Genomic DNA, 114922 nt, shown 5'->3' on the forward strand with positions numbered 1-114922 from the left:
ACCCACCTGCGGCTCGCCCTGCCCATGGCGGCCATCGGACTGGGCGCTGGTGCCGCGATCCTGAGCGGTGGCCTCAGTCCGTTCGTGCTTGCCCTCTGCCTGGCATGGCCCCAGGTCGGCCTCGCCTGGCCCAGCTTTCACGCGGTGGCCAAGGCGCGCCGCGGCATGGAGGCCTGGGGAACCCGCGCCTACCTCTGGGCCGGTCTCGCCCAACCCGCGCCCGGTGTCACCCCCCGCCCCGCTCCACCGAAGGCGACCGCTCCCAGCCCCACTCCGCGGCCCGAGCCCATCGAGACCCCGGCTCCCGACGAGGAGACCCCCACCAAGGTGTCGCTCTCGTCCGAACACACCAACAAGCGGCCCATCGCCCGCCAAGCCGTCCGCCGTGCCCGCCGGGCCCGCACCAGCCGCGTGTCCGTCAGACCCTGAGACCCCGGCGCCCTGTCGAGCCCTCCGCCAAAGGCGGGGGGCTCTCTTCGTGTTCGACGGCGAGTCTCCCGGGTGGGGATCTAGGGTTGTGCGCCACGTGGGAGGAACCGGTGCGCCAGAGGTTCCTCCCACGTGAGGTGATCCCGCACTAGGGATGCGCGGGACCACGTGGTGCGGGAGGCCCACAACGGGGCACAGGCGGTGTGGGCCTCCCTCCCCGGCACGCCTTCCGGCCCGCGGGGTGTGTGGTGAGGAGGCCCGACGCCAGCGATGCGGCGAGCCTCCTCCGCCGCTGCGGGTGGATGCGAGCAGGACCGCAGCGGCCATGGGAGGCTCCGTCCCCCTCGACTGGGAGCCTCCCGGTGCTGCCGCGCATGGCGGCAGCGGTTACGGGTCGGCCGGGAGGGGGTGCCGGGCGAACGGGAAGCATTACACACGTGACTGCTTGATCACAAGTCGTGATGATTGACGGGTGACGGTGGGCCGGGATGTGGCGACGCGCGACCCACTGCCACTGGAGCATCGGCCGAACGAGGACACCAACCGGCCGCCCCATCGTGGTCGGGTGAAGCGACCACACGGCCATAACATAACCCCAGGTCACCGAACCCGAGGGAGACACGCCGTACGCCACTGGCAGGAGGTCGGAGCCACGACGTGACCCGGTGATCCACGGTGCTTCGGGGGTCAACCGACCCGACACCGGGGTGCCATCGCCGGCGTGGTCGTGACGGCCTCGGCCCATCGACCGCGACGCGTAGGCCGCGTTCGCACATCCGCTCCCTGGGGCGGTGGCGGCCACGGCGACCGCCCCGGCGGGCGGCTCGCCGGTCCCATGGTGGTGTCGATGCGTCCGGTCCCCGCCGACCAGGTGGCCGACGCGGTGCGGGTCACCGCCCGCTACCCCGCCGTGCACGGAGCGCCGGTCCACGTGGGCGACCCCGAGGCCCTGGGGATCGCCGACCTGTCCCGCCCCGATTTCGGTGATTCCCCGGACCTGCGACCGGGCGAGGTTCCGGTCTTCTGGGCCTGCGGTGTGACGCCACAAGCCGCCGTGATGGCCTCCGCCCCGGCGTTCGCCATCGGACACGCCCCCGGGCACATGGCCGTCACCGACGCGAGGGACCACGCGTTCCAGGTGCCCTGACGCCGCCACACCGTCACTCCGCACCTACGAGGGCCACGACACCCATCCGGTTGATGTGCCGGATCGGGGGCGGAGTTGGGGGTGCCTTTCCGCGCCACGGGTCGGGCGTCCCGCCGTGCACGGGGCGGGCTGGCACTTCCTCGGTCCGCGACGCGCGACGACGTGTTCGGTTCGAGGCTCCGGCCCACGCCGCCGCCGCTGCGGACGGGATCAGAAATGGACCGAGTCCCGCCACCACTCCATGACGGAGAGATCGCCGGACACCATGAGCTCCGGGGAGTCCGACCGGTTCCACAGTGCGAGGTAGACCGTCTCCGCGTCGCCCGTCACGCCGCACTGTGCGTTCCCGTCCTCCGCGTCCGTACCGGCGGAGACGGTGAACGCCGTGGGGCTCGCGTGGAGGAACCACCGGCCGTTGGTGTCGTGCGTGTGCACGGCGAGTGACCTCTCCCGAGCGCTGAGCGCGGATGGATCACCCCCGCGGCGTGCGACGAGTCGGGGGAGGAGCACGGTGAGCAGCTCGTCGACTCCGTCGGACGCCAGCTCGGGTGTGAGCGCGTCGTGCGTGACGGCCCGCGCCGCTCGATCGGCGTCGACACTGTGGATCACCGTCTCGTGCGCCTGTCGGCGGGCCCAGAACGCCAACGGATCGGCGGTCGGAGTGAAGGTCCAGCATGGTTTTCCCGCCGGCGCGGCGACCAACACTCTGTGCAGTGCGTCGAGTCCGTCCGCGAACCAGTCCACGAGCGCGTCGTCGTGGGGGACGGGGTCACGGGCCAGGGCCTCGGCCCGGGGAACCTGGTGGGCGTCCACCGCCGCGACGTTGGCCGCGGCCCATCGGTGGACCTCGCCGACATGGTGGATCAGGTCGCGAACCCGCCACCCGGGGCACGTGGGAACGTCGGCATCGAGGCCCGCCCGGACCGCGGAGGAGCCCAGGACGTCGCCCGCGCGCCGGAGGTGTTCCAGATGGGACTCGGTGTCCACGTGCGTGTCCTCGTCTCGTCATCGGACCAGTCGTCGGACCAATGGTCGAGGCAGGGGGAGATGTGGGGGAACGGGGCAGCGCTGGCCGGGGAGTGCGGATCCCCTGTCGCGGTGTTACCTTCTACCCTCTGCCACTGACCAGAGACCATCGCCCGCCCGGATGTGGGCTGGGCCGTACCGTTGACCGGCTACGACTGACACCTCTGCTCAAAGTGTGGTTGGCGGATAGACGGATCTACCGGTTACCAACTACCTCATACGGCCAACACTTCGGTGCGCGGCCCCGTTCCTGTCTGTGTTCAGTCGAGGGTGGCGAGCTCGGTCTGGTTCGCCTTGTTGATCGCCTGCTTGACGCGCTGGGCGAACTCGCCGATCCGGTCCGTCTCGTCCCACTGGTCGCGGCGGGGCACGCCGTAGTCGGTGACCTCGACCACGTCGTAGCCCAGCAGTTCGATCTCCTCGACCTTCAGTCCCTTCTCGCTGAAGCTCTCGTTCTTCCGCTCCACCTTGCGCACGGTGCGGTAGGAACGCCATCCGTCGCCGGTCTCCACGATCCCGACGTCGTCGGCCCGTGTGGGCACGGCCCGGGCGGCGGCCTCGAGCTTGGGGATGATGTCGTCCTTGAGCACCAGCAACTCCGGGATGGACAGGGTGCGCACCCGCCCCTCGAGGTCCTCGATCTCCGCGCGGGCACGCTGGTTCGTCCGTGAGATGCGCAGGGCGAGGTCCTCGTCCTCGGCCAGGATCGCGGCGATGCGCTCGCGGCACTCCTCCACCGTGTACTCACGGTGTGTCTGCTTGTGGGTACCGGGCTCGGGGACGTAGGCGTCGGGGCCTTCCAGCGCCTGCGTCCGGAAGCTTCGCTGTTCCCGGCCGGCCAGGGCGAGGCGGTTGGTCCAGCTCGCCAGGTCGGACGCGAGCTTCTTGCGGCGGTTGAAGGCATCCCCGAGCGTCATCGTCATAGTCGAGGACCCTAACCGGGGGCGCGGACGTCCGACAATCGGATTTGCCGGCTTTGACCGTCGGGATGTCCGACTATGCGGTGACATCCCGACGGCTAGGTCGGGGGCGGGCTCCCCCACCCGGCTAGAGGATCGCGCCCGGAGTGTAGGTCGCGGCGTTCGGATGGTCGGCGACGACCGCCTCAACCTGGCGCATCACGGAGGCCACCTGCTCGGCGGCGGCTCCGGTGAAGGACATGTCGTCGGCGAGCAGTGCCTCCAGGGCGGACCTGTCGAGCGGGATCCGGGAGTCGGCGGCGATACGGTCCAGCAGGTCGTTCTCGCCGCTGCCCTCCTCGCGCAGGGCCAGGGCCGCCGCGACCGCGCTCTCCTTGATCGCCTCGTGGGCGGTCTCGCGGCCCACGCCGGCGCGCACCGCCGCCATGAGGATCTTGGTGGTGGCGAGGAAGGGGAGGTAGTGGTCCAGCTCCCGCTGTACGACGGCGGGGAAGGCGCCGAAGTCGTCCAGCACGGTGAGGAAGGTCTCCAGCAGGCCGTCCAGGGCGAAGAACGCGTCTGGGAGCGCCACCCGCCGCACCACCGAGCACGAGACGTCGCCCTCGTTCCACTGCGCACCCGACAGCTCACCGGTCATGGCGGCGTAGCCCCGCAGCACCACCATCAGCCCGTTCACACGCTCGCACGACCGCGTGTTCATCTTGTGCGGCATGGCACTGGAGCCGACCTGCCCAGGGCGGAAGCCCTCGGTCACCAGGTCGTGTCCGGCCATGAGTCGGATCGTCATCGCCAGACTGGACGGCGCGGCGGCGAGCTGCACGAGCGCGGTGAGCACGTCGTGGTCGAGGGAGCGGGGGTACACCTGACCGACGCTGGTCAGCACGTGCTGGAATCCGAGGTGGGTGGCCAGGCGGCGCTCGAGCTCGGCGAGCTGACCGGCGTCGCCGTCCAACAGGTCCAGCATGTCCTGGGCGGTGCCCACCGGGCCCTTGATCCCGCGCAGCGGGTAGCGCGCCATGAGTTCCGCCAGTCGCGTGTAGGCGATGAGGAGCTCGTCGGCCGCGGTCGCGAACCGCTTGCCCAGGGTGGTCGCCTGCGCCGCCACATTGTGGGAACGTCCGGGCAGGACCAGCGTCGTGTGCTCGCCGGCCAGCCGTGCCAACCGGGCCAGGACCGCGACGATACGGTCACGCAGCAGCTCGAGACTGTCCCGGATCTGTAGCTGTTCGACGTTCTCGGTCAGGTCCCGGGAGGTCAGTCCCTTGTGGATCTGCTCGTGCCCCGCCAGAGCGTTGAACTCCTCGATCCGCGCCTTGACGTCGTGGCGGGTCACCCGCTCGCGTTCGGCGATCGAGCCCAGGTCGACCTGGTCGATGACTCGTTCGTAGTCGGCGATCGCGTCACTGGGGACGGGAACACCGAGGTCGGCCTGGGCGCGGAGGACGGCGATCCACAGTTGGCGCTCCAGGACGATCTTGTGTGCGGGGGACCACAACTGTGCCAGCTCGGCGGAGGCATAGCGGGTGGCGAGGACGTCGGGAATGAGTGGCGCGGATGTCACGTCGACCCAGCGTAGTCGCCCTGCCCCCCGCACCGCCGCCCGGGGCGCGGGACAGCGTGGCCGATTCCGGCGCCCCGCCGCGGCCACGCCACCGCGAACCGGGTTCGGGCCGAGGACGCGTGGGACGCCCAATCCTGGCGTACCGGTCGTCCCCGCGTCGTCGCGGCCACCCGTCCCGATCGTTGTGCGGTCCGTCACTGGCGAGGAGGGGCCATGGAGTGTCCCGGAGCCCGGGACGCGTGAAACCACCGTGGCCAACGCGTTTCGCCCCGGTTCGCGCCGCCGTCGTCTGACCCCCGTCTCCCGCGTTCCGGGCACCGAACGGCGGGAAGTTTGGGCATCCTGAACGTTGTTCGGTCTGATGTGTGTGCCTCGTGCGCGAGGCCGGACACGACGCCCCTCACGCAGTCCGGTAGTCATCACTCGGGGAGGAACCCGTGCCCGACCGTCCAGTAGAGATCGCCATCGCCACGGCGGCCAAGGCGCGCGGCAGCGACGAGGACGAGCCCCTGCTGATCACGGCCCTGGAGTCCGCCGGCCTGCGCGCGCGTCCCGTGGTCTGGGACGACGCGACCACCGACTGGTCGGCGTTCGGGTCCGTCGTCGTCCGCAGCACCTGGGACTACCCGCTGCGCCGCCGGGAGTTCCTCGCCTGGGCCGACCGGGTGGGGTCCGACCGGCTCCGCAACGGCGCCGAGGTGCTGTGGTGGAACACCGACAAGGTGTACCTGCGGGCGCTCGCGCGGCACGGGGTCGCCATCGTCCCCACCACCTGGATCGCCCCGGACGCTGCGGAGGTGCCCCTCCCGGACTCGGGGGAGTACGTGGTCAAGCCGTCGGTCTCGGCCGGCAGTCGCGACACCGCGCGCTACGTCGCCGGCCGGGACACGGGCGCGCTCGAGCACGTGCGCCGGATCCAGCGGTCCGGCCGCTACGTCATGGTGCAGCCCTACGTCGCGAGCGTGGACGCCACCGGTGAGACCGCCCTGGTCTACCTCGACGGCACCTTCAGCCACGCGGTGCGTAAGGCGCCACTGTTGCCCCCGGTCGGGCACGCCACCATCGAGGGCCTCTTCGCACCCGAGAAGATCACCCCGCAGGAGCCGACGGCGTCCCAGCGCGCCGCCGCCGACCACGTCGTCGCCGTGGCGCACCGCTTCCTCGGTGACCTTCTCTACGCGCGCGTGGACCTCGTGGACGGCCCCGACGGCACCCCGCTCCTCCTGGAGCTCGAACTCTCCGAGCCGTCCCTCTTCCTCACCCACGCCCCCGGATCCGCCGACCGTCTGGCCGCGGCGATCGCGACCAGGACTCCCTAGGCGCGACCGTCGCAGGGACTGGCCGCGGTTCCCCTGCTGGACCAGGCACCGGCGTCCTAGACGTGGAACGGCACCGTGGTCACCACGATCTTGGGAAGAGGACGCAGCGCTCTCGCCAACCGTACGGCGGTCCGTCCGTGGAGGAACCGGTAGCGCCACTGTCGCACCACGATCTCCGGCAGGATGATCGTCACGGTGAGGTCGGGGTGCTGTTCGTGCAGCGCCTCGATGTAGTGGACCAGCGGCGCGACCACGGCCCGGTAGGGGGACTCCAGGACCTCCAGCGGCAGGTGGTCGCCCCACTGGGTCCAGTAGTCACAGAAGCGACGGGCCTCCTCCTCGCTCGGGCTGACGTGCAGCGCGAGAACGGGCTGTCGCAGAGAGGCCGCATAGGCCAGTGCCCGCATGCTGGCCAGGTTCATCGACTCGACCAGGACCACGGACAGGTGATGGATCTCCTCCGGGGTCTCCTCGCCCTCGGTGAGCTCGTCCGTCCTCCGGTCGGTTGGGACCTGTTCGGCGGGACTCTGGTCCACGGGGACCGTGTTCACGCGGGGAGCGCGGATGGGACCACCTCCCGCCCATGGAGTTGCAGTCTCTCCCGGCCGATTCTGGATCGCCGCCTCCCGCACTGGTGGCCGGCGAACGTCGGCGAAAGGATATGTCCGAGCTGTTCGGACGGCGTGCCGGTCGGTGCGGCCGCCGCGCTCCGTCGGCGGAGGAGCGACGAGGAGTGACCCACGGCTACGGCGGGGGTGCCGGGAGGTCGATCGTGGCCAACCGACGGGGGTCCCGTATCGACAGGATCTCCACGATTCGATCGTCGATCACGGTGCAGGCCAGCACGCCGAGCGGGGCGCCGGACCCGTCCCACGCGGCGATCCCGGGCCGTCCGTTGACCAGGACGCGGCGCGTGCCCGTGGCCAGATGTGCCGCGCCGCGCAGTGCGGCGCTGGCCACCTCGGTCGCGCCGAGTGTGACGACGACACCGTCCGGGGTGTGCGTGCGCCACGCGGCGTCGGGAGCGAGTACGACCAGCAGTCGGTCGAAATCCCCGTCCCTCGTCGCGGCGAGGAACGCGTCGACCACCGTGCGCTGTCGGCGCCGCTCCTCGACGGGGGCCTGCGCGCCCCGCACCTTGCGGCGGGCGCGGCTCGCCATCATCTTCGTGGCGCCGGTGGACCGGCCGACGATCGTGGCGACCTCGTCGAACGGCACCAGGAACATGTCGTGCAGGACGAACACCACGCGTTCGACGGGACTGAGCGTGTCGAGGACCAGGAGGAGCGCCGTCCCGACCGACTCGGCCAGCAGGGCGTCCTCCTCCGGAGGCCCACCGGGGTCCTCGGTGACCGACAGCTCCGGTGGCTCCGCGTCATAGGAGGACTCCGGGCGGGACCGGCGCGAGCGCAGCACGTCGACGCAGACCCGGCCCACAACGGTGTGCAGCCACCCGCCCAGGTTGTCGATCGTGCTCGGGTCCTGACGCGCCAACCGCAGCCACGCCTCCTGCACCGCGTCCTCCGCGTCCGCGCGCGAACCGAGGATCCGCGCGGCCATGGCCGTCAGTCCTCCGCGTCGCGCCTCGAAGGACCGTGCCAACGCGTCCTCCGGAGATGATCCGCTCATGCCGTTACCTTCCGCTGGCGAGTTCCGTCATGGGTGATGACGAGTCCCACGGGACTGAGGTAACCGATGGAGGTACTCCGATGCACGCGCGCATGACCCACCCACTCACGGTCCTTCCCGAGGCGATGACCGCGATCCAGCAGGCGAACAAGGCGGTCTCCGGTGCCGGAGTCGCCCCGGACCTGCTCGAACTCATTCACATTCGGGCCAGCCAGGTCAACGGCTGCGGCGCCTGTGTCGAGTACGGGGTCACGGTCGCCCAGAAGCGGGGAGAGACGACCCAGCGGCTGCTCGCCCTGGCGAGTTGGCGCGAGACCCCCTTCTTCACCGAGCGGGAGCGGGCCGCCCTCGCCCTGACGGAGGCGGCGACCCGGATGGCCGACCGTCCGGACGCCGTTCCCGAGGAGATCTGGGACGCCGCGGCCGCCCACTTCGACGAGCGACAGCTCGCGGCGATCGTGCTGAAGATCGCGTTCACCAACGCCGCGAACCGGTTCAACGCGACCATCCGGCAACCGGCCGGGACGCTGTAGTCGCGCCCCGGCCCACGGGAGGCGATGGTTGACCGTGCCGAGGGCCCCGGCGGGATCGTCCCGCCGGGGCCCCTCATCGTCACCGATCCAGGTCAGGGACTCGCCGCGGTCCCCACCGTGTCGCGACCGCCGGCCGGGGTCGTGGCGGGATCCGTGGTCGTCGCCGACCCGGTGGTGGGACGGGTCCGCGCGAGCTGTTCGCCCTCGATGTCGATGTTGGGCAGCAGCCGGTCCAGCCAGCCCGGGAGCCACCAGGCGTAGCGCCCGAACAGGGCCATGACGGCCGGGCCCAGGGTCATCCGGATCAGGAAGGCGTCGAAGGCGACCCCCACCGCGAGCACGAAGGCGATGGGCTTGATCATCGCGATCCCGCCGAAGATGAACGACGCGAACACGGTGATCATGATGACCGCCGCCGCGGTGACCACCCGGGCCCCGTGGGTGAAGCCCGACGTGATCGCCGCCCGTGGCTCCAGGCCGTGCACGAAATCCTCCCGCATCCGCGACACCAGGAAGACCTCGTAGTCCATGGCCAGACCGAACAGGATGCCGATCATCAGCGTGGGCATGAAGGCGAGCAGCGGCCCCGGTTCGACGCTGAACAGCGACGCCCCGTACCCCCACTGGAACACCACCACGGTGAGCCCCAGGGCGGCACCGGCGCTCAGCACGAAGCCGAGCGCGGCCTTCACCGGGACCAGGATCGAGCGGAACACAAGCGTCATGAGCAGCAGCGCGAGACCGACCACGACGGTCGCGAACACCGGAAGCGCGTCGGCGAGCCGCTCGGAAACGTCGATCGACGCCGCGGTGGCGCCCGCGACGTAGATCTGCGCGCCGGTGTCCTCGTCGATCTCGTCGCGGAGGTCGCGGACGTCGTGGAGAACGTCCTCCGTGGCGATGTCCGACGGGCCGGAGTCGGGGATCACGGTGATGATCGCCGTGTCGTCGACGTCGTTGAGCTGGGGCGGCAGCACCTCGGCGATGCCGTCGACGTCCTCGATGTGCTCGGCGACCTCCTCGGCCGCGGCGGGCATGTCCGGGATCGCGGTGAGGTCGGCGACGACGGCCAGTTGCGCGCTGTGCCCCTCGCCGAACTCCTCACTGATGATCTCGTGGGCCTGGCGCTGTGTGGTGTCCTCCGGACTGGTCTCGTCGGTGGGCAGGCCCAGGTGCATGCCGCTCAACGGCAGCAGCGCGGCCCCGAGCGCGATCACCACACCCACGATCGCGAGGATCGGATGCCGGGTGACACCCCGAACCCAGCGGGCGCTGAAGGTGTTGGTGGTCCGCAGCGCGGCCTCGGCGCGGCGCCCCAGGACGGGTACCCGCCCCGCGGTGACGCGGTGGCCGAGGAAGCCCAGCAACGCCGGAAGCAACGTGATCGCGACCAGGACCGCGATGGCGACGGTCACCATCGCCGCCACACCCATCACGGTGAGGAACGGGATCCGCACGATCGCCAGGCCGAGGAGCGCGATCATCACGGTGACGCCCGCGAAGACGACGGCGCTACCGGCCGTGCCGATCGCCCGTGCCGCCGACTCCTCCACCGACATGCCCTCGGAGAGCTGCTTTCGATGTCGGGACAGGACGAACAGGGAGTAGTCGATACCGACCGCGATCCCGAGCATGATCGCCAACATGGGCGCCGTGCTGTCCAGGGGCATCAGGCTGGAGATGGCGAACAACAGCGCCATGCCCACGCCGACCCCCACGAGGGCCATCAGGATGGGCAACCCCGCCGCGACCACGACACCGAAGTTGACGAGGAGCACGAGGAGAGCGGCGAGGACACCCACGATCTCGCTGTGCCCGAGCTCCGGCGGCGTCTGGGTGATGGCCTGGCCGCTGTGTTCGACGTCCATCCCGGCGTCGCGCGCGGAGTCGCCGCTGTCCACGATGGCGTCCACGGTCTCGGGCGCGGCCTCCCCGGCCCGGGTCTCGAGCTGCACCTGCAGCATGACCGTGTCCCGGTCCTCGTTGAGCATCGGGAGCTCGCCGAGGACGTCCTCGGCGTCGAAGGCGGGGATCTCGTCCGCCACCTCCTCCAGCGCGGCCTCCTCGGCGGCGGGGAGTTGCTCGGCGATGACGTCGTCCCGGTTGGGCGTCTCCGCGGGCACCATCGCCTCGAGGGCCTCCGCGGCCCCCTCTCGCGCCTGGTCCTCCGCGTCGGCGACCTCGGTGTCGTACTGTTCCCGGGCCTCCTCGAGGATCGAGTGTGGACTGACGACCATGTCCACGCCGGGGACGTCCTCGAGTTCCTCGGCGGTGTCCCGGACCGCGTCGGCGTAGGACTCGTCCTGTGTCACGTCGGCGCCGTCCGGTGCCCGCAGCACTGTGGTGACCGCGTCGCCCGTGGTGTCGAACCGCGCTTCCAACAGGTCCGTCGCCTGCTCGGACTCCGTGTTGGGGATGGTGAACCCGTCACTGATCGGTCCGCGGAACTGTAGAGCCGCGCCGCCGAGGACGACCAGCACCACCAGCCACGTGACCGCGACGAGCCCTCGCCGGCGGAAGGAGAACCCTCCAAGGCGATAGAGCAGATCGGCCATGCTCGGCATTCCTCTCCTACCTGGTGAAGTGTCACCAGACAGGGCACCGGCCGTGGATGAGCGGCCATGCCGAGGAAGATGAGAATCCGATGTGAAAGGCCCCGGGGTGATGAGAGGGTTGTCACCCTCAGCTCGTGTCACGCCGTGCTCGGCCATGGGCGGGAAGCGCAACGTCACGCGGGTCCCGTCCGTTTCCGACGACGAGAACTCCGCCTCCCCACCGTGTCCGTGCATGATCGCGCGGACGATGGACAGGCCCAAGCCGCTGCGTTTGGGAGCGGCGGCGGCGCCGGCGGAGAAGAACCGCTCGAACACGAAGGCGGTGCTCTCCTCCGGGATCCCCGGGCCCGCGTCGTCGACCTCCACCAGGACGTGGCCGTCCTCGCGGCGGACCCGTGCGACCGCCGGGCTGGACGGGGGAGTGTGGGTGCGGACGTTGGCCAGCAGGTTGGCCACCGCGCGGCGCAGCTCGTGTTCGTCGCCGAGCACCAGACCGCGGGCCTCCACCCGGGCGGTCCAGTCACGTTCGGGTTGGGCGGCGCGGGCGTCGGCGACGGCGTCCTCCACGATCGCGCCGAGCTCCACCACCTCACGCCGGGGCTCGGGACGTTCGTCCAGACGCGCCAGGGTGAGAAGGTCGTCCACGATCGCGGCCATCCGCTCGGACTCGCCCTGGGAGCGGGTGATCACGTCGGGCCGTTCGCGGACGTCCACCACCCCCTGGGAGATCATCTGCAGGTAGCCGCGAATCGAGGTCAGTGGGGTCCGCAGCTCGTGGGAGGCGTCGGACACGAAGCGGCGCAGTTCGCCCTCGGAGCGCGCACGGGCGTGGAGCGCGCCGCGCAGGTGCTCCAACATGCGGTTGATCGACATCATCAGCCGGCGGACCTCGCTGACGTCGTCGGCGGCCGACTCCGGGACCCGACGGTCCAGGTCGCCCGCCGCGACACCCTCCGCCATCTCCACCACGTCGTCCAACGGCCGCAGCCCCCGCCGGACCACCGCCGACCCCGCGGCGAGCGCGATCGCGACGGCCAGCGCCCCGACGACGACCTCGATGAGGATGAGGCGTTTGACGGTCGCGTCCACCGAGGACAACGGCTCACCGATCAGGACGACGGCGTCGTGTGCCGGGAGCTCCACGACGACGACCCGGTACTCCTCGCCCTCCCGTTCGACGGTGAAGACCTCGTCGGGGGCGGAGTCGACGTCGATGTCCCGCAGCAGTGTGGGGCCCTCGCCGTGCAGCCGGTGGATCGGCGCGTCCGGCGGTGTGCCGACCGTGTACTCCGCGACGAAGTCGTTGGGTGCGCGGACCTGCTCCACGAGGGAGTCGGGCGGTTCGGCCAGGATGTCGTGTTGGTGCGTGCGAAGGAACTCGGCGGCGAGCTCGATCCCGTCGTCGATCCGGTCGATGAGGTAGGAGCGCAGAAACGTGCCGCTGAGTGTCACCACGACCACCAACACGATGATCATCAACATCGCGTTGACCATGACCATGCGCCCGCGCAGCGTGCGGGAGCGCATCGGTGGTCTCATCGGGCCGGCTCGCTGCGCAGCACGTACCCGAACCCGCGTTGCGTCTGGATGATGTTCGGGCCGAACGCGCCGAGCTTGCGGCGTAGGTAGCCGACGTAGGTGTCGACGATGTTGGATCCGCCGACGTACCCGCTGTGCCACACTCCGTCGATGATCTGCGCGCGCGACAACACCCGTCCCTGGTTGATCAGCAGGTAGCGCAGGAGGTCGAACTCGGTGCGGGAGAGGGGGACCGGGTGGCCGGCTCGGTGGACGGTGCAGGCGTGCTCGTCGAGCTCGACGTCGGCGAACCGCAGCACCGACCGGGTGGACGCGCGTTCCTCGGGCAGGGTGCGCCGCAGCACGGCGCGGATCCGGGCCAGTAGTTCGTCGATGTCGAAGGGCTTGGTGACGTAGTCGTCACCGCCGAAGGTCAGCCCCGCCACCCGTTCGGCGTGGGCGTCCTTGGCGGTCAGGAACACGATCCCGAGGTCGGGCAGCGTACGCCGCAGCACGCGGCAGATCTCGAACCCGTCCCCGTCCGGGAGCATGACGTCCAGGACGACCAGGTCCGGGCGCACCGCCTCGGCCCGTCGGTAGGCCTCCGCCGCGGTCGCGGCCGTCTCCACAGCGAAACCGTGGAACCCCAACACGGTGGCGACCATGTCGACGATGTTGGGCTCGTCATCCACGACGAGCACAGTCGATCCCAGCATGGTCCCTCCAGTGAACCCCGGGCCGATGAGAGGACGATGAGCGCGCGCGTGGGGCGTCCGGTCGCCACGGAGGGACCTCCCGCGCGCACCCTCACGGTGTCCGGTTACTCAGGGTATGACCCAGCTGAGCACGTTGAACGCAGGTCAACCACGGTCGCGGCGTGCCCTCTCCCACGAACTGGGGTATTCGGGTGGCGACGACGACTGAACGACACCGCGCCACCCGTGGCACCGCGCTACACCGAAGACGGGGCCCGCTCACCGGGGGGCTTGGTGGTGGAGCGGTCGTCCGGCTTGGTGGACCGGCGGCGCAGTGTGGCGATGGCGACGCCGACGAGGCACAGCGCGCCTCCGGCGAAGCTCAGAGCCGCGGGCGTCTCGGAGAGGATGAGCCAGGAGAACAGGACCACAAGTGCCGGGATGACGTACGTGGAGGCGGCGAGCTGGCCCGCCTTCATCTGGGTCAGGGCGTATCCCCACGTCAGGAAGGCGATCGCGGTGGGGAAGACACCGAGCAGCACCACGACGAGGGTGGAGGTCGAGGAGGCGGTGGCGGTCTCGCGCACCAGGGTTGGGGTGAAGGGCAGGGTCGCGACGGTCCCGGCGACGCAGCCGATCCAGGTCATCGTCAGGGCGTCGACGCCCTCGAGGAGCCGCTTCTGCGCCGTCGCGCTGCACGCGTAGGTGACCGCCGCGACCACGCCCAGACCGACGCCGAGGAGATCGTGCCGTCCGGTGGAGGTCGCGATCGCGATCACCGCCACGCCCGCGAACGCGACGGCCATCCCCGCGCCCAGGCGGAGCGGGAACCCCTCACCGAGCATCAGCCCGGCCAGCACCGCGATCAGCACCGGCGCGATGTTGACGATGAGCGCGGTCGTTCCGGCGTCCAGGTACTGGGCCGCGGAGTTCAGGGCGATGTTGTACAGACCGAACCACGCCATGCCCCACACGATCACCCCCAGGAGGCGGCGGCCCTTGGGGAGGCGGGGGGCCCGCCCCGTGAACACCGCGCGGGCCAGCACGATGCCCGTGAGGACGATGGAGCCCGCGATCTGGCGGCCGACGGTGAGCGCGCCGGGGGAGTAGTCGTGTCCGGCGGCTCGGACCCCGACGAAGGCGGAGGCCCACAGCACGATGGTCACACTCGCCGCCAGGACGGGAAGGGCGTGGCGGGGGGAGATTCCGGTGGAAGCGTGGTTGGTCACCCTGCCATCTTGATCCGCCATTGTCATTAGTGCAAATGGATTCTGCTATGGCTTGGTTTAGTGAAACTTAAGTTGGGTGTGTCGGGTGAACCTAGGACGGGGCCCGCCCGGCGGCGGTCGCCGAACCCAGCAGCACCACGGCCGACAGCAACAGCGCGCCCGGGGCGCCGGTCGCCCCGGCGACGGCCGCGGCGGCGGCCGGGATCGCCACCTGTCCGAGCCGGTTCCCCCACAGGCGCAGCGCGAGCGCGGTGGCCCGTGCGTCCGGTGGGGCGGCGGTCGCCACCTGCGCCATGGTCAACGGCTGGCCCAGCCCGAGCAGGAATCCGCCGACCGAGAGCACGATCGCGAGCGTGACCGGCCCCGCGACCGGCAACGCCACCAGCGCGAGCGAGATCCCCGAGACCAGCGTGCTCGAAACGACCAGCGTCTTGCGGCTCCACCGCCCCAGGAGCCACGGCAGGACCAGCCGCGACAGCAACGAGAAGCCCGCGCGCAGGCTCAGCAGGACACCGACCAACATCGGCGAGATTCCGCGGCTCTCGGCGATCAGTGGCAGGTACGCGGTCAGGATGTCCACCGCGGAGAGCAGCGCCAGGCTGGTCAGCAACGCGGACGGCAGTCGGGGCTGGCGCAGGATGTCCCACGCCGGAACGGGTCGGGCCCCATCCTTCGTGGAGCGCGCGGCCGAACGAACCCGCAGCAGGGGGATCACCGGCACCAGACCCAGCGCTCCGACCACCCCCGCGACCACCAGAGCGGTCGTCGTCGCACCCAACAGGTCCGCTCCCGACGCGTCGGCGAGCAGGACACCGGAGATGAGGGGGCCGGCGAGCTGACCGAGCGATGCCGCCGCCGTGAACCACCCGAAGTCGCGGTCCATCCGCTCCGGCGGTGAGAGTCGCGCCATCAGACCCTGGCCGGCGACCATGGACAACAGGTGTCCGACGCCCACGATGGTGCTGGCCACCGCGAGCGCGGCGAGGTTCGTCGCCCCGGCGAGGGCGAGACAGCCAGCCCCCAGGGTGGCACCCCCGAACGCGATGATCCACGTGGTGGATCGGGCTCGGTCCGTCATCCGACCGACGGGGACCGCGATCAGCAGCGGGAGCAGGGCGTAGGCGGCGGTGATCAGGCCGACGGCGACGGCGTCCCCGCCAACCGCGATGGTCCGGTAGGAGATGAGGGGGCGGGCCAGGTTCAGTGCCGTGTGGGTGAAGATGACGCTGGTCAACAGCGGCCATAACCACCCCGTGCGGGGTGACGGCGAGCCGGTCATGGTGCCTTTCTTCGCTCGGCGTCGGGGAGGCTCCGGGGAGACGACACGCCGGTGTCGCGGCCGGGGTTCTTGGGGGCTCGTTCGGGCCCGGGTCGGAGCCCGTGGGCGAACGGAGCCCACGATCGTCGCGTTCGCGGGTGGGCGGATGGGGCGTGGGTGGGAGCGGCGGCAGCGGCGGGGAGAGGCGAGGGGGCGCCGCGCGGCGGCTGGGCGCTCCTCATGTTGCACTACCGGTGTTATTGGTGCAATCCATCTCGCCCGTGCGGTAGCTCACGGTGGGGCTGTGGATGCTCGGGGTGCACCGTCAGGATCACCAAAGGAGAGTGCGGCGAGCCCCCTGGGGGCGACAGGTGGATCGATTGCATCAGAACGTGGGGAAATACAATCTGGCGGAGGACGGTCCCGCGTGGCGTGCGCCGGGCGGGGCGTGGGCGGCGAACTACTGAGGGCGCGCGGTCCGGGCGAGCGACTCCCGGGTCAGGATCGGGGGTTCCGCGCCGACGCCGGTCTTGATCCAGCGCACCCGGTCCAGGTGCATGCGCAGCGCCCGGGCCGCCTCCTCCATCCGTCCGGCCTCCACCAGGTCCAGCAGCAGGAGGTGCTCACGGGCCTGGGCCACCATCCGGCCGCGGTCGAACTGGTACCGGTACTCGATGAGCCGGCGGATCCGGTTCTGTCGGCGCAGCGCGTCGAGCAGGAACGGGTTGTTCGCCGAGCCGACCAGCGTCTCGTGGAACTCGGCGTTGGCCTGGAAGAGGTGCCTGCGGGAGGAGGAGAGGATCTGGCCCCGCAGCAGGGCCTCCTGGCGTTCACGCTGGAGGGCGAGCGCCTCGGCGTCCACCGTGAAGCCGGGCTCCAGCAGCGCCGCCGGTTCCACGATCATCCGGAACCGGTAACTGTCCTCGTGGCCCTGCGTGGTGGAGAGGATCCCCTGGAACTCCCAGCCGCGTCCGGGCTTGCGTCGTAGCAGGTCCTCACCCTCGAGACGGACGAGCGTGCGTTGCACCGTACGGACGGGCACCGCGAAGCGTCGCGCGACGCCCGCCGCGGTGAACTCGTGATCCAGGCGACCGTGCAGGAAATCGTCGACGACCCGGAAGTAGATCTCGTCGTCGTCCTCCGGCGGGGCGTCGTCGACGGGTTCCAGGTCCTGCCCGGGGCGGGTGAGGAAGTACCCCCGGTTGGCGACGTGCCGGACGATCCCGATCTCCCGCAGTAGCGCGAGGGCGCGGCGGATGGGGGAGCGGGACACCTGGAGCTCACCGGCGATCCACTGCTCGGTGAGGTGTGTGCCCTCAGGCAGGCGGTTGACCCGAGCGAGCTCGCTGATCTGGTTCGCCAGCGAGAGCACCAGACGCGACGTCCGCGCGTCGCGGTCGCGCTCCGGGCTCGATGTGGTTTCCACGGCTAAAGAGTCCTGTCGACACGGTTTCCCTCCCGGCGCCTCAGGGCGTGTCGGCGACCGGACTGCGCAGCCCCAGAGTAGGGGATCCCGCTGTTCCGGGCGGCGGGGTTCGCCGTGGCCGCGTTCACGACCCCGACGCGCGTCCGCGACCGGGTTCCTGTCTAGCGTGGGGTCGTCCGTCAGATGATCGTCGTCCACTCGTCACCCATCGCCCGCCACACGGCCACGGACAAGGAACACGCTGATGACCATGTTCAGGCGTATTCTCGCCCTCACCGGGGCAATCATCATGATCGTCGCTGGTCAGAGTGCCACCGCGCACGCCCAGCCACGCCAGGATTTCGACCTCCAGGCCCATCGCGGCGGCGTTGGGCTCGTCGTGGAGAGCACCGTTCCGGCCTTCGCCAACGCGCTGCGCCTCGGCGTCAGCACCCTGGAACTCGACATCCAGATCACCGAGGACGGCGAGGCCGTCGTCACCCACGACCGCAGGATCAGTTCGCACAACTGCCAGGACACCGAGCCCGCGTTTCCCGACGACCCTCAGTACCCGTACGTCGGCTCCTTCATCAAGGACCTGACCCTGGAACAGGTGCGCACCCTGGACTGTGGCTCCCAGCGACACCCCGACCACCCGAACCAGGAGGTCCTCCCCGGCGAGCGGATGGCGTTGCTCAGCGAGGTCTTCGACCTGGTGCACCGCTACCGCGCGTACGGAGTGACCCTGAACATCGAGACCAAGTTCGAGGCGGGGGCGCCGGAGGAAACCGCGCCGCGGGAGGAGTTCGTCGACGTCGTCCTGGACGAGATCCGCCAGGCGCGCATGGTCCGACAGGTCACCATCCAGAGTTTCGACTGGGGCGCGCTGATGATGATGCGGGAACGCGAGCCGCGTCTGCCGATCGTGGCCCTCACCAACCACGACTTCCTTGAGGTCGGCGAACCCGGAGCCTCGCCATGGCTGGGCGGCATCGACATCGACGACTTCGATGGCGACCCCCTCCTGGCCATCGACTCCTTCGACGCCGACGCGTTCTCTCCCGTCCACGGTTTCCCCCAGCACGGAACCGTCGACGACCCCGACTACGAGCCCTACGTCACCCCCGAGATGGTCGACCAGGCGCACGAACTTGGTATCGACGTCATCCCGTGGACAATCAACGACAGGCCGACCATGCAGAGCCTCATCGACGCTGGCGTCGACGGCATGATCACCGACTACCCGGACCAGCTCCGCGAGGTCATGGCGGAGAACGGCTTCCGTCTCCCCAAGCAGTACCGCGAACGCGGGCGCGACTGACGAACCCGGGGAGGCCGGGTGCGCCCTGGCCTCCCCCTCACCCCGGCCGCGCGGCCCGCCATTCGGGTTCCGCTCGGCGGTGGTCACTGGGGCGGGTTCCGCGTATTCGTTTGAACGCGACGCTCAAGGCGAACGCGTTGGCGTACCCCACCTTTCGCGCGATCGCGTCCACCGTCAGGGTGGTATCGCGCAGCAGGTCCGCCGCCAGGGTGATCCTCCAACCGGTGAGGTAGCTCATCGGCGGTTCCCCGATGGACTCCGTGAAGCGCCTCGCGAGCGCCGCGCGGGAGACTCCCACGGCCGCGGCGAGTTCCGCCACCGTCCACGGATGGGCGGGACGATCATGCATCGCGCGCAACGCGCCACCCGCCACCGGATCGTCCAGTGCTCGGCACCAGGCCGGTGCGTCGGTGCCCGGCCGATCGAACCACGTGCGCAGGGCGGAGACCAGCATCAGATCCAGGAGCCGGTCCAGGACCAACTGCTGCCCGGGGCGGTCCCGCGCGATCTCCTCGGCAAGGGTTTCCCCCGGTGGCAACGCGGCGTCGGCGGCCGGAACGACTAGTACCGGCGGCAGCGCCCACAGTAGGCGGTCGCTGAGCTGCCCTCGGCGTTCGAAGGCACCGCTCAGCAGCAGAGCGGTCCCGTCCTGTGACGGGACCCGCGTCGGTGGGTGTCCCGCGATGTGCTCCACACCCGGGACGCTGGGGCAGTAGTCGGCGTTGGTCACCACGACTGAGGGCGGTGTGGTCGGGTCGTCGGCCACCGTGTGCTGCACGTCGCCCCGGATAACCGCGATCTCGTTGGGTTCGATCCGCACGGCCTCGTGAGCGTCGGGCACGATCCACGCGTGGCCGCGCAGCATCCTGGCGAGCGTCAGTGGGGCACCACTGGCCATCCGCATACCCCAGGGCGGCCGCATCAGGGTTTGTCGAAAGACGGCGCCGCGCGCCCGAATATCAACCAACAGTTCCGACACGGCATCCATGGCCCGAGTGTAGACGCTGAGACATCGGGCAGCGGTTCTCAGCCATGGAGCGTCTCAAGTTCCGCCGATTAACTGGAGTCATGTCTGAACACTCAATTCTTGTGACCGGCGCGACCGGTAAGTCCGGCCGTCGGGTCACTCGTCAACTGCGTGACAGGGGACGATCGGTCCGCGCGGCTTCTCGGGGCGGCGAACACCACTTCGACTGGACTGACGACACCACGTGGGACCATGCGCTCCAGGGCGTGGAATCCGCCTACATCGTCCAGTTGGACGGAACCCCGCTGGTGCGTCCGTTCGTGGAGCGGGCGAAGCGGAACGGAGTGCGTCGACTCGTGCTGGCCTCCGGGCGAGGTATCGATGATCCCGATTATGTGAACGATCAGACCGGAATGTTGGAGGCGCTCCTCGACAGTGAGGAGGCCGTGCGAAACAGCGGCCTGGAGTGGACGATCAGTCGGCCTGGCTGGTTCGCGCAGAATTTCAGCGAGGGGTTCTTCGCTGACGCTATCCGTGAGGGGGAGCTGCGGCTGCCCGCCGGCGCGGGTGCGGCTAGCTTCGTCGATGCCGAGGACATCGCCGCCGTGGTGGTGGCCGTTCTGACGGAGGACGGGCACAACGGGCAAATCTATGAGCTGTCCGGACCAGAGGCCGTGACCCTGACCGAGGCCGTCGCCACCATCTCCGAAGTCGCGGGGCGGGACATTCGCTATGTCGCGCTGACGGTCGACGAGTACATCGCCGAGCTCGTGGGCCAGGGACTGCCGCGCGAAGATGCGGCGATTCTCGCCGACATCGCCGAGCCTCTGCGCGACGGGACGGACGCCTACGTGTCCGACGGGGTTCCACGTGCTCTCGGTCGCCCACCACGCAGCTTCGCCGAGTTCGCCAAGACAACCGCCGCCGCGGGTGGCTGGACGCGGTGAGCCACTGACACCAGTCCTACGAGAGAGGGCCCGGCGGGGGTGGGGAGGGGGCTTGGGGTTGCCCGTTGGTTCCCCCGCCGGGGGTCTTTAGTGGGTGGTGGTGAGGAGTGTGTGGAGGTGGCGTTGGAGGGGGACGGTGGCGTCGAGTGGGAGGTGGAGGGTGGGGTGGTTAGGGGTGGGTTTCCAGCCGTGGGGGGTGGCGGTGAGGTGGATGGTGGTGTCGCCTCGGGTGACGAGGACGCTGAGGGTGTCTTCGTTGAGGTGGGTGGTGATGCCGTCGCGGTGGAGGAGTGGTGAGTGGAGGGCGAGGTTGCGGCAGGCGCGCACGGTGGCGCTGGCGGGTGGGGGCTTGGGGCGGAGGTAGCGTTCGCGTTCTTCGGGGGTCAGGGGTGGTACTGGGCGGAAGCTCATGGGGTGGCCTCGGCGAGGGTGCGGGTGGTGGGGATGTCGGCGGTGACGGTGCATGCGTCGTGGGTGAGGGTGGCCCACCATTCGGTGGCGTGGTGTTCTACCAAGAGCAGACCGCGCCCGTTCTCCGCGAGCGGGGGAGCACAGGGTGTGTTCGCGCCCGGGTTTCGGGGGCAGCGGCTCCCGTTGTCGGTGACGGTGATGCGCACGCGGCGCGCGGAGCAGTGCGCACTCACGGTGTAGGTGCCGCCGGGAAGGCCGCTGCGGGAGTGGACGACGGCGTTGGAGGCCAGCTCGCTGAGCACGAGGGCGGCATCAGCGATGTCGTTCTTGTCCGCCCCTCGAAGGCTGAGAACGGAGCGCAACCAGGCGCGGGCCTCGCCCACGCTCTCCGGGGTGCCGGCCAGGGTCGTGGAGATCATCGCCCACCACCCCCAGCAACGACTCGCAACGGTTCGGTGGTCGCACCCAACGGACACGGATGCCCGACCGAACGCACCGCCACAAACGAACACGCACGCTCCGGGCACTCCCAGAACCGCCGCACCACATACGGCCGAACCCGCGCCGGACCACCGCGATGACGCCACCCCACACCACGCGCGTTAAAGTCAAACCTGTCCATCTGGGTCTCCTTCCCGATGGGCCACGCCCCGGGGCTGTCTCCACAGCCGCCGGGGCTTGTTTTCGAACTGGCTTCAGCTTTCCATCTCCAACTTCCGACTGGCACGGAGTTCACTAACCAGGTAAATTCTCGGATATGGAGATCTGGATAGAGCTGAATCAGAGCTAGCTGGAGTTGCCATGGCCCCCGAAACTCCTGCCGCGCGACGCAGATTCGGCGCTCAGCTGCGCAAATACCGAGAACAAGCGGCCGTCTCCCAGTCCGCATTGGCACGAGACATCCCATTAGCGCAATCGATGCTCAGCGCTATCGAACTCGGAAAGAAGTCGACAAAAGAGCACATAGTTGCGCGAATCGACGAGGTTCTTAGAACCGGCGGAACCCTGCACCGCGCATGGCATAGTTACCGCCAGCTCGGAGGCCACGCCGACTGGTTCAAGGGAATCGTCCAACAGGAACAGAAGGCATCCGTCATCCGTGAGTACGGTCTTGCACTGGTTCCTGGTGTGCTCCAGACCCGGTCCTATGCCCGCACCGTCATCCGGGACGGGCGCCCGACAGATCTAGAAAAAGAGATCGACGAGCTGGTCAGCGCACGCATGGAACGTAAGGCACTCCTGGAGGCGGAACGACCTCCGCAACTGTGCACCGTTCTGGACGAGACCGTGCTGACACGCCCCGTAGGCGGGCATGCAACCATGAGGGAACAGCTGGAACATCTCTTGGACTCGTCCCTTAACGAGCGGATCACCATCCAGGTCGTCCCGTTCGATACACGACGCTGTCCAGGGCTATCGGGGCCATTTACGCTGATCACTACGCCTGGGGAACCTGAGATCCTTTATGCCGAGACACCCCTACGCGGCGAAGCTGTGGACGATCCCGAAACGGTATCCCAGTACAACCGACTGTTTGGTGCCCTCCAGGGCGTGGCGTACCCGCCAGACGAATCACGCGACAAGATGCATGAGATAAGGAAGTACTTTCAGTGAACGACACTGTCTACCGGTGGCACACATCGAGCTTCAGCAACGCCTCCGGAGGGAACTGCGTAGAAGTCGCCGAAGGCCCCCGCGCTGTCAACATCCGTGACACCCAGCATCGCCACCTCGGCCACCTCGCGGTCCCAGCGACGGAGTGGCGGGCGTTCCTGCATGCCGTGCGCAAGGACGAGCTGGACTAGCACCCGCCAGCGCGCGGTTTCCCCGCGCGCCCACCGGGCATCGTGCACAGCAACCCGCCCCTGGCAAGGCCCCTATACACGAACCCCGCCGGCACACAACAGCGTGCGGACCTAGCCACCTGAGGGGATGAGGGGATGAGCGGGACCCCTGTTAGTCTGTGCTGATGTCAGCGATCAGACGCTTCCAAGTGACCTTCGACTGTGCGGAACCCGTGCGCCTCGCGGCTTTCTGGTGCGAGGTGCTGGGGTACGTCGTCCCACCGGTCCCGGAGGGTTTTGCCACGTGGGAGGAGTACCAACACTCCCTGCCGCCTGAGGATGAGGTCTACTTCGCGTGTACTGATCCCTCCGGCGTGGGTTCACGCCTGCTCTTTCAGCGAGTTCCCGAAGGCAAGGTCGTCAAGAACCGGGTGCATCTGTGTGTGCGGGCCGGCGACGGGCTCGTGGGTGACGAGCGCCTGGCCACACTCGAGGCCGAATGCGCACGGCTGATGGCCCTCGGCGCGAAGCACGTGCTCACGCAGCGCGCCGATGACGTCAACGAGTCGTGCATCACGATGCAGGACGTCGAGGGCAACGAGTTCTGCCTCTCCTGAACCCTCCTCCAAGACCGCGAAATCGAGAGCCTCCTGCCGTGGGATCTCTCAGGTCCCGCACGAGGCAGGACCTGTTCCGTGAGAGCAGGGTTGCGTAGGCGGGCGATGCCGAGCATGGCGTGGTGGACACCGTCCACAACCCCCACCACCCGGGTTTCCCGAACGCTCACCGAACCACTCGCGGTTCGTCACGTGGTCGCCATGGTGCTGGACCGATCGGACTCTTGGGTTTCCGCACCTCGCTGGTGAGCTACCGCGCCGTTGACGTGGGTGGCGTGGACCGCGCGGTCGTCGGCGAGGAGGGCGAGCCTGAACAGGGCGTCCTGGATGTCCTTGTCTTGGGTTTGAGCCTTCGGCACCGGTGTGGCCTCTGGGTCTAGTTGTTGTGTCCCTGGAGGTTGGTGACCCGGTCTGTGGGTGGCGAGGCAGCCCCTCGGGTGGCGTGTCGACCCGCTGGCCGACCCGAACGCGACCGTCTCGCCGTCGTGTCACACGACGGCGAGACGGTGCACGCGTGGACGCGCGCTCTACGTTCCGGGGACGTACAGGCGGACGTCGTCGATGCTCGCCGAGCCCTCGTAGAAGTTCATGTGGGGTTGGCCGATCAGGAAGTAGTCGGGGTAGGCCGAGCCCTCCGGCCAGACGTCGTCGTCGACGTAGGTGCCGTTGGGGGAGGGGTACTCCCAGTCGGCGTTGTACTGGCCGTCGTACTCCTCCGACGTCTGGTTGTAGTGCCAGATGGGGTTCTCGCCGTCGTCGAAGGGCTGTTCGTAGCGCAGCGTCTGTTCGCCGACGTGGCGGAACTCGCCGCTGACCTCCAGGACGTAGGAGTCGTCGCGGCGTTCGACGGCGAACTGGTAGTCCCGGTCCGGCATGGCCTCCGGCATGAGGTCCACCTGGCTGACGATCCCCCCGCCGACCTCCGTGCCGCACTCGCTGGGCATGACGTACTCGGTGCCCGGCTGGTCGGCGTATCGGCGGTCGTCGGTCATGAACAGCATGTTCACGCCGTTTCCGCTGCCCCACTCGTAGGGCTGGAGCTCCCCGCTGTCGATGTCGCAGTAGCGCAGACCGTTGCCTGTGTACTCGTAGCGGTTGTAGCCGTCCATGACCACCTTGCGGTGGTTGTGGATGAACACGTTGTTGTGCGGCGCCGGCCGGTCGTAGTCCATGATCGACAGGAAGTAGAACCCGTTGGCGTCCGTGGTCACGTCGAACCACTCGCACTCGGGCCGTGAGAAGTCACCCGAGGCCGCCCACGGGAAGTTCGTCTTGCAGTCCGACGGTGTGTAGCCGTTCACCAGACCGTCGTAGTCCCACTCCCCGTCGCGCTGGCCACCGAAGTCGATGGTTCGCAGCGTCATCTCGACGCGGTACTCCTCGGGCAGCTCGTCGGTGGAGCGCAACACGACTCCACCGTCGTGCGCGGGACTGTCGAATAATCCGACGGCTTCGGACCCGGGCACGGAGTCCTGGGTGAAGGACGGCTCGGCGCTGCCCTCCCGCATGGCGAGTTCGGCGGTGAGCCATCCGTCGTCGCCCAGGGAGAACGAACGACGCTGGAGGTCGACGGTGTCGAGCTGGTCCTGGAAGTCCGCCCCGCCGACCGTCGCGAAGTACTCGCCGTCGTTGTCGTAGCCATCGACGTCGTAAGGACTCCCGGGACCGTCCTTGTCCGGGAACCATCCCGTGTCCCCCGACGGGTCGAAGGCGGAGAAGTCCTCCTCGTGCACCAGTTGCCAGCCCCCGGGCCGGTCCTCCGGTGGGTCGGCCTCCGGTGTGTCCGCCACCGCGGCGGTCGCCCCCAGTGGCGTCACCACCCCCACCACAGCGGCGAGGCCCATCCACCGTGCGACTCGAAACCCCATCGACTCCTCCGCTCCTTCGGCGTCAATGGCACAAGCCTGCATGGAAGCACCCCGGAGCGCTATGGGGGACCCACCCGAAATCCCTGTGTCAGAGGCGCCCCAAGGCTGCGTGGGGTGCGGCGGACCAGGCGTCCGCCGCACCCCACGAGTACCCGCTCACCGCCGGACGTCCCCCTCGTCCGGGATCCACGACTCCCACACCTCGGGGTTGTCCTCGACCCACTGCCCCGCGGCCTCCTCGGGATCCATGCCCTCGTCCGCTATGAGCTGCGCGACCGCGTTCTGGTCGTCGTTGGTCCACTGCCAGTTGTCCAGGAACTCGTACGCGGAGCCTCCGTCCTCCGTGAACCCGGCGCGGAAGATCTTGTTCAGGTCGTAGGCGGGGTAGCCGCACGGAACCTGGTCGGGATCAGCGTCGCACCCGTCCTCGTAGGGCGGCAGCTCCACCCGCACCAGGTCGAGCTCATGCAACAGCCACTGTGGGTCGTAGAAGTAGAAGAGCGCCGGCTCCTCGTTCGCGTATCGGTTACGCACCTCGGTGATCTGCGCGGCTTCGGACCCCGCGTACACGATCTCCAGATCCAGACCGAAGGCGTTGATCATGCCCTGGTCCTGGGTCACGAACGCGGGATCACCGCCCAGGAACTCGCCGCTCCCGCCCGTCTCGGCGGTCTGGAAGATCTCGATGTTCTCCTCGATCCCTTCCAGGGTGTCGATCCCGGGGTATCGATCGACGAGGTACCGCGGCACGTACCAGCCGATGTAGCCGTCGTTGCCGTTAGGGCCACCGTCCACGACGGTGCCGTTGCCCTCGGGCCCGTAGAGCTCCATCAGGTCCTCGTGGCCCCAGTTCTCCACGATCGCGTCGAGCACGCCCTGGTCCAACGCCTGCCACGACGGCTGCTCGTCGATCCGCATGAGTTGGACCTCGTAGCCCATCTCGTGCCTCAGCAGGTAGGCGAGGACCTCCGCGGACGCCTCGTAGCCGACCCACCCGTTCACCGCGATCCGCACCGTGTTGGGGTCCCGTGGCATGTCGGAGGTGCGCACCGCGCACGAGGAGACGAGCACCGCTGTCATCAGCACGGCGAGGGTCCTGGTCAGCACCCGTCCGATCGGTGTGTTACGCATCGCTCCTCCGTCCTTGGGTCACCCGGTCCAGGAACAGGCCCAGGCAGACGATGGCCAGGCCGGAGGCGAGACCGAGTCCGAGATCGTTCTGGGCGAGGCCGAACACCACGTCGTAGCCGAGTGACCCGGCGCCGACCAGTGCTCCCATCACCACCATCGCGAGGACCATCATGATCCCCTGGTTCACCGCGAGCAGCAGGGACGGCCGGGCCAACGGCAGTTGCACCTTGGTCAGAACCTGCCACCGGGTCGACCCCTGGGAGGTCGCGGCCTCCACGGCCGCCACGGACACCCCGCGGAGACCGTCGTTGACGAGCCGGATCACCGGAGGCAACGCGAAGATGAACGCGGCGGCCAACGCGGGGATCCGGCCGATACCGAACAAGGCCACGGCCGGAATCAGGTACACGAACGGCGGCAGTGTCTGCATGGCGTCCAGGATCGGACGCAGGACCGCGGCGAGTCCGTCACTGCGTGCGGCCAGGACGCCCACGACGACTCCGACGGCGATGGTGATCGCGGCGGCGACCAACACCTGTGCCAGCGTGTTCATGCTGTTCTCCCACACGCCGAGCAACCCCGTCGTGAGGAGTGCCAGAGCGGAGGTCAGCGCGACCCGCCGACCGCCGAATATCCACCCGATCGCGGCGGCGACGAGGACCACCACGGGCCACGGCGTGCCGGTGAGCAGTGCGGTCAGCGGGTTCAGGACCCCGTGCAGGAGAACGTCTCCGCCGATCGACGCGATCCCGCCGATCGAGGCCTGGAGGCCCGCCTCCAGGGAGTTGACCGGTCCGACGATGCTCACGGTCACGGCGTCGGGCCAGTTGGCGACGCCCGCGAGACGGGCGAGGAGCACGACGACCACAACGGCGAGTGCGCCCGCGCCGAGAACCGGCAGCCGAAGCCGTCGGGGGATCTCCGGAGCGTGTTCGCCGTGGCCGGCGGCTCCGGTCACCCGGTCCATCGCGATGGCGAGCATGACGATGGCCAGCCCCGCCTCGAACGCCTGACCCACGTTGACCTTGGCCAGGGCCTGGTAGATCGCGTCCCCCAGTCCTCCAGCACCGATCACCGAGGCGATGACGACCATGGAGACGGCGAGCATGATGGTCTGGTTGACGCCCAACAGGATGGTGCGTTTGGCCATCGGGAGGCGCACCTTGGTGAGAAGCTGCCAGGGCGTGGAGCCCAGGGAGGTCGTGGCCTCGATCGCGCCCTGGTCGACGCCGCGGATGGCCATCGCGGTGATCCGGACCACCGGCGGCATCGCGTACACGGTGGTCACCACGGCCGCCGCCGGGTTGCTGATACCGAACATCAGCACGAACGGCAGCAGATAGGCGAACGCCGGCATGATCTGCATGAAGTCCAGCACCGGCCGCACCGCCGCGTGGACACGGTCGCTCTGGCCGGCCCACACTCCCAGCGGGATCCCGATGACCAGAGCGATCAGCACCGACGTGATGATCAGGGACAGCGTGGTCATCGCTTCGTACCACAGCCCGGTGAGCCCGAACACGGCGAACGCCGCGAGTACGACCAGGGTGACGCGCCAGCCCGCGACCCGCCACGTGGCGAGAGCGCCCAGCAGGACGACGCCCGGCCAGGTGAGAAGAACCAGCGCCTGGGTGATGACGACGACGGCGGTACCGAGGCCCACCGAGACGTAGTTGAACCCATAGACGAACAACGGGCTGTTGTTACGGTTGGTCACCACCCACTCGTAGACGGAGTCCAGGCGGGCCATCAGTGCCTGTCCGAAGGCGTCGGGGAACGGGCCGAGCCACGCGGGCACGTTCAGGACCCGGCTGACCAGGAAGCCGACGACGAGCAGGCCGAGGACGGCGCCGAGTCGCGCCCAGTCGCCGCTGAACGGGGACCGCCGTCGGGGCGCCGGGACCGCGTGGCCCGGTCCGGACCGGATGGAAGGGATGGTCGTGGTGGTCGCCATGTCAGCCCCCCACCGTGGGGCCGGCGCCCCCCGTGTGGGTCCCGCCGGCCTTGCCGACGTCGTCGGACTGGTCCTCGGCGATCGCCCGAAGGACGTCGTCACGACCCACGTAACCGAGGAGTCGGTCACCGTCCACGACCCGTACCGGCGCGGTGCTGTCGGCCAGTACCGGCACGATGTCGGACACCAGGGCGTCGGGGGAGGCGACGGGGCCGTCCAGGGCCTCGGACTCGAAGGCGGCGCGCATCAGCCACCGCACGGTGAGAACGGTGGTGCGCGCCACGTCCGAGGTGAAGTCCCGGACGTAGTCGTCGGCGGGACTGCCCACCACCTGCTCCGGGGTCCCCACCTGCACGATCTCTCCGTCGCGCATGATGGCGATGCGGTCGCCCAGTTTGAGCGCCTCGGAGAGGTCGTGGGTGATGAAGACGGAGGTCTTGTTCAACTCACGCTGCAGCCGGCAGACCTCCTGCTGCATGTCCCGGCGGATCAGGGGGTCGAGGGCACTGAACGGTTCGTCGAAGAGCAGCACCTCGGGGTCGACGGCCAGCGCCCGGGCGAGCCCGACGCGTTGCTGCATCCCACCACTGAGCTGGGACGGTCGGGCGTCCTCATAGCCGCTGAGCCCGACCATCTCGATCATCTCCCGGGCCCGGCCGTAGCGCCGCTCCCGTTCCTCGCCCCGCACCTCGAGACCGTAGGCCACGTTGTCGAGGATGGTGCGGTGGGGAAGCAGACCGAAGTGCTGGAACACCATCGCCATCGTGTGGCGACGCAGCTCCCGCAGCTCCTGGGCGCTCGCGCCCTTCACGTCGGTGCCGTCGAGCAGCACCTGACCACTGGTTGGCTCGATGAGTCGGGTCAGGCAGCGCACCAGGGTGGACTTGCCTGAGCCGGACAGGCCCATCACCACGAAGATCTCGCCCGGTCGCACGTCGAAGGAGACGTCACGGACGGCCACGGTGCATCCCGTTCGCTCACGGATGCCGTCGCGGTCGAGGGATTCGTACTGACCGCCGATGATGGAGTCCGCGTCGCGGCCGAAGATCTTCCACAGGCCGCGAACGGAGATCTTCGGATCGGCGTCACCATGGGCGCGGGGGTCTCCCGCTGGTTCGTTCGATTCAGTTGTCATGGAGTTCATGCGGAATTTCCTCCGAGTGGTCGCCCGTCCGCACGGGCGACCGGCTGTTGACGTGGTGCGAGTCGTCAGCGATCGCCGCGGATGAGATCCGCCGCGCGCTCACCGATGGTCAGCACCGTGACCATCGGATTTGGTGACGGCATCGTCGGGAACACCGACGCGTCGGCGACGCGCAGTCCCTGGAGGCCGCGAACCTTCAACGTGGGGTCGACAACCGCCGTGGGGTCGTCGACCGCCCCCATCCGGCACGTCCCGGCGGGGTGGTAGACCGTGTGCGCCGCGCGTCGCCCGTATTCCGACAGGCCCTCGTCTGTGGTGACGTCCGGGCCCGGAGCGACCTCGCGTTCGATCCAGGACCGGAACGGCTCGGTGGCCGCGATGTCCCGCGCGATGCGCAGCCCGTCGACGATCGTCCGCGCGTCGTAGCCCTCCGGGTCGGAGAAGTAGCGGAAGTCCAGCGCGGGTTTCACGCTGGGGTCGGCGCTCGTCAGCCACAGCTTCCCGCGGGAGCGGGACCGCGGGATGTTCGGAGTCATGCAGATCGCGTTGCGCGGTCCGGGCGAGTCGTAGCCCAGACGGGCGGTGTTGTCGTCGAACGGCACCTGGTAGATGTGGAACATCAGGTCCGGTCGAGGGTCACTGTCGTCGCGGCGGACGAAGAGGCCGCCGTCGGAGTCCATCACCGAACGTTCGGGAACCGGTCGGTTGGTCTCCCACATGATGATCGACTCGGGGTGGTCGAGCAGGTTCTCGCCGACGCCCGGAAGGTCGTGTCGGGGCTCGACGCCTACCCGCCGCAGTTCCTCGGCGGGGCCGACGCCGGACAGCAGCAGCAGGCGTGGTGTGTCGATCGCGCCCGCGCTGAGGATGACCTCGCGGGTGGCGCGCACCGTCGTCCGCTCTCCGGACGGGAGCCGGACCTCGACACCGGTGGCACGGTCGCCGTCGAGGACCAGCCGGTCCGCCCACGTCTCCAGCATCAGCGTCAGGTTCGCGCGCTCACCCATGATCGGGTGCAGGTACGCGACCGATGCGGAGGAACGGTTTCCCGTGTGCGGGTCGTAGGCGATCGAAAGGAACCCGACGCCCTCGCTGAAGCCCCCGCCGTGGGAGGTCAAGGCGTTGAAGTCCTCGACCACGGGAACACCGGTCGCCTTCCTCGACGACTCGATCCAGTCCTTGACGATCTCGTTGCGGTCGTGCGGGGCCACGGGAACGATGTTGCACTTGACGCGGTCGGCATAGGCCTGCACCGTGGCGTTGTCCCACCCCTCGGCGCCGGCCGCGACCCAGTCGTCGAGGTCCTGGGGGAAGGGCCGGAAACTGATCAGGGTGTTGTGGGAGGAGCAACCGCCGAGGACACGGGCCCGGGAGTGGCGGATGTGGGAGTTGCCGTGTGGCTGTTCGACGGTCGGATAGTCGTAGTCGAGGTCACCGCCGAGCAGGCCGAGCCAGTTCCGGAGCTTGAGGACCCGTTCCTGGCCCACGTCGGAGGGGCCGCCCTCGATCACGCACACGCGTGTCGTGGGGTCCTCGGTAAGCCGGTTGGCGATCACCGAGCCGGCGGTGCCCCCACCGACGATCACGTAGTCGAAGGTGGTGTCCGCTGAGGTCACGGAGTTCTCCTTTCGGGGCGGGACACCGTGGGGTGTCCACGCCGTGGGGACGTGCGAACAGGGGAGTGGGGCGGCGCGCGTCGGCCGCGCGTCGCGCGGACCGTCGCCATGAAGGCGGCGCGCCAGGGGGTATGGGCACGGTCACGGACGGCGGTGCGAGGACGAACCCCGCGCGCACGTGGTTACCCGAACCAGCGCTGTGGTCGCGGGTCCAGGTTGCGGTAGATGTGCTTGGCCTCGCGGTACTCGTCCAGCCCCGCGGGGCCCAGTTCACGGCCGACGCCGGAGCGCTTGAAGCCGCCCCACTCGGCGCCGGGGAAGTAGGGACCGTAGTCGTTGATCCAGACGGTTCCGTGCCGCAGGCGGGCGGCGACCCGGTCGCCCCGCCCGGTGTCGTTGGTCCACACCGCTCCGGACAGTCCGTAGTCGGTGTCGTTGCCGAGCTCGACGGCCTCCTCCTCGGTCCGGAACCGTTCCACGGTCACCACGGGGCCGAACACCTCGGTCCGCACGACGTCCATCGACCGGTCGCAGTCCACGAAGACCGTGGGGCGGAAGAAGTAGCCGTCGGCGAGGTCGGGGTCGTCCGGGCGGGACCCGCCGGCGATGATCCGCGCCCCTTCCTCCACACCGCGCGCCACGGCGGCCTCCACCTTGGCGCGGTGCTCCGCGGAGACCAGGGGCCCACTGCGCACGCCCTCGGCCTGACCGCACCCGATGGTGATGGCGTCGGCGCGGCGCGCCAGTTCGTCCACGAACGCGTCGTGGATGTCCTCGTGCACGATGAGCCGCGCACCGGCCGAGCACACCTGGCCGGAGTGGAAGAACGCGGCGTTGAGCGCGTAGTCGACCGCCGTGTCGAGGTCGACGTCGGGAAAGATGATGTTGGGGTTCTTGCCACCGAGCTCCAGGGCGACCTTCTTCACGGTCTTCGCCGCGCTCGCCATGATGCGCCGGCCGGTGGCCAAGCCACCGGTGAACGACACCAGGTCCACGTCCGGGCTCTCGACCATCGCCAAGCCCACGTCGGCCCCCGCGCCGAGCACGAGGTTCACGACCCCGGACGGGACACCCGCCTCGACGGCGAGCTCCACCAACTTGCAGGTCGTGACCGGGGTGATCTCACTGGGTTTGATGACCATCGTGGCGCCGGCGGCGATCGCGGGGGCCATCTTCCACGACAGTTGCAGCAGCGGGTAGTTCCACGGCGTGATCATCGCGCAGACGCCGACCGGTTCGTAGACGACGCGACTGTGGACGCCCTCGGGAGCGGACACGACCCGCCCCGCGTCCTTGTCGGCGAGGCCCGCGTAGTAGCGGAACACCGCGGTGACGTCGTCGACGTCGATTCGTCCCTCCTCGACGGTCTTCCCGGTGTCGAGGGACTCCATGACCGCGATCTCCTCACGGTCGCGCTGGAGCGTGTCGGCGATGTGGTGGAGGATCCGCCCGCGTTCGCTCGTGGGACGCCGTGCCCAGTCGCCGTCGTCGAAGGCGCTCCTGGCCGCCGCCACCGCGGACGCGACGTCGACGGCGCTCGCCTCGCTCACGACCGCGAGGTCGGAGCCGTCGTAGGGGTTGACGACGGTGCGGACCGCGCCGTCGACGGCGTCACGCCAGGTGCCGTCGACGAAGAGGCTCGTCGCCCTCGTGGCCCCCGGAGCGGCGAGATACCGCTTCGCGGGCAGAGTCGTGTGTGACAGTTCAGTTTTGGGTTGCATCACCGATAATCCTGCCCCAGTCGTAGGTAACAGTCCGCACGTGACGCCCGCCGTTCTACCGACCGTAGCAGAGGTCCGTTCCTTTGCTGTGAATCCACTTCTGCGTCAGATGTGTGGCCGGCCGCGGATCGACGCGCGCATAGGCGCTTGCCGGATGGCGGTGAGACGGGTCACGTCCCGCTCGTGCTGCGGAATTCTTCCGTCTTATCATGCCGGGCGGCGGGGGAGACGGGCGTGGAGGCGCGGTTTGGCGGGGCCCGTAGCATACGAACGACGGTGCGGGCGTACGGGGCTCTCTGTGCTGCTCACAATGCTTGGAGGTCGCTGTTCTCGCGTGGTTGGCGGCGAGTGTGAAGCGGTCGGGAGTTGGGTTCGGTGTTTCGCTATTCGGCACTGGTTGCGATTCTCGTGCGGTATAGAATCTTTCTATGTGAACCAGTGGATATCAATATGGCTCGTGTTATCGCCGATGTTGATTTCAAGATCATTCGCTGTGATGATCGGCCACTGTGAATGGTGCGGCGTGCCTGGATTTCTTGGGTGGTCGCGTGTGTTTCATCTCTCGAGATGAGGTGGAAATGGAAACTCTGGTCGTGTCAGGCCTGGGGGTGGGTTCCGAGTTATCGGCGCCCCCGAATTGTTCCCGAACGGATGGGATATCTGAATATGGATTCGATGCGGCGCCGGACGCTCACCGGTTCCTCCGCTGTGCTCTGCCTGGTGATGGCCGCGGGATGTGGCGCCCAGTCTGAGGACGGTTTGGCGTCCGAGGAGGAGTCGACGGAGAGTCAGGTCATCACCCTGGTCGAGCAGCCGTGGGAAGACCTCATGGTGGAGAACCAGATCGTCAGTCAGATCCTCGGCGCGGCGGGCTACACGGTGGAGGTCGAGGAGCTCACCGTTCCGATCGGCGCGCAGTCCCTCGCCCAGGGAGACGCCGACGCCTACCTCGGCAACTGGTGGCCCAGCCAGGAGGACACCTTCGGCGCCTTCATCGACGACGGCGATGTCGAGGTCCTCTCCACGCTCGTGGACGGAGTGGCCTACGAACCCGCCGTGCCGGCCTATGTGGCCGAGGAGTACGACATCTCCTCGCTCGCCGACCTCGCGCGACACGCTGAGGAGTTCGAGGGCGAGTTCCTGGGGATCGAGGCCGGGACGCCCGGCAACGACTCCATTCTGGACATGATCGACGAAGACGCCTATGGACTGGGCGACTGGGAGCTGGTCGAGTCCGGAACACCGGCGATGCTGGCTGAGGTCGAGCGGCGGGCGAGTGAGGATCTGCCGGTCGTCTTCCTCGCCTGGGAGCCGCACTGGATGAACATCGAGTGGGACCTCGTCTACTTGGAGGACCCCGAAGAGGCGTGGCCGGGCGCGGGCGAGATCCGCGTCGCCACCCGCGCGGGGTTCGAGGAGGACAGTCCCAACGTGGCGCGTCTGCTCTCGCGGATGGAGATCGACGGTGACACCGCGTCGGACTGGATCTTCCGGGTGAGCCAGGACGGCGAGGACCCCGGTGACATCGCCGCCGAGTGGATCGCCGAGAACCCCGACGAGGTCAGCGCGTGGCTGGACGGCGTCGAGACGGTGGACGGCGACCCCGCCGAGTTGCCGGAGTGATCGAGGTCCGGCGGGGGAGCGTCACCACGCTCCTCCGCCGGCCACCCCGCGACCGGACGGCCGACACCGAGCGAGCCGCCCTCGGCCGCCGACCGGCGGCCGGAGACGAACGAGGAGAGACGCGATGAGCGACACGCACCGCGACCGGCGCACACTGCCGATCGCCGACGAGCGGCAGCCGGCCGCCACGTCGATCGACGTGCACGAGCAGGACCCTCCGCACGAACCGGTACGGCCGTTGCGGCCCCCGAACGGCGCGCCCAACGTGGTCCTCGTCCTCCTCGACGACATGGGCTTCGGGGCGCCGAGCGCGTTCGGCGGGCCATGTCAGACGCCCGCCGCCGACCGGCTCGCCGCCGGGGGACTGCGTTACACCCGATTCCACGTCACCGCGATCTGTTCTCCCACCCGCCAGTCGCTGCTCACCGGGCGGAACCACCACTCGGTGGGCATGGGCGTGACGACGGAGATGGCGAGCGCGGCGCCGGGTTACTCGGGGATTCGTCCCCGCAGCGCGGCCACCCTGGCCCAGACGCTCCGAGGCAACGGCTACAACACGGCCGCCTTCGGCAAGTGGCACCAGACGCCCGCACGTGACGTGAGTCCCGCCGGCCCCTTCGACCGTTGGCCGACGGGGGAGGGGTTCGAGAAGTTCTACGGATTCCTCTGCGCGGAGATGAACCACTGGTACCCCGTCCTGTTCGATGGGACCGCGCCGTTCGAGCCGGAGCGCCGCCCCGAGGACGGCTACCACCTGTCCGAGGACCTGGTGGACCAGGCGATCGAGTGGGTCGACACCCAACGCACCCTCAAACCCGACGTCCCGTTCTTGGTCTACCTGCCGTTCGGCGCCACCCACGCGCCTTACCACGTGCCGCGCGAGTACCGGGACAAGTATCGGGGCGCGTTCGACCACGGCTGGGACCAGCAGCGGGAGATCACCCTCCGCAAGCAGAAGGACCTCGGTGTCATCCCGCCCGACGCCGAACTCGCGCCGTGGGCGGAGGGCGTCCCGCACTGGGACGAGCTCTCCGACGCCGAACGCCGGTCCTCGGCGGCGCTGATGGAGCTCTACGCCGGATTCGCCGAACACACCGACGTCCAGGTCGGGCGCCTCGTCGACGCCCTGGAGGCGAACGGCTCACTGGACGACACCCTGTTCATCTACATCCTCGGCGACAACGGGGCCTCGGGGGAGGGTGGCCTGGGCGGCACGCTCAACGAGCACCGATTCGCCAGCGGGATCCCCGACTCCGCGGAGTTCATCAATGCCCACGCCGAGGCGCTCGGCGACGAGACCACCCACGCGCACTATCCGGTCGGGTGGGCGCTGGCGATGAACACGCCCTACCAGTGGACCAAACAGGTCGCCTCCCACTTCGGTGGGACGCGCGACGGGATGATCGTGCACTGGCCGAACGGGATCTCGGAGCGTGGCGGGCTGCGCCACCAGTTCCACCACGTGATCGACGTGGTGCCCACGATCCTGGAAGCCGCCGGTATCCCGGAGCCGACCAGCGTGGACGGCGTCGCACAGCAGCCCATCGAGGGCACCAGCATGCTCTACAGCTTCGACGCCCCTGAGGCCCCCGACCGTCACCGCCTCCAGTACTTCGAGATGGTCGGTAACCGTGGCATCTACCACGACGGCTGGATGGCGGTCACCCGACACGGCACTCCGTGGGAGATGGTGAGCACCGGACGCCGGTACTTCGACGACGACGTGTGGGAGCTGTACGACACCAACGTCGACTGGACCCAGGCCCGCGACATCTCCGCCGAACACCCCGGCAAGCTCCACCAGCTCCAACAGCTCTTCCTCACCGAGGCCGCGCGCTACAACGTCTTCCCGCTGGACGACCGGATGACCGAACGCGAGAACCCGCGGGAGGCCGGTCGACTGGACCTGTTCGGGGACCGTCGTACGGTGACGTTCCACGGGCCGGGTCTGCGGCTCACCGAGGAGACGGCGCCGAACGTGAAGAACCGCTCACACACGCTCACCGCCCACGTCGAGGTCCCACGCGGAGGCGGCGAAGGGGTGCTGGTGGCCCAGGGGGGACGGTTCGGCGGCTGGTCACTGTACGTGCACGAGGGGTGCCCCCGGTACGCCTACAACTACTTCGGGCTGCACGTACACACCGTGGCGAGCGGGGAACGCCTGTCGCCCGGTGAACACGAGATCCAGATGGCCTTCGCCTACGACGGTGGCGGAGTGGGCCAGGGGGGAACCGCCACCCTGCTGGTCGACGGGGAGAAGGTCGCGGAGGGGCGCGTGGACGCCACGATCCCCTACTACTTCGCCTTCGACGAGACCTTCGACCTGGGCGTCGACCGAGCGTCTCCGGTCACCGACGACTACCGCACCGCCGACAACGAGTTCACCGGCACGCTGCGCTGGCTTCGGGTCGACCTCGGCGACGACCTGTGCAGCTCCAGCCAGAACGAGGACGAACGTGCACGATTCCGCGCCGCGCATGACTGAGGCCCGCCCCGGATGCTGCGCCCCGTCGGCGGGACGCGAGTCGACGTCGACGCCCGACCCGCCCGATCTCACTCCCGCCGGGGACGCGGCCAGGTCCAGTGTCGACCTGCCCACGATGGTGTCCCTCGCCGGAGGGGAGTTCCTCATGGGCAGTGAGGACGAGCGCGCCTATCCCGACGACGGAGAGGGGCCGGTTCGTCGTGAGGTCCTCGAACCGTTCCGGATCAGCGCCACGGCCGTCACCAACGCCCAGTTCGCCGCGTTCGTCACCGCCACCGGCCACCGGACCGACGCCGAGCGCTACGGCTGGTCCTTCGTGTTCGGCGGACTTCTTCCCGACGACTTCCCACCCACCCGAGGCGTGGTGAACGCCCCCTGGTGGCGCCAGGTCGAGGGCGCGGACTGGCGCCACCCAGCCGGGCCCTTCTCCGACGTGGACCGCGACGGCCTCGGCGACCATCCGGTGGTTCACGTCTCCTGGTCCGACGCGGCCGCGTACTGCGTCTGGGCGGGACTGCGGCTACCGACCGAGCGGGAGTGGGAGTTCGCGGCGCGCGGAGGTCTGGAAGGCCAGGCCTTTCCCTGGGGTGACGAGCTCGAACCCGGGGGAGAGCACCGGATGAACGTGTGGCAGGGGGTGTTCCCCCAGCAGAACACCGAGTCCGACGGCTGGTACGGCACCTGCCCCGCGCACGAGTACCCACCCAACGGTTTCGGGCTGTACAACATGACCGGCAACGTGTGGGAGTGGTGTCAGGACCGCTTCGAGGCGGGCCCACCCACGGCGGGCACCCGCCGCAGCGCCCGTGGCGGTTCCTACCTCTGCCATGACTCCTACTGTCGCCGATACCGTGTCAGCGCCCGCCAGGGGATCACCCCCGACTCCTCCATGGGCAACACCGGGTTCCGCTGCGCGGGGGACACCTGAACATGGTCACGGGGTGGTGGGTGGCGTCGGGCGCCCACCACCCGTGACGGAGGCGCTTCGCCCACCGTCCGCCTGGCACCCCATGGGTGGTCGGGCGCCAGCCCGGACGGGGAGCGCCCCTACTCGGCGGGTCCGTCGGCCCGTGACCGACGGACCCGGCACTGGGGAGCCCGCCTCCCGTGCTTGGCCGCCCGCCCGCGCCGTACTCCAAGGCATCCTCCGCCGACTGTGATGAAGCCCGACCCACCAGCCACGCGCACCTCCCGTCGGGGCGGGCGGGATTCGAAGCGGAGGCGTACCCGCGCCGCTGACGATCTGTGGGGACGCCGACCGGCCGCGGGTTCGAGCGGCTAGTGGCGCCACGCCCCAGGGGATCGGGGGGCCACACTTATCCACCCGGGGAGGGGTGGTTTGACGGTGTCGCCGTGCAGGGGTGCGTCGAGAAGTCGTCGCCTGTCCCGCACCGTCCGCGCGATCGACCTCCTCGGCACACGGTTCCCGGGCACTGTCCGGCTGCCCGTCACCGCCCATGCCGTGCTCGCCTCGCCGATGGTCCGCCGGGCCCGGTCGCGTATGAGAGGCGTGAGCGTCGGACGGATCAGGCCGGGTGGGCGCTGTCGTCGGTGTCGTCCGCCGGTGGCCAGGCCGACACGAGGTCGACGAAGGCCTGGGCCGCGGGTGACAACGGGCCCGGCGGCCAGACGAGCACACCGCGCCGGGCGAGGGGCGGGTCGAGGCGGACGACGACGGCGCCGAGTTCCGCCGCCTCCATCGCGAGGCGGCGGGGCAGCAGAGTCGCGCCGGCGCCGGCGATCACCAAGGGGATGATCGCGGCGCGGTGCGTGGTCTCCACCGCGATTCGCGGCGAGGTGCCGGTGAGCGCGAGCGCCCTGTCCAGCGCACTGCGGGTGGTGGTGCCGTGCGGGGTCGTGACCAGGTCGAGCTCGGCGAGCGTGCTGAGTGGTAGCGGGTCCTCCGGTGGGGCGGCGGAGGGTGGGAGGACGGCGAGGACCTCCTGCCGCGGAAGGTCGAGCACCCGCATACCGGCGGTGGGGATGCCGTGTTCGGTGAACCCGACCTCGCACTGCCCACGGCGGACCAGGTCGACGGTCGCCGCCGCGCTCTCCGCGTCGAGGATGCGGAACTCCACTCCGGGATGTTGGTTCCGGAACGCGCCCACGTAGGAGGCGAGCGGGTCGACCGCCAGGGTCGTGACGGCGGAGATGTCGAGCCGCCCGGAGACCAGGCCCGCCACCCGCTGCGCGGCCGTCTGCACCCGCATGAAGTCGTGCAACACCTGACGGGCCGGCCCCAGCAGAGCCTCGCCCACGGGGGTCAGCACCACCCCGCGGCCGATGCGGCGGAACAGGGGGGATCCCACCTCCCGCTCCAGGACCCCGATCGCGTAGGACAGTGAGGGCTGGGCGACGTGCAGGGAGTTGGCGGCACTGGTGATGCTGCCGTGGCTCGCGACCGCGAGGAAGTACTCCAGATGCTTACGTTCCACGCGGCCTTCCTCACGATCGGGATGCGGGCGAACCGCATCGCACGCGCCGTCCGTTCTCCGCACCGCCCACGCTCGATCACGAGCACGCCCAGGTCCGGGCGCTGTCGTGTCCGGACACGGCGAAACATACCTGATGGTCGGGCCGCTGAGGGACGCTGCCGCGTGGTGTCGACTCCGCGGAGGAGGACCCGGTTGATAAATTACAGTACTGTATTGTAATTTTTCTGTATGACGCAGAAGGAACACCACCCTCCGCCCCACGCCGGCCGACCCCGTAGTACCGAGGCGGACGCGGCCATCCTCGAGGCCGCCGCCGACCTGTTGCTGGAGGAGGGGCTCGACGGCGTCAGTGTGGACCGGGTCGCCAGGCGGGCCGGCGTGAGCCGCCCGACCATCTACCGCCGTTACCCCGGGAAGACCGAGCTGCTCATCGCGGCGATTCACTGGGTGTACCGCTACCAGCCGGAGCAGGAACTGCCCGCGCCACGGGACTTGGAGGAGCTGCTCCGGTGGTGGGCGCTGGCGCTCGAGGGGCCGGAAAACGCCGGGATCCGCACGCTGACACTGCGGCTGTTGGGGGTGGGTCACGACCACCCCGAGTTCGCGGCCGCGTTCCGCGCCGTCAGTGTCGAGCCGCGCAACGCCATGGTCCGCGAGGTTCTCCTCCGCGAGCGGGACCGCGGTCGGTTTCCCGAGGACACCGACCTCGAGGTCGTCCGCAAACTACTCGCCGGCGCCGTCCTGATGCATCTGACCACCAACCCCCACGGCAGCACGGTGGAGGAGGCCGAACGGTTCTTCCTCGCGGTGCTGCGGGAGACGCGTTTCCAGCCGCTCGGTGTCGACCACTGAGCCACCGTCCGAAACCGCGAGCATCGAAGGAGCGTCACGATGACCGAGACCACACCTGGGACGGCGCCACTGCCGACGATCCGCCCCAATCCGTTCGACCCCCCGGAGGAACTCGCCCGCCTGCGCGACGAGAAGCCGATCAGCCGCCTGTCCTACTCCGACGGCCACGTCGGCTGGTTGGTGACGAGTCACACGTTGGTCCGCGAGGTCCTGGCGGACCAACGTTTCAGCGTCCGGGCCGACATACGGCACGATCCGTCTCCCGGCGCCGACCCCACTCCGGCGCGACCCGCCCCACGGGGGGTGTTCGTGGCGCACGACCCGCCGGAGCACACCCACTATCGCCGTCTGCTGACCGGCGAGTTCACCGTGCGCCGGATGCGACGGCTCACCGAACGCGTGGAGGAGATCACCAGCCACTACCTCGACGAGATGGAGCGACACGGGCCTCCGATCGATCTCGTGCGGGCGTTCGCGGCGCCGATCCCCGCCCTGGTGATCGGGGAACTCCTCGGCGTACCCGGCGACGCCGTGGACCGCTTCGAACGCGCCGTCGCGGCGGTGTTCCGGGTCGACGCCACACGCGACGAAAAGATGCGGGCCTACACCGAGATGCACGGTCTCCTCGCCGGCCTCGTGGAGAACAAGCGCGCCGAGCCAACGGACGACCTGCTCAGCGGCCTGGTCGCCGGGGGTGAACTCGAGGACGACGAACTCGTCAACATCGCGTTCATGTTGCTGGGCGCGGGCCTGGACACCACCGCCAACATGCTCGGGCTCGGAACGATGCTGTTGCTGCGCCACCCCGACCAGGTCGCCCGGCTGCGACGATCCCGAACAGGCCCCCGCCGTCGTCGAGGAGCTACTCCGCTACCTGAGTGTCGTCCCCTACACCGTCCGCACCGCCCTGGAGGACCTGGACCTGGGAGGGGAGCGGGTCCGGGCGGGGGAGACGGTGACCGTGTCGATCGCGGCGGCCAACCGTGACCCCGAGCGGTTCGACGCGGCGGACACCCCGGACACCCAGCGCTCCACCAGCGGTCACCTCGCCTTCGGCCACGGCATCCACCAGTGCCTGGGCCAGCAGCTCGCCCGCGTGGAGATGCACGTCGCGTTCTCCGCCCTCTTCGCCCGATTCCCGACCCTGCGACTCGCCGTCCCCGAAGAGGAGGTGCCCACCCGGGACGAGATGGCGATCTACGGTGTGCACCGGCTGCCCGTCACGTGGGAGAGCGAGGCGCCATGAGGCTGCGGACCGACCGGGAGGTGTGCGTCGGGGCGGGGATGTGCGCGCTCACCGCCCCCGAGGTGTTCGACCAGGACACTGAGCACGGCCGCGTCGTCCTGCGCACCGAGGAGCCCCCGACGGACAGTCAGCTCGCCGCCCGCCGGGCCGCCGACCTCTGCCCGGCGGGAGCGATCACCGTCGCCCCCTCCTAGTCCGGCGGCGCGGGGCGAGTTCGGTCATGACCGTCACATTCGTCTCCCGGCTGGTGTCCAACCGGTGACGCCCCCAATCACGGGGGTGTCACCGATTTGTTCACTGGCCGAAGGAGCGCGCGATCATGTCCGCCTATGTCATCCTCACCCTCGTCGCCGCCGCGATGGTCGGGTTCTCCGCCGGGGCGCTGTACCTGAACGCCAGCGTGGTCACCGCGGGTCTGGTGCGGTACGGGGTTCCCCGCTCCTGGTGGCCCTGGCTCGCCACGGCGAAGGCGCTGGGCGCGGTCGGGTTGTTGGTCGGTCTCGCCGTTCCCGCCGTGGGAGTCGCGGCCGGGATCGGCCTGGTGCTCTACTTCACCGGCGCCGTGGCCACGATCGTGCGGGCCCGTGTGTTCACCCACGTTCCCGTGCCGCTTTTCTACGCGGCCCCGGTCGTCGCGGCACTCGCCCTGGGAGTGACCGCCACCTGAGTGCCGTTTCGGCGCTCTTCCCCGGACGTTCGCCCCTGCGGGGGTGCGGGAGCGCGCTATGGTGACGCCTATGGACGACGACCCTGTGGTCCTCCCGCGCCCCCGGGGGTCGCTGGCGGACTGTGTGCGCCGAGGCCACGCCTACCGGCACCTGGAACTCGGGAACCCCCAAAGCTTCCGCCGGTGCGACCGCTGCGGCGCCCTCTCCCAAGCCAACCCCTGCGCCTGCGACGAGTGCGCCGAGTCCGACCGGACGGGATAACCGCATCCGTTGAGAGGTCCGGGTCCCACAGGCCGCGCTCAGCGTTCGTACACGCCGACGACGCGGTTCTGTTCGATGACCGCGTCACCGTAGTCGTCGAGGAAGTCCCGCAGGGACGGGGTTCCCTCGACTGGGCGGCTCAGGGCGTACACCCAGAAGTAGTAGTGGTGGGGACCGTGTCCGGCCGGGGGGCGGGGTCCGCCGTACCCCTGGTCGCCGAATCCGTTGTCGCCGGGGCGGAAACGCGCGTCCGCGTCGGGGCCGATCTCGGTGGTGTCGGCGGGCACCCCGTACAACGTCCAGTGCGTGAATCCCCACGGGCGCGGGGCGTCGGGGTCGTGACACACGATCGCGAGTTCGGCGGTTCCCTCGGGGACGCCGGTGACACGGAGGCGGGGAGCGAGATTCTCCCGGTCGCGGGCGTGCCGGTCCGCCATCCGGCCGTCCGCGGGGACGTCCGGGCTGGTGATCGTCAGGTCCTTGATATTCAGAGCCATGGGGGCCAACCTCCTTCGCCGCCCCAACCTAGCCCAGGGATCCCTTGGCCGTGGGCGGCGGCCCGGGGACGCCCAGGGCACTCCTGTTCAGCGGGCTGACTGGTGGGGCACCAGTCGGGTCGTGGTCGCGCGCGCCTGCGGAGTGACGACGGAGCCGACGATGTCCGGGGGATAGCGGTGATACTTCGCACGGTACGCCGCGTCGATCTCGTCGTCGATCGCGTGGTCGGCGTCGACGAGCGAGACGTCCTTCTCCAGACCGCCGACGTCGATGTGGGCCTCGTGGCGGTCCCGCGTGCCCTGGAACCAGCGCGCGGTCGGACCGTTGACGGCGCGCACGTACAGGTCGTCGCCGTGGCGCACCACCCACATGGTGGTCGGCCGACGCAGGGTGTCGTCGACCCGGAGCGACGCCAGGCGCAGCTCGTCGGTGTCGGCGATCCGGTCGATCTCGTCGCTGGTCCACGTGGCCATGGCGTCTCCTCCGCGTGTGGGGTCCCAGTGGGGCGGGACGGGTTCTCTCTTCCCCATGCCCGCTGACGGCCGGTCGCGCGTGATGGCCGTCTCCGTTCTCGGTAAAACCAGCCCCCGGGTCACCGGCCCGCGCTCGCCGGGACGGGTGTCGCCTGGGGGCCGGTCTCCAGCCCCAGTCGCGGGTTGCGTCCAGCGCGGATGCCGTTACCGATGACGAGCACTTCCGCGACCTCGTGCACGAGGACCACGGCGGCGAGGCCCAGTACGCCCAACAGTGCCAAGGGCATCAGGCCGACGATGATGGCGAGGGACAGCCCCACGCTCTGCCACATGATCGACCGAGAGCGTCGGGCGTGGGCGAGTACCCGGGGGAGATGTCGCAGGTCCTCACCCATCAGGGCGACGTCCGCCGTCTCGATGGCGACGTCGGTGCCCGCCGCGCCCATCGCGACGCCGAGGTCGGCGGTCGCCAGGGCAGGGGCGTCGTTGACACCGTCACCGACCATGGCGACCGGCCCGCCTCGCCGCAGGTCCTCGACGGCGCGCGCCTTGTCCTCGGGGCGCAGCGCGGCGTGCACCGCGTCGGCGTCGATACCGGCCCGTGTCGCCAGCGCCGCGGCGGTGGCGGCGTTGTCCCCGGTGAGCATCACCACGCGGTAGCCGGACCCGCGCAGGGACGCCACGACGTCCGGTGCCTCGGGGCGCAGCTCGTCGCGGACCGCGATGGCTCCCAGCAGAGTGGTGTCGCGCTCGACCAGGACGACGGTCGCGCCGGATCGCTGCATCCGCGCCACCTCCGCCGCCAGCGTGCCGGGGTCGAGCCAGCCGGGCCGGCCCAGGCGGACAGCACGCCCCCGCAGCGATCCGGTGAGCCCGGAGCCGACGACCGACTCGACGTCGGTGGCCCGCTCCGGTCCGTGTGGTGGGGAGTCCGCGGAGTTCGCGGCGGCGGCCACGATCGCGGAGGCGAGGGGGTGCTCGCTGCGCGCCTCCAAGGCGGAGGCGACGACGAGAACCTCCTCGCGCGTGTGACCCGGGGCGGCCACGGTCTCGATCACGGTGGGCCGATTGCGGGTCAGGGTTCCGGTCTTGTCCAACGCCACGGTCCGCACGCGGCCCATCGCCTCGAGCGCGGCGCCGCCCTTGACCAGGGTGCCGTGCTTGGTGGCGGCGCCGATCGCGGCGACCACGGTGACCGGAACGGAGATGGCCAGAGCACACGGTGAGGCCGCGACCAACACGACCAGCGCGCGTTCGATCCAGGTCACCGGATCACCGAGGAAAGAACCCACCGCAGCGATCAGTGCGGCGGCGATCATCACCCCGGGGACGAGTGGCCGGGCGACCCGGTCGGCCAGCCGCTGCCCCGTACCCCGGCGGGACTGCTCCGCCTCGACGATGGACACGATGCGGGCGAGGGAGTTGTCGGCGGCCGTGGCGGTCACGGCCACCTCCAGCGCGCCGGCGCCGTTGATGGATCCGGCGAGGGCCTCGTCGTCGGGACCGACCGCCACTGGGACCGACTCGCCGGTGATGGCGGAGGTGTCCAGAGCGCTCCGACCCGAGGTGACGGTCCCGTCGGTGGCCAGCCGTTCGCCCGGGCGAACCACCAAGGTGTCGCCGACGACGATCGCGGCGGGATCGACGTCCCTCTGGACGCCGGCCCGCAGTACGGTGGCCTTGGCCGGAACCAGGTCCAACAGCGCGCGCAGCCCCCTGCGGGCCCGCGCCACCGAGTACTCCTCCAGTCCCTCCGCGATGGTGTAGAGCACGGCCAGCATCGCGGCCTCGCCGACCTCGCCCAGCGCCACGGCTCCGACGGCGGCGACCGTCATCAACGTGCCCACACCGATGCGGCCCCGCGCCAGACGGCGCAGCGTGCCCGGGACGAACGTCCACCCGGCGACCGCGAGCGCGGCGGTGGTCAGGACCAGGCCCAGCGCGTCGGGAGCCCCCGCCCATCCGGCTCCGTATCCGGCCCCCAGCAGTGCCGCCGCGACGCCGGCGAACCGGATCTCTCGGACCTCCCACAGCCGGGCGGGGGCCGGCTCGCCCGTCGCGTCCGCGGACTCCTCGGCGTCGCAACCGCAGGCGTCACTCACCACCCGCTCCCGAGGCTCGGCTGTCGGTCCCGTAGTTGGGGCACAGCGCGACCGCGTTCCCCGTCGCCACCAGCACGACCTCGGCGGCGGCCAACAGCTCCAACAGTTCCGGTCTGGTCAGGGAGTAGAACACCTGGCGCCCCTCGGGGCGACCGTCGACCAGCCCGCAGTCCCGTAGACAGGCCACGTGCTTGGACACGGTGGACTGCGCGAGTCCCAACTGGTCCACCAGGTCGGCCACGCGCGCCTCGTCCTGGGCCAACCGTCGGACGATCGCGAGCCGGGTGCCGTCGGAGAGACTGTGGAACAGAGCCTCCGCGGCACCCAGGTCGTCGTCGTTTTCTTCGGGACACACCCCCGAATTTCTCATCGCCATACGGCGATCATATTCCGAACGGGCGATTGATTGCCACAGGTGCGTGGACACCGACCGCCGGACGGTTCCCCGCCCGGCCGGTCGACTCAGATCCGCTCGTCGTGGCGTACCACGCGGAGGAACGCGCGCCACTCCCGGTGGGAGACGCTGAGCTGGCCACGGTCGGGGTGCTGGGAGTCGCGGACCAGGACCCGGCGCGCCGCCGTGCGGCACTCGACGCAGTTCGCGTCCCCGCCGGTACTGAAACTGGATTTGGCCCACGTGTCGTCAAGCATCCTGCGTCTCCTTGAATCTGTCGTGATGAGGACAGGAGAGGAGCGCGCCGCACGGTTCGGGGGCCGCTGATACCCCTCACCCACACGAACCGGGACGATCAGGACCGTCGACCGCGAGCGGAAAGCTGGTGTCCCCGCCGGGGTTCGCGGGTGCCCACTCCCGACACCACGAACCCCCGACGTCACTCGCCACAACAGCCCCACGGCAGCGCTGACTCCACCACCACCTCATCCGCGCCAACGAGCGAACGGCTCCAGGGGGATACCGGAGATGCCTCCGCCGGAGCGTCGCGGTGCGGGACCACCCCCGCCACGGCGGAGGGTGAGTCCACCGACACAATGAAAGCACCACAAACCCGATGAGTGAAGAGAAACTCCGACGAGTGTGGAGAAACCGGAGGAATCGCCTCGGTCAGCGCGTGCCGATCGGAACGACCAGAGGGCCGGCCGTCACCGGGTCGGGAATGACGGTGCAGTCGAGGCCGAAGATCTCGGCCACCAGGCCGGGCGTGAGGACTTCGGCCGGCGGGCCGCTCGCCCGGATCTCACCCCCGCGCATCGCGACAAGGAGGTCCGCGTAGCGCGCGGCCATGTTCAGGTCGTGCAGCACCATCACCACGGTGCGCCCATGGTCGCGGTTGAGCGTGGCCACGAGGTCCAGCACCTCGATCTGGTGGGACAGATCCAGATAGGTGGTCGGCTCGTCGAGCAGGAGAAGATCGGTCCCCTGGGCCAGGGCCATGGAGATCCACGCGCGTTGGCGTTGGCCACCGGACAGTTGGTCCAGGGGGCGGGTCGCGAACTCCAACATGCCCGTCATCCCCAGCGCGTCGGCCACGACGTCGGCGTCCGTCGATGACCACTGGCGATACCACGCCTGGTGCGGATGGCGTCCGCGGGAGACGAGGTCGCCGACGGTGAGTCCCGGCGGGGCCTGCGGACTCTGCGGGAGAACGGCGATCGTGCGCGCCACTTCCCGCGGGGGAATGGAGGACAGGGGGCGCCCGTCCAGCGCCACCTGCCCGGACGTGGGACGCAGCAGCCGGCCCAACGCACGGAGCAGTGTCGACTTCCCACACCCATTGGGGCCGATGATCGCGGTCACCGCGCCGTCCGCGACCCCGAAGTCGAGGCGATCCACGACGACGTGGTCGCCGTAGCCGAGCGTGGTGGCCTCCGCGCGCAGACGTGGTCCGGCGGTGGCGAGAGTCGGTTCGGGTGTCACAGGCGGCCCTCCCGGTGCCGGGCGACGATCAGGTACATGAGGAACGGGGCGCCCAGGATCGCGGTGAAGATGCCCACCGGGAGCTGTGTGGGGGCGAACAGACCGGCCGCCACCTGGTCCGCCGCCAGGGTGAGGACACCCCCGAGCAGGGTCGCCGCCAGCAGCGGCGGCTGCGGGGTACGGCAGAGTCGCAACGCGATCTGGGGTGCCGCCAACGCCACGAAGGTGATGGGACCGGCGGCCGCCGTCGCCGCACAGGTGAGCAGGGCCGCGCCCACCAGCAGCCCGAGCCGCGCTCCGTTCACCCGCACGCCCAGGCCGCGCGCGGTGTCGTCCCCGAGACCGAGCGCGAACACGACACGTGCCGCCCCCAGGGACAGGGGAAGCAGTACGGCGAGCGCCACCGTGGCGGTCGCGACGCGGTCCCAGTCCGCCGCGTGCAGACTGCCGGTGAGCCATGTCTGCGCGCGGGCCGCGTCCTGCAGGTCGGTCCAGGTCAGAGCCCAGTAGACAAGGTTGCTGCAGACCAATGACGTGGCGACGCCGACCAGGAGCAGCCGGTTGCTCTGGACTCCGGACCGCCAGGACAGACCGAAGACGACCACCGCCGCCGCGAGCCCCCCGACGGCCGCCCCCATCGGTACCCCGACCTGGGCGACCGCGCCACTGATCCCGCCCGCGCTCCCGCCCAGCACGATCACGGCGACCGCACCCACCGACGCGCCCCAACCGATGCCCAGCGTGTCCGGGCTGGCCAACGGGTTGCGCGCGAGGCTCTGCAGGATCGCCCCGGCGAGCCCGAGCGCCGCGCCAACCAGCGCACCGGTCAACGCGCGGGGCATACGCAGCTCGAACACGACGAACCGTTGGCCACCGTCCCCGCCCCCCAGGAGGACCGCGAGGACGTCGGAGGTGCCCATCGGATAGTCGTCGAAGGACAACAACGCCCGCACGAACACCACCGCCAGGACCCCGACCAGCGCCGCGCACACCAGCGCGCCGCGCGGGTGCCACGCCCACGAGACACGGCCAACCCGCAGGACCCGCCGACCGGGCGGACGGTAGTCGCCGGTGGCCGGGGACGTCGACGCGGCGAGGTCGCCCGTGGGCTCGCTGGTGGCGGTCACGACGCGATCACCCGGCTCCTGCGGATCAGCACGATGAAGAACGGCCCGCCGAGGACCGCGAGCACGATCCCGACCTCGACCTCGCCGTTGCCCCGGATGACGCGTCCGATCACGTCGGCCACCAGGATGAGACAGGCACCCAGGAGCGTCGCGAACGGCAACAACCACCGGTGGTCCAGGCCCGTCACGGCGCGGGCGATGTGGGGAGCGGCGAGCCCGAGGAAGGCGATCGGTCCGGCGGCGGCCACTGCCGCGCCCGTCAGCAGCGCGACCCCGAGGACCCCGACCGCGCGGGTCAGTCGCACCCGCTGCCCCAGCGAGGTGGCGACGTCGTCGCCGAGGGCGAGCGCGTTCAGGCCGGGCGCGTTGGCCACGGCGAGGGCGAGCCCGGCCGCGACGAACGGCAGTACCTGCCACAGCACCTCCACCGGGCGTCCCGCGAGCGAGCCGACACGCCAGAACCGGTACACCTCGAGGCTGGCCTGGTCCAGGAGCACGATCGCCGAGGTGCAGCCGGTCAGAAGCGCCGTCATCGCCGCACCGGCCAGGACCAGCGTCACGGGGGTGGGGCCCCGGCTGCCAGCGGAGGCGACGGCGAACACCACGGCGGCCGTGAGCCCGGCGGCGCCGATGGCCAGCCAGATGTATCCGGTCAGTTCCGTGATGCCGAACAGGTACACGCCCAGCACTACGCCCAACGCCGCTCCGGAGCTCACCCCGAGGAGACCCGGTTCGGCGATGGGGTTGCGGGTGTGGCTCTGCATCAGGACGCCGGCCGCGCCCAGGGCGGCCCCGACCACGATCCCCAGCGCGGTGCGGGGAACGCGCAGCGACCACACGACGGTGGATGCCTCCCCGCCGTCCGGCGCCGTCAGCGCCGCCCACACCTCGGCCGGCGCGAGCGTCCTACTGCCGAACAGGACGCCCGCGGCGACGCATAGCGCCAACAGGACGACCAGCGCGGCCAGGCCAAGGGGACGCCGCACGCGCGGTGACCCGAACGAACGCGCCATCCCCGGCGCCGCGGGGGACGCGGCGGGATCGGCCAGTGTCACGGTCGGTGGCTCCTTGTCCAGGCCACGGGAGGGCGGAGAGCGACCCTCGTCTCATTTGCGGGCCACGTGTGGACATATGCGGTCACAGGCCCACATACTTCCTGATCGCGGATGATTATCTTAGGCAAGACAAACCTAACTCATTGCCGTGTCATTCCTCGACTCAGGAAAGGGTCACCATGCCCTCAGCTCGTCACCACCTGCCGGTCGCCGGCGGCGTGATCGCCCTCCTCCTCACCGCGGCGTGCGGGACGGACGCCGAAGGCGACGAAACCCCCGCGGGCGACGGGGACTACCCGCTCACGGTCGAACACGCGATGGGGGAGACGGAGATCCCCGAGGTCCCGGAGACGGTGGTCGCACTCGACACTACCTATCTCGACTCCGCCATCGCGCTGGAGGCCGAGGTCATCGGCCGCACCGACTACGCCGACAGCGGCGATATCCGGGACTACCTCGGCGAGGACGGACAGACCTACGCCGGCGACGCCGAGGTGGTGGGCACGCTCGAGGCGCCCGACCTCGCCGCCATCGCCGCGTTGGAGCCGGACCTGATCCTCTCGGCGAAGGTGCGGCACGAGGACGTCTACGACCAGCTCGACGCCATCGCCCCCACCGTGTTCTCCGAGACCACCGGGGCCACGTGGAAGGAGAACCACCTGCTGGCGGGCGAGGCCCTGGGCCGCTCGGACCTCGCACGGGAGCAGGTCGACGACTACGAGGAACGCGCCGCCGCCCTCGGCGAGGAGATCGCCGCGGCCAACGGTGGCGACATGCCGACGATGACCCTCGCCCGCTTCGCCGGCGAGCCCACCGTGCGGCTCTACGCCCCCGAGTCCTACCCCGGGATCATCCAGGCCGACGTGGGACTGGGGATTCCGGAGGAAGCTCCCGATGCCGCCGAGGGTGAGATCGCGGTGAACCTGAGCCAGGAGGAGATCCTGGACCTCGACGCCGACCACATCATGGTCTCCACCTGGGACGACGGCGCCGGGGAGTCGGAGGAGAAGGCGCAGGACTTCACCGGGAACCCGCTGTGGTCCCAGTTGGAGGGGGAGCAGCACGAGGTGAACGACGAGGTGTGGGTCAGCTCCGTGAGTCTCCCCGGGGCCAACAGCGTCCTCGACGAGATCGCCGACCTGTTCGACGTCCAGGCCTGACCGCCCGGGGCTCGTCACCCCACCACCGCACCACCACGTGGGCGCGACCCGTCTCGGGTCGCGCCCACGGTCATGTCCGCCGAACCCCGCGCAGCCGCTCCGGTACGGCCCGCAGGAGTGGCGCGGGGTACGCCCGGGTCGTCCTCTCCCGCGAACTCATTGGTTGACAGATATCTGATATCTGAACTAATAATCTCCTAACGCGAGAGGAAGGTCACACATGACGGTCCCCCCACGGCGTCTCGCAGTCGCGTCCGCCTTCGTTGTCGGTCTCTCCCTCATCCACACGCCCGCCGCACACGCCGACTCGGCAGGCCCGGACCCGGTGGTCGTCTTCGAGTCCGGCACCGAGGGCTACGACACGTTCCGAATCCCCGCCATCACCCAAACCGACGACGGCACCCTGCTGGCGTTCGCCGAAGGACGGACGGACAGCGGCAGCGACCACGGAGACATCGACCTCGTCCTTCGCCGCTCCCACGACGACGGACGCACCTGGGGGGCACTCCAGGTCGTCGGCGACAACGGTCCCAACACGTTCGGTAACCCCGCTCCCGTCGTGGATCCCGCCTCTGGCGACATCGTGCTCCTCACGACGCACAACGCCGGTGAGGCCACCGAGGCCGAGATCATGCGCGGTGAAGTCACCGACGCCCAGACCCGACGCGTCCACCTGCAACGCAGCACCGACGACGGGGAGACCTGGTCGGAGCCGGAGGACATCACCGACGACGCGAAGCTGCCCGAGTGGCGGTGGTACGCCACCGGTCCGGGGCACGGCATCGCCCTGGAGGCGGAGCCGCACACGGGACGCCTCGTCATCCCCGCCAACCACTCGACCAGCCCCGACCCCGACACCGACGACACCGGCGCCGAGGACCACCACTACGGCTCCCACTCCCTCTACAGCGACGACGGCGGACGCACCTGGGACATCGGGGGTGTCGACACACCGATGGAGGGCGTCGTCAACCCCAACGAGAACACCGCGGTGGAACTCGCCAACGGTGACGTGTACTTCAACGTCCGGGACCAGAACGGTTCCAGCGACGGTGCCCGCGCCGCCACGATCAGCACCGACGGGGGCGCGTCGTTCGCCTCCCCCTTCGCGACCGTTCCCGACCTGGTGGCACCCCCGGTCCAGGGATCGGTCCTGCGCCTCAACGTCAACGCCAACGACCTGGTCGTCTTCTCCGCCCCCGGGGAGCCCGACGCGCGGCGCCGGCTGGCCCTGCGCGTCAGCTCCGACGACGCCCAGAGCTGGGAGGAGCGGGTGACCGTGTTCGACGGGCCCGTCGCCTACTCCGACCTCACCACAACCGGCGGTCAGCACCTCGGTGTGCTCTTCGAGAACGGCGACGAACGGTCCTACGAACGCATCACCTACACGGCCGTCCCGTTCGGGCAACTGAGGGCACCCGCGAACTGACCCAGACGAGACAACCAGGCACACCGCGTGCCTGAGCGACAGCGATCGGAGCTGAGCCCACTGTGAGAGTCCCCCTGTTCCGCCAGGCCCAGGAGAGGCTGCGCCAACACATCCTCGACCACGGGCTCAGCCCCGGCGACCCTCTGCCCTCAGAGGGTGAGCTGGCGGAACAGTTCGAGGTGAGCCGCGCCTCGATGCGCGAGGCGACCCGAAGCCTCGAGTCGCTCGGAGTGATCGAGTCCCGTCACGGCAAGGGGCTCTACGTCGGGCAGTTCTCCTTCGCGCCGATCCTGGAACAACTGCCCTACGGGCTGCTCCTCAACGACGTGTCCTTCCGTGAGGTCCTGGAAGTGCGCCACGCCCTCGAGGAGCAGCTCATCCTCAAGGCGAGCAAACTCCTCACCGAGAAGGACCTGCGCGATCTCGGGGAGATCGTGCAGCGCATGCGCGACGAACAGGTGGACGGACGCCCACCGCCCGAGGTCGACTGGGAGTTCCACCAGCGCCTGTTCACGCCCCTGGGCAACCAGCTCGTCCTCGACATGATCGACATCTTCTGGCGGCTGTACAACCGCATCGGGGAACAACTACCGGGCCAACACCCCCACGCTGTCGAGGTACACGCCGACATCGTCGACGCCCTGGCGACCGGCGACCCCACGGCCATCACCACAGCGGTCACCCGCCACTTCGTCGCCATCGAGCAGGCCGTCGAAGTCCACGAAGCCCGTTCCACCGCGACCGACGACAAGGAGCACCCCCACTCGTGAGAGGGATCCTCCCGGCCCTGATGACCGGCTACGACGCCGACGGCGAGGTCGACACCCGCGCCACCCAAGCGCTGGTGGACCATCTCCTCCACGCCGGCGTGCACGGGCTGTTCGTCGGCGGCACCTCCGCCGAGGGCGTCGCCCAGTCGGTTGCGGAGCGCGAACACCTGCTCTCCGCCTCCATCGGCCACGTCGCCGGCGCGGTTCCGGTCGTCGCCCACGTCGGCACGCTCGCCACCCGCACCACCGTGGAACTCGCCCGGCACGCCCAGCGGTCCGGCGCGGCCGCGGTCGCCGCGGTCACCCCGTTCTACTTCGAGCTGAACGACGCCGCGCTGGCAGACCACTACCGGGCGCTCCACGCGGCGGTGGACGTGCCGGTGTACCTCTACCACATCCCCTCCCTGACCGGCCGATCCCTCGAAAGCGCGTGGATCCTCGACCTCGCGCACGAGGGAGTCATCGCCGGCATGAAGTACAGCGCCGACGACCTCGAGTTCCTGCGTCAGGTGACCACGCACGCCCCCGAGGGGTTCGTGGTACACAACGGCGCCGACGACGTGCTCATGGACGGGCTGTTGAGCGGCGCCGTCGGTGGCGTGGGGTCGTCCTACAACGTGATGCCGGAACTCTACGTCGCCCTCTTCGAGGCCGTAAGGGAGGGCCGCACCGACGACGCCCGCGCGGCGCAGAACGCCGCGAATGCCGTCCTCGCCACCTTGCGCAACTACAACTTCCTGGCCTTCCTGCGCGAGGTCCTGCACCTCCAAGGGATCGACCTGGGCGTGAGCCGCAGACCCCTGCCCGCGCTCACCGAGGCGGAACGAGCCGACATCACCGCCTGGCTCGACACCGCCCCCGCCGCGGTCGTGGCGCGAGCGACGCCCGACCGTGCCGCAGCCGTGCGACAGACACGGCGCCTCCCGGACCAGTAACGGAAGCTGGTGAAAGCCACATGATCACCCCCCACCCCTCGGCTCCTCGCACCGAAACCCCGCGGCGGGGGCCGCACCGTACGCCGCGCGGCGGCGCCCTCCTCGCGGCGGGAGCCCTGCTCCTCACCGCGTGCTCCAACGGTGGCGCCCAGGAGGACGCCGACCTCGAGGAGGCGTCGGCCGACCTCCAGGTGGTCTGGCCGGGGACCTCCGACGTCGAGATGGCCGTGGCCGAGGACTTCCAGGCCGACATCGCCGAGATCAACGAGGACGTGCGCCTGGAGTACGACTACATGTCCTGGGACGACATGCAGGACCAGCTGGCCATCCAGATCCAGGCGGGCAACCCGCCCGACGTCACCATGACCCAGGACGTCACCGACCTGGTGCGCCTCGGCGGTCTCATGGAGCTCGACGACAACCTCGCGGAGAGCTCCCTGGACGCCGAGGAGTTCCGGCCCGGGACGTTGGAGTACACCACCAGGGACGACAGCCTCTACGCGCTGCCCTACCTCGCCCAGGCCTTCACGTTGATCGTCAACGAGGACCTGCTGGCCGACGCGGGTCTGGAAGTCGAGGACCTACAGACCTGGGAGGAGCTCGAAGAAGCCGCCGAGGCGATGACGACCGACGATACCTACGGCTTCGCGTTCCCCATGGGGGAGGCCCGCTTCGCGTTCCGCGGGATGATGACCGCCGCCTACAGCAACGACCTCCTCATGGACGACACCGGGCCCGAGTTCGAGGAGCGCTGGGTCGAGCTGCTGGACCACCTGGACACGCTGCGGGAGTACCGACCCAACGCCGACGCCACATGGGATTACTCCGACATGTTCCGGGCCTACGCCAACGGTGAGGTCGGGATGATTCCCGCGGGGACCTTCTTCACCGCCAACGTCTACGAGCTCAATCCGGACATCGTCGGGGCGTCCCGCCAGCTCGCCTACCCCCGTGGGCCCTCCGCGGAGGAGACACGTGCCCCCGTCTCCACGGTCGGCTACGGCGTCTTCGCCGACAGCGACACCCCCAACCTGTCCTGGCAGATCGTGCAGCGACTCGTCGACGACGAGTGGGTCGCCCGGCAGGCGGCGGTGGTACACGTGCCCGCGCGCGACACCGTGACGATGGACGACATCCGCCCCCAGATCGAGGAGGTCTACCCGGACGCGGTCGAGGGGCAGGAACAGCAGATCACCGACGCGATGGAGCTCATCGACTCAGACGGCGTCCCGCTGGAGCCGGTCGTCGGCCAGTCCGCGATGGAGCCGGAGGTCCAGGAGGTGCTGCGAGACCTCAGCGACGGCGACATCGCCAGCGACGAGGCCTACGCACTGCTGATGGAGCGCATCACCGAGGTTCAGGAGAACCAGGATTGAGCGGCGTCGCGATGGCTGACGCGCCCCCCGACCGGGGAAGCCAGCACACCCGGCGCGTCCGGCGCGGCGGAGCCGGTGTCCGGTTCCGCCGCTGGTTCCACCAGCGTGGCTTCTGGCTCATGCTCATGGCGCCCGTCCTACTGTACCTCCTCCTCGCCCAGTACTACCCGCTGAGCGAGACGGTGCGGCTGAGCTTCTTCGACCATAGGCTGACCAGCCCGGAGCCACAGCGCTTCACCGGTTTGGACAACTACCGCCAACTGTTCTTCGAGGACCGTGTCTTCTGGTCCATCGTCGGCAACAGTCTCATCTGGGTTCTGGGGTCGACCGGGCTTCAGCTCGCTACCGGCACCCTGTTCGCGGTCGTCCTGAACCAGTCGGTGCGGCTCCGCGGACTGTGGCGGGGCCTGCTCATGGTCCCCTGGGTCATGCCCGTGGTCGTCGTCGCCATCGTGTGGCGGTGGATCTTCGACGGCGAGTTCGGGCTCGCCAACCACTATCTACTCCAGGCCGGAATCCTCTCCGAACCGGTCGTGTGGCTGGGCTCCGAGACCTGGGTGTGGGTCGTGTTGTTGCTCGCCGGCGTCTGGATGGGCACCCCGTTCGTGACGCTCCTCGTCCTCGCCGCGCTCCAAGGCATCCCGGACGCGGTCCTGGAGGCGGCCGACGTCGACGGTGCCTCCAGGTGGCAGCGCTTCTGGTTCGTCATCCTGCCGATGTTGCGCCCGACCCTCTTCATCGCCGGCATGATCGCGCTGGTGGTGACGTGGTTCAAGTTCGAACTCATCTGGGCGTTGACCAACGGCGGACCGGGGTTCGCCACCAGCATCCTGCCCACCTACGTGTACTCGCGGGCGTTCCAGGACTTCGACTTCGGACTCGCCGGAGCGGTCGCGACGACCGCGATGGTGATCGTCGTGCTGGTGGCCGGACTGGTCGCGGGCCTGTTCGCGAGGAGGCGAGGCTGATGACCCACCAGCAGGGAAACGTGGTCGTCCGGTACGGATCGCTGGCCCTGGTCATGGGCTTCATCCTGTTGCCGGGACTGTGGCTGCTCGTCTCCTCCTTCGAGTCCAACCGGACCCTCTTCGCCTCCGAACCCACGTGGTGGCTGGAGGACGGCACCCTGGAGAACTACGCGTGGGCGATCGGTGGCCGGGGCCTCGACATCGGCGGGCTGATGGTCAACTCACTGATCGTGTGCGCCCTCACCGCGCTCATCACCGCGATCTTCGCCTGCCTCGCCGGCTACGGCCTCGCCCGCTACCAGGGGTGGGGCGCCCGGATCGCGATCGTCGTCCTGCTCGTCGCCCAGATGGTGCAGGGCCCGATGATCACGCTGCCGTGGTACCAGATCGCGATGAACCTGGACCTCCTGGACACCCGAACCATCCTCGTCCTCGTGTACCAGACCATCACCCTGCCGGCGGCGGTCTGGCTGATGAGCGGCTTCTTCCGCAGCATCCCCCGCGACCTCGAGGACGCCGCCTACGTCGACGGCGCCTCCCGCCTGCGAACCCTCATCACCGTGGTCCTCCCCCTGGCGAAACCGGGAATCACCGCGATCGCCCTCTACGCCTTCATCCTCGCCTGGAACGACTACCAGTACGCCCTCATATTCACCAGCACCCCCGGCACCCGCACCGTCCAGATCGGCATCGCCCAAGTCATGGCCAGCCTCGGCGCCACCAACTGGGGAGGCATCCTCGCCGCCGGAGTCCTCGCCGTCATCCCCGTCATCGTCCTGTTCGCCCTCGCCCAACGCACCCTCATCCAGGGCCTGACCAGCGGAGCGGTGAAGCACTGAGCCAGGGAGAAGGACGCCGGTACGATCGATACCCGCAGGTTCGCCCCCCTGGCCCCCGAGAAGATGCGTCGGGCCAGGGGACGATCGGGGGGTGTTACGTCGACGGGGTGGGGCTGGCCGTGGAGTCGTCGGCTACCTGGATCACGCCGCGGGCGGCGAGGTCGGCGATGGTGGTGTCGTCGAGGCCCAGCTCCTCGCGGAGGATTTGTTGGGCGTGGGCGTTGGGGGCCGCGCCGGGGTGGCGGATGGAGCCGGGGGTGGCGCTCAGGCGGGCGATGAGGCCCTGCATCCGGACGGGGCCCAGGGTCGGGTGGTCGACCGAGGTCACGCTTCCGCGCTCGTTGAAGTGCGGGTCGTCGCTGATGTCGGCGATGGAGTAGACCGGGCCGACGGTGGCGCCGACCTCGTCGAAGGTCGCGAGCACCTCGTCGTTGTCGCGCTCGGCGATCCACGAGGCGATGGCCTCGTCCAATTCGTCGCGATGGGCGATCTTGCCGGCCATGTCGTCGAACCACGGGGCGTCGGCGAGGTCGTCGCGTCCGACGGCGCGCATGATGCGCTTGCCGGTGACCGTCGTGGCGCCCGACAGCGCGACCCACCGGCCGTCACGGGTCTGGTAGCAGCCCCGGGGGACGGTGAAGGCGGTCCGGTTGCCCTGGCGCTCGGGGACCAGACCAAGTTGGTCGTAGGCGGTGGTCTGGGCACCGAGAATCCAGAACAGGGGCTCGTAGATGGACATGTCCACGACCTGTCCCTCGCCGGTGCGCTCCGCGTGCCGCAACGCGGTCATCGTCGCGAAGGCTCCCGCCACCGCGGTCACACCGTCCGCGAGCGGCCACTGCGGCAGCAGCGGTGACCCCTCGGGCGTGCCGTTGGTGTCGGCGAACCCGGAGATCGCCTCGGCCAGGGTGCCGAAGCCGGGCCGGGAGCGATAGGGCCCGGTCTGACCGAAGCCCGAGACCCGCACCACCACCAGGCGGGGGTTGATCTCCCACAGGCTCTCCGGGGAGAGACCCCACTTCTCCAGGGTGCCCGGGCGGAAGTTCTCGACGAACACGTCCGCGTCCGCCAGGAGCCGACGCACCAGGTCGGCGCCTCGCGGCTCGGACAGCGAGAGGGAGATGGTCCGCTTGTTGCGGTTGGCCACCGCCCACCACAGCGACTCGCCGTCCTTGTGCCACGCCCAGTTCCGCAACCCGTCGCCCCGTGGGTGCTCGACCTTGATCACGTCGGCGCCGTAGTCACCGAGCAACGTCGCGAGCATGGGGCCGGCGTAGATGGTGGCGGCGTCCACCACCCGCACTCCGTCGAGGGGCCCGTGGTGGGCGTTCCGGGGCACCGATTCCTGGTGCGTTTCAGACATCCGGTCGAGGAACCTTTCTTCGCGTCAGGTGAGGAAGGGGAGAAGGAAGGACAGGAGGAGCAATACGAGGGCCCCACCGATTCGGCTTGAGACCTGCATGAACGGCATCAGTTCGAGACGGTTCGAGGCGCTCACGACGGCGACGTCGCCGGTACCGCCCATGTCGGTGGTGCCCAGACCCACGGCGACCGAGGTCTCGACGAAGTACATGCGCACGAGCCACCCGGCGATGCCGGCGATCAGTGTCGCGGTGAGGACGCCGACCGCGGTGAGTGCGAGGTGGGCGGGGTTGGAGAGCAAGGAACCGAGCATGCTGAGGTCAAGCAACGAGACCCCGATACCGACCAGGAGGGCGGGGGTGAGCCGGCCGGCGACGAAGCCGTACCAACCGCCAACGGCCTCGGTCATGAACTCGGGCAGGATGTTGAAGATCTTGAGTAGTGCGGCGGCGAGGATCGTCCAGGCGTAGCCGTGCACCTCGGGCACGAAATGGTTGATGATCTGGCCGAAGATGAACAGCGCTCCGGTGAGGGCGAGCCCGACGGCCATCGGACCGAAGAACGCCCCGGTCGGACGTGGCGGTACCCGGAAGTCGTCGGAGGATTTGCTGCCACCACGGACCAGCACTCCCTGCCCGTCGAAACCGGGAAAATACTGTCGATGCTTCTTCGTGAGGCCACCCCAGACTCCGGCGATGAGAATCGCCAGTGTGTTGGCGACCACGACGGCCGGGACAAGGCGTGACATGTGATCGGCGGAGGACCCGTCCAGCGCGGCGGCGTACATCTCCGACATCGGAACGGCGCCGGCCCCGATGCCGCCTCCGACAACCGGGGCCGCGACGAACAGGATCGCGTCACGGAAGCCGAACCCGAAGAGGGCGCCGAGACCGCCGACGACCGCGAACACCGACAGGATGACCGTGACCAGAGGGAAGGCGTAGCGTGCGCCCGCCTTGATGAGCAGTGCGCGCGGCATGGTGAGGATGCTGCCGGCGATCAGCGATCCGACGTAGAAGTCGAGGAACCCGCTCTCGGTCGTGAAGTCCTCAATCACAACCGCCAGATTCGAAGGGAACGCGTTGACCAGCATCAATACTGGCGGAAGGAGGATACACAGCAATGTTGGAAGACCGAAGTCGCGCAGGACGGGAACGCGTTCACCGATCCAGTACAGCAGGTTTCCGATCAGTACCACCGCGGTGAAGCCGACGATCATGGTCGACTCGAGGGCCCCGATGGCGACAGCGACCGCGAGAACGGCGAACAACGCCACGAACCACGGCCAGGGGAGTCCCATGATGCGACGAGCGTCGTCCGGTGACTCTATGGGGGAGTCCGGCACGCTCTTGGGGGGCGCATCCTGTTTCATCGTCTACTCCTGGAAGAACATCAGCGTTCTACTGACCTCTCGCGGTCATCGCTCCCACGGGGCGCGGAGAGGGTGAGGGCGTATCGGGCGAGGTCATGAACCGGAACGGTCGGTCGGAGCATGTGTATCACAAGTTTGATCAAATGAGAATGCATCGCGTTCGTGGCCGAACGAGAAGGGTGAGGGGGGTCGGCGGTCAGCCGATCCGCGGGGGAGGCGAGTCCGGGGTCCTCCTCCCCGTCGTCCTGTTGGGGGCTCGGAGACGGGTTCTCCCCCCGTTGACACTTGTCCCTGGTCGATGCGTCAATACGAGGACAGCGGGCGCCAAGGCCACATCGCGACCCGGAGCGCGGGCGAGCTCGTCGACGGCGCCAAGGAGGGGCCCGAACGTGGGGATGGAGGGCGTGCGGCCGAGCCATCGTTCCACGGCAACGCTGCGTCAATTTAATATAATCTCCGCTCCTGAACGTGGCGAAGCACCGCGTGGGAGCCGTGACGGGACTGGGCCGAGGAGGCCGATTGAGCGAGAACGCCCCCTATGACATCGCTGTTCTCCGTGGGGACGGAGTGGGGCCCGAGGTGGTCGACGAGGCGTGCAAAGCACTGGACGCCGCCGTCGCGACCGTGCCCGGGCTCGCCCTCACCGTCACCGAGTGGGAGGCCGGCGTCGGCCTCTACGCGCGGACCGGAGAGGCGCTACCGACGGAGACCTACGACGCCGTCCGCGCGGCCGACGCCACGCTGCTCGGCGCGATGGGACTGCCCGACGTCCGCGCCGAGGACGGGACGGAGATCCAGGGGCGGGTGACCATCGGGCTGCGCACGTCCCTCGGCCTGTACGGCGGGATCCGGCCCATCAAGCTGTACCCGGGCATCACCCCCAGGATCGACGCGCTGGGACCGGTCGACCTCGTCGTGGTCCGGGAGAACACCGAGGGGCTCTTCGCGTCCTTCGACGGCGGTGCCGGGATCGCCGACCACGTCGTGGGCGACACCGCGCTGATCAGTCGGGCGGGCACCGAGCGCGTGACCCGGCGCGCCTTCGAGCTCGCGGCGGCGCGACCGGGGCGCCCCTCGGACGGGACACCTCTCGTCACCTGTGTGGACAAGGCGAACATCTTCCGCTCCCAGGCGTTCTTCCGTCGGGTGTTCACCGAGGTCGCCACCGGCGAATACCCGTCCGTCCCCCACGAGTTCGCCCTGGTGGACGCGCTCTCGCTGTCGGTCCTGCAGCGACCGGAGACCTACGACGTGCTCGTCACCGAGAACATGTTCGGCGACATCATCTCCGACCTGGCGACCGTCCTGATCGGCGGTCTGGGGATGGCCCCCTCCGGTGACGTCGGGGACCGCCACGCCCTGTTCCAGCCTTCGCACGGCTCGGCACCCGACCTCGTCGGTCGGGGTGTCGCCAACCCGCTCGCCACCGTGCTGTCCGCCGCCATGATGTTGGACTGGCTCGCCGACCGACACGACGACCCCGCCGCCCGCGCCGCCGCGCGGATGGTCGACGACGCCGTCGCCACCGTCACCGCGCACGGCACGGTGACCCCCGACCTGGGGGGACGCGCCTCCACAGTGGAGGTCGGCGACGCGGTGGCCGCGGTCATCCGGGAGTCGCCGGTCCCCAACGTCTGAGCCCGGCCGCCCCTCGATCCACCCACCCGCAGGAGAAGTGCGGTGGCCCGCCGGGACGCCGTCGCCGCGCCGCCTCACTCGTACTCACGCACTGGAGAGAACGATGCCCCCGACCACCCCCAGCACCGCCGAACTCACCCGCCGGTTGCGCACGGTGCTGTTCGTCCCCGGAGACCGCCCGGACCGCATCCCCAAGGCCGCGGCCAGCGGGTCCACCGCCATCGCCATCGACCTCGAGGACGCCGTCGCGGAGTCCCGCAAGGAGGAGGCCCGCCAGCACACGGTGGACGCCATCACGGCCCTGCCCACCGACGGACCACTCGTCGCGGTCCGGGTCAACGCGCCCGACACCGGCCTCGCCGACGGCGACGTCGCCGCCCTTGCCGACGTGCTCCACCGCGTCGACGCGGTCATCGTGCCGATGAGCAGCGCCCCAGAGCAGGTTCGCCACGTCTCGGGCCTACTGGCCGACGCCGAGGAACGGGCCGGCGTCGCCCCGGGACGCGTCCGGCTGATCCCCCTGGTCGAGACGGCGCGCGGGATCCTCGACGCCCGCGAAGTCGCCGCCGCCGACCCGCGCGTCCTGACGATGTCCTTCGGCCCGGCGGACCTCTCCCACGAGCTCGGCGTGGTCCCCACCGCCGAGGGGGGCGAACTCGCCGTGGCCCGGTCCCTCCTGGTCCTGGCAGCCGCGGCCGCGAACCTGCCCCGGCCGATCGACGGCCCCCACCTGGACCTCGACGACGAGGCCGGACTCCGTGTGTCGGCACGCCGGGCCCGCGCCCTGGGCTTCGCCGGCAAACAGGTCATCCACCCCCGCCAGATCCCGGTGGTCGCCGACGTCTTCGCGCCGACGGCCGACGAGGTGGCGTGGGCCCGTCGGGTGGACGAGGCGTTCGGCGCGGCCGAGCGAACGGGGGTGTCGTCCATCCGCCTGGAGGACGGGACCTTCGTCGACTATCCGATCGCGGCCCGGGCGCGCGCCATCCTCGCCGAAGCGCGATAATCACTTCCCATCGACGCTCGGTGTCCCACCCACGCGGGGCACCGAGCGAGCCCGACCCACCAGCGGGCGGACGTCATCAGGCGCCGGCCGGCCTCGTCGATTACGCGCCCTGGACTAAGGTCGAAGGTCATAACCGTGGTGCGTCCGACGAGGGGGGAATCGAAGTTGGCCCAGCGGCGTGCGTCGACCTCGCCCACCAAGGCCGAGGAAGCCTTCACCACCATCCGGCAGCGGATCGCGCGCGGGGAGCTTCCCGGCGGCGCGAAACTCACCCTGCAGGCCCTGTCCACGGACCTGCGGATGAGTCTGACGCCGGTCCGTGAGGCGCTGCGTGTCCTGCAGGCGCACGGGTTGGTCGAGTACCGGCCACACCATGGGCACGTGGTGACGCGCTACTCGCTGCGCCGCGCGGAAGAGGTGTACCTCCTGCGCACCACCCTGGAGCCCATCGCGGTGGAACTCGCGGCGGAACGGATGACCGACGACAGACTCGCCGAGATCCGGTCCCTGCACGAGGAGTTCTGCGCCGTCGCCAACCGCGAGGGCGTCGGTCATGGCGCGGTCGTGGACCTGAACGCGTTGTGGCACCGGAAGATCTACGAGGCCGCCGACACCGTCTACCTGGAGGACTTCGTCGACCGGCTCTGGACGGGAATGCCGTACCAGGCCATCTGGTCGGTGGAGCGCCGCCACGAGTCGGTCACTGACCACGAGGCCGTCATGGCCGCCCTCGGCGACCGCCACGGAGAACTCGCCGCCGCCGCGATGCGCACGCACATCCTGCGCAGCCAACGCGCGACGATCAGCCATCTCCGCGACATCGGGGCCCCCGAGCGGTAGGGCGTTGGCTCGCGCCGTGGCCTCCACGATCGATCGTCGGGAGTGTCAGCGATCCGCGCCGAGGAATTCGGGAAGCTCAGCGCCCAGGGCGGCGCGAACCCGCTTCGTGTCGCCTTCCAAGGCGCCCTGGTAGGGCCAGCGCAGGCGGGTGGGCAGCGGTGTCCAGCCACCCGCGGCCGCGAGCAGTTTGTCCAGGGCGGCGTTGCAGAGGCCGCGCTCACGGGCCAGTGGGGTGATGTGACGTGTCAGGAAGGATCGCAGCCGGCGTTCGGTGTCGATCGCGGTGGGATCGGCCCGACCGATGCGGTGCCCCCACTCCACGGCCGCGGTCGGACTGAGGCAGGCGACGTTGGAGTAGGAGCCCGCGGCGCCGCGTACGGTCCCGGACGCCAGCTCGTGTCCTGGGACGAAGACGGCGACCCGACCGCACAGGCCCGGGGTGCCCAGGACGCCGGTGTCCCCGACCTTCACGCCGACGACCTCCGTGACCCGCGCGCAGACCTCCTCCAGTTGTGCGCCGGTCAGGGCCCGCTTGGCGTGCGGGGGGTTGTAGAGCACCAGGGGTACCGGGGCCGTCGCGGCGGCCACGACCCGCAGGTAGTCGAGCGCTTCGGTGGGCGAGACCGGGAACCAGTCCGGCAGGATGACCTGGATGGCTCCCGGCGCCAGCTCCTTGGCGCGGCGCGCCCGGTCCAGGGCGACTTGCGGACTGGCGTGGGTCGCGCCGATCTGGAAACGGACCCCGGCGGCGGAACACCGTTCGGCAACGAGGAGGGACAGCCGGTCGAACTCCTCCTCGGTCTGCGCCCAGAACTCGCCCGCCGACCCGTTGGTGTACACACCGTCGACCCCGGCGGCGAGCAGACGGTCGACCTGGGTGGCGAGCGCGTCCCAGTCCACCCGGTCCCGGTTGTCGAGGGGGAGCAGCGCGGTGGCCCAGGTGCCGGTGAGATCGTCGGTGTGTAGGGGGGTCATGCGGTCAGCGTCGCATCGTCGCTTCGTCCCACGCCAGGGCCCTGTCGGGCGTAGGGGAGCGTGACGGGGAAGTGTGTGGCGACCGAGAAGTGGAGAGACTTACCACGGGTGATCCGGCCGCCCGTTTTGTCCGGTCCGAGAGAAACGGGATCCCCCCATGTCCTCACACCCCTCCCAACGCCAACGTGTCCGCCGGCAGCAGAGCCGTGTCGACACCCGTAGCCTGCGCCAGGACCTCAGGCACCTGCTCCTGGACGCCAGCGTCGCCTTCGCCGTCACCCTGGCGATCTTCGTGCTCCTCTACTGGCGCGTCGAGGCGGGCACCTCGCAGACCCTGATGGTGATGCCCAATCTCGACGACGCCCGCCGCTACTGGCTCTATTGGGCGTGCCAGGCGTTCGGTTGGTCCGGGCTGTTGTGGGCGTGGATCACCGTGCTTCTGGGCCTCCTGCGGTCCACCGCTCCCGGACGCTGGAGCGTCGTCTCCCACGCGCGCGTCGAACGCTGGCACCGGGTGACCAGCCTGACCACCATCGGCCTCATGTTCGCCCACGCCTTCGCCTTCTTCCTCGAGCGGATACGCGACACCGGGGAGGGGGACGGTCTGGGTGACCGGATGGCGTCGGCGTTCGTCGAGGTGTTCGTGCCCGGCGGGTACGACTCCGGTACGGGGCAGGTCGCCATCCTCGTCGGGCTGATCGCCTTCTACCTCGCGATCCCGCTCGGGCTGTCGTTCTACGTCCGGTGGTGGATGGGCGCACGGCTGTGGCGCGTACTCCACCGCTTCGTCATCGTGGTCTACGTGCTCAGCGTCTGGCACACCTTGCTCTACGGCACCAACGTGTGGTTCGACGGGTGGTTCCGCACCGTTGTGTGGGCGCTCCAACTGCCGATCGCCCTGGTGTTCCTCGTGCGTCTGCTGACACCCCTTCGGGCCGAGGAAAGGCTCCCGCGCCGCCGGCGGGAGTCGGGGGGCGCTACCGGGATTCCGGTCGCCGTGCTGCTTCGCCTCGGAGGACGTCTCGTCGTGGGCGCGGCGGTCGTGGTCGTCCTGCTGGTCACGGTCACCGGGCGCGACGGGGGACGAACCCCGGGGCAGGAGACCGGGGACATGCTGGTCACCCAGCCGATGGTGTGGGGCGGGCTGGCCGTCTTCCTCACCGTGCTCTGCGCGGTGGGTTTGGCGGTCGCTCTCGCCCGTGACGACCGGGCGTCGCGGACGGAACGGACGCGGAGCACGGAGCGCCCCGAGCGGACACGGACCGCCGGGAGCTAGGGAGACACCGGCGGGGCGGTCCGGGGAGGACTTCCCTGGACCGCGCCCCGCGTATCGGCGCCCGTCCGCTCAGCGCACCTCCTCCACGGCGAGCGTGCCTTCACGGTGTTGAGCGCGGATGCGCTTCTTGTCGAACTTGCCCACACTGGTCTTCGGCACCGCGTCGACGAAGGCCCAGTACTCGGGAAGCTGCCACCGCGCGACCCGGTCGGCGAGGAAGGCACGCAGCTCCGCCGCGTCCACCGACGCCTCCGGGCGAACCACAACGGTGACCAGCGGACGCTCGTGCCACCTGGCGTCGGGGACGGCGATCACCGCGGCCTCGGCCACATCCGGGTGCGCCATGACCAGGTTCTCCAGCTCCACGGAGGAGATCCACTCGCCGCCCGACTTGACAAGGTCCTTGGAGCGGTCGGTCAGGGTCAGGAAGCCGTCCTCGGTGATCCGGCCGACGTCCCCGGTCCGCAGCCACCCGTCGTCGAACCGGTCGGGAGCCTCGACACCGAAGTAGGATCCGGCGATCCACGGCCCCCGGACCTCCAACTCCCCGACGCTCACCCCGTCCCACGGGACGACGTCCCCCGCGTCGTCGACCAGTCGTGCCTGGACCGACGCCGCCAACCGGCCCTGGCTCACCCGGTAGTCCCACGCCTCCTCGGCCGACACGCCCCCGGGCGCCCGGGCGACGCTTCCCAGCGGAGAGGTCTCCGTCATCCCCCAGGCGTGCACGATCGGCACGCCGTGGCGCCGCTCGGAGGCCTCCATCAGGGCGGGCGGGCACGCCGATCCCCCCACGATCACCTGCCGCAGCGAGGAGACGTCTCGGGGGTTCGTCTCCAGCTCCGCGAGGACCCCCTGCCAGATGCTGGGGATCGCGGCGGTCGCCGTCGGGCGTTCGGTCGCGATCATCTCCACCAGCGGCGCCGGCTGCAGGAACCGATCCGGGAGCAGTAGGGAGGCGCCCACCATCAGGGCCGCGTAGGGCAGGCCCCAGGACAGGACGTGGAACATCGGCACGATCGCGAGGACGTTGTCGCTCTGGCGGATGGCCAGGCCGTCGGTCATACACACCTGCATCGAGTGCATCCAGATGGACCGGTGGCTGTACGCCACACCCTTGGGGTCACCGGTCGTGCCGGAGGTGTAGCACAGGGCGGCGGCGTCGTGCTCGTCGCCACGAACCCAGTCGAACTCCTCGGGTCGACCCGCGATGAGGTCCTCGTAGCGATGCACGGCGACCCCCGGGACCTCCGACGCCTCACCCGGGTCACCGCCGCACACGATCAGGTGACGAACGGTGCGGAGCTTGCCCAGGATCGGCACCACCAAGGGAAGCAGCGTGGCGTCGACGATCAGGACCTGGTCCTCCGCGTGGTTGGCGATGAAGACGATCTGGTCGGCGGGAAGGCGGATGTTGATCGTGTGCAGCACCGCGCCCATGGCCGGCACCGCGAGGTAGGCCTCGAAGTGTTCCTGGTTGTTCCACTGCAGGGTGGCCACGCGCTGGTCACCGGTCACACCGAGCTCGCGGAGCGCGTGGGCCAACTGGGCCGCGCGCGCACCCGCCCGCGCGAAGGTGAACCGGCGGGGTTCGTCTCCGGTCCAGGTCACCAGTTGGGCGCCGCCGTGCACCGTAGTGCCGTAGCGGACGAGGTCGCTGAGGGAGAGGGGGGCGTCCTGCATCGTGCCGCGCATGGTGATCGGCTCCTTCCCGTCATGAGGTGCCGATCGTAGAGCAGGGACTACTGCCTGGTAATGATCCTGAAGGTAATGCCGGGCTTACTGACGGGACGCAACGCCGTCCACGACGGGGATGCGGCGCCTATGAGGTCAGCACCCGGCGTGTCGACTCCCTGACCTGGGGAGACTTGGCGGATCCGTCGGTTGGTACCTCGGCGTTTTCCCACACCACGCTCGCCCGGCGTCCGTCCAGCTCCAGAGTGGCGAGGCTGTTGCGGTAGTCGGGGCCGTCGTCCAACCGCCACCGTAGAGCGGGGGAGGGGACGCGGGCCAGGGCGGTCAGCACTCGGGTGCCGGCCGCCGCCAGGCCACTCGCGGCGATCCGGGTCATGATCCGCAGGGGGCGGGGAAGCCGATTGCGGATGGGGGAGCACACCAGTTGGGCCACCGTGGTGTCCCCGCCGGGCGTGTCAGTCCCGGTGCGCGCCCGCGCGAGGTAGGAGAAGTGCACGTCCCCGCCGAGGAACAGGACGCTGGCCGGGGCGGCACCCCGGCGGCCGCTCCCCGTCTCCAGGACGGCGTTGGTCACGTGCGTGAACGACTGTTGGAACGCCGCCCAGTGCTCCAGGTCCACCGCCTGGCGCAGTCGTTCCCCGATCCCGCGCATGGCTGCCCCCCACCGGCCCGCGCACACGGCCTCACTCCACGCCTCGAGGTTGTGCACCCCACGGGGGAGGAGGAACGGCAGCGAGCAGGCGACGACGACGTGGTCGACGTCGCCGGTGAGGTTCTCGTCGATCCAGGCCGAGCCCCGCGTCCCCAGCATGTCGCGGTCGGAGTCGTCCGCCACCCGTCGTGAGCAGCGGGTGTCGACCATCAGTACCCGCGTGCCGCCGAGGTCCAGGCGGAAACTCCAGAGGTAGCTCTCCGGCGACTGGTCCGCCCGCCACGCGAACTCGTCCAGGGCCGGCCCGGCGTCCGCCGGGGTGGCCTCGTCGGGCGTGGCGGTGTCTGACGCCGGGTCGGTGGGCCCGGGGGAGTCGCTGGCGGCGACGTCGAGGGTCACGTCGTTTGAGGGGCCGAGGACCGCCGCCACCGCGGGGTCCGCGGCGCGGTCCCGTGCGGTCAGGTTGCCCAGGTGCTGGTACACCCAGTAGGCCCCGATCCCCGAGGTGATCCGATCCCGCCACCATGGAGAGGCCGCGATCTTCCGACGCCAGGCGCCGGAGGTGTTCCAGTCGTCGCGGATGTCGTGGTCGTCGAACATCATCAGCGTGGGCACGGTGGACAACAGCCACCGCACGTCCGGCGCGGTCCACGCACGGCGGTACAGCTCGGCGTACTCGTCGAAGGACACGACCTCGTCCGCGGGCGCGTGTATGGCGCTGGAACGCCCGGAGGCGGCCTCGATGCGTCGGGCCCGCAGTTCGGCCGCCATGTCCGCCTGGAGTTCGTCGGCATAGACCTGGTCGCCGAGAAGGAGCATCACCGACGGCTCGTCGGGCACGGCCCCACCGTGGTCCCGTCGACGCCGCGCCAGACGCCGGGCGTAGGCGAGGAGCATGTCCGGGCCGTGCACGGCGTCCGCCTCCACCGTGTGGGCCGCTGTCGTCAGGCAGGACCCGAACAGGACGCGCGTCGGCGTCGCCGGGTCCAGAGTGCGCAGAAGGCTGGGCGGTGCGTCGCCGCCGGGCAGGGGCCAGACACTCACACCGTCCACGGAAACGCGGTAGGGCAGCGCGCTCCCCGGCGACAACCCCTCCACATCGACGAGCGCGAAGTGATGCCCGTGCACGGTGAACGTCCGAGCGTCCGCCCGGACCTCAGGTCCGCCCTCGTGTCCCGCGGCGACGGTGACAGTGCCCGGCGAGCTGGTCTCGACCCACACCGTCGCGGTGGACGCGCTGACACGGCGCAGCACCGGGCCGGCGCGCAACTCGACACTCACGGATTCTCACTCCTCGTTCCGGCCTGCGGGTGCCGTCCTCCGCCCACGAATACCGTACGGAGTTCCGACGCACCAGCGGGGGGTTGCGGCCGGAGCCGGCCGGGGTAACGGTAGCCGTATGCGCACGACACTGTTGGACATATCCACCGGAGGCGACGACACGGTCGTCGACATCACCCACCTCTGTGCCCAGTTCGCCGCGGAGGCGGGTGGGGACGGACTGCTCCACGTCTTCGTCCCCCACGCCACCGCCGGTATCGCCATCATCGAGATCGGCGCCGGATCCGACGACGACCTGCTCGCCGCCCTGGGCGACCTTCTTCCAGCCGACGACCGATGGCGACACCGCCACGGATCACCGGGCCACGGACGAAGCCACGTGCTGCCCGCGCTCGTCCCGCCATATGCCACGATTCCGGTGATCGCGGGACAGTTGGCCCTGGGCACATGGCAAAGTGTTTCCATCGTCGACATCAATGTCGACAACCCGCACCGAAACGTGCGTCTGTCGTTCTTGACCAGCGCCGGTTAAGGAGTAGGAGTGGTACTCACACACGCGGCCCCCAGCGCGTTGACGAACGTGCCCGGAGCATGTGAACTTAACCGACAACGGCGGGTGGTCGTCGATACGGTCACCACAAGGATGCCGTCGGTGGTCCCGCACCCGTGCGGGCCAGTTCTGGGCTATGGAGGAGGACTTTCGTGAGCTCGACCGCGGGTCAGGCGCGCAGTGAGAACAGCCTGGCCGATCAGCTCGGTTTCAAACCGGGTCAGGTGGTGCAGGAGATCGCGTTCGACGATGACGTGGACGAGGAGCTTCGCGCGTCGATCGTGAAGAGCACCGGGAATGAGCTCGTCGACGAGGACTATGGGGACGTCGTCGACGTCGTGTTGCTCTGGTGGCGTAGCGATGAGGAGGATGACCTCGCCGACGCACTGATGGACGCGTTGACCATGGTCGAGGGCGGGGGAGCGATCTGGGTCCTGACGCCCAAACCGGGGCGGGAGGGCCACGTCGCGCCGAGCGACGTCACCGAGGCGGCGGGAACCGCCGGCCTGTCCCAGACCTCCGCGGTGAACGCCGGTCAGGACTGGTCAGGGACCCGGCTCATCGTGCCCAAGTCCAAGCGTTAGTCTTCCCACGAGCTCCCGGATGCCCCGCCCGCGCGGGGCATCCGAGGGCTGCCCGAATCCCGAATGAGAGGCCTGTGCACTGATGAGCAGCGGGACGCCGATCGAGATCGGCCAGAAGGCCCCCGACTTCGAGCTGGCCAACCAACACGGCGAGAAGGTGCGCCTGTCCGACTTCCAGGGCAAGCACAACGTCGTCGTGGTCTTCTACCCCCTCGCGTTCTCCGGCGTCTGCGGTAACGAGCTGTGCGAACTCCGTGACGGCATCGCGGAGTTCGAGAACGACAAGGTGCGGCTGCTGACCATCTCCGTCGACTCCGTACACGCCCACCGCGCCTGGGCCGACCAGGAGAAGCTGGAGTACCCCCTCCTCAGCGACTTCTGGCCCCACGGCGCGGTGGCGCAGTCCTACGGAGTCTTCGACGAAGAACGAGGCGTCGCCGTGCGCGGCACCTTCCTCATCGACACCACCGGCGTCGTCCAGTGGAAGGTCGTCAACCCCCTCTCCGAGGCCCGCAGCCTCGAGGACTACCGCAAGGCGATCGAAGCCCTGTAACCCCAACGGCTCGGGGCAAACGCCCCGAGCCACACGGTAGTATCCACAAAGTCAGGGCGCATAGCTCAGTTGGTCAGAGCATCCGGCTTACAACCGGAAGGTCACAGGTTCGAGTCCTGTTGCGCCCACAATGCCCTGTGCGCTGGGCTTCGCAGATGGGCATGTAACTGATGCGAACCTCAGTGCAGAGCGCACCGCGAGCTACAGTAACCCGGACGCCTCGTGATCACCGAGTGTGCGCATGCCCGGGCAGTGCGAGGGTAGCCGATCGGACCGATGACCCCGTCTCCGGCTTCAGAGTCACCATGTACGAGCCCTACGGAGTGCCGGAGGCTCGTCTGCGATGTGGTGGGCTCCCGAAGGGGGCAAGACCATACGTCTCTTTGCGCGTCTCCTGAGGTACGTGGACTCCGGCCCGGCGACAGCTCGCTCTGCCGCCTGATGTGGGGCGCTGGCCGTTTTCAGTGGGGGTTCGGGAGAAGTTCTCCCAGGAGTTGTGTGACGCGGTCGCGGATCTCGTCGCGGATGGGGCGGATGGCTTCGATGTGGTGTCCGGCGGGGTCGGGGAGGTCCCAGTCGAGGTAGCGCTTGCCGGGGAAGACGGGGCAGGTGTCGCCGCATCCCATGGTGACGCAGACGTCGGAGGCACGGACCGCGTCCGTTGTCAGGATCTTGGGGTGCTGGTCGGTGAGGTCGATGCCGACCTCGGCCATGGCGGCCACGACGGCCGGGTTGAGTTCCTCGGCGGGTGTCGAGCCGGCGGAGCGGACCTCGACCTGTCCCTCGGACAGGTGGTGTAACCACGCGGCGGCCATTTGGGAGCGTCCGGCGTTGTGGACGCAGACGAATAGGACGGATGGTGTGGCGGTGTAGGTCACTGTGGCGTCCCGAGGGTTGATCGTGGAGCGGCGTACAGGTCTGACGTATCAGCATCCGATGATGCGATAATATCAGCGCATGTTGATGTCAGTGAATGCTGATTTGTTGAAGGTGTTGTCCGACCCCTTGCGCCTGCGGATCGTGGGTTTGCTCGCGCGCGAGACGTTGTGTACTACGCATCTGGTGGCGGAGACGGGTGCGAGTCAGACGAACCTGTCCAACCACCTGCGCATGCTGCGGGACGCGGGTGTGGTGGAGACCGAGCCGTGTGGGCGGTTCACGTACTACCGCCTGTGTCCCGAGGTTCTGGACGGGGTGTCGCGGCAGTTGGCGGCGTTGGCTGAGACTGCGCGCACCGTGGGTGCCGGGGAGAACAGGCGGGCGTGCTGATGGTGCGCTCGCAGGAGGCGTCCCCCGCTGGTGCCGGGTCGGTCGCCGCGAAGATGTCGGTGCTCGACCGATTCCTGGCGGTGTGGATCCTGCTCGCCATGGCGGTCGGTCTGGGACTGGGTCGGGTGGTCCCGGGTTTGGACGAGTTTCTGGCCTCGTTGGAGGTCGGTGGTATCTCGCTGCCCATCGCCGTTGGCCTGTTGGTGATGATGTACCCGGTCCTGGCCAAGGTCCGCTACGACCGTTTGGACACCGTCACCCGCGACCGCCGGCTGCTGGTTTCCTCTCTGGTCATCAACTGGCTCGTGGGGCCCGCCGTCATGTTCGCGCTGGCGTGGATCTTCCTCGCCGATCTCCCCGAGTACCGAACCGGCCTGATCATCGTTGGCCTGGCGCGGTGCATCGCCATGGTCATCATCTGGAACGACCTCGCGTGCGGGAACCGCGAGGCGGCCGCGGTGCTGGTCGCGCTGAACTCGGTCTTCCAGGTGCTCGTGTTCGGACTCCTCGGGTGGTTCTATCTGGACCTGTTGCCCGGCTGGTTGGGCCTGGACACCGGGGGGCTGGAGGTGTCGCCCTGGCTGATTGCGGTCAACGTGGTGGTGTTCCTCGGCATCCCGCTGGTCGCCGGCTTCCTGACCCGCCACGTCGGCGAGCGCAGGCTGGGGCGCGAGCGCTACGAGTCCGGATTCCTGCCACGGATCGGCCCGTGGGCCCTGTACGGGCTGTTGTTCACCATTGTCCTGCTGTTCGCCCTGCAGGGCGAGACGATCACGAGCCAGCCCCTGGACGTGGTCCGCATCGCCGTCCCGTTGCTGGCCTACTTCGTGATCATGTGGTTCGGTACATTCGCCTTCGGTAAGGCCGCCAGGATGAGCTACGACCGGACGACCACGCTGGCCTTCACCGCGGCGGGCAACAACTTCGAGTTGGCCATCGCGGTGGCGATCGCGACCTTCGGTGTCACCTCGGGGCAGGCGCTGGCCGGCGTGGTCGGCCCGCTGATCGAGGTTCCCGTGCTGGTCGCCCTCGTCTACGTCTCGTTGGCCTGGCGCAAGCGATTCGCGCCCGCACGGCGCTGAGGGGGGAGACGCCAGCTACGGCGGGGAGTCGGGTCCGGCGTCCTGTGCTGCGGGAGTGGTGGGTCAGCGCCGCCGTTGGAGTCGGCGCAGGACGTGGCGGGCGTCCCGTCCGACGCCGCGCAGTGTGGCTGAGGAGAAACTGCGTTGGAACTCCAGGCCCACATACCCCAGTCCGGGCACCGTGGTGGATAGTCCCCCGTGGTGGAGCGGTTGGCCTTGGTCGTCGAGGGCGCCGGTCGTGGCGAGGTAGTCCAGGGCGGGTCGGTAACCGGTGGCGAGGAGAAGGGTGTCGATCGTCTCGACGGCGCCGTCGGACCAGGTGACCTTGTCGCCGTCGAGGTGGGTGAACATGTCGCGCCGGTCAGGGTTGCCGGTGGCGAACGCGGCGCGGTATCGGCCGTCGTCGTTGACCAGCGTGGGCCCGTTCTGCCAGATCCGGCGGAGGGGGGCGGAGTCCAGGCCGCTGCGTACGAACCACCAGTGGATGTCGCGGCCCAACGGGCGTTGGTTGGCCCACGCCACGGGCTTACGGGTGGCGAGGCTGACCTGGGCCACCTCGGCCAGTTCCGCGGCGATCTGAACCCCGGAGTTTCCCCCGCCGACGACGATCACGCGCTGGCCGGAGAAGGAGTCGGGGGAGCGGTAGGCGGCGGTGTGGAGCACCTGCCCGGAGAAAGTATCCAGGCCAAGGAGGCTGGGTGTGTGTGGCCGTGTGAATCCCCCGGTCGCGGCCACTACGGTGCGCGCCCGTACCGCGACGCCGTCGCCCGTGGTGAGGACGAATCCCTTGGGGGTGTGCTCCACGCGTTCCACGCGGTGCCCGCAGCGGATGTCGGCGTCCAGGTGGGAGGCGTAGTCACGTAGGTAGTCGAGGACCTCGTCACGGAGCGGGTATCGATCGGGGTCGCCGGGCATGGCCCGTCCGGGCAGGCCGGAGAAGCGGGCGGGGGAGAACAGGGTCAGGCTGTCGTAGTAGTCCGGCCAGGAACCCCCGGGGTGCTCGGCGGCCTCCAGCACCACGGGGTGTACTCCGTTGTGGTTGGCGGCGTGGGCCGTGGCGAGTCCTGCCTGTCCGGCGCCGATGATGGCGAGCGGTACGTGTTCCATTTCTTCCTCTTCGGCTGTGCTGGGGGCGGTGTCTTCGACACGTCGCCCCCAGCAGGTGTTCTAGGACGATTGCGACGGGGTGGGGCGGCTGGCCAGCGAGATCAGGGCGGCCAATGCACCAAGAGCCCCCAGAGCCGTGAACGCGGCCGGGTAGCCGCCCAGGGGACCGGCCAGCGCGGCGCCGGCCCAGGGTGCGAGGGCGATCGCGACCATGATCGGGGTGTGCATCACTCCGTTGAGCGTGGCGTAGCTCTGGGTTCCCCAACGATCGGTCACGGCGGTGGCCTGCAACAGGGTCAGTACTCCGCGCGCCATGCCAGCGAGGACGGAGATCACCACGAGCAGTGTCCATGGACCAGGGACGAGCCCCAGGACGATCGTCGTCACGGCACAGGCCGCCAGGACGCCCACCATGCGGGTGACCGGAGTGGTGCGTCGTTCCAGCGGGGGGTAGATCAGCCGACCGAGTACCTGACCCACGCCGCCCAGGCCGAGAATCCAGGCCGCCGTGGTGGTGTCGAATCCCCGTTCGTCCAACAACGGCACCAGGTTTACGATCACCGCGAAGACGGTCAACGAGCCGGCGGCGAGCGCGACGGTCAGGGCCCAGAAGGCCCGACTGCGTACCGCCGTACGCGCCGAAGCGGCAGCGCCCGCGGAGGCACGGCCACCGCCCCCGCTCTTCTCCCAGCCACGCGGGAGCGCGAACGCGTGTAAGGGGACGACCACGAACGCGAGCACCCCGGCCAGCGCCAGGTACGCGCCGCGCCAACCCCACATCGCCTCGAACGCCGCGGTCAACGGAGCGAAGATCGTGCTCGCCAGGCCCGCGACCAACGTGAGCACCATCAGAGCCCGAACCCGGTGGGTGGAGAACCATCCGGTCACCGCGGCGAACGCGGGTGGGTAGAACAGTCCCGCCATCGCCACGCCGGCCACCAGCCACGCCAGCGCGAACACTTCGACGCGGGGGGAGTACGCCAGAGCCACGGTGGCGGGAACCGCGAGGACTCCCGCCACCGTCATCACGGCGCGCGGCCCGTACCCCTGGAGCCAGCGGCCCACCAGGATGCCACCGAGCCCGGCCACCACCTGTGCGCCGGAGAACCACGCGGTCACCGTGGTCAACGACCATCCCGTGTCGGTGCTGATCGCTGGCGCCAACACGGGGAAGGCGTAGAAGAGCACGCCGTAACTGGTGGTGACGGTGACGCACAGCGCCACCAGTCCCCTCCACGCGCCTCGGGAATCGTGGGGGTCGTCCGTTCGTGGCACCGCTGCCGTCGTCGAGGTCACGGGGTGGCGATCCGGTCGTCGATGACCAGTGCCGGCTGTCTCGCGCCACAATCCCCTTGTTCGGCGACCGCGTCCTGCGCAGCCGCGGAACCGCAACACCCACCCGTTTCGTCCGCGACGTCGGTGGCGTCCGCCGGTCCACACGCCCCGCCGGCGTCGGCCGCCATGTCGGTGACTCCGCCCGATCCGTTGCACACTCCGGTTTCGGGCAGCGTCAGCTCGACGCGCGCCGCGCTCTCGTGGTCCCCGGCCAGTGCGGCGGCGACGCTGCGCACCTGCTCATAGCCCGTCAACGCCAGGAAAGTCGGAGCGCGGCCATAGGACTTCATGCCCACCAGGTAGAAGTCGGCGTCGGGGTGGGAGAGTTCGGCGGCACCGTGAGGATAGACGGTCCCACACGAGTGAACGTTCGGATCGATCAGCGGCGCGAGGTCCACCGGCGCCTGCAATGACGTGTCCAAGGCCAGTCGAACCTCGGACAGGAACGACAGGTCGGGACGGAACCCGGTGACCGCCACGACCTCGTCGACCGATGTCAACTCCCGAGCATCCTCACTCACCAACACCAAGCGCTCGTCCGACCCCGCGCGCACCTCGGCCGTGTGGAAACCGGTGACGACCTCGATCTCCCCAGCTTCCACGGCCCTCTGTGCGGTGGTCCCGAGCGCGCCACGGGCAGCGAGCTGATCGTCAGCCCCACCCCCGAACGCATCGCCCACATCGCGCCGCAACACCCACAGAACTCGGGTTTCCGGAACGTCCTTCGCTAGCTCCGCCAACGCGACCAAGACGGTGAGCGCCGAGTGGCCACGCCCGACCACAGCCGTCGTGCGCCCCGCATGGCGAGCCCTCACGGCCGGATCCGTCAGGTCGGGGATCCGGTAGGCGATTCGGTCGGCGGCCCTGGACTCGCCGAGCGCCACCAGTCCATTTCCTCCAATCGGATTCGGTGAGGTCCACGTCCCCGACGCGTCGATCACCGCCCGGGCCAGCAGCCGCTCCTCACCGGCATCGGTGCGCAGCGCGACGACGAACGGCTGTTCGTCTCGACCCGCGTCCACCACCCGGTCCCGCCCACGCCGACTCACACCGGTGACCTCCACACCGAAACGAACCCGGTCACCCAACGCCTCCGCCAGATGGACCAGGTAGGAGTCTCGCCACTGTGCCCCCGTCGGATACCCGTCATCGCTGGGGCGCTGCCACCCCCGGGGGACCAGCAGCTTCTCGGCGGCCGGATCCACCAGGTCCCGCCACATCGAGAACAACCGAACATGCCCCCACTCGGCCACGGCCGCTCCGGCTTCCACGCCCCGCTCAAGCACCACGAACGGCAATCCCTGAGCGTTGAGTTCGGCCGCCGCGGCAAGCCCCACCGGGCCGGCCCCGACCACAACGATCGGATGTCCCTGGACCATGACTCCCACCTTTCATCGAGCGGCGTCTATGAATCCAGGACTCTATCGATCGCGCTCGATGGACGCAACCATAGATCTTCATCGATAATGGAGGGCATGACCGCCACAACGCCCCAACCAACCACCGTGACCACGGCACTCGCCCCACACGACGCCGAGACCTACGCCGCGTGGTTCGCCTGCCTCGCCGAACCCATGCGCGTGCGACTCCTCCACGTCGTCGCCACCACACCCGGATCGATCAGCGTCGGCGAACTCGCCGAAGTCGTCGACGTACGCCAGCCCACGGTCTCCCACCACCTACGCAAACTCGCCGACGTCGGCTTCGTGACCCTTACCAAGGTCGGAACATCCACCCACGTGTCCATCAACCCCGACTGCTGCACCGGCCTGCCCCACGCCGCCGACGCCGTCATGGGCATGATCAACGCCCGCCCCTGCTGCCCCACCGACCTGCCCACCAACGTCACCACCCGACCCATGTCCGAGACGGACCTTGGTGCGGCACGCGGTATCTACGAGCACGCCATCGCCGCCGGCCACACCCCCACCGAGATGGCCACGCCCCAGTTCGCCACTCTGGAGGAGATCGGAATCCCCGAACACCGCTGGGTCGCCGAAATCGACGACCACATCGTCGGATGGGCCACCGCCGCGCCCATCTCCACGAGCGACACCTACGCCGGAGCCGCCGAAACTTCCGTATACGTCGCCGAACCCCACCGCGGACACGGAGTCGGCAAGACACTCCTCTACCGCCAAGTCACCGAGGCCGACACCGCCGGGCTGTGGACACTGCAAGCCACCATCGCCCCAGAGAACCGCGCCGCCCTCGCCCTGCACCACAAAGCCGGATTCCGCACCGTCGGCATCCGCGAACGCATCGCCCACCACCACGGCACCCTCCACGACACCGTCCTCCTCGAACGACGCCCGCCCGAGGGCGCCGACAGGCCCCAATAGGGCAGGAACCTTCACGTCACCCTCGACCTGTCGCGATCGACACGCACCCACGCCGCGCCGCGGAACCGGCGCATCAAGAGCTCATACGACCCGATCAACGCGACCGACGGCCACGCGTGAGTGTTCCGTGACCACATCGTCGGATCGGCCATCACGATATCGGTGCCATCGAGGCCAGGCTGCCCAGGATCAGCGGGCTCCATGGCAGAAACCCTCGCCGGTTCCCTTGGCGGGTGTCGGACAGCAGCGCCATGGACGTCGCGACGCCGCTGAAGAGCCGGCTCTGTGCGCCTGTGCCCTGAGTTGTCGGCATGTTCGACGCCGGAGCGGAGCGGGGGCATCGGCATGCGTGGACATTGCTAGGTCAGGCTGGTCTCTCTTCAGCCGCACTACAGCGTCACTCCTGCGCGAGTTCATTCCCTTCTGGGGAGCGTCTTCCATGGAAGGAAACCGCCGCACGGAGGTTCCGCGATGCCGTTTGGTTCCGCTGCTGAACAGTCCATTGCCGACCGGCTGCTGCTGGACCGTGTCCTCCAACAACGCAGCGCTCACTGGAAACCCCACGACGCTGCTATCGACCCCGAACGGAGCGGCGTGATCATGACAGGGCCGCGCGCCGGAACGCGGGTCGCCGACCTTCGTGGCCGCGGATGCGTCGCCCCCTTACTCATCGACCCTGCCGCCTACATCCGCCACAAGGCGACCGCCGAGACTCCGTTCATCGTCCCGACGGATCGCTTAGGCGGCGTCGAGTGGGAGATCTGTGCGCAGCGGAACGCGGGCGCCGACGCTGCCATCACCCCTACCGGGCACATCGCCGCAGACGACACCGCCGCGTTGCGGGCCGTCGTCCGCAAGGCCGTAACTCTTGACCGCGACGGGGTGATCGTCGCGCTGCCAATCCACACCGACTGGCTGCGGCCCGCCTCGTTCGATGTCCTATTCGAAGCGTGTCGCGCCATTCCCCACGTCAAGGCGGTCATCCCCTCAGGTCAATTCGACCCGATCGCACTGACCTCGAGGATTCAGAATCTGCGGCGGCTGGTGGGCACGCTTGACGATGTCGCGGTGATACGTACCGACCTGGCCGCGTTCGACGCCGTCGCCCACGGAGCGGTGTTCGCCGCCATTGGCGACTCGAGCTTTCTGCGCCACGCTGTGCCGCCGGATCAACGCGCGTGGCGCTCCAGTCTGGACGACGGCACACCCGACATCCTCGTCCCCCTGCTGATGCGCTACAACAGCGGTCTTGAGGTCGCCGAGCGGTATGCCGCTGTTGAGCCACCGCGCTGCGCGTGCTCGACCTGCCTGGGACGCGATCTGGCGCGGTTCACCACGGACTCCAAGGATTGCAAGGCTGAGGCACGGGCGCACAATGTCGCCGCGGTGGCGCCATGGCACGCAGAGCTCCTCGCGGAACCCGCCGGTCACTCGCGCCGTCGCTGGTGGCGACACCACTGCGCGCTGGCGCTCGCCCGCTATGACGACGTCAGCCGGAACATCAACTCACTCGACGGATTCAGGATCCCGGGGGCTTTGAGGGTGTGGGCGACGGTTCCGTTGGATGCCGGATCCTCATTTGGTCTGGGGTGAGTTGGTGTGAATTTGGTGGGTGATTTGTTCGGCGAAGCGCCATCGGGCTGGGGTGAATCGGTTTGGGACATAGGGCTGGGGGTGTACCAGTGGCTCCAGATCGCCGTGGGTGCCGGAGAGTAGGCCGACTCCCCAGAAGTCCAGTTCCATCGTGGCCTCGGCGATCCGCCGGAGGGGCTGTTCGATGACGAGGGCGCGGGCGCAGAAGGGGGCGAAGAGCCCCGCGGCGCGTATTCCTTGTTTCCAGCCTCGGGACCACACTAGCGCGAGCTCGGGATACAGGGGCACTTGGGCGAGACGGCGGACCATGTCTCCGTGGCGACGCAGTGCCCCACGCGGGGCCTTGCCCATTGCACGGCGCTCCCAGGGGGCCAGCGAGGGGACGGGAATATCTTGGCCCAGCGGTAGACCCATGAGGAGATCGAGGATCTCCATGCGGGTGATCGGCTCGGCACCACAGGCCTCGCGTCGTCGCCACTCCTCAGAGTCCACGCGGTAGAACAGCATCGCGGGGCGGTTCCACATCTTGACCACTGCGGGGCGGTCCTGGCTGGCGACGAGCCCGGCACGGTGCACGGCCTCGGCGATCATGGCGGTGGGGGCGTCGACAGCGGCGGACATGAGGCCCATGGTGCCACCCATCATCGGGAACTCGTGCTCAGACATAACGGATCGGGTTCCGAGCAGCGGTCATCGGCACTAGATTGAGCACGCAAATTCCTGAGCGGCGCTGAGAAGTCCGTGCTCTCGACGGAGTCGGGGCGAAGGCCCCTCCCCTCTTCGGGCGCCACCGAACGTACTTGGTGGTCGATCGTGATCCCGGGTCCACGCACGTCGTGAGTAGACCCGGGCGGAGTCGCCGCGGACCGCGCCCGGCTGACCTCCCGCCTCAGGAGGCGTCCAGGGCCAGCTCCAGTGCGTCGGACACGGTCGCGCGCAACACGTCGACCTTGGCGGCGTTTCCCGGGAGCGGGGTGCACGATTCGGTGACCCGGTCCAGTGCCTCCGGCGGTGGGCCGCCGGGGGTCGGGGCGCCGGGGGTCGGGGCGCCGATGAGGGCCCGCTCCACTTCGGTGAGGCGCAGCGGGGTGCGGGCGACCGCGCCCACCGCGACCACGGCCTCGGTGACGCGGCCGTCGGAACACGCGATCCGCGCCACCACCTCGGCCATCGGCCACTCGGCGCGGGATCGGCTGGTCGCGCGCTGGTGCGCGGCCGTCTCGCCCGGGGTCGGCGCGGGAAGCTCGACGCCCGTGACGAGCTGACCGGGGTCGAGTTGGTGGTCACGGGTCGGGTCGGCGCCGTCATACAGGTCCGACACCGGGATCGTGTCACCGCCGGCGAGGTGGACCCGCGCCCCGTAGGCGAGCAGCGCGACGGCGAGCGACGACGGATGGGGCGCGACGCAGCGGCCCTGGTCGATCACCGAGGCGAACACGTGGTCGCCCGCGCGGGCGGGGCAGGAGTCGCCGTCCGTCTGGAAGCAGGAGAACGCCGGGTTACGGAAGTAGGGACACCGGTTGCGCTGCAGCAGGTTCCCGCCCACCGTCGCGACCGCCCGGACCTGCGGTGTGGCCAACGCGTTCGCGGCGGCCGACAGAGCGGGGAACCTCGCGCGCAGCGTCGGGTCGGCGGCGACCGCCGCGATGGTGGTCGTGGCGCCCAGCATCGCCGTGCCATCCGCGTGTGGTGTCACGCCGCTCAGCTCGGACAGGCGGCGCAGCTCGACGTAGGGGCCTTCGGCCCGGTGGATCTGGGCCAGGGCAACGACATCAGTGCCTCCGGCGCGCGGCCGTCCGCCGTGGGAGGCGAGCGCTTCCCGCGCGGCGTCGATTGTGGTCGGTGTGGTCATCGGTGGGCCTCCGTGGGTCTCTGGTCGTCAGGTGGCAGGAACGGGCTCGCGCGGCCGGACGGCGACAGTCGTCCGGCCGCGCCGAGCCTCAGGAACCGAGGCCCCGGAGGACCCGATCGGGGCGGATGGGCAGGTCGCGCGGGCGCCAACCGGTCGCGTTGTAGACGGCGTTACGATCGACGCCGCGACGCCGACCGTGGACACCTCACCGAGGCCCACACCGCCACCCGTGACGTGGTCCCACCCGTCCTCGTGGAAGTGGATGACGGTCTCCGGGGTGTCACCGATTCCCGGGATCCGGTATTCCTCCAGGTCGTCGCTGAGGAGGACGCCGGAGCCCGGGTCGACGCGGCGCTCCTCGTAGAGCGCGTAGCCGATTCCCTGGACGATCCCGCCCTCGCACTGGTTGCGGGCCAGCCGTGGGGAGTAGATCCGCCCGGCGGAGATCCCCATCCAGGCCCGGGTGGGCCGCACCTGGCCCAGCCGGGTGTCGACCTCGACCTCGGTGACCGTGACGGCGCCGGCGAAACCACGGCCGACGGACATGCCGGGCCCGATCGCGAAGGGCGTGACATAGCCCCGGTGGTCACGCTGGCGCACGCCGACCACCTCCACCCCCTCCGCGTGGTCGAGCGACTCGGGCCGGATGGCGCCGGACGGGGGGTTCTCCGGGGCACGTTCGCGCAGGACGGCGCGCAGCTTGTCGGCGGCGTCGCGCGCGGCGGGTCCCACCGAGGTCGTGGTCTGGCTGCCGACGGAGGGCGGTCCGTGCACCGTCCGGCTATGGCCCAGGTCGACCCGCACTCGTCCCGCTGGCAGGCCCAGCTCGTCCCGGAGGATGTCGGTGACCACCGACCTGATCCCGGTTCCGATGTCCTGGGTGGCCGTACGCGCGACGACCGTGCCCCGCTCGACCGTCACCTTGACCTCGGTGCCCGCGTTCACCATGTACTGCCAATTTGCCGTCGATACGCCGATCCCTCGCCGATAGCGTCCGGTGTCCGATCCAGGGGCCGAGCGTTCCTGCCAGGCGGGAAGCGCCGCCACCCAGTCGTAGAGCGCGTGCCGCTTCGGGTTCCCGTCCCAGCGACGGCGCAGCTCGACGGGGTCCTCCTTGAGGCGGTCCGCGACCTCGTCCACGCCCTGCTCCAGTGCCCACAACATCGGGGCCGCGCCGGGGCCACGGAACGGCGTCCCCGGCGGGAGGTTGGTGGTCACGTCGAAGTCCCGGATCCTCCGCGGCGCGTTGCCGTAGATCAGCCGGGCCATGATCGCCACGGTGGAGGAGACGGACACGCCGCCGTCGCCGAGTACGTCCATGCCGAGCGCGGCGAGGCGCCCTGACGGGCGGGCGAGCAGGGCGAGTCGGGTGCGGGTGCCAGGCCGGTTACCGGTGTCGGTCAGCTCCTCCGAACGGCTGAGGACCACACGCACGGGGGCGCCGGTGGCCCGCGCCAGCTCGGCCGCCGCGACGGCCTCCGTGGTCAGCCCGGACTTCGCGCCGAACCCGCCGCCGACGTGTTCGGCGACCACGCGCACCTGGTCGGGGTCGAGCCCCCACCGCTTCGCGGCCTCCTCCGCGACGACCGCGACGGTCTGGGTGGACAGGTGCAGGTGGAGCCCGCCGTTCTCATCCCACCAGGCGACACAGGCGTGCGGCTCCATGGCGGTGTGGAGCTGGACCGGGGTGCTGAACTCCGCGGTCAACAGGTGTGGATCGCCCCGCTTGGCCGCGGCGCGCAGCCGCCGGATCGCGGTGGGCGCGCGCCACGACCCGAGCCCGATCGTTCGGCGCAGGTTCCCCGACCACCGGCCGGGGATGGTGGTGCCCTCGGCGCTGCTGGGGGCCGACCGCCGCTCCCGATCGTTCGGGTACACCACCGGCGCGTCGGATTCCTGGGCGCGGTCGAGGTCGAAGACCGCGGGGCGCGGCTCGTAGTCGATGGTGACCGCCTCGGCAGCGGCCAGGGCCTTGGCGCGAGTGGGAGCGGCCACGGCGGCGATCGGCTGCCCGACGTAGCGCACCGTGCGGTCCTCGCCGAGCAGGTCGACGAGCGGGGCGCCGCCGCTGTCGACGGCGCGGACGCGTGCGTGCGCCATTGCCGCGCGCACGATTATCCCGACCTGGTAGCCGTCGGGGTAGACGTCGGTGGTGTAGGTGGCCGTCCCGGTGACCTTGGCTTTCGCTTCGGCGCGCGGTGGGGCTTCGGCCGGTTCGGTGTCGTGCTCGCCTCGGCAGGCGGACGCGACCGCGGCGTAGATCCCCTCGTATGCGCCGCAGCGGCACAGGTGGCCGGCCATGGCGTCGGCGATGGTCGCGCGGTCGGGTGCGACATCGCCGTGCTCCGCGCGCCAGCGGTCAACGAAGGCGGCGGCCTCGACGACGAACCCGGGGGTGCAGTAGCCGCACTGCATGGCGTCGTGGGCGGCGAACGCCCGCTGCGCGGGGTGCGTGCCGCCGAGCCCCTCGACCGTGGTGATTTCGCGGTCGGCCAGGGCGGTGGCGGGAAGCAGGCAGGAGGCGGTGGGGGAGCCGTCCACGAGCACCGTGCACGCCCCGCACACACCGTTGCCACAGGCGAGTTTGGCTCCGGTGAGGCCGAGATCCTCGCGCACCACCTCGACGGCCGTGGTGTCGGGTTCGGCGCTGGTCTTGACCGTGGAGCCGTTGACGACGATGTCCATCGGGTACTCCCTGGCGGTGGATTCCTGAGCCTCGGCTCCTGTTGACGCCGTCAACTTGGCCGTTGGGGCCAACCTAGGAGGTGATGTTGACATTGTCAACAGTGGTTCGCGGGGCGCCTTCGGTTCGATGTTGGTGGGCGATGGTGACGCGCGCCCGATGGTCGCGCGTCGTCTCAGGGTGTGGGGACGTGGGCGAATTCCGCCAGTCCGTTCGTCGCGTAGTAAGGTCATCGCATGTCGGCAGCTCAGAGCGGGAACCGTCCTCCCGGCCCGGTCGGGACGGGGACGCGGGAGCGTCTCGTGGCGGCCGCCTCCTGGCTGCTGGCCGAAGGCGGGACCGGAGCAGTGACCCTGCGCGCGGTCGGAGACCGCGCCGGGGTGTCCCGCAGCGCGCCGTACCGGCACTTCGAGGACAAGGACGACCTGCTCACAGCCGTGCTACTGGAGGCGTTCCGGACGCTCTTCGAGGAAATGCGCCACGAGATGACGGCCACGGCGAGTGCCCCCGAGAGGCTGCGCCGCGGTTTCCGCGTCTACGTTCGGTTCGGGCTGTCCTGGCCCGAGCACTACCTGCAGATGTTCGGTGAGCGCATGGCGCAGGCCGAGAGGAAGCGCGAGCTCGCAGAGGTGGCGCCGGAGGGCATCGGTCTGTTGAGTTCCATCCTCGCCGAAGGCCAGAAAGCCGGCGAGATCCGCTCCGGCGACGTCCGCGACCTCACGATCCTGACCTGGTCGGCCGCGCACGGCCTGATCACCTTTGGGATATCGGGCCTGCTGGCGGCGAAGGGCCTCGACCTCGAGGACGTTCTCGACCAACTGATCACCGAGCTGGTCGCCGGCATCGAAGCGTAAGGGTGGCCCCGACCGCCCGCCCGTTCGTTGCTGACGCCCTTCCCGGGGTGACGAAGGCGAGGTGGGAGAACCACATCGGCGCGCGCCGTGCCAGGGCACACCCGGATCGCGGTGTCCGGCTCCCTGCTGACGGCCTCCTCACCGTCCACCAGCCGGAGCCGGCGGTGCGCGACAGGATCTGATCGCCCCCTCCCGCGTCCGTGTGACCTGCTTCGCGTACCTCGGTGTGCCTTCTTCCCCCTCGCTGTCCTGTTCAGGTCACATGTGCCTCTTTCCCGCCGGGCCCGGATAGGTTCCGTGATGCCGATCCCGTATCTCGCTCGGAGGATCGGAGAGACGCCGAGACGTTACCGCGGAGTCGGTGGGGTCCGGGGTAACGGGAGTTCGCGGGGACATGGACACGGACTGGAGCGTGCGGTTGACGTCACAGGAGACGCCCAAAGAGGTGGACGCCCCGGAGCGCGAGACGGGGGAACGATCGCCCGCGCCACGAGGAGGGTGGAGCACGGCGCCGGCGTCCCCCCGCCGCCTCTGGCCCGTTCTGCTGCTCGTCCCCTGGGTGGTGTGGTCCGTGATCCGCGTCACCGGTACTGAGGTCGGATTCCCCCTGGTGCCCGCCATCTCGTTCACGCCGTACGCCGCCGCCACGTCGGTCATTCCCCTCGTCGTGGCGCTGCTGCTGCGTCGGTGGTGGCTGGCCGGCCTCGCGTTCGTCACCGCGGCCGCGCTCGCCGCGTGCGTGCTTCCCCGGCTCGTCGCCGACGGCCAGGAGGGACCACCGGCGGAGGGGCCCGAACTCCGTGTCCTCACGGTCAACATGGAGTACGGACAGGCCGACGCCTCGAGCGTCGTGGAATTGGCGCGTGAGGCCGAGGTGGACGTGCTCAGCGTCCAGGAGCTCACCGACGCGGCCCGCGACAGGCTCCTCGCCGCCGGTCTGGACGACGAGCTGGGACACGAGGTGTCCGAGCCCATGGCGAGCGGGCCAGGCGGCAGCGGGCTCTACGCGCGGTTCCCGCTGCGCGAGGTCACCCAGGGCCCGGTCCCCGGTTTCGCCATGCCCATGGCGGCGCTCTCGGTTCCCGGAGCCGGCGAGGTCGAGGTCATGGCCGTGCATCCGGTGCCGCCAGTGACGCCCTCCCGGATCGCCTCCTGGCAGGGCTCCTTCGACGCGCTGCCGCCCGCCGGGGCCGAGGACAGGCTCCGCGTCCTCGCCGGGGACTTCAACGCCACCCTCGACCACGCGCGCATGCGCGAACTCCTCGCGTCGGGCTACGTCGACGCCGCCTCGGTCCACGGCCAGGCCCTGGACGCGACCTGGCCGATCGGGCGGCCGTACCCACCGCTGAGTATCGACCACGTGCTGGTGGACGAGCGCATCACCGTCGACGCCGCCGCCCTGCACGAGTTCCCCGACACCGACCACCGTGGAGTCCTCGCGGAACTGCGGCTTCCCGAGGGCTGAGCGGCGGTGACCGAGGCGGTGGGTCCGCGACTGGTGACGACGGATTGACCCCTGGCAAAGCGGGACGCCGCGATCACCGTGGCGTCGTTCACCAGGGGAGTTCCACGCCCTCCCAGAGGGTGAAGGTGCCGGAGGGCGCATCCGGGCCGAGGCGTGCGGCGCGTACCACCTCGCGGGAGGCGTCCTCGACGGACTCCGTTCCCTCGAAGTTGACCAGCGCGGTGTTGGCGAACCCCGGCGAGACGAGATTGACCTTGATGTCGGTGTCCTCGAGCTCGATCATCATGGACAGCGTCACGGCGTTGAGCGCCGTCTTCGACGCTGCGTAGACGGGTTCGAAAGACGAATGGAAGGGGAAGGCCGGGTCAGCGACGGTGGCCAGTGAGCCCAGGGCGCTGGTGACGTTCACGATGCGTGCGTCCGATGATTCCCGGAGCAGCGGCAACATGGCCTGGTACACCGCGAGGACACCGAAGACGTTGACCTCCCAAACAGCCCGCACCTCATCAACGGGCGCGGTGCTCGCCCTCGACATCGCGCGCAGCTCCGCCAGGTCACCGACGTCATCGCGAGTGGTGGAGATCGCCGCGTTGTTGACGAGCAGGTCGAGCCGGCCGCTCTCCTCGCGAATCCGCTCAGCGGCCGTGGCGATCGAGGCGGTGTCGGTCACGTCGATCCCAAGCGCGATGGCACTCTCGCCGATCTCCGCGGCCGCGGTCTCACCGCGGGCGAGATCGCGGGATCCGAGGAACACCGTCGCCCCGTCGGCGACGAGCTCCTTGGCGACCTGCCTACCCATTCCTTGGTTGGCGCCAGTGATCAGAGCGGTGCGGTTGGTGGGCACAAGGACCTCCTTGACGCTGGTGTGGATCTCGTGGTCGGGCGATCGTGCGGGTGCACGATGCTCTCTCCCACAACCGTGCGGGACCTCGGACACGCGTGGAAGGCCAGCTCAGTCCTGGGAGTGGGAGGACCAGTCAACGCCGCACCGCGGGAACTACCATCGTGAACAATGACGAACGTGACCGGCGGGGACCGGGAGAACAGCCTCGGCGAGTACTTGCGGGCTCGGCGGGAGCTGGTGCCCCCCGCGGCTGTCGGTCTGCCCGAGAACCGGCGACGCCGGGTCTCGGGGCTCCGTCGTGAAGAGGTGGCGATGCTCGCCGGCATCAGCTCCGACTACTACCTGCGACTGGAGCAGGGGCGTAACCGGAATCCCTCGGCGCAGGTTCTCGTTGCCATCGCCCGGGTGCTGCAGCTCGACGAGTCCTCCCTCGAGTATGTCCTCGAGCTGAGCACCGACAAGCCCCGAGCACGTCGCGAACCCCGTCACCAGGAGGCGGTCAACCCTCGGATCTCAGAGCTCGTCCATTCGATCAACCATCCGGCGTTCGTCACCGGTCGATACATGGACGTGCTCGTCAGCAATCCGCTGGCGCTCGCCCTGGCCCCGGAGCTACGCCCGGGCGAGAACCTGCTGCGTACGGTGTTCCTCGATACGAACGGGCGGATCCGCTTCGACCGGCGTGAGATGGTCGCGATGTTCCGCAGACGCGTCGGATCCACCCTTGAGGATCCACGAGTCGCGCATCTGGTCGGGGAGCTGTCGACGGCAAGCGATGCCTTCCGTCAGGCGTGGACACGCCATGACGTGCGACCGGTCCGGGGCGGGACCGTCCACGTCGATCACCCGGAGGTCGGCCCGATGGAGTTGAACCTCTCCAAGCTCGCCGTCGACGAGACCGGTGATCAGCTTCTCGTCGTCTACCACCCCGCCAGCACGCACCCCGAAAGCACGGAGCGGTTCACCCTGCTCGCATCGGTCGCCGCACAGGGGCCGGCCGTCTGAGCCAACCGGCCCTGGCCTGTCCCGTGGACGCGTCGAAGGTCGCTGTTGTAGGCGTGGATGGTTGTCCACCTGGTGTGCTCACCTACAGGCCACGTACGCCCACCTCGCGTCAACACCCGGGGCGGAGGGCGATCGCGACCCACCGGTCGATATCGCCGTCGGTGATCTCACGGCCGAGCACGAGGACGTGGAACAACGTTTGGGCCGCGAGTAGTTGTGCGGCGTCCGCGTCGGTTCCGGCGATCCGGAAGCGCCGATCCCAATACCGGTGGAAGGCCGCGGCCACGCGATCGTCGTTCTGCGCCGCGGCTATCACGACGGCGATGATCCTGCGGTCGCGACCGGAGAGCCTCTCGCGGGCGTCACGAGCGAGTCCACGTAGTCGTTCGGCGGAATCGCCCACGAGGTCGTCAGAGGGCTGACCGCTCTCCGAGTCGAGCGCTTCGACGATGAGGTCGACCGGGTCGGGCCAGTTGCGGTAGAGCGTCGTCTTGTTGACCCCCGCACGTTCCGCGAGCACGTCATAGGACAGTCGGGGGCCACGTTCGGAGAGCTCGAGCAGCGCGGAGGCCAGGATCCTGCGTCGAGCGGGTGAAGGGTTGCGATCGGACGATGACACCTCTTCAGGGTAGCAACTTTTTGTTGCATTGCGGTTTGCTCGTATGTAGCCTCATGCGCGCAACAAAAAGTTGCGTATGGTGAGGGGGTGTGATGCGGTTCTTGTTCGATGACCGGGCTGCCGACTACGAGACCTTGCGTGCCATCGGCTATGTCGCGACAGGCGGATCGGACGTCGGTGAGGTCGTCACGACCGCCGCGAGGATCCTCACCGCCCCCCACGACATCATCCGGATGCCCGCACCGTACGGCGCCGGAGAACACCGCAACGCCGGCAGCCTCAACCGGTTCCATGCCGCACTCTTCGACTGGCTCCAGCGAACCATGCCTAAAACACCCCCTTCACGACAGCGAGGAAACCAGGACCATGACGGGTCAGAAGACGACGCCAACGGACAGCCGCGACATGTACATCGTGCACAACATGCTCCGACGGGCCTTCGGTGAACTGCCGGCCCTCGTCCGTGGCGTGGAGGACGGCTCCGAACGCGCCCGGACGGTAGCGGACCACGCCCGCCTGCTCGTCGCGATCCTGAGCACACACCACGAAGCCGAGGACGAGGTCCTGTGGCCCATCCTGATGGAGCGATGCCCCGCGGAGCTCACGCCCATGGTCGCCACCATGGAGGAGGAGCACCAGCAACTGCACACCCTGCTCGACACCGTTTCGGAGCGGGCGGAGAAGTACAGCGTCACCGCGTCGGCCGGGGACCGCGAGGACCTCGCCCGCGCCACGGAAGCCGTGGTAGGGCCGATGCATGGGCACCTCGTCGGGGAGGAGCGCAACATACTTCCACTGATCGACCGTTACTGCACCGACGAGGAATGGGCCTCGGTCGGCGAACACGGCCTCCCCCAATTGACGCCGACGCAGGTGCCGCTCGTGTTCGGCATGATGCTCCGGGTCGCGACCGAGGACCAGCGCGCCGTGCTGGCCGCGCACATCCCCGATGAAGTCCTCTCGCAGATGGTCCAGATCGCCCCCGATGCGCTGAACGCTTACGAACGCACGCTGCACGGGTTCGACACATCCGAGCGCCCACGCTGAACACACCGTGGCGCGAGCCGTCTGTGCTCGGCCGAAGAGCGGGGCGGTCGGTGGCGCTACGGGCGTGGGCGATACGGGTGCCCGCGATGATCACATAGGCATGTCCGCTGCGGGCGGCCGCGAGCTCGCACCCGCCCGCAGCGTCCTCCGCCACGCGTTGTGGAACGCTTGCCCGCGTCCTAGTTTTGACGATGTGGATGTTCATACCCGTCGTTTGTGGCACTTCGTGACACTCGCCGATGAACTGCACTTCACCAGCGCGGCTGAGATGCTTCATATCTCGCAGCAAGGGCTCAGCCGCAGCATCGCCGAGCTCGAGGCGCAGGTCGGGGTGCCGCTCCTGGTGCGTACCACCCGCTCGGTCGCCCTGACCGAAGCCGGCGAACTCTTCCTCAGCCGCGTTCGTACAGCACTCAGCGCGCTGGACGAGGGCACGCGCGCGGCTCGCGCTACCTGCGACAGTTTCCAGAATCCGCTCCGGATAGGTTTCAGCGTGTCGTCGCTGCTCGAGCTCAACGCACCGATCCTCAGTGCCTTTCGCGCGCGCTACCCCACGGTCGCCATCGAACAGGAGTCGTTCCAGTATGGCGACCCGTCCTGCGGCCTGTACTCCAACGCGACCGACATCGCGTTCGTGCGGACGCCCATCGAATGCCCCGACCTCCACGTCGAGCGGATGTTCGTCGAACCTCGCGCCGTCGGGGTCCACCAGGACCATCCCCTGGCGACCGCTCGATCCGTAACTCTGGACGCTCTCGTCGGTGAGGAAATCCTCGCACCGCGCACCCATGACAGTGCATGGTCGAGGTTCTGGACGCTGCGCGATACCGGGCTCGAAGAACGGTCGCTCCCGCACGTCGGGCCCATCGTCGGTTCGATTGAGGCAGAGCTGGAGAAGGTGACGTCCGGAGAGGCGATCACGGTCACCCCGATCAGTATGTCCCGCTTCGCTCCTCGTCCATCGATCGTGTACCGGCCGATCGCCGACGTCGCCGGATCAGAGATGGTTCTCGCGTGGCGCGGACCCAGGACACCCCTCATCGAGGCGTTCCGCGCCACGGCGGTCGAGGTCCAGGCACGTGAGAGGGCCTTGGTGTCGAGGATCGAGGCCGCGACCGGAAATCCCGAGGAGTTCTGAAGCACGCCGCCCGCTCCACGTCTGACGTGCGGCTTCCGCTCATGCCTGTGACCTCGCGGCGTCCAGGGCGTCAGGCTCCCGTGCGCTGCGCATGTCCCTCGAGCGGCATCCCCCTGTCACCTCACCTCGACGGCCTTCGCGGTTGAGAGGGCGAAGGAGGCCTGGGCCGGCCCGTCGCGGGTCGAGCCTGGATCACGGGGCGTCGATCACGGAGCGCGCTCGGTCCCTGTGTGCGCGATGGATTCTCCAGCACGCGGGGGCAGCGGAACGGCTCGCCGCGCACGTAGGTGCCGATTAACAACTTCCCGGCGTAGGTCCGGGACGAGGTTTTGTTTCACTCCGCCGGCCATGAATGGTTGGCTCAACGGAGCTGGCCAGAGTGACCGCACGTTCTCGATCACGCGGTAGGCGGCACACATCATCCTGAGTTCTCGCATGGCGCACTGCGCTGCCCAGAAGACTCTCCTGATCTACGAGTAGGAGTTCGAACCCATGTCGGCTCTCCCGGAACAAGACACCACGGCGGTCAGTGTCCCCGGAGTGACGACGGCGAGACCGGAGCGGGTCCCCGCCGGGAACGTCGAAGGGCGCTGGATGGGCCGGACACTCGGCCTGATCGTCAATCCGCTCGCGGGTATGGGCGGCAGCGTGGGGCTCAAGGGGACCGACGGACCGGAGATCCTCGACGAGGCGAAGCGGCGAGGCGCGCGTCCTCTGTCGAATGGGCGGGCCGTTCGCGCTCTCACTCGCCTCACGGCCACGAAGACACCTTTCGACCTCGTGGCCGGGGCCGGTGACCTCGGTGAGCACAGCGCACTGGCCGCTGGTCTGGAGCCTGTCGTCGTGCACCGGCCGGCGCCGACCGTCAGTGGACCCGACGACACCAAGGCGGTCGTCAAGGCCATGTCGCACGCTGCGGTCGACCTCCTCCTGTTCGCGGGCGGAGACGGTACGGCGCGCGACATCCTCAGCGCGGTCGGCGACCGTGTGCCAGTGCTCGGGATCCCGGCGGGAGTGAAGATGCACTCGGCGGTGTTCGGCGCGAGTCCCGAGAACGCGGGCCGCCTCGCCGCCCTATTCCTCGACGGTGACCCCGCGGCGCGGTTGCGGGACGCCGAGATCATGGACCTCGACGAGACCGCTTTCCGAGAGGACAGGCTCTCGGCGCGTCTGCACGGCTACGCCCGCAGTCCCTACGAGCGCCATCTCGCGCAGAACGCCAAAGCGGGATCGCGGGCGGGTGACGACGCGGCACTGGAAGCAGCCTGCCAACGCGTCGCGGCGCGGATGCGGGAAGGCGTTCTCTACGTCGTAGGCCCCGGCACCACCATGCGACGCGTCATGGACTCGCTTGGCCTGCCCTCCACACTGCTCGGTGTCGACGCCGTGCTGGACGGCGCGCTCCTCGGTTCCGACCTCGATGAACAGGCGCTGCTTCGGCTCATGGAAGGCCGCGAGACCCGCATCGTGGTCGGAGTCCTGGGCGGTCAGGGCTACCTGTTCGGGCGTGGAAACCAGCAGATCAGCGCCGAGGTCATCAGGCGGGTCGGCCGCGAAGGCATCGTCGTGGTCGCTCCGACGGAAAAGCTCATCGCACTCGAGACGGGACGGCTGCGCGTCGACACCGGAGACGCGGAGGTCGACGCGATGCTCGTCGGCCACCTGCGGCTGCACACCGGTCCGGACCGCAGCCTCCTCGTCAGGGTGCTGTCCTGACCGGCCGATGCGACGCGCTTCGTCGTCGGCACGACAGAGATCCCACGTAGAGCAACCGATACCAGGGGGAATCTGGTGAAGGAACGAGTAGCACACCGGTACATGGCCAACTCGGTACCGGCGATCAAGCAGGAGATGTTGGACGCGATCGGTGCGGGCTCGGTGGAGGAGCTGTTCAGCCAGCTCCCGACCGAGCACCGCCTCTCGCGTCCCCTCGACCTGCCTCCCGCGTTGTCCGAGGGCGAACTGCGACGTCACCTCGTCGACACGCTGGCGAAGAACGGGACCACCGAGCGGTATCTCAGTTTTCTCGGTGCCGGATGTTGGCAACACCATGTGCCCGCGGCCGTCGACGAGGTGGTGCGCCGCAACGAGTGGCTCACCTCGGTCTCCGGTGAACCGAGTTCCGATCACGGGCGCAACCAGGCGTGGTTCGAGTTCTGCAGTCAGCTCGGCGAACTCCTCACGATGGATCTGGTCGGCATGCCGGTCCGCAGTTGGGGAGTCGCCGCGGGGCACGCGATCCGGATGGCGTCACGCATCACCGGGAGGGACGAGGTCGCGGTGGTTCGGGCGATCGACCCAGAGCGGCTCTCGGTCATCCGCAACTACTGTGAACCGGTCGAGATGCCGAGCCACATCTCGGTCCGCCTCGTCGCGTTCGATCCCGAGACGGGTCTGATGGACCTGGACGATCTGCGTGAGGTCGTCGGCGAGAGGACGGCCGCGGTCTACTTCGAAACCCCCTCCTACCTCGGCGTGATCGAGCACCAAGGGTCGGAGATCGCGGCCATCGCGCACGCCGCCGGAGCCCAGACGATCGTCGGCGTCGATCCGATCTCGCTCGGTGTGTTGGCGCCACCCGTCGACTATGGGGCCGACATCGTCGTTGGTACCACCCAACCCCTCGGCGTGCGTATGAATACGGGCGGTGGCGTAGGCGGCTTCATCGCGTCGCGGGACGAGGAAGCCTACGCCCGCCAGTACCCGACGCTGTTCGTCAGCGTCACGGACACGGCGAAGGAAGGCGAGTACGGCTTCGGCCTCGCCCTGTTCGAGCAGACTTCCTACGGTCTGCGTGAGAAGGGCAAGGACTGGACCGGTCACTCGGTCTACATGTGGGCGATCGCCAACGCCGTCTACATGGCGCTGATGGGTCCCGAGGGTTTCAAGGACGTGGGTGAGCTGATCCTGCGGCGTGCCCACTACGCCGCGCGGCGTATCGCCATGATCGACGGCGTGCGTGTGGCCTTCCCCTCGGGCTTCTTCAAGGAGTTCGTCGTGGACTTCACCGACACCGGGCGCAGCGTCGTCGACATCAACAAGGAGCTGCGCGCGCACGGGATCTTCGGAGGCAAGGACCTGTCGCGTGACTTCCCCGAGCTCGGGCAGAGTGCCCTCTTCTGCGTCACCGAAGTACACACCCAGGCTGACCTACAGCGTCTCGCCGACACTCTCTCGGAGGTAACAGCACGATGAGCGCCACCCTTCGCGAATACCACGCCCCGGTGTGGAACGAACCGGTCATCATGGAGATGGGCTACCCCGGTCGCCGGGGCGTGGCCGTACCAGAGGCCGAGGAAGAGGTAGGCGCCGAGGTCGGAGAAGCCACTGACCTGATCCCCGCCGCCATGCGACGACATGACCGGCCGGCACTGCCCGAGGTCTCGGAGCCGGAGGTGCTCTACCACTACTTGCGGCTGTCACAACAGACGCTCGGCATGATGGGCGTCAGCCTCTTCGGCACCTGCACGATGAAATACAACCCGCAGGTGAACGAGGCGATCGCATGGCGTCCCGAGGTCACCGAAGTACATCCCTACCAGGACGACGACACCTTGCAGGGAACCCTTGAGATCGTGCACAGGTTCGACAACATCCTGCGCGAGATGTCGGGCATGGACCAGTTCGTCTTCCAGGCCGGCGGTGGCGCCGACGCCGCGTACACGAGCTGCGCCGTGACGCGCGCCTACCACGCGTCCCGCGGGGAACTGGAACAGCGCGACGAGATCATCACTACGATCCAGACACACCCATCGAACGCCGCGACCGCCGCGGCCGCGGGTTTCAAGGTCATTACCCTGATGCTCGACGAGGACGGCTACCCGTCGCTGGACGCGCTGAAGGCTGCGGTGTCCGACCGGACGGCCGCTCTCATGGTCAACAACCCGGACGACATGGGTGTGTACAACCCGGAGATGCGTGAGTGGGTACGGGTGGTGCATGAGGCGGGTGGCCTGTGTTTCTACGACAGCGCCAACTTCAACGGCATGATGAGCAAGGTCCGTGCCCGCGAGATCGGCTTCGACGCCTGCATGTTCATGCTCCACAAGACCTTCGGCGCTCCCAAGAGCGGGGTGGGAGGACCGGCCGTCGGTGCTTACGGCTGCTCGGCGGAACTGGCACCCTTCGTGCCGACTCCGGTTGTCGCCCACGACGGTGAGCGTTACTACCTCGATCACGACCGGCCGAAGAGCTGCGGCAAGATCCGCGAGTTCTGGGGCAACGTGCCTGTCGTGCTGAAGGCCTACGCCTGGATCCGCGCCATGGGGGCGGAGGGAGTGGCCGAGGCCTCCGACATCTCCGTCCTCGCCAACAACTACATGGAGCGGGGGCTGCTCGCCATTCGCGGCGTCACCCGCTCGCATCCCGACGCGACCAGCCCCCGCCTGGAAATGACGCGCTACAGCCTGGCCCAGATGAAGGAGGAAACCGGGGTGGACGTCCATGACGTCCAGAACCGCATGACCGACTTCGGTGTGGACGCCATGTGGACCAGCCACGAGCCATGGCTCATACCCGAGCCGTTCACGCCCGAGGCCGGCGAGATGTACGGCAAGGAAGCACTCGACACCTGGATCGCGGTCCTCGCCCGGATATCCGACGAGGCGTACTCCGACCCCGAGATCCTCAAGACCGCGCCGCACAACCAGGCGGTCCACCGCCTGGATCACGAAACGATGGAGGATCCGGCGCGGTGGGCCATGACCTGGCGGGCGTATCTGCGTAAGAGGGCGAACACCGTCACCGAGGGGTGAGCAGGATGGCTACCCCGTCCGCCGCGGAGACACACGTTCTCCGCGGCGGACGGGGTAGGCGCGACGGCCATGGTGGCCATCGCGCCTACCCCGTGCTAGGACGATCCGTCTCCGACCTTGGAGAAGACGACCTATACGCGGACCGCGATCTTTCCCCGGGTGTGTCCGGCCTCGGAGTACGCGTGCGCCTGTGCGGTCTGTTCGAGTGGGTAGGTGCGCTCGATCCGCGGTGTGTAGCGGCCCTGCTGGCCGAGGTCGCTCGCCGCGGCGAGGAGTGTGGGGTCGTTCTCCGCGTTGGCAATATGCACGCCCAGGCGATGCGCGTTGGTGTGGTCAGCGACGGTCGACACACGAGACGTATCGCCCACGATCGCGATGAGATCGGTCAGGGATCCGGAGGCCGCGGTGTCGAGCGCGATGTCGACGCCGTCCGGAGCCAGGGTGGCGAGGCGATCCTTGAGGCCGGTGCCGTAGGTGGTGGGAACGGCTCCGAGAGTGGTGAGGAACTCGTGGTTGCGCTCGCTGGCCGTCCCGATCACGGTCGCGCCCTGGGCCACCGCGATCTCGACCGCGGCACTGCCCACGCCTCCCGCCGCGCCCTCGATGAGTAGGGTGCGCCCGCGCAGGGGACCGAGCGCGTTCAGTCCGCCCAGCGCGGTCACGGATGCCAGCCCCGCGCAGGCGGCCTCCTCATCGGTCCACGTGGCGGGGGTGTGGGCCCAGGCCGAAAGGACGGCCAGCTCCGCGGTCGCGCCCGTGACGCCGCCCAACCCGAATACCCGGTCGCCAACGTTCACTCCGTGCGTGCCCGCACCGATCTCGTCGACCACGCCGGCGGCATCACGTCCAGGGATCGCGGGCAGATCCACGGGCAACATCTCGCGCACCACTCCGGATCGGACCTTCCAGTCGACGGGATTGACGCTGGCTGCCGCGACACGGACGCGGATCTCGCCAGGACCGGGACGTGGGTCGGGCACCTGCTCGACCACAAGCGTCTCCACACCGCCGTACTCGTGATAGCGAACCGCGCGCATGGTGTTCTTCCTTTCGACACGTCCGGGACTGGCCGTCTCTTGGGATCAATGGGGAGACTGTTCGGCGAGCGCCGACTTCCACTACGCTAAAACCTGACATCGGCGTCAGGTGCAAATCGGGCAGCCGCCCGAACAGAGGAGGTACCGGTGCGCATTGGTGAGGTCGCCGACAAGACGGGCGTGAGTGTCCGAGCGCTGCGCTACTACGAGGAACAGGACCTACTCCACGCCGACCGCGGCCCCGGCGGCCAGCGGCACTACGCCGACGCGGCCGTCAGCCGGGTTCGACTGATCCAACAGCTGTACGCCGCGGGCCTGCCGAGCAGAGTGGTTCGCGACGTTCTGCCATGCGTGGACTCGGTCGAGAAGACAGCACCCCCAGCGCTCCTGGACCAACTGGAGGCCGAGCGCGTCCGCATCGACCAGAAGATCACCGACCTGCTCGCGGCGCGTGACCGGCTCAACGACGTGATCGCCATCTCGCGTGACCCTGATTCCGACTGCTCTCACATGCGGTGAGGAGCGCTTCGGAACTGACCTCACCTGGGCGATCGGGTTTCACGTCGCGGCCCCAGTCCTGACCGCGGCGGGGATCGCGCCTCGGCCCGGGGGCTGAGGGTGGTACGGGTTTTCCTAGGCACGAGACCCCCAGGAAATCCTCTCTCTGGATGACCTCCTGGGCCGGTTCCACGATGGGAACCGGCCAGAGGTTGGGAGCGCCGGAACGTTCGTGGCGCGGCCCTGGTCCCTCCAATGAGAGCTGATCACCATGCGCGAGCAGAATGAGCTGTACATCGACGGAGCCTGGCGCGTTCCGATCCAACCCTCGGTTCTGGAGCTGAACCATCCGGCGACGGGGGAGCCCACCGGGCGGGTGACGCTGGGTGGCGAGGCGGACGTCGATGCCGCCGTCACCGCGGCGGAGCGTGCGTTCATCTCCTACTCGCGGACCACTCCGCGGGAGCGCATCGCACTGCTGGAGCGGGTGTTGACGGAGTTCGACGACCGCTTCGAGGATCTGGTACAGGCGGTTACCGAGGAAGTGGGCGCACCCCTGCCTCTGGTTCGTGGTGCGCACCTGCCCACCGCTCGGGTGCAGATCGCCACCGCCATCGAGATTCTCAAGACGTATGAGTTTACGGAGACGCGGGGGGAGACCACGATCCGAAAGGAGGCTCTCGGGGTCGCGGGGCTGATCACCCCGTGGAACTTCCCGGTATTGCAACCCGTTGGCAAGACCGTCTCGGCGCTGGCAGCCGGATGCACGGTGGTCCTCAAACCCGCTGAATTGACCCCGTCCTCCGCGGTCATCCTCGCGGAGATCATGGACGCGGCGGGCGTTCCGGCCGGGGTGTTCAATCTCGTCACCGGCCGCGGTTCCGTCGCCGGCTCGGCCCTGAGCGCGCATCCGGGGGTCGGGACCGTCTCGTTCACCGGTTCCGTCGCGACCGCCACCCAGGTCGCGATCGCCGCCGCGCCGACGGTCAAGCGCGTCACCTCCGAGCTGGGAGGAAAGTCGCCGCACATCCTGCTGCCGGACGCCGATTTCGCGGTGGCGGTGGAGACGGCCAAGTCGTGGCTGCTGGCCACGACAGGCCAACTGTGCAGCGCGCCGAGCCGGACGCTGGTGCCCCGGGACCGGGTGGAGGAGTTCCTGTCGGTCCTGGTCCCCGCCGTCGAGGCCCTGCGCGTGGGCGACCCGCGTGCCGAGGAGACCTTCATGGGGCCGCTGATCTCGGCCGAGCAGTGGGACATCGTCCAGGGCTACATCCGCCGGGGCCTGGACGAGGGCGCCCGCCTGGAGACGGGTGGCCTCGGCAAGCCGGCCGGGCTCGAAGCGGGACACTTCGCCAGACCGACCGTGTTCAGCGATGTCGACAACGCCATGACCATCGCCCAAGAGGAGATCTTCGGCCCGGTGATGTCGGTGATCGCCTATGACACGGTTGAGGAGGCGATCGCGATCGCCAACGACACCCCCTATGGTCTCGCCGCCTACGTGACGAGCGGAGATCTTGAAGCGGCCAACGCTGTCGCGGAGCGTATCCGGGCCGGCTACGTTCTGATCAACGACACCGACTTCGACTGGACGGCGCCCTGGGGCGGCTACAAGCGGTCCGGGAACGGGCGGGAGTTCGGGGCCGCCGGCCTGGGTGAGTACCTGGAGACCAAAGTCATCCGCGGCTGAGTGTCGGTCCGACAGCGTACGGCGTCGGGGCCCGTGAGCGGATCGGGGGCGGCGGGCCTCGACTCCTCGGCCGTTCGCGTGGTGCCTTCTCCAAGGAGCGGCCCCGGGGAACGACCGCGACGAGTCCGCCACCCCCCATACGACGATGATGTCGCCTGGATGGGGCTGGGTGCGCACACCGGGCGGCCAAGGTGGGGGGCGACCCCACGAGTGAGCTGCCACCGCGTCGGCGGGGAGTGGAGGGCGCATAGTCTCCCCCCAGGGGAAGGCACGCGAAAACGCGCCGCGAACGGAGTACTTGCGGAGAGGATGCCCATGACCGAACTCGGGGACTACCTACGCTCGTGTCGCGCCCAGGTCAGCGCCGAGGACGCCGGGATCACGAGTCACGGCCACCGCCGCGTCCCTGGGCTGCGCCGCGAGGAGCTCGCCATGCTGGCGGGCGTCAGCGTCGACTACGTCGTGCGCCTCGAGCAGGGCCGTGCGAAAACCGCCTCACCCGAGATCCTCGCCGCCCTCGCACGCGCGCTCGATCTGCGTGCCGACGAGGAGGAGTACCTGCAGCGCTGCGCGGCCAACCCCACAGTCTCGGATTCCCCGGGCCGAGTGCCGGCCGACCCCCAGAGAGTGTCCGCCGCCACCCGGGTCCTGTTGGACAGCATGGTCGGAGTGCCCGCCCTCGTGCTGGGACGTCGGATGGACATCGTCGGTTGGAACCCCTTGGCGACGGCGCTGTTCACGGATTTCCGCGCGCTCCCACCACGGCATCGCAACCACGTCAGGCTGGCGTTCCTCGACCGCCGCGTCCGTGGTCTCTACGCCGACTGGGAGAGAGCGGCGAAAGAGTGCGTCGCCTACCTCCGGATGGACGCTGGCCGGTACCCAGAGGATCCGGAACTGGCCCGTCTCGTCGGTGAGCTGTCCATCAAGGACGACGACTTCCGCCACTGGTGGTCCACCCACCGGGTGCGTGCCCAACGGTCCGGCCGTAAGGAGTTCCACCACCCCACGGCGGGAGAGCTCACGTTGGACTTCCAGGTGCTGGACGTACGCGGCACGCCGGACCAGACGCTGCTCACCTACACCGCCGAACCGCGGTCCCGCTCCGCGCAGGCACTCGCCTTTCTCGGCGGGTGGGCCCAGACGCGCTATGCCCCGTCGTCGACGTCACCGCCCGGTGCGAGCGGAATGTGAGGCGCGCGACCCACCAACACGGGGAGTCTGGTAGGTGGGGTCAGACGTCGGTGAGGTGTATGCGTTCCCCCTGGTGTCCGTAGATGGCGATGATCTCCGCGGGACGGTCGTCCCGGGCGTTGGCGATCCAGTGCGGGGTCATCGTGGCGAACTCAGCGGCCTCGCCGGCCTTTAGCAGCGTGCGTTGGTCGGCCAGCGCGAGATGGACCGCGCCGTCCAGGACGTAGAACCATTCGCGTCCTGGATGGGTGTTGTAGCGCGGCGGCCGCGCCTTCGGGGCGGGCGGGTAGATCACCTTGAAGGCTTGGAGCCCGCCCGCGTGCACGCCGAGCGGGATGAAGGTGAGGCCGTGTTTGCGGACCGCCTTGAGGTGAACGCGAGGGTCACCGACGCGGGGAGCGGCGACCAGTTCGTCCAACGGCACCCCGTAGACCCGTGCCAGCGCGAGGAGCTGCTCCAGTCCGGGGCGCACCAGGCCGCGCTCGAGTCGGGAGATCGTACTGGCGGAGATCCCGCTGCGATTCGCCAGCTCGGCGAGACTCAATCCCAGCGTTTGGCGGAACCCGCGCAGCCGAGCTCCCACTCCCTCCAGAACGTCGTCGTCCTCCACCACGCCTCCTGTCCCGTCCCGCCAACTCGCCCGATGCCTTGCAGTTCTGCAAGAAACTTGCCACTTCCGCACCTCCAGATGCAACCCTGACGGAGTCACGCCACAGCCGCCGTACCAGGGATGACAAAGGAACTCACGATGTACGACCACACGCCGACGGACTTCTGGGAGGACTTCTACGCCTCCCGACCAACGCCCATCCAGCCGGCACCGAACGCGCGCCTGACGGAGTCGGTCGCCGACCTGACGGCCGGCGACGCACTGGATCTGGGCTCCGGCAACGGGGGAGACGCGATCTGGCTGGCCCGCCGGGGGTGGAGCGTCACGGCCATCGACACGTCCCCCACAGCGGTCGAGCGCCTCAACAGCGTGGCCTCCGCGCTGCGTCTCCGTGGCTCGCTCGTCGCCGTTCGCGGTGACCTCGAGGAGTCCTTCCCGGAGGGCGGGTTCGACCTGATCAGCGCTCATTACCTGCACACGCCGCTCGGCCTGGACCGAGTGCGCGTGCTGCGGACCGCCGCTGGTGCGCTCCACCCCGGGGGGCACCTGCTGGTGGTCGACCATGGTTCCACCGTCCCCTGGTCCTGGAACCGCGACCCCGACGCGCGGTTCCCGCACCCGGAGGAGGTCTACGAGGAACTCGAACTGGATCCGGCGCTGTGGACACCCGAGAGGGTGGAGGCCGTCCAACGCACCGCGACCGGTCCCGGTGGTCAGACCGCGGTGGTCACGGACCATGTACTGCTCATCCGACGTACCGTCCACTGACACCACACCCGAAAGGTCGAACCACGATGATCAAGCCCGCCCGCCAGGACCGGCGCCGCGATGCTCCACCCCCGAGGACCAGGAACACTGAGGTGGAGGTGCTGCGCGGCTTCCTCGACTACCTTCGCGCCTCGATGGCGGCCAAGGTCGAGGGGACGCCCGAACCCGACGTTCGGACGGCTCAGGTCCCTTCGGGCACCACCCTGCTCGGCCTCCTGAACCACCTCACGAACGTGGAGCGCTCGATGTTCCTCGGAGTGACCGTCACCGACTGGCCGGCGACGTTCCAGGCACCGACCTGGGACACCGGTACGGATGTCGTCACCCGGTACCGGGAGGTCGTCGAGGAGGTGAACCTGGTCCTGGACAGGTGTGTCGATCTCTCCGCGCCGGTCCCTCGACCCGATTCCGGACGTGCCGCGCCGAGCCTGCGCTGGGCCCTGACCCACATGATCGAAGAGACCGGCCGCCACGCCGGCCACGCCGACATCCTCCGGGAACTGATCGACGGCACCACGGGCCGCTGACCGCCCCCGACGCACGCTCCGTGTCGCGGCCCCCGCGTGAGCGGTCAGCCTGGGCTGGCGCCGCGGTCAGTCGAGCAGCGCTTCGGCTTCGACTTCCACCAGCACGTCGGGTTCGAACAGGTAATCCACGCCGATGCAGGACAGCGGTGGCAGCGGCCTCGGGATGCGGAGTTCCTCCATGACGCTTTCGATACCGGCCATGAACTCGGTGTACAGCTCTGGCTCCCAGTTGGTGACATAGAACCGCAGGCGCACCACGTCGGAGAAGCTGGCTCCCGCCCCTGCCAGACCCTTTGCGGTGTTACGCAGGGCGTGGGCGATCTGCCCCGCGATGTCGCCGGGTGCCAGCGGGTTCGCGTGCTCGTCTCGGGCGATCTGGCCCGCCACGTGAACATGGCGGCGGCCTGTGGCCACCGAGACGTGGTGATAGGGAACCGGCTGGAACATTCCCTCCGGGGTGGAGAGTTCAACGGTCATGAGGGCACCTTCCTTTCGTGCGGCGATCAGGTTCCTCATGTGTACCTAGTGGCGAGAAAGCACTTCAACGAGACCAGGTGTCATGGACGAAACCACCCCTCCCGAGGATTCCCACTCCCAGATCACCAGTGCGCACCGTGAGCTGCTGGACCAAGTGTTGGACAAGTGGTCCCTGCTGGTGCTGGACCGGCTCTGCGAAGGCCCCCGGCGTTTCAACGGTTTGCGGCGCTCGATCCCCGGGGTCGCCCAGAAGTCGCTGACGGCCTCGCTTCGCCGCCTGGAGCGCAACGGCATGGTGGAGCGCGTGGTCATTCACACTCGACCGGTCGCCGTGGAGTACCGCATCTCGGCCCTCGGGCGAACACTGCAGGATCTGATCGACGCGCTGCTGCTGTGGACGACCACCCACATGACCGAGGTCGACAACGCTCGGAATCGCTTCGACGCCGCACTCGACACCTAGGCATGAGCCCGGCCGGTCACCTCACCCGTGATCCGCATCAGCCCCGTGTTCCAGCGAACCGCCCGCATCGCCGGGACACGGGGCTGATCCTGTCAGTCACGAGAGGCGCCGTCGGACCGCGACAGCCTGGGGGTGAGCTCAACGCCGAGCTGGCGCATCCATTCCATGGTGTCGTACTGAACCCATTCTTCGGCGAGTTATCCCTCGTCGTCATATCGGAACATGTTGATCAGCGTCAACGTAATCCGCCGGGAATTCGCCAGCAGCCGGGTTTCCGTTATGTATCCCTCAATGACGATGTGCGGGGTGATGGTGCTCCTCGGGAATGGTCAGGGCGTGTGAAGTCGCAGCACCAGCTTGCCGGGCCATTCTCCGCCGCGCAGAAGCGTGAGTTCGCCTGGCAGGTCCTCCCGGTGGTTGACCCTCGGGTGCAACCGTCCCTCGTTCGCGAGTCGGAGCAGGAAGCCGATGTCGTCGCCGAGTTCCGCGCCTTCCTCGGGCAAGAAGAACGTCCGGATGGCGCGACCCGAGCGCCCCCAGTCGCCCATGAGATCCTCGGAGGCAAGGACGGTATCCTCACCGCTGGCCCGACCCACCGAGACCACCGTCGCGTTGGCCGCTGTCAGCCTGAAGGCCTGCGCCAGAGTAGGGCCCCCGACGTTGTCGACGACGCCGTGCACGGGACCAAGCTCGGCGGTGAGACTATCCACCACGGTGCTCGCGCCGAGTTCCCGCAGGCGTGGAAACGCGGCCGGGTTCCGAGCGGTGGCGATAACTTCCGACACGCCAGCAGCAGCGGCGAGTTGCACGGCAAACGCCCCCACCGCACCCGTCGCTCCGGTCACCAGAAGTCGCCGTCCGAGGACAGGGCCAAGAGCGCGCAGGGCTCGTAGTGCCGAGACACCGGCGATCGGCAGGGTCGCAGCCCCTTCCACGTCCACTCCGGCGGGTATTACCGCGAGCTGACTGGTCGGCATCGAGGTGAATTCGGCCCACGTGCCACTCGACCCAAGACCGGTGACACGAGCACCCACGGGTGGACCCGAACCGTCCGCCGCGGCCCTTTCGATCGTCCCTGCGCCTTCATAACCGAGCACTGACCCGGGCGGGGCGTGCTGGGCTCGGTGCAGATCAGTCGGATTCACTGACGCGAACGCGACCTTGACGAGCGTTTCAGAGGCGCTGGGACGAGGCGTGGGAACGTCAGAGAGACGGCATCCACCCAATGCTGCGGGATCGGCGACTAGAGCATGCATACGCACATTCTGGCATGACATGCCACATGGCGCGTTATGCCACAATGTGCGCATGGGTCCTGCCGAGTCCACGCGGAGTCTCCGAGAGACGAAGAAGCTCCGAACACGAGCGAACATCATCGAGGCGGTGCTCACATTGGCTTCGGGGGAGGGCCTCGAGGTGACGACGGTCTCCGCGATCGCTGCCGAGGCCGACATAGGGCTCAGGACGTTCTTCCGCTTCTTCCCTTCAAAGGAGGACGCCGTCGTGGCTCCTGAAGCGGAGCTCTTCCAGGGTGTCCTGGATTCGCTCGGCGACGTCCAGCCGAATGAGGTACTCGGAACCGCCATCTCGCGTGCCTTCGACACCGCCGTGGGTCGACTCGACGCCTCGTGGTGGGATCAGTTCAAACGCGCGGCGCGCCTCGTCGAAAGCAGCCACTCCGCCAACGCGGCGGCTGTGTTGTTATGCGCTCGGACGCGCGAGCGATTGCATGAGGTCCTTCGCGACTCCCTCCAGGAGGACCAGGACCACGTCATCGAGTTGGCGTTGGAGGGTGTGTTGAGCGGGTGGCATCTCGCTCGCCGCGACTGGATCGCTGACGGCGGCGAGGATCCAGCGGTGCTCCTGGCACTCGTCCAGCGGAACATGCGAACTCTCGAAGAACAGCCTCTTGCGGGAATCGGATTCGGTGAGTTGGTGATGGCGGCTGAATCCGACCCCAGGGCTTACGACGCGGGGTCCTCCATCGGTTGCCCGGTGCCGCGTGGGCTCCCCTCTCCGGTGTTCGACGCGAGGAGTTCCAGCGCGTGGGCCGAGGGCGATCCGGGTTCGGTGTCGTAGATCATCAGTGTCTGGTCGGGGTCGTCGCCCGGAGTGAGGGCCTGGTAGGTGATAGTGAGATCTCCGACCAGGGGATGGTGGTATCGCTTGGTGCCGGTGCTGCGCTGGTGCACGCGGTGCCGCGCCCACAGTCGGCGGAACTCAGGGCACTGAATGGACAGGTCCCGACGAGACGACCGAGCCCGGGGTCGTCGGGGTGCCTGCCCGCGTCCATGCGAAGCATGGCGACGGTGTCAGCGGCCACTTGCTCCCAATCGGCGTAGAGCTCACGGGCATGCGGGTCCAGGAACACGAACCGTGCTTGGTTCCGCTCGGAGACGGGCAGGGTGTCGAAATCCGCGATCAGCAGTGTGGCGAGCCCGTTCTGTCCGAGGACGTCGAGACGGCGTCCCAGCACGAATGCCGGTCGGGAGGCTTCACCGAGCGTCTCCAGCAGGGTCCTTGTGGCCGGGTGCAGTTGCTGCGGTTTGCCCGCCCGGCGGCGGCGGGAAGGGGTTGGGCGAGCGATGGTGTGGAGATGGGCGCGCTCGGCGTCGTCGAGCCGCAGGGCATCCGCGAGGGTGTCGAGGACCTGCGCTGAGGCGCTCTTGCTGCGGCCCTGCTCCAAGCGGGTGTAGTAGTCGACGCTGACACCCGCGAGCATCGCGAGTTCTTCTCGGCGAAGCCCCTCGACCCGCCGCCGTCCGTTGTCGGTGACACCGGCGGCTTGTGGAGTGATCCGCGACCGCGCGGCACGCAGGAAGTCGGCCAGACGCGGCTCCAAGTGCTCGGACATGCTCTCATTCTTCCCGTCCCGATGAGTGGTGGCGAGAGTGCTGGGGTGCCCAAACTGTCCCAGGAAACCCTGGGCCTTCTCGGCCGTAGTGGCCTCGCGGACGATGATCGTGCCGCGGTGACGCGGCGTGACCTTCAGCAACTCACTCCATGAGGAGAACCCGTCAAATGTCTGCATGGATGATCACCGGTTCCGGACGCGGCCTTGGGCTGGAGATCGCTCGCGCGGCCCTGGCCGGAGGCGAGCAGGTGGCCCTCGCCGCCCGTCGCCCCGAGCGACTGCCCGACGACGTCCGCACCCACCCGAACGCTTTGCCCGTTGGCCTGGACGTCACCGACCAGGCGCGGATCGACACCGCGGTGACCGAGGTCCTCAACCGGTTCGGCGCCATCGGAGTCCTGGTCAACAACGCCGGCCGGGCCCTGCTCGGTGCCCTGGAAGAGATCACCGATGCCGAAGCACGCTCACTGTTCGACGTGAACGTCTTCGGACTGATCAACGTGACTCGTGCGGTGCTGCCGGCCATGCGCGCGGCCGGCAGTGGCAAGCTCGTCCACATCGGTTCCCGCTCCGGGTTCGAGGGCGAACCGGGCGCGAGTATGTACTCGGCCTCCAAGTTCGCCGTCGCTGGGATCGGCGAGGCCCTCGACGCCGAGCTCGGCTCCTTCGGTATCCAGAGCATGGTCGTCGAGCCAGGCGTGTTCCGCACCGACCTCCTCGACGCGTCCTCGATTCAGACACCGGTCAGCCGCGTCGCCGCCTACGACGGCACACCGGCGCACGCCACGCTCGACTGGGCAGAAGAAGCCAACCACACGCAACTCGGTGACCCGGTCAAGGGGGCCGCGTTCATTTACCGGGTCGCCTCGGGCGAACGGCTACCGTTGCGTCTGCCCGTCGGGCAGGATGCCCTGGACCGCCGCATCGTGATGAACGAGCGCATCGAACACGAGACGGCCCCGCTGCGTGAAGCGTCGGCCGCAACCGCCCACACCGAGAACGCGTAACCCATGAGGGGCATCGTCGAAACGTATTCGGTGTCGGCCCGTCCACCGAGTGATCGAACTGGCCCCACGGTCACGAGCACCGCCTGAGGGGGGCGGACGGAGAACAGCCGCGGCGATATCCCCGTCCGCGGTCCCATTCCACGCGCAGTGCGGTGACCATCGGCGGGGGTTCGACGTCAGGGGGCGGCTGTGGCGTCGGGGGCGGGGGATGTGTCGGTGGGGGTGCGGCGGGTTGACTCGCGGACCACGAGGTCGAGGGGGAGGGTGACCGGGGCCTGGGCCGGCTGGTCGGTGCGGAGGCGGGCGGTCAGCAGGTCCAGCAGGCGGTTCGCCGTCGTGGTCATGTCCAGGTGCAGGGCCGTGATCGAGGGGCGGGCGAGTTCGGCGACCGGGCCGTCGAGCACTGTGGCGACCATGAACCGCCCGGGAACGTCGACGCCGAGCCGCAGGGCCGCGTTCAGGGCACCCTCGGCGAACACGCTGGAGGAGGTGATCACGGAGTCCGGAGGGTTCCTGCCCTGGAGTAGGCGCGTCGTGACGTCGGTGGCGGAGAGCTGTCCCTCGTTGTTGTCCGCGATCCTGATGGTCGGCGCCATCCCCCGCGTCGTCAGGGTGTTGGAGTACACCCACAGGATGGACCGGCGGTAGGCGTTGTCGGTCTGGCCCACCAGCACCGCCGGCCGGCGCGCCCCTCGGTCGAACAGGTGGGTCAGGAGGCCGGTGATCGAACGCCGGTAGTCGAGACCGACCCACCACTGGAAGGCGCTCACGGCGGGGTCGGGGTCGAAGGCGACGGTGGGGATGCCCTTGCGCAACAACGCGTCCAGCGTCGCGTCACGGTAGCCGGGCGACAGGACGACGCACCCGTCCAACCGTGGCACGTGGGCGATCGCGTCCTCGGCCCCCTGCGACGTGAAGACCGCGAAGCCGCGGTTGAGCCCCGCGACCGCCACTGCGCCGGCGAGGTTGGCGAAGGTGGCGGTCCCGAACGCGAACCCGCTCAGCGCCTCGGGAGGCCGGATGAGCACCCCGATCGTGGGCTCGCCCCGGGTGGCCTTGAAGCCGATGGCCGAGGCGGCCTCCAGAACCCTCCTGCGGGTCTCCTTCGACACCGGCCGCTTGCCGGCGTAGACCTGCGAGGCGGTGGCGATGGAGACCCCAGCCCGGCGCGCGACGTCCGACAGTGTGGCCTTAGCGGCGCCGAGTGAGGACATCGTCGCTTCCCCCTAGGACTCGTTGATCCGCTCGGTCGACGTGAAGGCGGTCTCCCTCAGGGCGAGCGAGCACACGACCAGTACGGTCATGGCGAAGGTTCCGTAGAGGGCCACCGAGATCGGGTTCTGGTCGCTGAGGATCAGGAGTCCGGTGGCGACGAACGCGGCCGTTCCGCCGCCGATGGCGGCTCCGATCTGGTATGACGCGGACATTCCACTGTAACGCATCCGAGCTGGGAACTGCTCGCCCATGAACGCTGGAATGGGGCCCTGGGTCATGCCCGTGATCAGCCCCGTGATCCCGAACGCGAGCACGGCCAGCGTGACGTCGAGGGTGCCGACCATCGGGAAGTAGACGAAGAGGAACGCCGACATCGTGACCCCGCCGAGGGTCATCGTCCATCGTCGTCCGATCCGGTCGGACAACAGGGCGAATAGGGGTGCGGAGAAGAACAGTACGCCGCTGTAGACGAGCTGGCCCACCAGTGACTCGGTCTCCCCGTAGCCGATGTCGGTCAGGTAGGACAGGAAGAAGGTGAACCCGATGTAGGCGATGGTGTTGTAGCCGTAGCTGACGCCGAGGCTGAGGAGGATGGCCCGGGGGCGGCTGCGGACCGCCTCGACGAGCGGGATGTGCGGTGTGTCCTCGCTGTCGGTCTGTACCGCCTCGGTCTTGGGCATCGTCAGGCGGGCGAACAGTCCGATGATGACGAGGACACCGCCGATCCAGAACGGGATGCGCCACGCGAACGACACCAGGTCGCCGTCGAAGGCCACGCTCACGATCGCGAACACGCCGGCGCCGAGCAGGGTGCCCAGGCCGATGCCCATGCTGGTGAAGCTGCCCCACAGGCCGCGTCGGTTCGCGGGCGCGTTCTCGATGCCGAACAGCGCCGCGCCTCCCCACTCTCCGCCGGCGGCGAACCCCTGCACCAGGCGCAGGACGACGAGCAGTACCGGCGCCATGACACCGATGTCCTCGAAGGGAGGCAGCAGACCGATGCAGAAGGTCGCGACGCCCATCGTGATCAGGGTGATGATGAGCATCTTGCGACGCCCGACCCGGTCGCCGAAGTGGCCGATGACCAGCCCGCCCAGGGGTCGGGCGAGGAACCCGGTTCCGAAGGCCGCGAAGGCGTAGAGGGTGCCGATGAGCGGGTCGGAACCGGGGAAGAAGATGGCGTTGAACACCAGTCCCGCGGCGAGGCCGTAGATCAGGAAGTCGTAGTACTCCAGCGCCGTACCCAGCCCGGAGATCAGGAAGACCCTCAGACCAGAGATGCTCCGACCCCCCGGGACAGGCCCACGTGGCGTGGGAGGGGTGGTGGTGTTCATGGTGTGCTCCGTTTCCCGGGGTCTCAGTCGTTGTAGTGCGGGGTGGCGATGGCCGACACGGGTGTGCCGGCGGCGTCGAAGCCCGCCAGGTTGGGGCGGGCGAAGTCCATGGTGAAGGGCTCGTTGGAGTGCGGGATGACGACCGGTTCCAGGTCGGACACGGCGTCGACGTGTGCGGCGAGGCCCTCGTGCAGCAGGAGGTCGCGCCCGCTGGCCTCGACGCGCGGCAGCGCGAGGACGTCCTCGACCGGGTGACGGCCGTCGACTATGTCGATCACGATCTGCGTCACGGCGCTGATGATGCGACGTCCCCCCGACGCGCCCAAGGCGGCGACCCCCTGGCCGTCCCGTGTCACCAGGGCCGGAGCCATGTTCGCCAACGCGCGACCACTCGGGCTGACGCTGTTGGCCGCTCCGGGCGCGGCGTTGAACCAGGCCATCGCCGAGTCGAACAGGAGGCCGGTCCGCGGGCAGATCATCCCGTTGCCGAAGTGGTTCGCGGCCGTGTGGGTGATCGAGGCGATGTTGCCGTCGGCGTCGGCGACGGAGATGTGCGTGGTGCCGCTGCTCGGTGGGGTCGCCGTGTCGGGTCGCCAGACGGGGCCGGGGCCGGCGCCGGGGACGTGCGGCCACGGGTCGTGGGCGGGGCGGGACGCGTAGGTCACCCACGGCGGACCGTCCGTCCAGCCGGGGGCGTCCTGGCCGGCACGGATCAGTTCGGCGACGCGTTCCGCATAGCCGTGGTCCAGCAGACCCGTCGTCGGCACGGGAACGAGGGCGGGATCACCCAGCCAGTGGTACCGGTCGGCGAACGCGTGCCGCAGGGCGAGGGCGAGCCGGCGGGTCGCGGTGGGGTCGGCGTGGGCGGACGTCGCTTCGGGGTGGAGGGCCTGCCAGATCCCCAGGGCCTGCAGCGTCGTGATGCCGCCGCCGGGCGCCGCGGGGACGACGACGTCGACGTCGCGGAAGCGCAGCCGGACCGGTTCGCCGATGACCGGCGGCGCTGAGCGGAGGTCGGCCGCGGAGAGCAGGCCGCCGTGTTCCGCGGCGGACTCCACCAGCCGGCGGGCGACCGCCCCGTCGACCAGCGCGGACGTGCCCGACGCGGACACCTCTTCCAGGGTCGCCCCGAGGGTTGCCTGGCGGACGCGGGGGCGGGTCTGGAAGGAGAGCCCCTGGGCCGCGGCCGTGCGGCCGCCGAGGGGAAGACCCTCGGCGTCCAGGAACACCTCGCGGGTCTGGGGGTTAGCGCGCAGCCGGGGGAGATCGCTCACGGCGTTGGTGACGAACCAGGTGTCGGCCGGGAACCCGTCGTGGGCGGCGCGCACCGCGTGGTCGCAGACCCGCGCCCGGGGGAGCCGGCCGAACCTCTCCTGCGCGGTGAGCAGACCGAGCAGGGTGCGCGGCACGCCCGAGGCCAGTGGCCCATCGAGGTTGGCGTTGCCGACCACGGGAGCCAGACCGAGCATCGCCGGGCTGTCCGCCGTCGGGTCGATCTCGAACAGCGTGCTGCGGGCCTTCAGCGGCGCCTTGGGGCCGAAGTCCACCGACCACGTGCGTCCGCCGGACTCGTGGTAGAGCCCGAACCCAGAGCCGGCGAGCGTCGTCTCAGTGGGCTCGACGACCCCCGCGACCAGCGCCGCGGCGACGGCGGCGTCCATCGCGTTGCCGCCGGACTCCAACGCCTCCAGGCCGGCCGTGACACTCGACTCGTGGGGCGCCGTGACGCTTCCGCCTTCGGCCTTGCGGCTGGAGACGGACGTGTGGGCAGGACTGTGGGACCGCCTTGGCACTGCTGCTCCCTTGAGGACGAGGTGGGGCCCGTTGGTGGGCGGCACTCAAGCTAGGCCGAGGTCGGGGACCACTCAAGATCTTTTGCGTCTTTTGCGTCGCAGGGTCCCGGTGGGGGACCGGCCGGCGCGGCTGGTCGTGACCCGCACGCGCCACGACCAGCCGCGCGGGATCCGGCCCACGATCCCGTGACGCCGGGCCGTCCAGGTCTTCTGATGACCGACCCATGACACCGCGTCATGCGCCGGCCCCGAGGAACGTCACGTGTGGGTGGTGACGTCGTCGCACTACAGAAGGAACGCCGGGAGGGATGGAATCGGGGGTATGAACCCCACGCCGACGACGCCTGGTCCACCCGACAACGGCTCACCGGGAACAACGCACCGTCAGGACCCAAGCGAGGAGCACGCCGTGTCGACGCCTGCCGACAACACCCACCGGTCCGACCACGAACACGTCGCCCCGGTGCGCCCGGGCTGGCCGGAGGTCGTGGTCGGCCTGCTCACGATGGTGGCCGCCATCCTGGTACTCCCGTTCTTCGGCCCCTGGGGCCTGGACCTGGACGCGGTGGCTTTCGGTCTCGTCGTGGCCGCCTGGTCAGGGGTGGGCGGCCTCGCTGGGTTCACGGCGGCCGCGTTGATCCGGCTCCGTTCCTTCGCCCCCTTCGGCGTGCGCCGCACGACGTGGCGCTGGATGCTCGCGGGGGTGGTCGGAGGTCTCGTCGCGCTCCTGGTCAAGGCCGCCGTGACCGTGGCCGTCACGACGCTGACCGACTTCGGTGACACCAATCCGCAGGGCATGTACTACGACGCGGCGGGGGGCGGCGTCGTGGCGCTGGCCCTGACCTTCCTGTTCCTCGCCGTCCTCACGCCCGTCGGGGAGGAGTTCCTCTTCCGCGGGGTACTGACCAACGCCCTGCTGCGCTACGGGCCGGTGGTCGGCGTCGTCGGCAGCTCAGTGGTGTTCGCGCTGTTCCACGGCATCAACATCATCCTGCCCGCCGCGCTCGTGGTCGGCGTCATCGCGGCCGAGCTGATGCGCCGCAGCGGGTCGATCTGGCCGGCGGTGGCGGTCCACGCCGTCAACAACATGGCGCTGCCCCTGTTGGTCCTGTTCACCGGAGCCACTGGCGGCTGACGCCCTTGACACATGACGGAGAGGGCCGCGCCCGGGACTCCTCACCTCACCATCGGTCTGTGAGGGGGGCGCCGCGTCAATGGGCGGCGCCCGCAGGGCGACCGGACAGAGCGACGATCGAGGTTTCGGTATCAGGCGGGAACGGGGGGTGTACGCACGAGGCGAGAATGTCGCGAACTCCTCCGGGACCGGCCCGGCCCTCGGCTGAGCTGGGTGGCCTCGTGGGCGACCAGCGCCGCACTGGGGCTTGGCTTCGGCCTCACTCCCGTCCCAGGCCGTGGACACCATCGCCCCGACGTGCGCGGAGTCTTCACCGTCGCCGCCTATCCTTTGGAGGGCCGCCGCGCGGAGATGCCGGGGTTCGGGGGCGCTCGGCGAGATGGTGGCGTACACGCCGTTGGTCCGTGGGGATGAACGACCACGACGTGGCGATTCCATGGAGCGGATTCCACCGCCGCGGCGGTGGTGGGGGATCCAGCGGGAGGTCTGTGTGAGTGACAGCGGCCGGGTCGTGGACGGGTTGCGTACGGCGATTCTCTCGGGTGAGTACGCCGCGGGGGAGTCGATCCGGCAGGAGGCGATCGCCAAGCAGTTCGGGGCGAGTCGGCTTCCGGTGCGTGAGGCGCTGCGGACCCTCGAGGGTGAGGGGCTGGTGACGCTGGAGCCCAACCGGGGGGCGAGCGTCACCGCGTTGGACGCCGAGGAACTGGACCTGTTGTACTCGACCCGCGCGCGGATCGAGCCAGTGGTGCTGGCGGACAGCGTGCCCCGGCTCGCGGAGTCGACGATCCAGCGGTGCGGCGAACTCCTGGAGCGGATCGAGGCGGGGGTGGATCCGGTCGAGTTCCTGGTGCTGGACCGGCGGTTCCACCTCCTGAGCTACGAGGGGTGCCGGAGCGCCCAGTTGCGTTCGATCGTGGACCGGCTGTGGAACTCCACCCAGCACTATCGTCGGGCCTTCGCCCTGCACAGTGGGCCCGACCTCACCGAGGAGACCCGGCTGGAGCACCGTCTGTTGTACCGGGCGATCGCGACGCGCAACCCCGAGGTCGCGGCGGACATCATCACCACCCACATCACCCGGACCCGCGTGGCGTTGCGGCGAGCGCCCGGCCTGTTCGCCCCCGACACCGAGGGGTCAAGTCCCGAGGACCTCGTCGGTGACGAGCCGCCCGATCGGGATGGCCGAGGTCGCGGCCGGTGAGGGGGCGTTGCACACGTGGACCTGCCGCTGGGTGCGACGGATGAGGAAGTCCTCGGCGGTGGAGCCGTCCCGCATGACGGCCTGGGCGCGAATCCCCGCGGGGTAGGGGCGGAGGTCGCTCTCCTGGAGCGAGGGGCAGTACTTGCGGACGAGCCCCAGGTACCGGCGTCGGGAGAGCGAGTCACGCATCTCCCGCACCCCGGTCCCGACGTTGTGGCGCGCGAAGCGCCACATCCCGGTGAAGGTCGTGTAGCTCAACACGTCCCGCAGGTCGACCGACCCCTGGGGGTACTTCTCGCGCGCCATCCCGAGCACGGCGTTGGGGCCGACGGTGATCCGGCCGTCGATCCCCGGGCTCAGATGCACCCCCAGGAAGGGGAGCGCCGGGTCGGGGACGGGGTAGATGAGGCGGTTGACGATGCCGCCGCGCTGGTGTGGCAGTTGGTAGTACTCGCCGCGGAACGGCACGATCCGGAAGTCCGGGTCGAGTCCGCCGAGCCGCGCGACCCGGTCCGCCTGGAGGCCCGCGCAGGCGACCAGCGCCCGTGCCCGGTACTCACCCGTGTCGGTCGCGACCATCACCCGGTTGGGCTCCTCCCGGATGGCCCGGACCTGGGAGCGCGGCACCACCCGCCCCCCGCGACGGGTGACGTCGTCGGCCATGGCGCGGGCGACACGCCGGAAGTCCACCACGCCGGTGCCTGGTGACAGCAGCGCGCGTTTGCCGGTGACCGCGGGTTCGGCCTCCCGGAGTTCGTCGGCGTCCAGGTGCCGCAGTTCGATCCCGTTGCGCGCGGCCCGCTCGGCGAGGTGGCGCATGCGCTCGACCTCGACGTCGTCCGTCGCCACGACGAGCTTGCCGATCACGTCGTAGGGGACACCGTGCTCGTCGCAGAACTCCTTGGTCTCCCGCTCACCCGCACGGCAGAGCCGGGCCTTGAGCGAGCCCGGGGCGTAGTAGATGCCGGCGTGGATGACGCCCGAGTTGTGCCCGGTCTGCGCCGTCGCCACATCGTCGGCCTTCTCCAGGACGACCACCGAGGCGTCCGGGTCGCGGACCAGGACTTCCCGCGCCGTGCTCAGGCCGATGATTCCCCCGCCGATGACGACGACGTCTTCCACTGTGACTCTCCTCGTTCCACTCGGGGGTGGTGACGGCCCGCGGCCGTCGTCACCCCAGAACCCCCTGGGCCAACGGATGTTGGCCTCCGGCGCCGCGTCCCCCGTTCGGTGGGGGCGAAGGTTCGGCGGTTCCGCCCACCGCCGACACCGTCACCGCGCGGCGCTGGTCAGGATCACCCCACCGTCGACCGGCACCGTGACGCCGGTGATGTAGCGGGCCTCCTCTGAGGCGAGGAAGACCGCGGTGTGGGCGACGTCCCACGGACTGCCCTCGATCCCCAGTGGGGAGGCCCGGCGCCGACGCTCCCGCAGGTCGTCGGACATGCCGTCCCCGGCCA

105 protein-coding genes, 1 tRNA gene and 2 pseudogenes (2 of these 108 cut by a window edge) are annotated in these 114922 nt (G+C 69.4%); 55 read left to right on the forward strand and 53 right to left on the reverse strand.

The genetic code is table 11. From position 1 onward, the window contains the following. Both J4H86_RS26480 and J4H86_RS26485 read left to right on the forward strand, forming a co-directional pair. Positions 1–429: the 3' portion of a hypothetical protein gene (locus J4H86_RS26480; protein WP_236541022.1), read on the forward strand. It extends 294 nt beyond the left edge of the window; only the last 429 of its 723 coding nucleotides appear in the window; its start codon lies off the left edge, out of view; the stop codon is at positions 427–429. An 808-nt stretch (positions 430–1237) separates the two neighbouring features. Next, positions 1238–1576 (forward strand): annotated as a pseudogene (locus J4H86_RS26485) (D-glutamate cyclase family protein); the annotation flags it as partial. 210 nt (positions 1577–1786) lie between these two features. Here J4H86_RS26485 and J4H86_RS26490 read toward each other — a convergent pair. The 3 genes from J4H86_RS26490 to purB all read right to left on the reverse strand — a co-directional run bounded on the left by J4H86_RS26490 (position 1787) and on the right by purB (position 5083). Further along, positions 1787–2563 (reverse strand): maleylpyruvate isomerase family mycothiol-dependent enzyme, encoded by a 777-nt coding sequence (locus tag J4H86_RS26490; RefSeq protein WP_236541023.1) that lies wholly within the window; start codon positions 2561–2563, stop codon positions 1787–1789. A 299-nt stretch (positions 2564–2862) separates the two neighbouring features. Next, on the reverse strand, positions 2863–3525 hold the full coding sequence (locus tag J4H86_RS26495; protein WP_236541024.1) for a hypothetical protein: 663 nt from the start codon (positions 3523–3525) through the stop codon (positions 2863–2865). 124 nt (positions 3526–3649) lie between these two features. Further along, the gene (gene purB, locus J4H86_RS26500) at positions 3650–5083 is read right to left on the reverse strand and encodes an adenylosuccinate lyase (protein WP_236541025.1); all 1434 of its coding nucleotides are present in this window, start codon (positions 5081–5083) and stop codon (positions 3650–3652) included. A 437-nt stretch (positions 5084–5520) separates the two neighbouring features. On the opposite strand from purB, the gene J4H86_RS26505 reads away from it, so the two are divergent. Next, positions 5521–6402, forward strand: a complete 882-nt coding sequence (locus tag J4H86_RS26505) for an ATP-grasp domain-containing protein (protein ID WP_236541026.1) — start codon at positions 5521–5523, stop codon at positions 6400–6402. Between the two features lie 56 nt (positions 6403–6458). On the opposite strand, the gene J4H86_RS26510 is transcribed toward J4H86_RS26505, so the two are convergent. Both J4H86_RS26510 and J4H86_RS26515 read right to left on the reverse strand, forming a co-directional pair. Then, positions 6459–6953, reverse strand: a complete 495-nt coding sequence (locus J4H86_RS26510; RefSeq protein ID WP_236541027.1) for a hypothetical protein — start codon at positions 6951–6953, stop codon at positions 6459–6461. Positions 6954–7146: 193 nt separating this feature from the next. Further along, positions 7147–8031, reverse strand: coding sequence for a sigma-70 family RNA polymerase sigma factor (locus J4H86_RS26515; protein ID WP_236541028.1), 885 nt, complete (start codon positions 8029–8031; stop codon positions 7147–7149). An 80-nt stretch (positions 8032–8111) separates the two neighbouring features. Between J4H86_RS26515 and J4H86_RS26520 the strand changes: the two genes are divergently transcribed. Continuing rightward, a complete protein-coding gene (locus tag J4H86_RS26520; RefSeq protein WP_236541029.1) occupies positions 8112–8564 on the forward strand; it encodes a carboxymuconolactone decarboxylase family protein in 453 nt (150 codons plus the stop codon). A gap of 92 nt (positions 8565–8656) precedes the next feature. Here J4H86_RS26520 and J4H86_RS26525 read toward each other — a convergent pair whose 3' ends face one another. The 5 genes from J4H86_RS26525 to J4H86_RS26545 form a co-directional block, all read right to left on the reverse strand. Continuing rightward, complete coding sequence (locus J4H86_RS26525; protein WP_236541030.1) at positions 8657–12646, reverse strand: MMPL family transporter; 3990 nt, start codon at positions 12644–12646, stop codon at positions 8657–8659. Between the two features lie 8 nt (positions 12647–12654). Then, entirely contained in the window at positions 12655–13353 is a 699-nt protein-coding gene (locus J4H86_RS26530; RefSeq protein WP_236541031.1) for a response regulator transcription factor, read from the reverse strand. A 236-nt stretch (positions 13354–13589) separates the two neighbouring features. Further along, the gene (locus J4H86_RS26535) at positions 13590–14561 is read right to left on the reverse strand and encodes a DMT family transporter (RefSeq protein WP_236541032.1); all 972 of its coding nucleotides are present in this window, start codon (positions 14559–14561) and stop codon (positions 13590–13592) included. Positions 14562–14652: 91 nt separating this feature from the next. Then, positions 14653–15840, reverse strand: a complete 1188-nt coding sequence (locus tag J4H86_RS26540) for an MFS transporter (RefSeq protein WP_236541033.1) — start codon at positions 15838–15840, stop codon at positions 14653–14655. Between the two features lie 439 nt (positions 15841–16279). Further along, complete coding sequence (locus J4H86_RS26545; RefSeq protein WP_236541034.1) at positions 16280–17245, reverse strand: GntR family transcriptional regulator; 966 nt, start codon at positions 17243–17245, stop codon at positions 16280–16282. A gap of 244 nt (positions 17246–17489) precedes the next feature. On the opposite strand from J4H86_RS26545, the gene J4H86_RS26550 reads away from it, so the two are divergent. Continuing rightward, positions 17490–18545 (forward strand): glycerophosphodiester phosphodiesterase family protein, encoded by a 1056-nt coding sequence (locus J4H86_RS26550; RefSeq protein WP_236541035.1) that lies wholly within the window; start codon positions 17490–17492, stop codon positions 18543–18545. 37 nt (positions 18546–18582) lie between these two features. Here J4H86_RS26550 and J4H86_RS26555 read toward each other — a convergent pair whose 3' ends face one another. Next, positions 18583–19533 (reverse strand): AraC family transcriptional regulator, encoded by a 951-nt coding sequence (locus J4H86_RS26555; protein WP_236541036.1) that lies wholly within the window; start codon positions 19531–19533, stop codon positions 18583–18585. A gap of 80 nt (positions 19534–19613) precedes the next feature. Here J4H86_RS26555 and J4H86_RS26560 point away from each other — a divergent pair, with 80 nt between their 5' ends. Then, entirely contained in the window at positions 19614–20459 is an 846-nt protein-coding gene (locus J4H86_RS26560) for an SDR family oxidoreductase (RefSeq protein ID WP_236541037.1), read from the forward strand. Positions 20460–20546: 87 nt separating this feature from the next. Here the strand turns inward: J4H86_RS26560 and J4H86_RS26565 are convergent, their stop codons facing one another. Together J4H86_RS26565 and J4H86_RS26570 are read right to left on the reverse strand one after the other, a co-directional pair. Next, positions 20547–20870: a hypothetical protein gene (locus J4H86_RS26565; RefSeq protein ID WP_236541038.1), complete on the reverse strand. Its 324-nt coding sequence runs from the start codon at positions 20868–20870 to the stop codon at positions 20547–20549. Further along, complete coding sequence (locus tag J4H86_RS26570; RefSeq protein WP_236541039.1) at positions 20867–21289, reverse strand: ATP-binding protein; 423 nt, start codon at positions 21287–21289, stop codon at positions 20867–20869. The genes J4H86_RS26565 and J4H86_RS26570 overlap by 4 nt, the downstream gene beginning before the upstream one ends. A gap of 382 nt (positions 21290–21671) precedes the next feature. Between J4H86_RS26570 and J4H86_RS26575 the strand changes: the two genes are divergently transcribed. The 3 genes from J4H86_RS26575 to J4H86_RS26585 all read left to right on the forward strand — a co-directional run bounded on the left by J4H86_RS26575 (position 21672) and on the right by J4H86_RS26585 (position 23271). After that, positions 21672–22484 carry a helix-turn-helix domain-containing protein gene (locus J4H86_RS26575; protein WP_236541040.1) on the forward strand — a complete coding sequence of 271 codons (813 nt, stop codon included), beginning with the start codon at positions 21672–21674 and terminating at the stop codon, positions 22482–22484. Continuing rightward, positions 22481–22675, forward strand: coding sequence for a DUF397 domain-containing protein (locus J4H86_RS26580; RefSeq protein ID WP_236541041.1), 195 nt, complete (start codon positions 22481–22483; stop codon positions 22673–22675). Before J4H86_RS26575 ends, J4H86_RS26580 begins: the two co-directional genes overlap by 4 nt. Before the next feature lie 164 nt (positions 22676–22839). Next, complete coding sequence (locus J4H86_RS26585; RefSeq protein WP_236541042.1) at positions 22840–23271, forward strand: VOC family protein; 432 nt, start codon at positions 22840–22842, stop codon at positions 23269–23271. A gap of 188 nt (positions 23272–23459) precedes the next feature. On the opposite strand, the gene J4H86_RS26590 is transcribed toward J4H86_RS26585, so the two are convergent. The 7 genes from J4H86_RS26590 to J4H86_RS26620 form a co-directional block, all read right to left on the reverse strand. Further along, entirely contained in the window at positions 23460–23630 is a 171-nt protein-coding gene (locus tag J4H86_RS26590; RefSeq protein ID WP_236541043.1) for a hypothetical protein, read from the reverse strand. A gap of 168 nt (positions 23631–23798) precedes the next feature. After that, a complete protein-coding gene (locus J4H86_RS26595) occupies positions 23799–25139 on the reverse strand; it encodes a hypothetical protein (protein ID WP_236541044.1) in 1341 nt (446 codons plus the stop codon). A gap of 156 nt (positions 25140–25295) precedes the next feature. Continuing rightward, positions 25296–26270 (reverse strand): ABC transporter substrate-binding protein, encoded by a 975-nt coding sequence (locus J4H86_RS26600; protein WP_236541045.1) that lies wholly within the window; start codon positions 26268–26270, stop codon positions 25296–25298. After that, the gene (locus J4H86_RS26605) at positions 26263–28224 is read right to left on the reverse strand and encodes an ABC transporter permease (protein WP_236541046.1); all 1962 of its coding nucleotides are present in this window, start codon (positions 28222–28224) and stop codon (positions 26263–26265) included. Before J4H86_RS26605 ends, J4H86_RS26600 begins: the two co-directional genes overlap by 8 nt. A 1-nt stretch (position 28225) precedes the next feature. After that, the gene (locus J4H86_RS26610) at positions 28226–29359 is read right to left on the reverse strand and encodes a quaternary amine ABC transporter ATP-binding protein (RefSeq protein WP_394356423.1); all 1134 of its coding nucleotides are present in this window, start codon (positions 29357–29359) and stop codon (positions 28226–28228) included. A gap of 74 nt (positions 29360–29433) precedes the next feature. Further along, complete coding sequence (locus J4H86_RS26615; RefSeq protein ID WP_236541048.1) at positions 29434–30984, reverse strand: GMC family oxidoreductase; 1551 nt, start codon at positions 30982–30984, stop codon at positions 29434–29436. A 182-nt stretch (positions 30985–31166) separates the two neighbouring features. After that, positions 31167–32705: an aldehyde dehydrogenase family protein gene (locus J4H86_RS26620; protein WP_236541049.1), complete on the reverse strand. Its 1539-nt coding sequence runs from the start codon at positions 32703–32705 to the stop codon at positions 31167–31169. 675 nt (positions 32706–33380) lie between these two features. On the opposite strand from J4H86_RS26620, the gene J4H86_RS26625 reads away from it, so the two are divergent. The 3 genes from J4H86_RS26625 (at position 33381) to J4H86_RS26635 (ending at position 37741) form a co-directional block, all read left to right on the forward strand. Then, positions 33381–34328 carry an ABC transporter substrate-binding protein gene (locus J4H86_RS26625; RefSeq protein WP_236541050.1) on the forward strand — a complete coding sequence of 316 codons (948 nt, stop codon included), beginning with the start codon at positions 33381–33383 and terminating at the stop codon, positions 34326–34328. A 124-nt stretch (positions 34329–34452) separates the two neighbouring features. After that, entirely contained in the window at positions 34453–36813 is a 2361-nt protein-coding gene (locus J4H86_RS26630) for an arylsulfatase (protein WP_236541051.1), read from the forward strand. Continuing rightward, on the forward strand, positions 36806–37741 hold the full coding sequence (locus J4H86_RS26635; RefSeq protein WP_330932459.1) for a formylglycine-generating enzyme family protein: 936 nt from the start codon (positions 36806–36808) through the stop codon (positions 37739–37741). Before J4H86_RS26630 ends, J4H86_RS26635 begins: the two co-directional genes overlap by 8 nt. Before the next feature lie 598 nt (positions 37742–38339). Here the strand turns inward: J4H86_RS26635 and J4H86_RS26640 are convergent. Continuing rightward, the gene (locus J4H86_RS26640) at positions 38340–39248 is read right to left on the reverse strand and encodes a LysR family transcriptional regulator (RefSeq protein ID WP_236541052.1); all 909 of its coding nucleotides are present in this window, start codon (positions 39246–39248) and stop codon (positions 38340–38342) included. A gap of 228 nt (positions 39249–39476) precedes the next feature. Here J4H86_RS26640 and J4H86_RS26645 point away from each other — a divergent pair, with 228 nt between their 5' ends. From J4H86_RS26645 to J4H86_RS26665, 6 genes are all read left to right on the forward strand, one after another. Further along, entirely contained in the window at positions 39477–40100 is a 624-nt protein-coding gene (locus J4H86_RS26645) for a TetR/AcrR family transcriptional regulator (RefSeq protein WP_236541053.1), read from the forward strand. 39 nt (positions 40101–40139) lie between these two features. Next, on the forward strand, positions 40140–41087 hold the full coding sequence (locus tag J4H86_RS26650) for a cytochrome P450 family protein (RefSeq protein ID WP_330932547.1): 948 nt from the start codon (positions 40140–40142) through the stop codon (positions 41085–41087). Beyond that, positions 41008–41346, forward strand: a complete 339-nt coding sequence (locus J4H86_RS27510) for a cytochrome P450 (RefSeq protein ID WP_330932544.1) — start codon at positions 41008–41010, stop codon at positions 41344–41346. The genes J4H86_RS26650 and J4H86_RS27510 overlap by 80 nt, the downstream gene beginning before the upstream one ends. Continuing rightward, on the forward strand, positions 41343–41540 hold the full coding sequence (locus tag J4H86_RS26655; RefSeq protein WP_236541054.1) for a ferredoxin: 198 nt from the start codon (positions 41343–41345) through the stop codon (positions 41538–41540). The genes J4H86_RS27510 and J4H86_RS26655 overlap by 4 nt, the downstream gene beginning before the upstream one ends. Positions 41541–41665: 125 nt before the next feature. After that, positions 41666–42013, forward strand: coding sequence for a DoxX family protein (locus J4H86_RS26660; protein WP_330932460.1), 348 nt, complete (start codon positions 41666–41668; stop codon positions 42011–42013). 70 nt (positions 42014–42083) lie between these two features. Next, positions 42084–42275, forward strand: a complete 192-nt coding sequence (locus J4H86_RS26665; RefSeq protein WP_236541055.1) for a hypothetical protein — start codon at positions 42084–42086, stop codon at positions 42273–42275. A 38-nt stretch (positions 42276–42313) separates the two neighbouring features. On the opposite strand, the gene J4H86_RS26670 is transcribed toward J4H86_RS26665, so the two are convergent. From J4H86_RS26670 to J4H86_RS26705, 8 genes are all read right to left on the reverse strand, one after another. Then, positions 42314–42772, reverse strand: a complete 459-nt coding sequence (locus J4H86_RS26670; protein WP_236541056.1) for a YbhB/YbcL family Raf kinase inhibitor-like protein — start codon at positions 42770–42772, stop codon at positions 42314–42316. An 87-nt stretch (positions 42773–42859) separates the two neighbouring features. Continuing rightward, a complete protein-coding gene (locus tag J4H86_RS26675) occupies positions 42860–43246 on the reverse strand; it encodes a DUF2255 family protein (protein ID WP_236541057.1) in 387 nt (128 codons plus the stop codon). Between the two features lie 119 nt (positions 43247–43365). Continuing rightward, on the reverse strand, positions 43366–45348 hold the full coding sequence (locus J4H86_RS26680; protein ID WP_236541058.1) for a heavy metal translocating P-type ATPase: 1983 nt from the start codon (positions 45346–45348) through the stop codon (positions 43366–43368). Further along, positions 45341–45724, reverse strand: coding sequence for an ArsR/SmtB family transcription factor (locus J4H86_RS26685; RefSeq protein WP_394356424.1), 384 nt, complete (start codon positions 45722–45724; stop codon positions 45341–45343). The genes J4H86_RS26680 and J4H86_RS26685 overlap by 8 nt, the downstream gene beginning before the upstream one ends. A gap of 86 nt (positions 45725–45810) precedes the next feature. Then, positions 45811–45999, reverse strand: coding sequence for a DUF397 domain-containing protein (locus J4H86_RS26690; RefSeq protein ID WP_236541059.1), 189 nt, complete (start codon positions 45997–45999; stop codon positions 45811–45813). 412 nt (positions 46000–46411) lie between these two features. Beyond that, on the reverse strand, positions 46412–47224 hold the full coding sequence (locus tag J4H86_RS26695) for an ABC transporter ATP-binding protein (protein ID WP_236541060.1): 813 nt from the start codon (positions 47222–47224) through the stop codon (positions 46412–46414). Beyond that, on the reverse strand, positions 47221–48351 hold the full coding sequence (locus J4H86_RS26700; protein WP_236541061.1) for a FecCD family ABC transporter permease: 1131 nt from the start codon (positions 48349–48351) through the stop codon (positions 47221–47223). Before J4H86_RS26700 ends, J4H86_RS26695 begins: the two co-directional genes overlap by 4 nt. Continuing rightward, the gene (locus J4H86_RS26705; RefSeq protein ID WP_394356425.1) at positions 48348–49406 is read right to left on the reverse strand and encodes a FecCD family ABC transporter permease; all 1059 of its coding nucleotides are present in this window, start codon (positions 49404–49406) and stop codon (positions 48348–48350) included. The genes J4H86_RS26700 and J4H86_RS26705 overlap by 4 nt, the downstream gene beginning before the upstream one ends. Before the next feature lie 179 nt (positions 49407–49585). On the opposite strand from J4H86_RS26705, the gene J4H86_RS26710 reads away from it, so the two are divergent. The 7 genes from J4H86_RS26710 to J4H86_RS26740 all read left to right on the forward strand — a co-directional run bounded on the left by J4H86_RS26710 (position 49586) and on the right by J4H86_RS26740 (position 56883). Next, complete coding sequence (locus J4H86_RS26710) at positions 49586–50566, forward strand: ABC transporter substrate-binding protein (protein ID WP_236541062.1); 981 nt, start codon at positions 49586–49588, stop codon at positions 50564–50566. A gap of 220 nt (positions 50567–50786) precedes the next feature. After that, positions 50787–51995 carry a sialidase family protein gene (locus tag J4H86_RS26715; RefSeq protein ID WP_236541063.1) on the forward strand — a complete coding sequence of 403 codons (1209 nt, stop codon included), beginning with the start codon at positions 50787–50789 and terminating at the stop codon, positions 51993–51995. A 62-nt stretch (positions 51996–52057) separates the two neighbouring features. Then, positions 52058–52765 (forward strand): FadR/GntR family transcriptional regulator, encoded by a 708-nt coding sequence (locus J4H86_RS26720; RefSeq protein WP_236541064.1) that lies wholly within the window; start codon positions 52058–52060, stop codon positions 52763–52765. After that, positions 52762–53700 (forward strand): dihydrodipicolinate synthase family protein, encoded by a 939-nt coding sequence (locus J4H86_RS26725; RefSeq protein WP_236541065.1) that lies wholly within the window; start codon positions 52762–52764, stop codon positions 53698–53700. Before J4H86_RS26720 ends, J4H86_RS26725 begins: the two co-directional genes overlap by 4 nt. Before the next feature lie 20 nt (positions 53701–53720). Next, positions 53721–55076 carry an ABC transporter substrate-binding protein gene (locus tag J4H86_RS26730; RefSeq protein ID WP_236541066.1) on the forward strand — a complete coding sequence of 452 codons (1356 nt, stop codon included), beginning with the start codon at positions 53721–53723 and terminating at the stop codon, positions 55074–55076. Between the two features lie 11 nt (positions 55077–55087). Continuing rightward, positions 55088–56044, forward strand: coding sequence for a carbohydrate ABC transporter permease (locus tag J4H86_RS26735; RefSeq protein ID WP_236541067.1), 957 nt, complete (start codon positions 55088–55090; stop codon positions 56042–56044). Continuing rightward, complete coding sequence (locus J4H86_RS26740; RefSeq protein WP_236541068.1) at positions 56044–56883, forward strand: carbohydrate ABC transporter permease; 840 nt, start codon at positions 56044–56046, stop codon at positions 56881–56883. Before J4H86_RS26735 ends, J4H86_RS26740 begins: the two co-directional genes overlap by 1 nt. 94 nt (positions 56884–56977) lie before the next feature. Here the strand turns inward: J4H86_RS26740 and J4H86_RS26745 are convergent, their stop codons facing one another. Both J4H86_RS26745 and J4H86_RS26750 read right to left on the reverse strand, forming a co-directional pair. After that, positions 56978–58246 (reverse strand): CaiB/BaiF CoA transferase family protein, encoded by a 1269-nt coding sequence (locus J4H86_RS26745; protein ID WP_236541069.1) that lies wholly within the window; start codon positions 58244–58246, stop codon positions 56978–56980. A gap of 24 nt (positions 58247–58270) precedes the next feature. Continuing rightward, positions 58271–59617 (reverse strand): 2-hydroxycarboxylate transporter family protein, encoded by a 1347-nt coding sequence (locus J4H86_RS26750; RefSeq protein WP_236541070.1) that lies wholly within the window; start codon positions 59615–59617, stop codon positions 58271–58273. 519 nt (positions 59618–60136) lie between these two features. Here J4H86_RS26750 and J4H86_RS26755 point away from each other — a divergent pair. The 3 genes from J4H86_RS26755 to J4H86_RS26765 all read left to right on the forward strand — a co-directional run bounded on the left by J4H86_RS26755 (position 60137) and on the right by J4H86_RS26765 (position 63101). Then, on the forward strand, positions 60137–61255 hold the full coding sequence (locus tag J4H86_RS26755) for an isocitrate/isopropylmalate dehydrogenase family protein (RefSeq protein ID WP_236541071.1): 1119 nt from the start codon (positions 60137–60139) through the stop codon (positions 61253–61255). Positions 61256–61358: 103 nt separating this feature from the next. Continuing rightward, positions 61359–62261 carry an HpcH/HpaI aldolase/citrate lyase family protein gene (locus J4H86_RS26760; protein ID WP_236541072.1) on the forward strand — a complete coding sequence of 301 codons (903 nt, stop codon included), beginning with the start codon at positions 61359–61361 and terminating at the stop codon, positions 62259–62261. Between the two features lie 165 nt (positions 62262–62426). Further along, positions 62427–63101: a GntR family transcriptional regulator gene (locus J4H86_RS26765; RefSeq protein ID WP_236541073.1), complete on the forward strand. Its 675-nt coding sequence runs from the start codon at positions 62427–62429 to the stop codon at positions 63099–63101. 45 nt (positions 63102–63146) lie between these two features. On the opposite strand, the gene J4H86_RS26770 is transcribed toward J4H86_RS26765, so the two are convergent. Beyond that, positions 63147–64076 carry a dihydrodipicolinate synthase family protein gene (locus J4H86_RS26770; RefSeq protein ID WP_236541074.1) on the reverse strand — a complete coding sequence of 310 codons (930 nt, stop codon included), beginning with the start codon at positions 64074–64076 and terminating at the stop codon, positions 63147–63149. A gap of 157 nt (positions 64077–64233) precedes the next feature. On the opposite strand from J4H86_RS26770, the gene J4H86_RS26775 reads away from it, so the two are divergent. Beyond that, entirely contained in the window at positions 64234–65352 is a 1119-nt protein-coding gene (locus J4H86_RS26775; RefSeq protein WP_236541075.1) for a ferric reductase-like transmembrane domain-containing protein, read from the forward strand. A 69-nt stretch (positions 65353–65421) separates the two neighbouring features. Here J4H86_RS26775 and J4H86_RS26780 read toward each other — a convergent pair whose 3' ends face one another. Beyond that, a complete protein-coding gene (locus J4H86_RS26780; protein ID WP_236541076.1) occupies positions 65422–67047 on the reverse strand; it encodes a long-chain fatty acid--CoA ligase in 1626 nt (541 codons plus the stop codon). A gap of 127 nt (positions 67048–67174) precedes the next feature. Continuing rightward, positions 67175–68980 carry a DUF7800 domain-containing protein gene (locus J4H86_RS26785; RefSeq protein ID WP_236541077.1) on the reverse strand — a complete coding sequence of 602 codons (1806 nt, stop codon included), beginning with the start codon at positions 68978–68980 and terminating at the stop codon, positions 67175–67177. A gap of 118 nt (positions 68981–69098) precedes the next feature. Between J4H86_RS26785 and J4H86_RS26790 the strand changes: the two genes are divergently transcribed. The 4 genes from J4H86_RS26790 to J4H86_RS26805 all read left to right on the forward strand — a co-directional run bounded on the left by J4H86_RS26790 (position 69099) and on the right by J4H86_RS26805 (position 70795). Then, positions 69099–69512: a YjbQ family protein gene (locus J4H86_RS26790; protein WP_236541078.1), complete on the forward strand. Its 414-nt coding sequence runs from the start codon at positions 69099–69101 to the stop codon at positions 69510–69512. Positions 69513–69682: 170 nt separating this feature from the next. Further along, positions 69683–70114 (forward strand): DUF3052 domain-containing protein, encoded by a 432-nt coding sequence (locus tag J4H86_RS26795; protein WP_236541079.1) that lies wholly within the window; start codon positions 69683–69685, stop codon positions 70112–70114. An 82-nt stretch (positions 70115–70196) separates the two neighbouring features. Beyond that, on the forward strand, positions 70197–70667 hold the full coding sequence (locus tag J4H86_RS26800) for a peroxiredoxin (RefSeq protein WP_236541080.1): 471 nt from the start codon (positions 70197–70199) through the stop codon (positions 70665–70667). Between the two features lie 54 nt (positions 70668–70721). After that, positions 70722–70795: transfer RNA gene (locus J4H86_RS26805), tRNA-Val, on the forward strand. Between the two features lie 333 nt (positions 70796–71128). Here the strand turns inward: J4H86_RS26805 and J4H86_RS26810 are convergent. Next, positions 71129–71545, reverse strand: coding sequence for an arsenate reductase ArsC (locus J4H86_RS26810; RefSeq protein WP_236541081.1), 417 nt, complete (start codon positions 71543–71545; stop codon positions 71129–71131). An 85-nt stretch (positions 71546–71630) separates the two neighbouring features. Between J4H86_RS26810 and J4H86_RS26815 the strand changes: the two genes are divergently transcribed. Further along, positions 71631–71936 (forward strand): ArsR/SmtB family transcription factor, encoded by a 306-nt coding sequence (locus tag J4H86_RS26815; protein ID WP_394356541.1) that lies wholly within the window; start codon positions 71631–71633, stop codon positions 71934–71936. Next, on the forward strand, positions 71936–73018 hold the full coding sequence (arsB, locus tag J4H86_RS26820; protein WP_236541083.1) for an ACR3 family arsenite efflux transporter: 1083 nt from the start codon (positions 71936–71938) through the stop codon (positions 73016–73018). The genes J4H86_RS26815 and arsB overlap by 1 nt, the downstream gene beginning before the upstream one ends. A gap of 63 nt (positions 73019–73081) precedes the next feature. Here the strand turns inward: arsB and J4H86_RS26825 are convergent, their stop codons facing one another. From J4H86_RS26825 to J4H86_RS26835, 3 genes are all read right to left on the reverse strand, one after another. Then, the gene (locus J4H86_RS26825) at positions 73082–74125 is read right to left on the reverse strand and encodes a flavin-containing monooxygenase (protein ID WP_236541084.1); all 1044 of its coding nucleotides are present in this window, start codon (positions 74123–74125) and stop codon (positions 73082–73084) included. A gap of 60 nt (positions 74126–74185) precedes the next feature. Next, entirely contained in the window at positions 74186–75349 is a 1164-nt protein-coding gene (locus J4H86_RS26830) for an MFS transporter (RefSeq protein WP_236541085.1), read from the reverse strand. Between the two features lie 68 nt (positions 75350–75417). Further along, positions 75418–76839, reverse strand: a complete 1422-nt coding sequence (locus J4H86_RS26835) for an NAD(P)-binding domain-containing protein (protein WP_236541086.1) — start codon at positions 76837–76839, stop codon at positions 75418–75420. A 96-nt stretch (positions 76840–76935) separates the two neighbouring features. Between J4H86_RS26835 and J4H86_RS26840 the strand changes: the two genes are divergently transcribed. Next, positions 76936–77802 (forward strand): helix-turn-helix domain-containing GNAT family N-acetyltransferase, encoded by an 867-nt coding sequence (locus J4H86_RS26840; RefSeq protein ID WP_236541087.1) that lies wholly within the window; start codon positions 76936–76938, stop codon positions 77800–77802. Between the two features lie 471 nt (positions 77803–78273). Next, a complete protein-coding gene (locus tag J4H86_RS26850) occupies positions 78274–79395 on the forward strand; it encodes a hypothetical protein (protein WP_236541088.1) in 1122 nt (373 codons plus the stop codon). On the opposite strand, the gene J4H86_RS26855 is transcribed toward J4H86_RS26850, so the two are convergent. From J4H86_RS26855 to J4H86_RS26865, 3 genes are all read right to left on the reverse strand, one after another. Further along, complete coding sequence (locus J4H86_RS26855) at positions 79378–80061, reverse strand: hypothetical protein (protein WP_236541089.1); 684 nt, start codon at positions 80059–80061, stop codon at positions 79378–79380. The two genes, J4H86_RS26850 and J4H86_RS26855, sit on opposite strands and share 18 nt — an antisense overlap. Positions 80062–80284: 223 nt before the next feature. Then, complete coding sequence (locus J4H86_RS26860) at positions 80285–81247, reverse strand: FAD binding domain-containing protein (protein ID WP_236541090.1); 963 nt, start codon at positions 81245–81247, stop codon at positions 80285–80287. Positions 81248–81274: 27 nt separating this feature from the next. Beyond that, entirely contained in the window at positions 81275–83932 is a 2658-nt protein-coding gene (locus tag J4H86_RS26865) for a molybdopterin-dependent oxidoreductase (protein WP_330932462.1), read from the reverse strand. A 234-nt stretch (positions 83933–84166) separates the two neighbouring features. Between J4H86_RS26865 and J4H86_RS26870 the strand changes: the two genes are divergently transcribed. Both J4H86_RS26870 and J4H86_RS26875 read left to right on the forward strand, forming a co-directional pair. Continuing rightward, a complete protein-coding gene (locus tag J4H86_RS26870; RefSeq protein ID WP_236541091.1) occupies positions 84167–84784 on the forward strand; it encodes a TetR/AcrR family transcriptional regulator in 618 nt (205 codons plus the stop codon). Positions 84785–85178: 394 nt separating this feature from the next. Then, the gene (locus tag J4H86_RS26875) at positions 85179–86249 is read left to right on the forward strand and encodes an endonuclease/exonuclease/phosphatase family protein (protein ID WP_236541092.1); all 1071 of its coding nucleotides are present in this window, start codon (positions 85179–85181) and stop codon (positions 86247–86249) included. An 88-nt stretch (positions 86250–86337) separates the two neighbouring features. On the opposite strand, the gene J4H86_RS26880 is transcribed toward J4H86_RS26875, so the two are convergent. Next, positions 86338–87093, reverse strand: coding sequence for an SDR family NAD(P)-dependent oxidoreductase (locus J4H86_RS26880; RefSeq protein ID WP_236541093.1), 756 nt, complete (start codon positions 87091–87093; stop codon positions 86338–86340). A gap of 168 nt (positions 87094–87261) precedes the next feature. Between J4H86_RS26880 and J4H86_RS26885 the strand changes: the two genes are divergently transcribed. Then, a complete protein-coding gene (locus J4H86_RS26885) occupies positions 87262–88098 on the forward strand; it encodes a helix-turn-helix domain-containing protein (RefSeq protein ID WP_236541094.1) in 837 nt (278 codons plus the stop codon). Positions 88099–88207: 109 nt separating this feature from the next. Here J4H86_RS26885 and J4H86_RS26890 read toward each other — a convergent pair whose 3' ends face one another. Beyond that, a complete protein-coding gene (locus J4H86_RS26890; RefSeq protein ID WP_236541095.1) occupies positions 88208–88717 on the reverse strand; it encodes a TetR/AcrR family transcriptional regulator in 510 nt (169 codons plus the stop codon). Positions 88718–89083: 366 nt separating this feature from the next. Here J4H86_RS26890 and J4H86_RS26895 point away from each other — a divergent pair, with 366 nt between their 5' ends. The 5 genes from J4H86_RS26895 (at position 89084) to gcvPB (ending at position 95656) form a co-directional block, all read left to right on the forward strand. Further along, complete coding sequence (locus tag J4H86_RS26895; RefSeq protein WP_236541096.1) at positions 89084–89764, forward strand: hemerythrin domain-containing protein; 681 nt, start codon at positions 89084–89086, stop codon at positions 89762–89764. A 64-nt stretch (positions 89765–89828) separates the two neighbouring features. After that, complete coding sequence (locus J4H86_RS26900; protein WP_236541097.1) at positions 89829–90902, forward strand: LysR family transcriptional regulator; 1074 nt, start codon at positions 89829–89831, stop codon at positions 90900–90902. Between the two features lie 492 nt (positions 90903–91394). Further along, positions 91395–92618 (forward strand): ATP-NAD kinase family protein, encoded by a 1224-nt coding sequence (locus J4H86_RS26905; protein ID WP_236541098.1) that lies wholly within the window; start codon positions 91395–91397, stop codon positions 92616–92618. A gap of 75 nt (positions 92619–92693) precedes the next feature. Beyond that, positions 92694–94097 carry an aminomethyl-transferring glycine dehydrogenase subunit GcvPA gene (gcvPA, locus tag J4H86_RS26910; RefSeq protein WP_236541099.1) on the forward strand — a complete coding sequence of 468 codons (1404 nt, stop codon included), beginning with the start codon at positions 92694–92696 and terminating at the stop codon, positions 94095–94097. Continuing rightward, entirely contained in the window at positions 94094–95656 is a 1563-nt protein-coding gene (gcvPB, locus tag J4H86_RS26915) for an aminomethyl-transferring glycine dehydrogenase subunit GcvPB (RefSeq protein WP_236541100.1), read from the forward strand. Before gcvPA ends, gcvPB begins: the two co-directional genes overlap by 4 nt. Positions 95657–95787: 131 nt before the next feature. Here the strand turns inward: gcvPB and J4H86_RS26920 are convergent, their stop codons facing one another. Next, positions 95788–96693 carry an NADP-dependent oxidoreductase gene (locus tag J4H86_RS26920; protein ID WP_236541101.1) on the reverse strand — a complete coding sequence of 302 codons (906 nt, stop codon included), beginning with the start codon at positions 96691–96693 and terminating at the stop codon, positions 95788–95790. A 147-nt stretch (positions 96694–96840) separates the two neighbouring features. Here J4H86_RS26920 and J4H86_RS26925 point away from each other — a divergent pair, with 147 nt between their 5' ends. From J4H86_RS26925 to J4H86_RS26935, 3 genes are all read left to right on the forward strand, one after another. Then, entirely contained in the window at positions 96841–97212 is a 372-nt protein-coding gene (locus tag J4H86_RS26925) for a MerR family transcriptional regulator (RefSeq protein WP_236541102.1), read from the forward strand. A gap of 250 nt (positions 97213–97462) precedes the next feature. Next, a complete protein-coding gene (locus tag J4H86_RS26930; protein ID WP_236541103.1) occupies positions 97463–98881 on the forward strand; it encodes an aldehyde dehydrogenase family protein in 1419 nt (472 codons plus the stop codon). Positions 98882–99196: 315 nt separating this feature from the next. Further along, positions 99197–100075 carry a helix-turn-helix domain-containing protein gene (locus J4H86_RS26935; RefSeq protein WP_236541104.1) on the forward strand — a complete coding sequence of 293 codons (879 nt, stop codon included), beginning with the start codon at positions 99197–99199 and terminating at the stop codon, positions 100073–100075. Between the two features lie 40 nt (positions 100076–100115). On the opposite strand, the gene J4H86_RS26940 is transcribed toward J4H86_RS26935, so the two are convergent. Continuing rightward, positions 100116–100685 (reverse strand): helix-turn-helix domain-containing protein, encoded by a 570-nt coding sequence (locus tag J4H86_RS26940; protein ID WP_236541105.1) that lies wholly within the window; start codon positions 100683–100685, stop codon positions 100116–100118. Positions 100686–100823: 138 nt separating this feature from the next. Here J4H86_RS26940 and J4H86_RS26945 point away from each other — a divergent pair, with 138 nt between their 5' ends. Together J4H86_RS26945 and J4H86_RS26950 are read left to right on the forward strand one after the other, a co-directional pair. Next, positions 100824–101453, forward strand: coding sequence for a class I SAM-dependent methyltransferase (locus J4H86_RS26945; protein ID WP_236541106.1), 630 nt, complete (start codon positions 100824–100826; stop codon positions 101451–101453). Between the two features lie 26 nt (positions 101454–101479). Then, on the forward strand, positions 101480–101980 hold the full coding sequence (locus J4H86_RS26950; RefSeq protein WP_236541107.1) for a DinB family protein: 501 nt from the start codon (positions 101480–101482) through the stop codon (positions 101978–101980). A gap of 66 nt (positions 101981–102046) precedes the next feature. On the opposite strand, the gene J4H86_RS26955 is transcribed toward J4H86_RS26950, so the two are convergent. Next, positions 102047–102457: a Rid family hydrolase gene (locus tag J4H86_RS26955; protein WP_236544195.1), complete on the reverse strand. Its 411-nt coding sequence runs from the start codon at positions 102455–102457 to the stop codon at positions 102047–102049. Between the two features lie 82 nt (positions 102458–102539). On the opposite strand from J4H86_RS26955, the gene J4H86_RS26960 reads away from it, so the two are divergent. Beyond that, positions 102540–102920 carry a winged helix-turn-helix transcriptional regulator gene (locus tag J4H86_RS26960; RefSeq protein ID WP_236541108.1) on the forward strand — a complete coding sequence of 127 codons (381 nt, stop codon included), beginning with the start codon at positions 102540–102542 and terminating at the stop codon, positions 102918–102920. A 329-nt stretch (positions 102921–103249) separates the two neighbouring features. On the opposite strand, the gene J4H86_RS27715 is transcribed toward J4H86_RS26960, so the two are convergent. Further along, positions 103250–104296 carry a zinc-binding dehydrogenase gene (locus J4H86_RS27715; RefSeq protein WP_394356426.1) on the reverse strand — a complete coding sequence of 349 codons (1047 nt, stop codon included), beginning with the start codon at positions 104294–104296 and terminating at the stop codon, positions 103250–103252. Between J4H86_RS27715 and J4H86_RS26970 the strand changes: the two genes are divergently transcribed. Beyond that, positions 104229–104999, forward strand: coding sequence for a TetR/AcrR family transcriptional regulator (locus J4H86_RS26970; protein WP_236541110.1), 771 nt, complete (start codon positions 104229–104231; stop codon positions 104997–104999). The two genes, J4H86_RS27715 and J4H86_RS26970, sit on opposite strands and share 68 nt — an antisense overlap. Here the strand turns inward: J4H86_RS26970 and J4H86_RS27520 are convergent. Then, positions 104885–105951, reverse strand: a pseudogene (locus tag J4H86_RS27520) (helix-turn-helix transcriptional regulator). The gene J4H86_RS26970 and the pseudogene J4H86_RS27520 sit on opposite strands and share 115 nt — an antisense overlap. Here J4H86_RS27520 and J4H86_RS26980 point away from each other — a divergent pair. Beyond that, positions 105942–106781 (forward strand): SDR family oxidoreductase, encoded by an 840-nt coding sequence (locus J4H86_RS26980; RefSeq protein ID WP_236541111.1) that lies wholly within the window; start codon positions 105942–105944, stop codon positions 106779–106781. The pseudogene J4H86_RS27520 and the gene J4H86_RS26980 overlap by 10 nt on opposite strands. 176 nt (positions 106782–106957) lie before the next feature. Here the strand turns inward: J4H86_RS26980 and J4H86_RS26985 are convergent, their stop codons facing one another. Genes J4H86_RS26985 through J4H86_RS26995 form a run of 3 tightly spaced genes read right to left on the reverse strand, consistent with a single transcriptional unit; the run spans position 106958 to position 111123 of the window. Then, positions 106958–107995: a LacI family DNA-binding transcriptional regulator gene (locus J4H86_RS26985; RefSeq protein ID WP_236541112.1), complete on the reverse strand. Its 1038-nt coding sequence runs from the start codon at positions 107993–107995 to the stop codon at positions 106958–106960. 12 nt (positions 107996–108007) lie between these two features. Next, entirely contained in the window at positions 108008–109330 is a 1323-nt protein-coding gene (locus J4H86_RS26990) for an MFS transporter (protein ID WP_236541113.1), read from the reverse strand. Positions 109331–109353: 23 nt separating this feature from the next. Continuing rightward, positions 109354–111123, reverse strand: a complete 1770-nt coding sequence (locus tag J4H86_RS26995; protein WP_236541114.1) for a gamma-glutamyltransferase — start codon at positions 111121–111123, stop codon at positions 109354–109356. Between the two features lie 409 nt (positions 111124–111532). Here J4H86_RS26995 and J4H86_RS27000 point away from each other — a divergent pair, with 409 nt between their 5' ends. Further along, positions 111533–112258 carry a CPBP family intramembrane glutamic endopeptidase gene (locus J4H86_RS27000; RefSeq protein ID WP_236541115.1) on the forward strand — a complete coding sequence of 242 codons (726 nt, stop codon included), beginning with the start codon at positions 111533–111535 and terminating at the stop codon, positions 112256–112258. Between the two features lie 490 nt (positions 112259–112748). Continuing rightward, a complete protein-coding gene (locus J4H86_RS27005; protein ID WP_236541116.1) occupies positions 112749–113462 on the forward strand; it encodes a GntR family transcriptional regulator in 714 nt (237 codons plus the stop codon). Here J4H86_RS27005 and lhgO read toward each other — a convergent pair. Beyond that, positions 113397–114584 carry an L-2-hydroxyglutarate oxidase gene (gene lhgO, locus J4H86_RS27010; RefSeq protein ID WP_236541117.1) on the reverse strand — a complete coding sequence of 396 codons (1188 nt, stop codon included), beginning with the start codon at positions 114582–114584 and terminating at the stop codon, positions 113397–113399. The two genes, J4H86_RS27005 and lhgO, sit on opposite strands and share 66 nt — an antisense overlap. A 150-nt stretch (positions 114585–114734) precedes the next feature. Further along, positions 114735–114922: the 3' end of an SDR family NAD(P)-dependent oxidoreductase gene (locus J4H86_RS27015; RefSeq protein ID WP_236541118.1), read on the reverse strand. Its footprint extends 589 nt past the window's final position; the window shows 188 of its 777 coding nt (coding positions 590–777); its start codon lies off the right edge, out of view; it ends in the stop codon at positions 114735–114737.

Source organism: Spiractinospora alimapuensis, from assembly GCF_018437505.1.
Lineage (GTDB): Bacteria > Actinomycetota > Actinomycetes > Streptosporangiales > Streptosporangiaceae > Spiractinospora > Spiractinospora alimapuensis.

Coding starts and splice junctions, on each gene's coding strand:
- J4H86_RS26600 (WP_236541045.1), bottom strand. CDS start 26,270: ATGCGTAACACACCGATCGGACGGGTGCTGACCAGGACCCTCGCCGTG.
- J4H86_RS26790 (WP_236541078.1), top strand. CDS start 69,099: ATGCGCACGACACTGTTGGACATATCCACCGGAGGCGACGACACGGTC.
- J4H86_RS26990 (WP_236541113.1), bottom strand. CDS start 109,330: ATGAACACCACCACCCCTCCCACGCCACGTGGGCCTGTCCCGGGGGGT.
- J4H86_RS26980 (WP_236541111.1), top strand. CDS start 105,942: ATGTCTGCATGGATGATCACCGGTTCCGGACGCGGCCTTGGGCTGGAG.
- J4H86_RS26850 (WP_236541088.1), top strand. CDS start 78,274: ATGCCGTTTGGTTCCGCTGCTGAACAGTCCATTGCCGACCGGCTGCTG.
- J4H86_RS26870 (WP_236541091.1), top strand. CDS start 84,167: ATGTCGGCAGCTCAGAGCGGGAACCGTCCTCCCGGCCCGGTCGGGACG.
- J4H86_RS26655 (WP_236541054.1), top strand. CDS start 41,343: ATGAGGCTGCGGACCGACCGGGAGGTGTGCGTCGGGGCGGGGATGTGC.
- J4H86_RS26835 (WP_236541086.1), bottom strand. CDS start 76,839: ATGGTCCAGGGACATCCGATCGTTGTGGTCGGGGCCGGCCCGGTGGGG.
- J4H86_RS26780 (WP_236541076.1), bottom strand. CDS start 67,047: ATGCGCGGCACGATGCAGGACGCCCCCCTCTCCCTCAGCGACCTCGTC.
- J4H86_RS26840 (WP_236541087.1), top strand. CDS start 76,936: ATGACCGCCACAACGCCCCAACCAACCACCGTGACCACGGCACTCGCC.
- J4H86_RS26665 (WP_236541055.1), top strand. CDS start 42,084: ATGGACGACGACCCTGTGGTCCTCCCGCGCCCCCGGGGGTCGCTGGCG.
- J4H86_RS26825 (WP_236541084.1), bottom strand. CDS start 74,125: ATGGAACACGTACCGCTCGCCATCATCGGCGCCGGACAGGCAGGACTC.
- J4H86_RS26685 (WP_394356424.1), bottom strand. CDS start 45,724: ATGGCGATGAGAAATTCGGGGGTGTGTCCCGAAGAAAACGACGACGAC.
- J4H86_RS26525 (WP_236541030.1), bottom strand. CDS start 12,646: ATGCGCTCCCGCACGCTGCGCGGGCGCATGGTCATGGTCAACGCGATG.
- J4H86_RS26930 (WP_236541103.1), top strand. CDS start 97,463: ATGCGCGAGCAGAATGAGCTGTACATCGACGGAGCCTGGCGCGTTCCG.
- J4H86_RS26610 (WP_394356423.1), bottom strand. CDS start 29,359: ATGACAACTGAATCGAACGAACCAGCGGGAGACCCCCGCGCCCATGGT.
- J4H86_RS26760 (WP_236541072.1), top strand. CDS start 61,359: ATGCCCCCGACCACCCCCAGCACCGCCGAACTCACCCGCCGGTTGCGC.
- J4H86_RS26875 (WP_236541092.1), top strand. CDS start 85,179: ATGGACACGGACTGGAGCGTGCGGTTGACGTCACAGGAGACGCCCAAA.
- J4H86_RS27715 (WP_394356426.1), bottom strand. CDS start 104,296: ATGATGTTCGCTCGTGTTCGGAGCTTCTTCGTCTCTCGGAGACTCCGC.
- J4H86_RS26670 (WP_236541056.1), bottom strand. CDS start 42,772: ATGGCTCTGAATATCAAGGACCTGACGATCACCAGCCCGGACGTCCCC.
- J4H86_RS26800 (WP_236541080.1), top strand. CDS start 70,197: ATGAGCAGCGGGACGCCGATCGAGATCGGCCAGAAGGCCCCCGACTTC.
- J4H86_RS26970 (WP_236541110.1), top strand. CDS start 104,229: ATGGGTCCTGCCGAGTCCACGCGGAGTCTCCGAGAGACGAAGAAGCTC.
- J4H86_RS26650 (WP_330932547.1), top strand. CDS start 40,140: ATGACCGAGACCACACCTGGGACGGCGCCACTGCCGACGATCCGCCCC.
- J4H86_RS26555 (WP_236541036.1), bottom strand. CDS start 19,533: ATGGATGCCGTGTCGGAACTGTTGGTTGATATTCGGGCGCGCGGCGCC.
- J4H86_RS26620 (WP_236541049.1), bottom strand. CDS start 32,705: ATGCAACCCAAAACTGAACTGTCACACACGACTCTGCCCGCGAAGCGG.
- arsB (WP_236541083.1), top strand. CDS start 71,936: ATGGTGCGCTCGCAGGAGGCGTCCCCCGCTGGTGCCGGGTCGGTCGCC.
- J4H86_RS26570 (WP_236541039.1), bottom strand. CDS start 21,289: ATGATCTCCACGACCCTGGCCGGCACCCCGGAGAGCGTGGGCGAGGCC.
- J4H86_RS26895 (WP_236541096.1), top strand. CDS start 89,084: ATGACGGGTCAGAAGACGACGCCAACGGACAGCCGCGACATGTACATC.
- J4H86_RS26540 (WP_236541033.1), bottom strand. CDS start 15,840: ATGACCGGCTCGCCGTCACCCCGCACGGGGTGGTTATGGCCGCTGTTG.
- J4H86_RS26715 (WP_236541063.1), top strand. CDS start 50,787: ATGACGGTCCCCCCACGGCGTCTCGCAGTCGCGTCCGCCTTCGTTGTC.
- J4H86_RS26675 (WP_236541057.1), bottom strand. CDS start 43,246: ATGGCCACGTGGACCAGCGACGAGATCGACCGGATCGCCGACACCGAC.
- J4H86_RS26815 (WP_394356541.1), top strand. CDS start 71,631: ATGTCAGTGAATGCTGATTTGTTGAAGGTGTTGTCCGACCCCTTGCGC.
- J4H86_RS26585 (WP_236541042.1), top strand. CDS start 22,840: ATGTCAGCGATCAGACGCTTCCAAGTGACCTTCGACTGTGCGGAACCC.
- J4H86_RS26595 (WP_236541044.1), bottom strand. CDS start 25,139: ATGGGGTTTCGAGTCGCACGGTGGATGGGCCTCGCCGCTGTGGTGGGG.
- J4H86_RS26560 (WP_236541037.1), top strand. CDS start 19,614: ATGTCTGAACACTCAATTCTTGTGACCGGCGCGACCGGTAAGTCCGGC.
- J4H86_RS26710 (WP_236541062.1), top strand. CDS start 49,586: ATGCCCTCAGCTCGTCACCACCTGCCGGTCGCCGGCGGCGTGATCGCC.
- J4H86_RS26945 (WP_236541106.1), top strand. CDS start 100,824: ATGTACGACCACACGCCGACGGACTTCTGGGAGGACTTCTACGCCTCC.
- J4H86_RS26935 (WP_236541104.1), top strand. CDS start 99,197: ATGACCGAACTCGGGGACTACCTACGCTCGTGTCGCGCCCAGGTCAGC.
- J4H86_RS26660 (WP_330932460.1), top strand. CDS start 41,666: ATGTCCGCCTATGTCATCCTCACCCTCGTCGCCGCCGCGATGGTCGGG.
- gcvPB (WP_236541100.1), top strand. CDS start 94,094: ATGAGCGCCACCCTTCGCGAATACCACGCCCCGGTGTGGAACGAACCG.
- J4H86_RS26950 (WP_236541107.1), top strand. CDS start 101,480: ATGATCAAGCCCGCCCGCCAGGACCGGCGCCGCGATGCTCCACCCCCG.
- J4H86_RS26515 (WP_236541028.1), bottom strand. CDS start 8,031: ATGAGCGGATCATCTCCGGAGGACGCGTTGGCACGGTCCTTCGAGGCG.
- J4H86_RS26750 (WP_236541070.1), bottom strand. CDS start 59,617: ATGAAACAGGATGCGCCCCCCAAGAGCGTGCCGGACTCCCCCATAGAG.
- J4H86_RS26985 (WP_236541112.1), bottom strand. CDS start 107,995: ATGTCCTCACTCGGCGCCGCTAAGGCCACACTGTCGGACGTCGCGCGC.
- J4H86_RS26860 (WP_236541090.1), bottom strand. CDS start 81,247: ATGACCACACCGACCACAATCGACGCCGCGCGGGAAGCGCTCGCCTCC.
- J4H86_RS26960 (WP_236541108.1), top strand. CDS start 102,540: ATGGACGAAACCACCCCTCCCGAGGATTCCCACTCCCAGATCACCAGT.
- J4H86_RS26855 (WP_236541089.1), bottom strand. CDS start 80,061: ATGTCTGAGCACGAGTTCCCGATGATGGGTGGCACCATGGGCCTCATG.
- J4H86_RS26645 (WP_236541053.1), top strand. CDS start 39,477: ATGACGCAGAAGGAACACCACCCTCCGCCCCACGCCGGCCGACCCCGT.
- J4H86_RS26565 (WP_236541038.1), bottom strand. CDS start 20,870: ATGAGCTTCCGCCCAGTACCACCCCTGACCCCCGAAGAACGCGAACGC.
- J4H86_RS26625 (WP_236541050.1), top strand. CDS start 33,381: ATGCGGCGCCGGACGCTCACCGGTTCCTCCGCTGTGCTCTGCCTGGTG.
- J4H86_RS26550 (WP_236541035.1), top strand. CDS start 17,490: ATGACCATGTTCAGGCGTATTCTCGCCCTCACCGGGGCAATCATCATG.
- J4H86_RS26520 (WP_236541029.1), top strand. CDS start 8,112: ATGCACGCGCGCATGACCCACCCACTCACGGTCCTTCCCGAGGCGATG.
- J4H86_RS26920 (WP_236541101.1), bottom strand. CDS start 96,693: ATGCGCGCGGTTCGCTATCACGAGTACGGCGGTGTGGAGACGCTTGTG.
- J4H86_RS26775 (WP_236541075.1), top strand. CDS start 64,234: ATGTCCTCACACCCCTCCCAACGCCAACGTGTCCGCCGGCAGCAGAGC.
- J4H86_RS26905 (WP_236541098.1), top strand. CDS start 91,395: ATGTCGGCTCTCCCGGAACAAGACACCACGGCGGTCAGTGTCCCCGGA.
- J4H86_RS26690 (WP_236541059.1), bottom strand. CDS start 45,999: ATGCTTGACGACACGTGGGCCAAATCCAGTTTCAGTACCGGCGGGGAC.
- J4H86_RS26630 (WP_236541051.1), top strand. CDS start 34,453: ATGAGCGACACGCACCGCGACCGGCGCACACTGCCGATCGCCGACGAG.
- J4H86_RS26955 (WP_236544195.1), bottom strand. CDS start 102,457: ATGACCGTTGAACTCTCCACCCCGGAGGGAATGTTCCAGCCGGTTCCC.
- J4H86_RS26865 (WP_330932462.1), bottom strand. CDS start 83,932: ATGGACATCGTCGTCAACGGCTCCACGGTCAAGACCAGCGCCGAACCC.
- J4H86_RS26885 (WP_236541094.1), top strand. CDS start 87,262: ATGACGAACGTGACCGGCGGGGACCGGGAGAACAGCCTCGGCGAGTAC.
- J4H86_RS26740 (WP_236541068.1), top strand. CDS start 56,044: ATGACCCACCAGCAGGGAAACGTGGTCGTCCGGTACGGATCGCTGGCC.
- J4H86_RS26770 (WP_236541074.1), bottom strand. CDS start 64,076: ATGACCCCCCTACACACCGACGATCTCACCGGCACCTGGGCCACCGCG.
- J4H86_RS26730 (WP_236541066.1), top strand. CDS start 53,721: ATGATCACCCCCCACCCCTCGGCTCCTCGCACCGAAACCCCGCGGCGG.
- J4H86_RS26745 (WP_236541069.1), bottom strand. CDS start 58,246: ATGTCTGAAACGCACCAGGAATCGGTGCCCCGGAACGCCCACCACGGG.
- J4H86_RS26530 (WP_236541031.1), bottom strand. CDS start 13,353: ATGCTGGGATCGACTGTGCTCGTCGTGGATGACGAGCCCAACATCGTC.
- J4H86_RS26575 (WP_236541040.1), top strand. CDS start 21,672: ATGGCCCCCGAAACTCCTGCCGCGCGACGCAGATTCGGCGCTCAGCTG.
- J4H86_RS26495 (WP_236541024.1), bottom strand. CDS start 3,525: ATGACGATGACGCTCGGGGATGCCTTCAACCGCCGCAAGAAGCTCGCG.
- J4H86_RS26635 (WP_330932459.1), top strand. CDS start 36,806: ATGACTGAGGCCCGCCCCGGATGCTGCGCCCCGTCGGCGGGACGCGAG.
- J4H86_RS26605 (WP_236541046.1), bottom strand. CDS start 28,224: ATGGCGACCACCACGACCATCCCTTCCATCCGGTCCGGACCGGGCCAC.
- J4H86_RS26735 (WP_236541067.1), top strand. CDS start 55,088: ATGGCTGACGCGCCCCCCGACCGGGGAAGCCAGCACACCCGGCGCGTC.